The organism is Siccirubricoccus deserti (genome assembly GCF_014283215.1).
Taxonomy (GTDB): Bacteria; Pseudomonadota; Alphaproteobacteria; order Acetobacterales; family Acetobacteraceae; genus Siccirubricoccus; species Siccirubricoccus deserti.
This window is the reverse complement of the sequence record NZ_JACOMF010000001.1, coordinates 110,217-221,766: the sequence shown is the minus strand read 5'-3', so window position 1 is coordinate 221,766 and position 111,550 is coordinate 110,217. Positions and strand designations below refer to the sequence as shown.

General features: G+C 71.0%; 101 protein-coding genes and 2 pseudogenes (2 of these 103 only partly in view). 45 read left to right on the top strand and 58 right to left on the bottom strand.

The features are described 5' to 3' along the window. From fdh3B to H7965_RS01045, 3 genes are all read right to left on the bottom strand, one after another. Nucleotides 1-566, bottom strand: the 5' portion of a protein-coding gene (gene fdh3B / locus H7965_RS01055) for a formate dehydrogenase FDH3 subunit beta (protein WP_186768660.1). It extends 31 nt beyond the left edge of the window; only the first 566 of its 597 coding nucleotides appear in the window; the start codon lies at nt 564-566; the stop codon falls past the left edge of the window. A 73-nt stretch (nt 567-639) separates the two neighbouring features. Next, on the bottom strand, nt 640-3,606 hold the full coding sequence (locus tag H7965_RS01050; RefSeq protein ID WP_186768659.1) for a formate dehydrogenase subunit alpha: 2,967 nt from the start codon (nt 3,604-3,606) through the stop codon (nt 640-642). 10 nt (nt 3,607-3,616) lie between these two features. Further along, the gene (locus tag H7965_RS01045) at nt 3,617-3,832 is read right to left on the bottom strand and encodes a formate dehydrogenase (protein WP_186768658.1); all 216 of its coding nucleotides are present in this window, start codon (nt 3,830-3,832) and stop codon (nt 3,617-3,619) included. Nucleotides 3,833-3,948: 116 nt separating this feature from the next. Here H7965_RS01045 and H7965_RS01040 point away from each other — a divergent pair, with 116 nt between their 5' ends. Together H7965_RS01040 and H7965_RS30305 are read left to right on the top strand one after the other, a co-directional pair. Beyond that, on the top strand, nt 3,949-4,227 hold the full coding sequence (locus H7965_RS01040) for a hypothetical protein (RefSeq protein ID WP_186768657.1): 279 nt from the start codon (nt 3,949-3,951) through the stop codon (nt 4,225-4,227). A gap of 505 nt (nt 4,228-4,732) precedes the next feature. Continuing rightward, nucleotides 4,733-5,296 carry a hydantoinase/oxoprolinase family protein gene (locus tag H7965_RS30305; protein WP_222440411.1) on the top strand — a complete coding sequence of 188 codons (564 nt, stop codon included), beginning with the start codon at nt 4,733-4,735 and terminating at the stop codon, nt 5,294-5,296. Between the two features lie 222 nt (nt 5,297-5,518). On the opposite strand, the gene H7965_RS01030 is transcribed toward H7965_RS30305, so the two are convergent. Both H7965_RS01030 and H7965_RS01025 read right to left on the bottom strand, forming a co-directional pair. Beyond that, nucleotides 5,519-7,177 carry a hydantoinase B/oxoprolinase family protein gene (locus H7965_RS01030; protein WP_186768656.1) on the bottom strand — a complete coding sequence of 553 codons (1,659 nt, stop codon included), beginning with the start codon at nt 7,175-7,177 and terminating at the stop codon, nt 5,519-5,521. Next, nucleotides 7,174-9,225: a hydantoinase/oxoprolinase family protein gene (locus H7965_RS01025; RefSeq protein WP_186768655.1), complete on the bottom strand. Its 2,052-nt coding sequence runs from the start codon at nt 9,223-9,225 to the stop codon at nt 7,174-7,176. The genes H7965_RS01030 and H7965_RS01025 overlap by 4 nt, the downstream gene beginning before the upstream one ends. 127 nt (nt 9,226-9,352) lie before the next feature. On the opposite strand from H7965_RS01025, the gene H7965_RS01020 reads away from it, so the two are divergent. From H7965_RS01020 to H7965_RS01005, 4 genes are all read left to right on the top strand, one after another. Further along, complete coding sequence (locus tag H7965_RS01020; protein WP_186768654.1) at nt 9,353-10,948, top strand: GMC family oxidoreductase; 1,596 nt, start codon at nt 9,353-9,355, stop codon at nt 10,946-10,948. 61 nt (nt 10,949-11,009) lie between these two features. Next, nucleotides 11,010-11,765, top strand: a complete 756-nt coding sequence (locus H7965_RS01015; protein ID WP_186768653.1) for an SIR2 family NAD-dependent protein deacylase — start codon at nt 11,010-11,012, stop codon at nt 11,763-11,765. A 13-nt stretch (nt 11,766-11,778) separates the two neighbouring features. Further along, nucleotides 11,779-12,678 carry an LLM class F420-dependent oxidoreductase gene (locus H7965_RS01010; RefSeq protein WP_186768652.1) on the top strand — a complete coding sequence of 300 codons (900 nt, stop codon included), beginning with the start codon at nt 11,779-11,781 and terminating at the stop codon, nt 12,676-12,678. Then, nucleotides 12,678-13,625, top strand: a complete 948-nt coding sequence (locus H7965_RS01005; protein ID WP_186768651.1) for an LLM class flavin-dependent oxidoreductase — start codon at nt 12,678-12,680, stop codon at nt 13,623-13,625. The genes H7965_RS01010 and H7965_RS01005 overlap by 1 nt, the downstream gene beginning before the upstream one ends. Nucleotides 13,626-13,730: 105 nt before the next feature. Here H7965_RS01005 and H7965_RS01000 read toward each other — a convergent pair whose 3' ends face one another. Both H7965_RS01000 and H7965_RS00995 read right to left on the bottom strand, forming a co-directional pair. Then, a complete protein-coding gene (locus tag H7965_RS01000) occupies nt 13,731-14,816 on the bottom strand; it encodes an LLM class flavin-dependent oxidoreductase (RefSeq protein WP_186768650.1) in 1,086 nt (361 codons plus the stop codon). Between the two features lie 50 nt (nt 14,817-14,866). Next, nucleotides 14,867-15,688: a shikimate dehydrogenase family protein gene (locus H7965_RS00995; protein WP_186768649.1), complete on the bottom strand. Its 822-nt coding sequence runs from the start codon at nt 15,686-15,688 to the stop codon at nt 14,867-14,869. A 106-nt stretch (nt 15,689-15,794) separates the two neighbouring features. On the opposite strand from H7965_RS00995, the gene H7965_RS00990 reads away from it, so the two are divergent. Together H7965_RS00990 and H7965_RS00985 are read left to right on the top strand one after the other, a co-directional pair. Beyond that, complete coding sequence (locus H7965_RS00990) at nt 15,795-16,583, top strand: IclR family transcriptional regulator (protein ID WP_186768648.1); 789 nt, start codon at nt 15,795-15,797, stop codon at nt 16,581-16,583. A 61-nt stretch (nt 16,584-16,644) separates the two neighbouring features. Then, the gene (locus tag H7965_RS00985) at nt 16,645-17,331 is read left to right on the top strand and encodes an RraA family protein (RefSeq protein ID WP_186768647.1); all 687 of its coding nucleotides are present in this window, start codon (nt 16,645-16,647) and stop codon (nt 17,329-17,331) included. Between the two features lie 170 nt (nt 17,332-17,501). Here the strand turns inward: H7965_RS00985 and ku are convergent, their stop codons facing one another. From ku to H7965_RS00950, 7 genes are all read right to left on the bottom strand, one after another. Beyond that, nucleotides 17,502-18,374 carry a non-homologous end joining protein Ku gene (gene ku, locus H7965_RS00980; protein WP_186768646.1) on the bottom strand — a complete coding sequence of 291 codons (873 nt, stop codon included), beginning with the start codon at nt 18,372-18,374 and terminating at the stop codon, nt 17,502-17,504. Next, the gene (gene ligD, locus H7965_RS00975; protein ID WP_186768645.1) at nt 18,374-20,974 is read right to left on the bottom strand and encodes a DNA ligase D; all 2,601 of its coding nucleotides are present in this window, start codon (nt 20,972-20,974) and stop codon (nt 18,374-18,376) included. The genes ku and ligD overlap by 1 nt, the downstream gene beginning before the upstream one ends. A gap of 44 nt (nt 20,975-21,018) precedes the next feature. Next, nucleotides 21,019-21,705, bottom strand: coding sequence for a glutathione S-transferase family protein (locus H7965_RS00970; protein WP_186768644.1), 687 nt, complete (start codon nt 21,703-21,705; stop codon nt 21,019-21,021). Next, complete coding sequence (locus tag H7965_RS00965; RefSeq protein ID WP_186768643.1) at nt 21,702-22,880, bottom strand: CaiB/BaiF CoA transferase family protein; 1,179 nt, start codon at nt 22,878-22,880, stop codon at nt 21,702-21,704. Before H7965_RS00965 ends, H7965_RS00970 begins: the two co-directional genes overlap by 4 nt. Nucleotides 22,881-22,990: 110 nt before the next feature. After that, nucleotides 22,991-23,944, bottom strand: a complete 954-nt coding sequence (locus H7965_RS00960; RefSeq protein WP_186768642.1) for a Bug family tripartite tricarboxylate transporter substrate binding protein — start codon at nt 23,942-23,944, stop codon at nt 22,991-22,993. A 53-nt stretch (nt 23,945-23,997) separates the two neighbouring features. Continuing rightward, the gene (locus H7965_RS00955) at nt 23,998-25,515 is read right to left on the bottom strand and encodes a DHA2 family efflux MFS transporter permease subunit (protein ID WP_186768641.1); all 1,518 of its coding nucleotides are present in this window, start codon (nt 25,513-25,515) and stop codon (nt 23,998-24,000) included. 71 nt (nt 25,516-25,586) lie between these two features. Continuing rightward, entirely contained in the window at nt 25,587-26,555 is a 969-nt protein-coding gene (locus H7965_RS00950) for a Bug family tripartite tricarboxylate transporter substrate binding protein (protein ID WP_186768640.1), read from the bottom strand. Between the two features lie 298 nt (nt 26,556-26,853). Between H7965_RS00950 and H7965_RS00945 the strand changes: the two genes are divergently transcribed. Next, the gene (locus H7965_RS00945) at nt 26,854-27,813 is read left to right on the top strand and encodes a Bug family tripartite tricarboxylate transporter substrate binding protein (protein ID WP_186768639.1); all 960 of its coding nucleotides are present in this window, start codon (nt 26,854-26,856) and stop codon (nt 27,811-27,813) included. A 21-nt stretch (nt 27,814-27,834) separates the two neighbouring features. Here the strand turns inward: H7965_RS00945 and H7965_RS00940 are convergent, their stop codons facing one another. After that, nucleotides 27,835-28,626 carry an enoyl-CoA hydratase gene (locus H7965_RS00940; RefSeq protein WP_186768638.1) on the bottom strand — a complete coding sequence of 264 codons (792 nt, stop codon included), beginning with the start codon at nt 28,624-28,626 and terminating at the stop codon, nt 27,835-27,837. 152 nt (nt 28,627-28,778) lie between these two features. On the opposite strand from H7965_RS00940, the gene H7965_RS00935 reads away from it, so the two are divergent. The 3 genes from H7965_RS00935 to H7965_RS00925 all read left to right on the top strand — a co-directional run bounded on the left by H7965_RS00935 (nt 28,779) and on the right by H7965_RS00925 (nt 31,902). Further along, nucleotides 28,779-29,966, top strand: coding sequence for a CaiB/BaiF CoA transferase family protein (locus H7965_RS00935; RefSeq protein WP_186768637.1), 1,188 nt, complete (start codon nt 28,779-28,781; stop codon nt 29,964-29,966). A gap of 167 nt (nt 29,967-30,133) precedes the next feature. Then, a complete protein-coding gene (locus tag H7965_RS00930; RefSeq protein ID WP_186768636.1) occupies nt 30,134-30,724 on the top strand; it encodes a Uma2 family endonuclease in 591 nt (196 codons plus the stop codon). Next, complete coding sequence (locus H7965_RS00925) at nt 30,724-31,902, top strand: enolase C-terminal domain-like protein (RefSeq protein WP_186768635.1); 1,179 nt, start codon at nt 30,724-30,726, stop codon at nt 31,900-31,902. Before H7965_RS00930 ends, H7965_RS00925 begins: the two co-directional genes overlap by 1 nt. A 127-nt stretch (nt 31,903-32,029) precedes the next feature. Here H7965_RS00925 and H7965_RS00920 read toward each other — a convergent pair whose 3' ends face one another. From H7965_RS00920 to H7965_RS00910, 3 genes are read right to left on the bottom strand one after another with little or no spacing between them, the layout of a single operon-like run. Beyond that, nucleotides 32,030-32,773 carry an FkbM family methyltransferase gene (locus tag H7965_RS00920; protein ID WP_186768634.1) on the bottom strand — a complete coding sequence of 248 codons (744 nt, stop codon included), beginning with the start codon at nt 32,771-32,773 and terminating at the stop codon, nt 32,030-32,032. Between the two features lie 2 nt (nt 32,774-32,775). After that, a complete protein-coding gene (locus H7965_RS00915; RefSeq protein ID WP_186768633.1) occupies nt 32,776-33,681 on the bottom strand; it encodes a VOC family protein in 906 nt (301 codons plus the stop codon). Continuing rightward, complete coding sequence (locus H7965_RS00910; protein WP_186768632.1) at nt 33,678-34,343, bottom strand: glutathione S-transferase; 666 nt, start codon at nt 34,341-34,343, stop codon at nt 33,678-33,680. The genes H7965_RS00915 and H7965_RS00910 overlap by 4 nt, the downstream gene beginning before the upstream one ends. 128 nt (nt 34,344-34,471) lie before the next feature. Between H7965_RS00910 and H7965_RS00905 the strand changes: the two genes are divergently transcribed. The 4 genes from H7965_RS00905 to H7965_RS00890 all read left to right on the top strand — a co-directional run bounded on the left by H7965_RS00905 (nt 34,472) and on the right by H7965_RS00890 (nt 39,157). After that, a complete protein-coding gene (locus H7965_RS00905; protein ID WP_186768631.1) occupies nt 34,472-35,803 on the top strand; it encodes an aspartate aminotransferase family protein in 1,332 nt (443 codons plus the stop codon). Nucleotides 35,804-36,297: 494 nt separating this feature from the next. Beyond that, a complete protein-coding gene (locus H7965_RS00900) occupies nt 36,298-37,284 on the top strand; it encodes a CobW family GTP-binding protein (protein WP_186768630.1) in 987 nt (328 codons plus the stop codon). Beyond that, complete coding sequence (locus tag H7965_RS00895) at nt 37,281-38,318, top strand: WD40 repeat domain-containing protein (RefSeq protein WP_186768629.1); 1,038 nt, start codon at nt 37,281-37,283, stop codon at nt 38,316-38,318. The genes H7965_RS00900 and H7965_RS00895 overlap by 4 nt, the downstream gene beginning before the upstream one ends. A gap of 11 nt (nt 38,319-38,329) precedes the next feature. After that, nucleotides 38,330-39,157 carry an aldo/keto reductase gene (locus H7965_RS00890; protein ID WP_186768628.1) on the top strand — a complete coding sequence of 276 codons (828 nt, stop codon included), beginning with the start codon at nt 38,330-38,332 and terminating at the stop codon, nt 39,155-39,157. A gap of 22 nt (nt 39,158-39,179) precedes the next feature. Here H7965_RS00890 and H7965_RS00885 read toward each other — a convergent pair whose 3' ends face one another. Continuing rightward, complete coding sequence (locus tag H7965_RS00885) at nt 39,180-39,521, bottom strand: hypothetical protein (RefSeq protein ID WP_186768627.1); 342 nt, start codon at nt 39,519-39,521, stop codon at nt 39,180-39,182. Nucleotides 39,522-39,689: 168 nt separating this feature from the next. Between H7965_RS00885 and H7965_RS00880 the strand changes: the two genes are divergently transcribed. Then, nucleotides 39,690-40,112, top strand: a complete 423-nt coding sequence (locus H7965_RS00880) for a DUF3775 domain-containing protein (RefSeq protein ID WP_186768626.1) — start codon at nt 39,690-39,692, stop codon at nt 40,110-40,112. Between the two features lie 48 nt (nt 40,113-40,160). Here the strand turns inward: H7965_RS00880 and H7965_RS00875 are convergent, their stop codons facing one another. The 12 genes from H7965_RS00875 to H7965_RS00820 form a co-directional block, all read right to left on the bottom strand. Further along, entirely contained in the window at nt 40,161-40,889 is a 729-nt protein-coding gene (locus H7965_RS00875; RefSeq protein WP_186768625.1) for a DUF1194 domain-containing protein, read from the bottom strand. A gap of 80 nt (nt 40,890-40,969) precedes the next feature. Next, nucleotides 40,970-42,136, bottom strand: a complete 1,167-nt coding sequence (locus H7965_RS00870; protein WP_186768624.1) for a DegT/DnrJ/EryC1/StrS family aminotransferase — start codon at nt 42,134-42,136, stop codon at nt 40,970-40,972. Between the two features lie 146 nt (nt 42,137-42,282). Continuing rightward, the gene (locus H7965_RS00865; RefSeq protein WP_186768623.1) at nt 42,283-42,813 is read right to left on the bottom strand and encodes a transposase; all 531 of its coding nucleotides are present in this window, start codon (nt 42,811-42,813) and stop codon (nt 42,283-42,285) included. A 6-nt stretch (nt 42,814-42,819) separates the two neighbouring features. Next, nucleotides 42,820-43,932, bottom strand: coding sequence for a UV DNA damage repair endonuclease UvsE (gene uvsE / locus H7965_RS00860; protein ID WP_186768622.1), 1,113 nt, complete (start codon nt 43,930-43,932; stop codon nt 42,820-42,822). Next, nucleotides 43,929-45,017: a single-stranded-DNA-specific exonuclease RecJ family protein gene (locus H7965_RS00855; RefSeq protein ID WP_222440410.1), complete on the bottom strand. Its 1,089-nt coding sequence runs from the start codon at nt 45,015-45,017 to the stop codon at nt 43,929-43,931. The genes uvsE and H7965_RS00855 overlap by 4 nt, the downstream gene beginning before the upstream one ends. Nucleotides 45,018-45,379: 362 nt before the next feature. Further along, nucleotides 45,380-47,332, bottom strand: coding sequence for a polysaccharide biosynthesis protein (locus H7965_RS00850; protein ID WP_186768621.1), 1,953 nt, complete (start codon nt 47,330-47,332; stop codon nt 45,380-45,382). A gap of 8 nt (nt 47,333-47,340) precedes the next feature. Further along, nucleotides 47,341-48,492, bottom strand: coding sequence for a glycosyltransferase (locus H7965_RS00845; protein ID WP_186768620.1), 1,152 nt, complete (start codon nt 48,490-48,492; stop codon nt 47,341-47,343). Beyond that, nucleotides 48,489-49,562 (bottom strand): non-hydrolyzing UDP-N-acetylglucosamine 2-epimerase, encoded by a 1,074-nt coding sequence (gene wecB / locus H7965_RS00840; RefSeq protein WP_186768619.1) that lies wholly within the window; start codon nt 49,560-49,562, stop codon nt 48,489-48,491. Before wecB ends, H7965_RS00845 begins: the two co-directional genes overlap by 4 nt. Beyond that, nucleotides 49,562-50,842: a glycosyltransferase family 4 protein gene (locus H7965_RS00835; protein WP_186768618.1), complete on the bottom strand. Its 1,281-nt coding sequence runs from the start codon at nt 50,840-50,842 to the stop codon at nt 49,562-49,564. The genes wecB and H7965_RS00835 overlap by 1 nt, the downstream gene beginning before the upstream one ends. Nucleotides 50,843-50,846: 4 nt before the next feature. Continuing rightward, a complete protein-coding gene (locus H7965_RS00830; RefSeq protein WP_186768617.1) occupies nt 50,847-52,052 on the bottom strand; it encodes a DegT/DnrJ/EryC1/StrS family aminotransferase in 1,206 nt (401 codons plus the stop codon). Nucleotides 52,053-52,187: 135 nt separating this feature from the next. Then, nucleotides 52,188-52,673, bottom strand: a complete 486-nt coding sequence (gene secB / locus H7965_RS00825) for a protein-export chaperone SecB (RefSeq protein ID WP_186768616.1) — start codon at nt 52,671-52,673, stop codon at nt 52,188-52,190. 80 nt (nt 52,674-52,753) lie between these two features. Further along, a complete protein-coding gene (locus tag H7965_RS00820; protein WP_186768615.1) occupies nt 52,754-53,332 on the bottom strand; it encodes a histidine phosphatase family protein in 579 nt (192 codons plus the stop codon). Between the two features lie 147 nt (nt 53,333-53,479). Here H7965_RS00820 and H7965_RS00815 point away from each other — a divergent pair, with 147 nt between their 5' ends. The 6 genes from H7965_RS00815 to H7965_RS00790 all read left to right on the top strand — a co-directional run bounded on the left by H7965_RS00815 (nt 53,480) and on the right by H7965_RS00790 (nt 60,600). Beyond that, nucleotides 53,480-54,160 (top strand): Tim44/TimA family putative adaptor protein, encoded by a 681-nt coding sequence (locus H7965_RS00815; RefSeq protein ID WP_186768614.1) that lies wholly within the window; start codon nt 53,480-53,482, stop codon nt 54,158-54,160. Nucleotides 54,161-54,165: 5 nt separating this feature from the next. Next, on the top strand, nt 54,166-55,407 hold the full coding sequence (gene mltA, locus H7965_RS00810) for a murein transglycosylase A (protein ID WP_186768613.1): 1,242 nt from the start codon (nt 54,166-54,168) through the stop codon (nt 55,405-55,407). Nucleotides 55,408-55,466: 59 nt separating this feature from the next. Beyond that, on the top strand, nt 55,467-56,234 hold the full coding sequence (locus tag H7965_RS00805; protein ID WP_186768612.1) for a (Fe-S)-binding protein: 768 nt from the start codon (nt 55,467-55,469) through the stop codon (nt 56,232-56,234). After that, on the top strand, nt 56,231-56,965 hold the full coding sequence (locus H7965_RS00800) for a 2OG-Fe dioxygenase family protein (RefSeq protein ID WP_186768611.1): 735 nt from the start codon (nt 56,231-56,233) through the stop codon (nt 56,963-56,965). The genes H7965_RS00805 and H7965_RS00800 overlap by 4 nt, the downstream gene beginning before the upstream one ends. 657 nt (nt 56,966-57,622) lie before the next feature. Next, nucleotides 57,623-58,525: a collagen-binding domain-containing protein gene (locus tag H7965_RS00795; RefSeq protein WP_186768610.1), complete on the top strand. Its 903-nt coding sequence runs from the start codon at nt 57,623-57,625 to the stop codon at nt 58,523-58,525. Between the two features lie 500 nt (nt 58,526-59,025). Next, nucleotides 59,026-60,600: a PAS domain-containing sensor histidine kinase gene (locus H7965_RS00790; protein ID WP_186768609.1), complete on the top strand. Its 1,575-nt coding sequence runs from the start codon at nt 59,026-59,028 to the stop codon at nt 60,598-60,600. Nucleotides 60,601-60,613: 13 nt separating this feature from the next. Here the strand turns inward: H7965_RS00790 and H7965_RS00785 are convergent, their stop codons facing one another. From H7965_RS00785 to H7965_RS00775, 3 genes are read right to left on the bottom strand one after another with little or no spacing between them, the layout of a single operon-like run. Continuing rightward, the gene (locus tag H7965_RS00785) at nt 60,614-61,414 is read right to left on the bottom strand and encodes a class I SAM-dependent methyltransferase (protein ID WP_186768608.1); all 801 of its coding nucleotides are present in this window, start codon (nt 61,412-61,414) and stop codon (nt 60,614-60,616) included. Nucleotides 61,415-61,451: 37 nt separating this feature from the next. Beyond that, complete coding sequence (locus H7965_RS00780; RefSeq protein WP_186768607.1) at nt 61,452-62,843, bottom strand: sigma-54-dependent transcriptional regulator; 1,392 nt, start codon at nt 62,841-62,843, stop codon at nt 61,452-61,454. Between the two features lie 27 nt (nt 62,844-62,870). Next, a complete protein-coding gene (locus H7965_RS00775) occupies nt 62,871-64,139 on the bottom strand; it encodes a sensor histidine kinase (RefSeq protein WP_186768606.1) in 1,269 nt (422 codons plus the stop codon). A gap of 521 nt (nt 64,140-64,660) precedes the next feature. On the opposite strand from H7965_RS00775, the gene H7965_RS30675 reads away from it, so the two are divergent. Beyond that, nucleotides 64,661-64,795, top strand: coding sequence for a hypothetical protein (locus H7965_RS30675; RefSeq protein ID WP_261393923.1), 135 nt, complete (start codon nt 64,661-64,663; stop codon nt 64,793-64,795). 17 nt (nt 64,796-64,812) lie between these two features. On the opposite strand, the gene H7965_RS00770 is transcribed toward H7965_RS30675, so the two are convergent. The 3 genes from H7965_RS00770 to H7965_RS00760 form a co-directional block, all read right to left on the bottom strand. Next, nucleotides 64,813-68,604, bottom strand: coding sequence for a peroxidase family protein (locus H7965_RS00770; RefSeq protein ID WP_186768605.1), 3,792 nt, complete (start codon nt 68,602-68,604; stop codon nt 64,813-64,815). Between the two features lie 374 nt (nt 68,605-68,978). Further along, nucleotides 68,979-69,254, bottom strand: a complete 276-nt coding sequence (locus tag H7965_RS00765) for a glycine zipper domain-containing protein (protein ID WP_186768604.1) — start codon at nt 69,252-69,254, stop codon at nt 68,979-68,981. Between the two features lie 13 nt (nt 69,255-69,267). Continuing rightward, entirely contained in the window at nt 69,268-69,705 is a 438-nt protein-coding gene (locus tag H7965_RS00760) for a Rap1a/Tai family immunity protein (RefSeq protein ID WP_186768603.1), read from the bottom strand. A gap of 129 nt (nt 69,706-69,834) precedes the next feature. On the opposite strand from H7965_RS00760, the gene H7965_RS00755 reads away from it, so the two are divergent. The 7 genes from H7965_RS00755 (at nt 69,835) to H7965_RS00725 (ending at nt 75,072) form a co-directional block, all read left to right on the top strand. Next, nucleotides 69,835-69,975, top strand: a complete 141-nt coding sequence (locus H7965_RS00755) for a hypothetical protein (RefSeq protein ID WP_186768602.1) — start codon at nt 69,835-69,837, stop codon at nt 69,973-69,975. A gap of 204 nt (nt 69,976-70,179) precedes the next feature. After that, nucleotides 70,180-71,433, top strand: a complete 1,254-nt coding sequence (locus H7965_RS00750; protein WP_186768601.1) for an MFS transporter — start codon at nt 70,180-70,182, stop codon at nt 71,431-71,433. A 106-nt stretch (nt 71,434-71,539) separates the two neighbouring features. Continuing rightward, nucleotides 71,540-71,911 carry a YciI family protein gene (locus H7965_RS00745; protein ID WP_186768600.1) on the top strand — a complete coding sequence of 124 codons (372 nt, stop codon included), beginning with the start codon at nt 71,540-71,542 and terminating at the stop codon, nt 71,909-71,911. Further along, nucleotides 71,908-73,179, top strand: coding sequence for an RNA polymerase sigma factor (locus tag H7965_RS00740; RefSeq protein ID WP_186768599.1), 1,272 nt, complete (start codon nt 71,908-71,910; stop codon nt 73,177-73,179). Before H7965_RS00745 ends, H7965_RS00740 begins: the two co-directional genes overlap by 4 nt. Nucleotides 73,180-73,250: 71 nt before the next feature. Further along, on the top strand, nt 73,251-73,676 hold the full coding sequence (locus H7965_RS00735) for a VOC family protein (protein ID WP_186768598.1): 426 nt from the start codon (nt 73,251-73,253) through the stop codon (nt 73,674-73,676). A 34-nt stretch (nt 73,677-73,710) separates the two neighbouring features. Continuing rightward, nucleotides 73,711-74,796, top strand: a complete 1,086-nt coding sequence (locus tag H7965_RS00730) for a WD40/YVTN/BNR-like repeat-containing protein (RefSeq protein ID WP_186768597.1) — start codon at nt 73,711-73,713, stop codon at nt 74,794-74,796. Between the two features lie 12 nt (nt 74,797-74,808). After that, a complete protein-coding gene (locus H7965_RS00725; protein WP_186768596.1) occupies nt 74,809-75,072 on the top strand; it encodes a MoaD/ThiS family protein in 264 nt (87 codons plus the stop codon). A 34-nt stretch (nt 75,073-75,106) separates the two neighbouring features. Here H7965_RS00725 and H7965_RS00720 read toward each other — a convergent pair whose 3' ends face one another. Genes H7965_RS00720 through H7965_RS00705 form a run of 4 tightly spaced genes read right to left on the bottom strand, consistent with a single transcriptional unit; the run spans nt 75,107 to nt 78,160 of the window. After that, the gene (locus tag H7965_RS00720; RefSeq protein WP_186768595.1) at nt 75,107-75,610 is read right to left on the bottom strand and encodes an SRPBCC family protein; all 504 of its coding nucleotides are present in this window, start codon (nt 75,608-75,610) and stop codon (nt 75,107-75,109) included. Between the two features lie 3 nt (nt 75,611-75,613). Continuing rightward, complete coding sequence (locus H7965_RS00715) at nt 75,614-75,949, bottom strand: ArsR/SmtB family transcription factor (protein WP_186768594.1); 336 nt, start codon at nt 75,947-75,949, stop codon at nt 75,614-75,616. Between the two features lie 60 nt (nt 75,950-76,009). Then, entirely contained in the window at nt 76,010-77,824 is a 1,815-nt protein-coding gene (locus H7965_RS00710) for an ABC-F family ATP-binding cassette domain-containing protein (RefSeq protein WP_186768593.1), read from the bottom strand. Between the two features lie 33 nt (nt 77,825-77,857). Continuing rightward, on the bottom strand, nt 77,858-78,160 hold the full coding sequence (locus H7965_RS00705; RefSeq protein ID WP_186768592.1) for a type II toxin-antitoxin system Phd/YefM family antitoxin: 303 nt from the start codon (nt 78,158-78,160) through the stop codon (nt 77,858-77,860). A 124-nt stretch (nt 78,161-78,284) separates the two neighbouring features. On the opposite strand from H7965_RS00705, the gene H7965_RS00700 reads away from it, so the two are divergent. Both H7965_RS00700 and H7965_RS00695 read left to right on the top strand, forming a co-directional pair. Beyond that, nucleotides 78,285-79,304 carry a YMGG-like glycine zipper-containing protein gene (locus tag H7965_RS00700; protein ID WP_186768591.1) on the top strand — a complete coding sequence of 340 codons (1,020 nt, stop codon included), beginning with the start codon at nt 78,285-78,287 and terminating at the stop codon, nt 79,302-79,304. A 166-nt stretch (nt 79,305-79,470) separates the two neighbouring features. Further along, nucleotides 79,471-82,353, top strand: a complete 2,883-nt coding sequence (locus H7965_RS00695; protein WP_186768590.1) for a caspase family protein — start codon at nt 79,471-79,473, stop codon at nt 82,351-82,353. 124 nt (nt 82,354-82,477) lie between these two features. On the opposite strand, the gene H7965_RS00690 is transcribed toward H7965_RS00695, so the two are convergent. Then, nucleotides 82,478-83,722, bottom strand: coding sequence for a CinA family nicotinamide mononucleotide deamidase-related protein (locus tag H7965_RS00690; protein WP_186768589.1), 1,245 nt, complete (start codon nt 83,720-83,722; stop codon nt 82,478-82,480). An 81-nt stretch (nt 83,723-83,803) separates the two neighbouring features. On the opposite strand from H7965_RS00690, the gene H7965_RS00685 reads away from it, so the two are divergent. Then, complete coding sequence (locus H7965_RS00685; protein ID WP_186768588.1) at nt 83,804-84,289, top strand: flavodoxin family protein; 486 nt, start codon at nt 83,804-83,806, stop codon at nt 84,287-84,289. A 320-nt stretch (nt 84,290-84,609) separates the two neighbouring features. Further along, entirely contained in the window at nt 84,610-85,164 is a 555-nt protein-coding gene (locus H7965_RS00680) for a chlorite dismutase family protein (RefSeq protein ID WP_222440409.1), read from the top strand. 1,219 nt (nt 85,165-86,383) lie between these two features. Here H7965_RS00680 and H7965_RS00675 read toward each other — a convergent pair. Beyond that, nucleotides 86,384-86,974 (bottom strand): HD domain-containing protein, encoded by a 591-nt coding sequence (locus H7965_RS00675; RefSeq protein WP_222440408.1) that lies wholly within the window; start codon nt 86,972-86,974, stop codon nt 86,384-86,386. Between H7965_RS00675 and H7965_RS00670 the strand changes: the two are divergent. Then, nucleotides 86,918-87,124 (top strand): annotated as a pseudogene (locus tag H7965_RS00670) (transposase); the annotation flags it as partial. The gene H7965_RS00675 and the pseudogene H7965_RS00670 overlap by 57 nt on opposite strands. A gap of 343 nt (nt 87,125-87,467) precedes the next feature. Here H7965_RS00670 and H7965_RS00665 read toward each other — a convergent pair. Next, complete coding sequence (locus H7965_RS00665; RefSeq protein ID WP_186768587.1) at nt 87,468-88,442, bottom strand: Bug family tripartite tricarboxylate transporter substrate binding protein; 975 nt, start codon at nt 88,440-88,442, stop codon at nt 87,468-87,470. Nucleotides 88,443-88,774: 332 nt separating this feature from the next. Here H7965_RS00665 and H7965_RS00660 point away from each other — a divergent pair, with 332 nt between their 5' ends. Further along, nucleotides 88,775-90,778: a sensor histidine kinase gene (locus H7965_RS00660; protein WP_186768586.1), complete on the top strand. Its 2,004-nt coding sequence runs from the start codon at nt 88,775-88,777 to the stop codon at nt 90,776-90,778. A 151-nt stretch (nt 90,779-90,929) separates the two neighbouring features. Here H7965_RS00660 and H7965_RS00655 read toward each other — a convergent pair whose 3' ends face one another. Both H7965_RS00655 and H7965_RS00650 read right to left on the bottom strand, forming a co-directional pair. Continuing rightward, on the bottom strand, nt 90,930-91,373 hold the full coding sequence (locus H7965_RS00655) for a MaoC/PaaZ C-terminal domain-containing protein (RefSeq protein WP_229682427.1): 444 nt from the start codon (nt 91,371-91,373) through the stop codon (nt 90,930-90,932). Between the two features lie 10 nt (nt 91,374-91,383). After that, nucleotides 91,384-92,166: an SDR family oxidoreductase gene (locus tag H7965_RS00650; protein ID WP_229682426.1), complete on the bottom strand. Its 783-nt coding sequence runs from the start codon at nt 92,164-92,166 to the stop codon at nt 91,384-91,386. 160 nt (nt 92,167-92,326) lie between these two features. Between H7965_RS00650 and H7965_RS00645 the strand changes: the two genes are divergently transcribed. Both H7965_RS00645 and H7965_RS00640 read left to right on the top strand, forming a co-directional pair. Then, entirely contained in the window at nt 92,327-93,271 is a 945-nt protein-coding gene (locus H7965_RS00645; protein WP_186768585.1) for an SPFH domain-containing protein, read from the top strand. After that, the gene (locus H7965_RS00640) at nt 93,256-93,684 is read left to right on the top strand and encodes an NfeD family protein (RefSeq protein WP_186768584.1); all 429 of its coding nucleotides are present in this window, start codon (nt 93,256-93,258) and stop codon (nt 93,682-93,684) included. The genes H7965_RS00645 and H7965_RS00640 overlap by 16 nt, the downstream gene beginning before the upstream one ends. Before the next feature lie 127 nt (nt 93,685-93,811). Here H7965_RS00640 and H7965_RS31880 read toward each other — a convergent pair. Further along, nucleotides 93,812-93,955, bottom strand: a pseudogene (locus tag H7965_RS31880) (hypothetical protein); the annotation flags it as partial. Between the two features lie 677 nt (nt 93,956-94,632). Here H7965_RS31880 and H7965_RS00635 point away from each other — a divergent pair. From H7965_RS00635 to dapA, 3 genes are all read left to right on the top strand, one after another. Then, nucleotides 94,633-94,968 carry a hypothetical protein gene (locus tag H7965_RS00635; protein WP_186768583.1) on the top strand — a complete coding sequence of 112 codons (336 nt, stop codon included), beginning with the start codon at nt 94,633-94,635 and terminating at the stop codon, nt 94,966-94,968. Between the two features lie 3 nt (nt 94,969-94,971). Beyond that, nucleotides 94,972-95,358 carry a hypothetical protein gene (locus H7965_RS00630; protein ID WP_186768582.1) on the top strand — a complete coding sequence of 129 codons (387 nt, stop codon included), beginning with the start codon at nt 94,972-94,974 and terminating at the stop codon, nt 95,356-95,358. 176 nt (nt 95,359-95,534) lie between these two features. Then, on the top strand, nt 95,535-96,467 hold the full coding sequence (gene dapA, locus H7965_RS00625; protein WP_186768581.1) for a 4-hydroxy-tetrahydrodipicolinate synthase: 933 nt from the start codon (nt 95,535-95,537) through the stop codon (nt 96,465-96,467). A gap of 39 nt (nt 96,468-96,506) precedes the next feature. Here dapA and H7965_RS00620 read toward each other — a convergent pair whose 3' ends face one another. From H7965_RS00620 to H7965_RS00600, 5 genes are all read right to left on the bottom strand, one after another. Continuing rightward, nucleotides 96,507-97,544, bottom strand: coding sequence for an LLM class flavin-dependent oxidoreductase (locus H7965_RS00620; protein WP_186768580.1), 1,038 nt, complete (start codon nt 97,542-97,544; stop codon nt 96,507-96,509). A gap of 40 nt (nt 97,545-97,584) precedes the next feature. Beyond that, nucleotides 97,585-97,944 (bottom strand): type II toxin-antitoxin system VapC family toxin, encoded by a 360-nt coding sequence (vapC, locus tag H7965_RS00615; RefSeq protein WP_186768579.1) that lies wholly within the window; start codon nt 97,942-97,944, stop codon nt 97,585-97,587. 285 nt (nt 97,945-98,229) lie between these two features. After that, nucleotides 98,230-99,501 carry a DUF445 domain-containing protein gene (locus tag H7965_RS00610; RefSeq protein ID WP_186768578.1) on the bottom strand — a complete coding sequence of 424 codons (1,272 nt, stop codon included), beginning with the start codon at nt 99,499-99,501 and terminating at the stop codon, nt 98,230-98,232. A gap of 590 nt (nt 99,502-100,091) precedes the next feature. Further along, a complete protein-coding gene (gene ppa, locus H7965_RS00605; RefSeq protein WP_186768577.1) occupies nt 100,092-100,625 on the bottom strand; it encodes an inorganic diphosphatase in 534 nt (177 codons plus the stop codon). Between the two features lie 135 nt (nt 100,626-100,760). Then, nucleotides 100,761-101,513 (bottom strand): glucose 1-dehydrogenase, encoded by a 753-nt coding sequence (locus tag H7965_RS00600; RefSeq protein WP_186768576.1) that lies wholly within the window; start codon nt 101,511-101,513, stop codon nt 100,761-100,763. 184 nt (nt 101,514-101,697) lie between these two features. Between H7965_RS00600 and H7965_RS00595 the strand changes: the two genes are divergently transcribed. Continuing rightward, nucleotides 101,698-103,905 (top strand): hypothetical protein, encoded by a 2,208-nt coding sequence (locus H7965_RS00595; RefSeq protein WP_186768575.1) that lies wholly within the window; start codon nt 101,698-101,700, stop codon nt 103,903-103,905. A 72-nt stretch (nt 103,906-103,977) separates the two neighbouring features. After that, entirely contained in the window at nt 103,978-104,649 is a 672-nt protein-coding gene (locus H7965_RS00590) for a tyrosine-protein phosphatase (RefSeq protein WP_186768574.1), read from the top strand. Between the two features lie 76 nt (nt 104,650-104,725). Here the strand turns inward: H7965_RS00590 and H7965_RS00585 are convergent, their stop codons facing one another. Then, the gene (locus tag H7965_RS00585) at nt 104,726-105,691 is read right to left on the bottom strand and encodes an AbrB family transcriptional regulator (RefSeq protein WP_186768573.1); all 966 of its coding nucleotides are present in this window, start codon (nt 105,689-105,691) and stop codon (nt 104,726-104,728) included. A gap of 3 nt (nt 105,692-105,694) precedes the next feature. Between H7965_RS00585 and H7965_RS00580 the strand changes: the two genes are divergently transcribed. Beyond that, on the top strand, nt 105,695-106,321 hold the full coding sequence (locus tag H7965_RS00580) for a hypothetical protein (protein WP_186768572.1): 627 nt from the start codon (nt 105,695-105,697) through the stop codon (nt 106,319-106,321). 85 nt (nt 106,322-106,406) lie between these two features. Here H7965_RS00580 and H7965_RS00575 read toward each other — a convergent pair whose 3' ends face one another. The 5 genes from H7965_RS00575 to flgE all read right to left on the bottom strand — a co-directional run. Next, a complete protein-coding gene (locus H7965_RS00575) occupies nt 106,407-107,210 on the bottom strand; it encodes a hypothetical protein (protein WP_186768571.1) in 804 nt (267 codons plus the stop codon). 158 nt (nt 107,211-107,368) lie between these two features. After that, complete coding sequence (locus H7965_RS00570; RefSeq protein WP_186768570.1) at nt 107,369-107,806, bottom strand: flagellar biosynthesis repressor FlbT; 438 nt, start codon at nt 107,804-107,806, stop codon at nt 107,369-107,371. 117 nt (nt 107,807-107,923) lie between these two features. After that, nucleotides 107,924-108,982, bottom strand: a complete 1,059-nt coding sequence (locus tag H7965_RS00565; RefSeq protein WP_186768569.1) for a flagellin — start codon at nt 108,980-108,982, stop codon at nt 107,924-107,926. Between the two features lie 146 nt (nt 108,983-109,128). Then, nucleotides 109,129-110,655, bottom strand: a complete 1,527-nt coding sequence (locus H7965_RS00560) for a flagellar hook-associated protein FlgK (protein WP_186768568.1) — start codon at nt 110,653-110,655, stop codon at nt 109,129-109,131. A 38-nt stretch (nt 110,656-110,693) separates the two neighbouring features. Then, nucleotides 110,694-111,550, bottom strand: partial view of a flagellar hook protein FlgE gene (gene flgE, locus H7965_RS00555; protein WP_186768567.1) — the 3' portion only. 445 nt of this gene lie beyond the right edge of the window; 857 of the gene's 1,302 nt are visible here — the last part of the coding sequence; its start codon lies off the right edge, out of view — the gene reads right to left on this strand; its stop codon occupies nt 110,694-110,696.

The window sequence follows — 111,550 nt, the reverse complement described above, 5'->3', positions numbered from 1 at the left end:
CGCCAGCCCCAGGCGCCGGAGCCGAAGCCGCGGCGCTGGACGCGTTCCTTGTAGATGCCGGCGATGATGTCGCCGTCGCCGGCCAGCAGCGCCTTGGTGCTGCACATCTCGGCGCAGAGCGGCAGCTTGCCCTCGGCCAGGCGGTTGGCGCCGTACTGGATGTACTCGACCGCGGTGTTGTCCTGCTGCGGCCCCCCGGCGCAGTAGGTGCATTTGTCCATCTTGCCGCGACCGCCGAAATTGCCGACGCGCGGGTACTGCGGCGCACCGAAGGGGCAGGCGTAGAAGCAGTAGCCGCAGCCGATGCAGAGGTCCTTGTCGTGCAGCACCAGACCATCCACCGTGCCATAGAAGCAGCTTACCGGACAGACCGCGGCGCAGGGCGCGTCGGTGCAATGCATGCAGGCCATGGAGATGCTGCGCTCACCCGGCTTGCCGTCGTTGATGGTGACGACGCGGCGCCGGTTGATGCCCCAGGGCACCTCATGCTCGTTCTTGCAGGCCGTGACGCAGGCGTTGCACTCGATGCAGCGATCCGCGTCGCAGAGGAACTTCATCCGCGCCATTATCGTGGCTCCCTGCGGGAGTGCCGGTGATTCACGCTCCGTGCCAGGCGGCGCTCCTCCATCGCAGGCATGGCTACGCGCTCCTGATCTGGCACAGCGTGACCTTGGTTTCCTGCATGAAGGTCACCGGGTCGTAGCCATAGGTCGTCACCGCGTTGACGCTCTCGCCGAGCACGATGGGATCGGTGCCGGGCGGGTAGAAGCGGCGGCGGTCCTCGCCCTGGAACCAGCCGCCGAAGTGGAAGGGCATGAAGGCGACGCCGCGGCCGACCCGCTCCGTCACCAGCGCCTTCACCCGCACCCGCGCCGAGCTTTCCGGGCCGAGCACCCAGACCCAGCCGCCGTTGCGGATGCCGCGCGCCGCCGCATCATCGGGGTTGACCTCGACAAACATCTCCTGCTGCAGCTCGGCCAGCCATCTGTTCGACCGGGTCTCCTCGCCGCCGCCCTCGTATTCGACCAGCCGGCCGGAGGTGAGGATGATGGGAAACTCCTTCGCCACCTGATGCGAGCGCATCTGCACGCTGAGGCCGAGATGCGGCATGCGGTAGCCGCGGCGATCGGGCAAGGTCGGGTAGGTGCCGGGCGGTGCCTTGTTGGTGCTGGCCATGGCTGCGAACTGGTCCAGCGTCGGGATCAGGTCGGTGCGCGGCGTGTAGATCGGCTCGCGGTGCATCGGCACCGGGTCGGGCAGGTTCCAGGCCACCGCCCGCGCCTTGCCATTGCCATGCGGCACGCAGCCATGCTCCATCACTACCCGCTGAATGCCGCCGGACAGGTCGATGGACCAGGAGACGCGGTCGATATCGTCGCCGCCGACGCGGGCGATGCTCTCCTTCTCATGCGCCGACAGCTCGTCGAACCAGCCGAGCCGCTTCAGCACCGCGACGGTGAACTCCGGATAGCCGTCCTGAATCTCCGAGCCCTTGGACCAGCTGCCCTCGGCCAGCAGCGTCTCGCCATTGCGCTCGACGCCGAAGCGGGCGCGGAACACGCCGCCGCCCTCCTTCACATGCAGCGAGGTGTCGTAGAGGATGCCGCAACCAGGGTGGCGCATCTCCGGCGTGCCCCAGCAGGGCCAGGGTAGGCCGTAGTAGTCGCCGCGCACCTCCTCTGGCGCGTCGGGCCCGGCGCGCAGGGTGGTGACGTCGAAATGCTGCTGGTGCAGCATGTGCGCGCGCAGCCGCTCCGGCGACTGGCCGGTGTAGCCGAGGCTCCAGAGGCCGCGGTTCATCTCCCGCAGGATGTCCTCGACCACCACCGCGCCGTCATGCACGGCGATGTTCCTGAACATTTCATCGGCGAAGCCGAGCCGCCGGGTCAGCGCATACATCGCATCGTAGTCGTTGCGGCTCTCGAACAGCGGCTCGACGATCTTCTCGCCCCATTGCAGGGAGCGGTTGGAGGCGGTGCGGCTGCCCACCGTCTCGAAGTTGGTGCAGATCGGCAGCAGATAGGTGTTGTCGCGGCGATTGGAGACCTGGGCGTAGGTGGTCGGGTGCGGGTCCGCCACCACCAGCAGCTCCAGCGCCTCCAGCCCCTTCACCATCTCCGGCATGCGGGTGACGGTGTTGCCGCCGTGGCCGAACACCACCATGCCCTTGAACCGGTCCGGCTGCTCGATCTGGTCCTTCGGCAGCAGCACGGCGTCGAACCAGCGGGTGCTGGGGATTCCCGGCGTCTGCATCAGCCGCTCGCTGGCGAAGCGGTCGCGCAGCCAGGCGTAATCCACCTCCCAGACGCGGGCCCAATGGCGCCAGGCGCTCTCGTCCAGCCCGTAGTAGCCAGGCAGGGTCGAGATATCGAGGCCCATGTCCGTGGCGCCCTGCACATTGGTGTGGCCGCGGAAGATGTTGGCGCCGGTGCCGGCCGAGCCGACATTGCCGGTGGCGAGGCAGAGGATGGAATAGGCCCGGACATTCGCGGTGCCCACGGTCTTCTGCGTCGCGCCCATGCACCAGACCAGCGTCGCCGGCTTCTGCGTGGCGAACATCTGGGCGATGCGCTTGAGCTGTTCGCCCGGCACGCCGGAGACGCGCTCCACCTCCTCCGGCGGCCATTTCGTCACCTCGGTGCGAATCTCCTCGAAGCCATAGACCCGCTGGCGGATGAACTCGCGGTCCTCCCAGCCATTCTGCAGGATGTGCCAGAGCATACCCCACACAACAGGGATGTCGGTGCCGGGGCGGATACGGACGTACTCATGGGCGTGGACCGCGGTGCGGGTGAAACGCGGGTCGATGACGACCATGTTCGCGCGGTTCATCTCGCGCCCGGTCAGCACGTGCTGCATCGCGATCGGATGCGCCTCGGCCGGGTTGCCGCCCATGATGATGATGGTGCGGGCGTTGCGGATGTCGTTGTAGCTGTTGGTCATCGCGCCGTAGCCCCAGGTATTGGCGACGCCGGCGACGGTGGTGGAATGGCAGATGCGGGCCTGATGGTCGGTGTTGTTGGTGCCCCAGAAGGCGCCCAGCTTGCGGAACAGGTAGGCCGCCTCGTTGGTGAATTTGGCGCTGCCCAGCCAGAATACCGATTCTGGTCCGCTGCGCGCGCGGATGTCCATCAGCTTGGCGCCGGTCTCGTCCAGCGCCTGATCCCAGGAAAGGCGGCGCCACTCGCCGCCCACCAGCTTCATCGGGTATTTCAGCCGGCGGTCGCCATGCACCAGCTCCCGCACGCTGGCACCCTTGGCGCAATGCGTGCCGCGGTTGATCGGCGATTCCCAGGCCGGCTCCTGGCCGACCCAGATGCCGTTCTGCACCTCGGCGATGACGGTGCAGCCGACCGAGCAATGGGTGCAGACGTTCTTGATGCGCTGGACCGGGGCGAGCGCATCGAGCGCGCCCATGCGGCCCCCTACCTGCTCCTCGGCCCGTACGGCGCGGCCGGAGAGGGCCCCGAGCGAGGCCAGCCCGGCGCCGCCAAGCCCGGCCTGGCGCAGGAAGCCGCGCCGGTCGAGCCCGCCGGAGGACATCCCCTGCCAGGCCGCCGCCAGCCGCCGTCGTGAGGCCTGGCCTGCTGCGCGCTTGATCAGCATCGGCGCGCCCTCAGTAGCTGTTGGTGCGGTAGAAGGCGCGGACGTGGTCGGTCTCGCGGTAGCGTGGCGCCCGCTTCGCCGCCTCGTTCTCCTTCTCCGGCGGCAGGCCGCCGGTGCCGCCATCCGCGCGGAACCCCGCGGCAGGTGCGGCGGCCAGGCCGATCGCCACACCGGCGGCGCCCAGCAGGCCACGCCGGGCCGGCTTCTCCTCGCTTCGATCCCGCATCATCCCAACCCCCGGCCCAACTGTGCATGAAAGGAACGCTGCATCCGCTGTCGCGTTGCGCCACATCACGTCGCGTTGCGCCACATCACCACGATCTGCCCTGGGAGGTACGGGACATGCGCCGCACAGCGTTTCGCCATTATCCCGTGCTGGCCTGCGGCACGCTGCTGCTGGCTGCCGGGCCTGCCCTGGCGCAGGGCACCGCCCCGACGCAGGGCGTGACCCGGCCATCCCCGCCGCCCGCCGCCGAGGCGCCGCCCCCCGCCCCGAGCCAGCTTGGTGACGGCGAGCCGCGGCGCGACACCGGCGGCGGCGCCACGCGCACCACGCCGGACAGCACCGCGCAGACGCCACTGCCGCCGCCGGGCCAGGCGGAACCACCGCCGCGGCGCTGAACCCGCCACCCCCACCGCCTTGGCGTGCTTGATGCCACCTGCTGCACCACGAAAGGGGCACCGGGAGACAGGCATGGGCTGGCGGCGATATCGGCGGCTCCTTCACCGATCTCGTCGTGCTCGACGACCGTAGCGGCGCGGTGCTGGCGCTGAAGGTGTTCTCGCGCCGGACCAGCCGGGCGCCGAGATCCTCGCCGGGCTGGCGGCACTCGCCGCCGCCGAGGCGGCGGGGGCGGAGGGCATCATCGTCGCGCTGCTGCATGCCTGGCGCAACCCGGCGCAGAAGGCGGCCGCCCTGGCCATCCTGCGGCGGGCGCGCCCCGGCCTGCCGGTGTTCGGCTCGGCCGAGACCTGGCCGATCATCCACGAGTACGTACGCATCATCACCGCCGTGGGCGGCGGCTACGTCCAGCCACGCGTGGCACATTAGCTCGGCGGGCTGCAACAGGCGCTGCGGGAGACCGGGCCACGGCGGAGCCGCGCATCACCCGCTCCAACGGGGGTGATGACGGCCGAGCAGGGCAAGCGCGACTGCGTGCAGATGATCCCCTCCGGCACCGCCTCCGGCGTCATCGGCGCCGGCTTCATCGCCGGGTTCTGCGGCCTCGGGGAATGCATGAGCTTCGACATCGGCGGCACCAGCGCCGATGTCGCGCTGATCCTCGATGGCCAGCCGCAATACGGCACCGGCGAGCGGATCGGTGAGTTCCAGATCCACATCCCTTCGGTCTCGGTCACCTCGATCGGCGAGGGCGGCGGCAGCATCGCTTCGGTCGGCAGCTTCGGGGTGCTGCGGGTGGGGCCGGAGAGTGCCGGCTCCACCCCTGGTCCGGCCTGCTTCGGCCGCAGCGGGACACGACCGACGGTGACCGATGCCGTCGCGGTCTGCGGCATGATCGGCCAGGCGGCGCTCGGCTACAGCGCGGTGACGGTGGATGCCGGGCGGCCGCGGGCGGTGCCTCGCTGCTGCGCTTCGCCAAGGCGCTGGCGCAGGCCCCGGCCGGGGATGTGGCGCAGATCACCATCCTGTCGCAGCTCGGCGCGGTGCCGGACATCCTGCGCGACGTGACCCTGCCGGCCTTCCGCGCCACCAGACCCGGTACGGAGGGATGAATGCCAGCTCGCCTGGATCACCCGTGGCTTCTTCTCTCCGGCCAGCACCGCGGTGCAGATCCCGGAGAGCTTGAAACGCAGGATGTGGTGATGAGCGCGGAGGATGCGCAGAAGCGGCTGGTGCGGCCCGATTTCGAGGCCATCGGGCCGAACATGCCGCGGCTGACGACGATGATCGTCAGGGCGCTGAAGGGGTGACCTTCCCGTCCAGTAGATCCGCCGTCCGGGCCGCCGCGGCGCGGCGGTCCGGGTTGCCATAGCCGCCGCCGCCGGCGGTCTCGATCACCACCCGGTCGCCCTTCTGCAGCCGGGTGACGATCTTGGAGGGGATCACCTCCTCGGTGCCGCCGCGACGGTGGATGACGGAGACGGCGCGCGCGCCCTCGCCGCCGCCGAACAACCCGGCGGCGGCGCTGAAATGCCGTTCGCTGCGGTGGGTGAAGCTGACGTCGTCCACCAGCGCCTCGTATTCGCGGATGGTGCCGAGGCCGCCGCGCCATTCGCCATCGCCGCCTGAGCCGGGCCGCAGCGCGACGCGGTTGAGGCGGACCGGCGTTTCCATCTCCGCCGCCTCGGCCGGCAGGTTCATGCAGTTCGTCGCGTCGGTCTCGATGACATCGACGCCATCGCTGCCGCGCGCCGCGCCACTGCCGCCGGCGATCAGGTCGCCGGTGACGAAGGGCTTGCCGTCCGGCCGGCGGCCGCCAAAGGCGACGATCACCATCTGCCCGGCCGATGGCGCCGGGATGCGCTCCGGCAGCACCGGCGCCAGCGCGCCGATGATGGTGCCGGTGATGCGCTTGATGGTGGAGGTCCGGGCGTTCACCGGCGCCGGCTCGCGCGGGTTCACCAGCGTGCCTTCCGGCAGGTGCAGCGAGATCGGCCGGAAGCAGCCGCCATTGGTCGGAATCTTCGGGTCGGTCAGCGCCCGCACCGCGAAGCAGGCGGCGGCCAGCGAGCCGGAGGGCACGCAGTTCAGCGGCCCACGCACCTGTGGGCTGGTGCCGGTGAAGTCGATGTGGATGGCATCGCCCTTGATGGTGACGGCGACCTCGATGCGGATCGGCTTGTCCAGCTCGACGCCGTCATTGTCCAGCCAGTCGACATGCCGATAGGTGCCGTCGGGGATTTCTGCCAGGGCCAGCCGGGTCATCCGCTCCGAGCGGTCGAGCAGCTCGTGGAAAATCACGGCCAGCGCGTTGCCGCCCTGCTTCTCCGCCAGTTCGGTCACGCGGCGGGCGCCGATGGAGCAGGCGGAGACCTGGGCATGGATGTCGCCCATCACCGTATCGGGGATGCGGACATTCTGCCGGATCATCGCCTCCAGGGTTGCATTCACCACGCCGCGGTCGCGGAACTTCAGCGGCGGGATGCGCAGCCCTTCCTGGAAGATCTCGGTGGCATTGGTCGGCACCGAGCCGGCCGAGAGCCCGCCCATGTCCTGGTGGTGCGTCATCGCCGCGCTGTAGGCGATGATCCGGCCACCGGCGAAGATCGGCTGCACCACGGCGATGTCCGGCAGGTGCGTGCCGCCGCAATAGGGGTCGTTCAGCACATAGGTATCCTCCGGCTGCATCGTCGCCGGCGGGAAGTCGCGCAGGATGCGGGCGACCGCCGGGATCAGCGTCGCCAGATGGATCGGGATGGAGCAGCTCTGCGCCAGGGTCTGGCCATCCGCGGTGAAGAGGCCGGCCGAGGCGTCCAGCCCCTCCTTCACGATCGGCGAGAAGGAGCTGCGCAGCAGGGTCGACTGCATCTCATTGGCGATGCCTTCCAGCCGGTGGCGCGTCACCTCCACGGTGATCGGGTCGAGGCTGGCTGTGCTGAACTCGCTCATGCCGTGATCTCCTTCCGGATCAGCAATGCGCCGCCGGGGGCAAGGCTCGCGGTCCAGCCCGGCTCGACCAGCGTGGTGGTGTCGACCTGCTCGATGATCGCGGGGCCGGGGATGCGGTCGCCGGCGCGGATGGCGTTGCGCTGCCAGATCGCCGCCGGGACCGGGTGCGGCTGCTGCCGCACCCGGATGGGCCGCATCGAGGGCGCCGCCGCCGCGCCATGATGCAGGCCGATGCCGCCGGCGACGCTGCCGGCGCGGGAGCGGTGGACGCTGCGCAGGTTGACGAATTTCGCCGGCAGCGGCGGCGCATGGCCATAGACCCGGTGATGCGCGGCGAGGAAGGCCTGGTAGGCCTCGCCGACCGGATCGGGCTCGTCCAGCCGCAGCGGCACCTCCAGCCAATAGGACTGGCCGATGTAGCAGAGGTCGGCGGCGTGGCTGATCTCGACCTCCTCCTCGGCCAGCCCCTCCGCCTTGGTCAGGGCGCGGCAGCGGGCATCCAGCGCGGCCAGCGCCGGGCTCAGCAGCGCCGGGTCCAGCCCCTCACAGGCATGCGGGAAGGCGCTGGCGATCTCATGCTCCACCGCGGCGCCGAGCAGCCCAGCGGCGGCCAGCACGCCGGGGTGCGGCGGCACGATGATGGTGGTGATGCCGAGGTCCTCGGCCAGGGCGCAGCCATGCATCGGCCCGCCACCGCCGAGCGGCAGCAGCGCATAGCCGCGCGGGTCGATCCCCCGGCCGATGGAGACCAGCCGGATCGCCTCCGCCATCTGCGCATTCAGCACGCGGTGGATGCCGAGCGCCGCATCCTCCAGCGCCATGCCGAGCGGCTCCGCCACCGTGCGCCGCACCGCATCCGCCGCCAGCGCGACCTGCAATGTCATGCTGCCGCCGGCGAATTGACCGGGGTCGATGTAGCCGAGCACGACGGAGGCGTCGGTCACCGTCGCCTGGGTGCCGCCGCGGCCGTAGCAGGCCGGACCCGGCTCCGACCCCGCCGATTGCGGACCGACCCGCAGCGAACCCGCCGCGTCGATCCAGGCCAGGCTGCCGCCGCCGGAGCCGATGGCGGTGACATCCACCATCGGCACCCGCACGGTGAAGCCGTCGATCAGCCCCTCTGCCCGGATCAGCGGCGTGCCGTCGCTGACCAGCGCGATGTCGCAGGAGGTGCCGCCGATATCGACGGTGATCAGGTCGCGGAAGCCGGCGCCCATCCCGACGTCCAGCCCGCCCACCACGCCGCCGGCCGGGCCGGAGAGGAACAGCCGCACCGGCCGCCGCCGGGCGATGGCGGAGGACATCAGCCCGCCGCGTGACTGCATCACTTGCAAGGTGGCCGGCACGCCGGCCCGGGCCAGCCCGGCCTCCATGTTCGCCAGGTAGTCGGCGACCAGCGGCTTCACATAGGCGTCGAAACCAGTGGCGCAGGTGCGTTCGTATTCGCGGAAGGCCGGATCGACCTCGGAGGAGAGCGAGACCGGCAGGCCGGGCCGCATCTCCTCGATGATCTCGGCGATGCGCTGCTCATGTGCCGGGTGCAGGAAGGAGAAGACCAGGCAGACGGCGATCGCCTGCACCTCCAGAGCGAGCAATTCGGCGACCGCCTGGCGCACGCTGGCCTCGTCCAGCGGCAGCAGCACCGCGCCGCCGGCATCCACCCGCTCCCGCACCTCGCGGCGGTAGCGGCCTGGGGCGAGGAAGACCGGGGTTTCCGGGTGCAGCACCAGATCATACATCTGGCGCCGCATCTGCCGGCCGATCTCGATGACGTCGCGGAAGCCCTCCGTCGCAATCAGCCCGATGCGGGCGCCCTTGCGTTCCAGCACCGCATTGGTGGCAACCGTGGTGCCATGGGCGAAGCGGCGGATGGCGGAAGCCGGCACCTGCCATTCGCTGCCCGCGGTCTCCAGCGCGGCCAGCACCGCGCGGCTCGGGTTGCCGCGGGTGGTCGGCACCTTGGTCAGGCGGATGGAGCCGTCCGGGGCGCGGCAGACCACGTCGGTGAAGGTGCCGCCGATATCGATGCCGAATTCGAAGCCGTCCATCCGCTGCCCATCCGCTGCTTCCCGGTGATCCTAGGCAAGGATCACGCCGGATGGGAAATCGCCCCCGCATGGCTTGACCGGCCGGGCGAGGGCGCGGCGCAATGGCAACAAGACCTGGGGGAATGCCATGGACACCGACTATCTGGTCATCGGCGCCGGCTCGGCCGGCTGCGTCGTCGCCAGCCGGCTGAGCGAGACTTCGGCGCAAGTGACCTTGCTGGAGGCCGGGCCGTCCGACTGGTATCCCTGGATCCACATCCCCGCCGGCATGCTGAAGCTGATCCGCAACCCGCGGGTCAATTGGATGTACGCGACCGAGCCGGAGACGGGCAGCAACGACCGCGCCATCCACTGGCCGCGCGGGCGGGTGCTCGGCGGCTCCTCCTCGATCAACGGCATGCTCTATGTCCGCGGCAACCCGGCGGATTTCGACGGCTGGGCGCAGATGGGCTGCCGCGGCTGGAGCTATGAGGATGTGCTGCCCTACTTCCGCCAGTCGGAGCATTACGTCCAGGGCGGCGAGGCCGAGTACCGCGGTCAGGGCGGCGTGCTGCGCGTCGAGGATTACCGCACCATCCTGCCGCTGACCCACCGCTTCGTCGAGGCGGCGCAGCAGGTCGGGCATGTCTTCCGCAAGGACCTCAACGGCCGTGAGCAGGAGGGCGTCGGCTATTCGCAGATGACCCGCAACGGCCGCTTCCGTGGCTCGACCGCCCGCACCTTCCTCGCCGCCGCCAAGGGAAGGCCGAACCTCCGGATCGAGACGGATGCGGTGGCGACCGGCCTGATCTGCGAGGGCCGCCGCTGCGTCGGCGCCCGCTTCCGCCAGGGCGGGGCGGAGCGCGAGATCCGGGTGACGCGGGAGGTGATCCTCTCCGGCGGCGCGGTGAACTCGCCGCATCTGCTGCAGGTCTCGGGCATCGGCCCGGCGGCGCATCTCCAGGCGATCGGCGTGCCCGTGCTCCAGGATATCACCGCGGTCGGCGCGAACCTGCAGGATCATTACGTCGGCCGGGTGCAGCACCGGGTGAAGGGCGAGATCTCGACCAACCAGCTCGCCCGCGGCTGGCGGCTGATGCGGGAGGCGATGCGCTACGCGGTCCAGGGCCGCGGCGCGCTGACCTTCGGCGTCACCACCGCGCAGGTCTTCTGCCGCTCCCGCGAGGGCCTCGCCAGCCCCGATTTGCAGCTGCTGTTCACGCCGGCCACCTACGACCGCGACGTGGTCGGCACCCTGGAGAGGGAGCCGGGGATGACCGTCGCGGTCTGCCCGGTGCGGCCGGACAGCCGCGGCACCATCATGGCCCGCTCCGCCGATCCGCTGGAGAAGCCGGCGATCCGACCGAATTACCTGGCGCAGTATTCCGACCAGCAGGTGCTGGCGGCGGGCATCCGCCTGGCCCGGCAGATCTTCGCCGCTCCCGCCATGGCTCAGCACAGTGCCTTCGAGATGATGCCGGGGCCGGAGGTGAACAGCGATGCCGAGATGCTCGCCTATATGCGCGAATACGGCACCACAATCTACCACCCGGTCGGCACCTGCCGGATGGGCGAGGACCCGGCCAGCGTGGTGGACAGTCAGCTCCGGGTGCGTGGCATCGGCGGGCTCCGGGTGATCGATGCCTCGGTGATGCCGACCCTGACCACCGGCAACACCAATGCGCCGACCATCATGATCGCCGAGAAGGGCGCGGCGATGATCCGGGCCGAGGCCCGCGCCTGACCCTTGCCCCGGTAGCAGCCGGCGCTTGCCCGGCGGCGGAAACCGGGTCAGGCTCCCCGCCATGGAGCAGGCGTCCGACACCATGGAATTGCGGCGGCTGATCGCCGCCGCCCGCCGCGCCGTGGTCTTCACCGGCGCCGGCATCAGCACGGAATCCGGCATCCCGGACTTCCGCAGCCCGGGCGGCATCTGGACCCAGATGCAGCCCATCATGTTCCAGGATTTCTGTGCATCGGCCGAGATGCGGCGGGAGGCCTGGCGCCGCCGCTTCGCGTCCGACCCGGTGATGCGCGCCGCCGAGCCCAATCGCGGCCATCGCGCCGTGGCGCGGCTGGTGCGGGAGGGCAAGGTCTCCGCCGTCATCACCCAGAACATCGACGGGCTGCACCAGGCCTCCGGCATCCCCGACCGCCAGGTGATCGAGCTGCACGGCAACACCACCTACGCCACCTGCCTCGACTGCGGCGAGCGCTATGAGCTGGAGCCGCTGCGCGCCGCCTTCGAGCGCGAAGGCGACGTCCACGACTGCCGCGCCTGCGGTGGGCTGATCAAGACGGCGACCATCAGCTTCGGCCAGTCGATGCCGGAGGCGGCAATGATCCGGGCGCAGCAGGAGGTGCTGGCGGCCGACCTCTGCATCGTCCTCGGCTCCTCCCTGGTGGTCTATCCCGCGGCGGGCTTCCCCGAACTCGCCAAGCGCAACGGTGCCCGGCTGGTCATCGTCAACCGCGAGGGAACCGGGCTCGACGACATCGCCGATCTCGTCATTCACCGCGGCATCGGCGATGTGCTGGGCGCCGCCGTCGGCACCAATTGAGGAGGGCTGACCGATGCGCCTGGGTGTGATGCTGCCGCTGAGCGATATCGGCGGGGCGCCGGAGACGGTGCGGGATGTCGCCCTGGCGGCGGAGGAGATCGGCTTCACCAACCTCGGCCTCGCCGACCATGTGCTGGGGGTGAATGTCGCATCGCGGCCGGATTGGGGTGACCGCAATACGTCGAAGGACCTGTTCCACGATCCCTTCGTCTGCTTCGGCTACCTGGCCGCGCTGTGCCGGCCGACCACCGAATTTTCCACCCAGGTTCTGATCCTGGCGCAGCGCCAGGCGGCGCTGGTGGCGAAGCAGGCGGCGTCGCTGGATGTGCTCTGCGGCGGGCGCTTCCGGCTTGGCGTCGGGGTCGGCTGGAATCCGGTGGAGTTCACCGCGCTTGGCGAGAATTTCGGCAACCGCGGCCGGCGCAGCGCCGAGCAGGTGCGGCTGATGCAGGCGCTCTGGGCCGAGCCGCATGTCACCTTCGAGGGGCGCTGGCACAAGGTGGAGGATGCCGGGATCAACCCGCTGCCGGTGCGCCGCCGAATACCCGTGTGGTTCGGCGGCCATGCCGCGCAGACCCTGGAGCGCATCGCCACGATCGGCGACGGCTGGATCATGAATGCCTATGCGCCGGGCCCGGAGATCGAGGGCGAGCTGGCCAGGATCAGGACGCTGGCGGAAAAGGGGGGGCGCGATCCCACGGCGATCGGCCTTGAGGTCTGGATCTCCGGCGGCGCCGGCGACGAGGCGAGCTGGGCGCAGGATGCCCGCTACTGGAAGCGCCTCGGCGCCACCCACCTGACCCTGACCAACACCTATGGACGGCGGCACCACAAGCGCATCCCGGGGCGCAGCATCGCCGACCATCTGGCGGTGATGCGGCGCTTCCATGCCGCCGTCGCGGAGATCGCCTGATGGCCGGCCGCCGCATCGCCATCGGGCTCGGGCTGATGGAGTTTCCCTTCGCCGATGCGGCGGGATTCTGGCGCTGGGTCGATCTCTGCGAGCAGGGTGGGGTGGACAGCCTCTGGCAGACCGATCGCATCATCAGCAACCAACCGATCCTCGAATGCATGGCGACCCTGGCGGCGCTGGCCGGGCATACGCGGCGGCTGAAATTCGGCATGAACGTCGTCTCCCTGGCGATGCGGGAGCCGGTGCTGCTGGCCAAGCAATGCGCCACCATCGACATGCTCTCGGCCGGAAGGCTGCTGCCGGGCTTCGGCATCGGCAGCCCGTTGGCGCCGGAATGGGGCGCGATGGGGCTGGAGCCGAAGGAGCGCGGCCGCCGTACCGATGAGGCTCTGGAGATCATCGCCCGGCTCTGGCGCGGCGAGAGCGTCGATTTTGCCGGTCGCCACAACCGGCTGACCGGCGCCCGCATATCGCCGCTGCCGGTGCAGCCCGACCTGCCGATGTGGATCGGCGGCGCTTCCGATGCCGCGGTGCGCCGTACCGCACGCTACGGCACCGGCTGGCAAGGCGGCCCGGAGACGCCGGCGGAGGCGGGGGCGGTGGTCAACGCCATTCGTGCCGCGCTGGTGGAGACCGGCCGCAGCATCGACGAGGACCATTACGGCGCCGCCTTCGCCTTCCGCTTCGGCGCGGCGGACGACCCGGACATCGCCCGGCTGCGCGCTGCCTATGAGCGGCGCAGCGGCAAACCCGCCGCCGATCGCTTTGTCACCGGCGATGCCGCGGCGATCCTTCGGCGCATCGGCGAATACATCGATGCCGGGGTGTCGAAGTTCATCCTTCGGCCGGCGGTGAGCGACGGGGAGGGGATGCTGCAGCAGACCCGCCTGCTGATCGAGCGGGTGCTGCCGGAGGTCGCCTCGCGTTGGCCGAAGCCGGTGGCGTAGCGCCGCCGCGCCGCCTCCACGTCATGGCGGAACTCGATCCGGCCATCCGTTGATATCCGGATGCGCGGGTCAGGTCCGCGCATGACGGAGAACGGTAGCCGACGGCTATCCCGCCTTCGTTGCCGCGACATGCTGGCGGAAGCGCGGCATCACCTCCTCGGCCAGCCGGCGCATCGTCTCCTGCTCCCAGGCGGCATTCGGACCGCTCCAGTCGAGCCCGGCCATCAGCAGATGACCGAAAGGGCCGACCCGCTCGCGGAAGGCGATCAGCCGGTCCAGCACGGTGCGCGGCGAGCCGCTGATGACACAGTCGTCGATGATCGCCTCCAGCGTCACCGCCGCATCGGGCGTGTCAGCCGCCGGCTTCAAGGTTGCCAACTGGCCGGCGCGGCGGGCCAGGGTGGAGAGATAGTGGAAGTAGTAGCGGTTGGCGCCCTTGGCGTCGAAGATGCGGTCGCGCGCCTCGGCATCGGTGGCGGCGATGCAGAAATTGCGGGAGACACGCCAATCCGCGCCGCTGGCCGCGGCGCCGCTGGCGGCGCGCATCGTCTGCCAATGGCCTTCGACAACCCGCTCTGCCACGAAATTGGCCGAGACCACGCTCCAGCCGCGCTGCGCCGCCATTCGTACCCCGAAGCTGTCGACGCTGCGCGCGGTGATGGCGATGGGCGGATGCGGCCGCTGGCAGGGCTTCGGCATGGTGCCGACGCCGAACTCCGGGATGATCGCCTCGGTGATCCGCGCGCCGGCGATGTCATAGGGCGGGTCCTGCGCCCAGATCGCCAGGATGGTGTCGATCGACTCCACCATCCGCTTGCCGCGCTGCGCCGGATCGGTGTTGCCGAACAGCTCCCAGTCCGAGGCCAGGCCGCCGGGGCCGATGCCCATGATGAAGCGGCCGCCGGTCATCTGGTCGAATTGCGCCACCTCGGCGGCAACGATGGCCGGGTGGTGGTTCGGCAGGTTGATGACGCCGGTGCCGAAGGTGAGATTGGTGCGCGGTGCCAGCCCGGCCATGAAGATCAGCGGCGAGGCGATGGGCTCGGAGGAGGCGGAGAAATGCTCGCCGACCCAGAGCTCATGGAAGCCGAGCCGGTCGGCCAGCAGGGATTTCTCGGTGTCCTCCGCCAGGGTCTCGGCCATCGGCCGCTCCGGCGGATGCAGCGGCATTATGAACAGCCCGAGGCGCATCATCGTCTCTCCCACCTTTCGGAGGAGGCTAGGCGTATCGGCCGCCAGCATCAAGCCGATCTGGAATGCTGTTCCAGATCTCTCTCCAGCAGGAAGTCCACGATCATGTCCCGCACGGCGGTGAACATGCCGATTCCGGTCTGCGTGCCGCAGCCACGCGCCCGGGCGGCGGCCAGCAGCGGGGTGACCTCGGGCGCGGTGATGACCTCGCCGACGAAGGTGCCGGGCGCCAGGCGGTCCGCCAGCAGCGGCAGCGGGTCGTCCGGCAGCATCCCGGCCGGGGTGGCGTTCACCGCCAGATCGAACCCCGCAGGGTCGGGCGAGCCCTCCCGCACCCGGTCGCCGAAGCGGCTGCGCAGCCGGCCGATCAGCCGGTCCCGCCGCGCCGCATCCGCGTCATGCAGCGCCAGCGAGGCCACCCCGGCCTCCAGCAGCGCCAGGGCGATGGCGGTGCCGGCGCCGCCGGCGCCCACCTGCAGCGCCCGCCTGCCCTCCGGCACGCAGCCCGCCCGGCGGATGCCTTCGACGAAGCCAAGCCCGTCCAGCATGTCGCCATGCCAGCCGCCATCCGGATTGCGGCGCATGGCGTTGGCGGATTCGAGGAAGCGGGCGCGCTCCGTCACCGTGGCGCAATGCCGGAAGGCGGTGAATTTATGCGGCACCGTCGCCACGATGCCGTCGAGGTTCCGTGCCAGCGACAGGCCGCGGATGCAGGCATCCACATCGGCAACCGGCACATGCACCGGCACGAGCACGGCGTTCCGGCCGCGCGCCGCAAGGCTGTGGGTGATTCCGGCGGGGGACTGCACCTGGGCGATCGGGTCGCCGATGACGACATAGAGGCGCGTCGCGCCGTTCAGCCCTGCGAGCATGCGCCTTCCTCCACCTTGCCTGCAACGAAGGCTGGCAGGAATTGGAACGTAGTTCCATATTGAATCCGCCCGGGCGCTCCTGGAGGCGTCCGCAGCGGGAGACCCGATGACCGCCGTGCTCGACCGCGCCCTTCGCCTGCTGGAATTGCTCGCCACCGCGCCGGCCGGCTTGCCGCTGCATGCCATGGCGGACCGGCTGGCGATCCCACGCAGTGCCACCCATCGGCTGCTGGCCGAGCTGGTCCGCCAGGGCTATGTCCGCCAGGACCGCGACCAGGGGCCCTACCGGCTGAGCATCAAGCTGGTGTCGCTCGGCCTCGGCTATCTGGCGCAGAGCGGCATCACCGACATCGCCCAGCCGGTGCTGGACCGGCTGGCGCAGGAAACCGGGGAGCTGGTCCGGCTCGGCGTCATCGCCGATGGCCGGCTGACCTGGGTGGCGAAGGCGCAGGGTGCCCGCTACGGGCTGCGCTACGACCCCGACATGGGCATGGATGCGCATCTGGCCTCCACCGCCAATGGCCATGCCTGGCTGGCGAGCCTGACGGATGAGGCGGCGCTGGCGCTGGTCGCCGCCCAGGGCTTCGGCGACCCGCGGCAGCTTGGCCCCCGGGCGCCGCGCACGCCGCAGGCGCTGCTGCAGCGGCTGCGGGCGGCGCGGGCGCAGGGCTATGCGGTGGTGGAGGACAGCTCCTCGCCGGGAATGGCGGCGGTGGCCGCGGTGGTGCGGCACCCGGTATCCCAGGCGCCGATCGGCGTGCTCAGCATCGCCGGGCCGCTGCTGCGGCTGGATGCGGCGCGGATGCACCGGCTGGCCCCGGCGCTGCTGGCCGCGGCGGCGGAGCTTTCGGCCGGCGCCCAGGCCTCGCCGGCCTTCGCTTTGGCGGCCGAGTGACGCTTCCGGTTGACCCTGCCCGGGCTTGGCGCTTGGCTGCGGCGTCCAGGGAAGAACCGCCATGCTGCACAACCCGCCGCTGCTGACCCTCCACCGGGGCCACCGCCGCCCGAGCCAGGCGCTGATCGATGCCTTCCGCGGCGCCCAGACCTCGCATCTGGCCGATGCGATGGATGGGCGCGGCGCGGTGGACTGGCGAATCAAGCCGCTTGATCCGGAGAATGCCGCCTTCGTTGGCGCGGCGCTGACCGCGCATGCCTATCCGGCGGATACCGTCGGCATGTTCGGCGCGTTGCATGAGGCGGAGCCGGGCGACGTGCTGATGGTAAGTAATGACGGCTTCACCGGCACCGCGCTGATCGGCGACCTCGCCGCCGGGATGATGAAGAACAAGGGCGTCGCCGCTTTCGTCACGGATGGTCTGGCGCGCGACCGCGCCGGCATCGTGGCGGCGCGGCTGCCGCTGTTTGCCGCCGGCATCAGCCCGAATTCCCCGGCGCGGAACGGGCCAGGCACGGTCGGCCTGCCGGTGACCTTGGGCGGCGTCCATGTCCGGCCGGGCGACATCGTCGTCGGTGATGCCGATTCCGTGGTGGTGGTGCCGCTGGAGCGAGCCGAGGCGGTGCTGGAGGCGCTGGCCGCGGTGCGTGCGGCGGAGGTGCTGGCCGAGCAGCGGGTACATGAGGGCGCCACCATGACCCCGGGCATGGATCCGATCATCGCCGCGGCGCGCATCATCGGCGGCTAGCCGACTGCCGAAAGGGCCGGCACGCGGGGGCGCCTTGCCCCCTCGCGCTCCCCCACCAAGGGCCGAAAGGCTCTTGGAATCCTTGATTGAGTTCTGGCTTCCAGAGGCCCTTCGGCCTCTGGCGGGCAGGGCCCCTCTTGGACCCACAGGCGAGATGCATGGTACCCCGGTCAGGCCCGGCGGCGCGCGGCGGGCTTCCGCGCCGGCGCCTTCGCCTTGCCCGCCGGCTTGCGCTTCGCCGCGCGTTTGGCCGGTGCCTGGTCCTCGCCGAGGCTGCGCTTCAGCGCGGTCATCAGGTCGATGACATTGTCCCGCTCCGGCTCCGCCGCCGGCTCGGGCTCCTCCTCGCCGCGCAGCTTCGCCTCGATCACCTCCCGCAACCGCGCCTCGTAGCGGTCCTCCATGTCGGAGAGGTCGAAGCGTGTGGTCTGGCGGTCGATGAGCTGGGTCGCCAGCCGCACCATCGCCGAATCCAGCTTGATGCCCTTCAGTCCGGCGAAATGCTCCTGCGGGTCATGCAGCTCCTTCGGATCGTGCAGCGTGTGCAGCACCATGCCGCGTCCCATCGGCATGATCGCCACCGCCCGCTCGCGCCGGGCGACGACCAGGCGGGAGAGGGCGACGCGGCCGGTCTTGCCGATCGCCTCGCGCAGCACGGCGTAGACATCCTCGCCGGCCTCGCCATCCGGCACCATAAAGTAGCTGTCGTCGTAGTAGACCGGGTCGATCGCCTCGGCGGCGACGAATTTGTCGATCGCCAGCACGGTGGAGCTGTCGATCTTCGCCCGCTCGAAATCCGCATCATCGAGCAGGACATAGGTGTCCTTCTTGAACTCGTAGCCCTTCACCAGATCGCCGCGGTGCAGCTCCTTCCCGGTTTCGGCGTCGAGCGTCACCATGCGTACGCGGTTGCCGGTCTCCGGGTTGATGAAGTGGAAATGCAGCTCCGCCGAAGCGTGTCGCGCGCTGTAGAGGGCGACGGGGCAGGAGACCAGGGCGAGGCGCAGATGGCCGCGCCAGATCGGGCGTTGATGCTCCGCCATCAGGGCTTCTCCTTCGGCAGGCGGCGCGCCAGCGCCGGCAGCTCCGCCCAGGGGTCACGCTTCTGCCGGGTGATGCGCTGCGGCACGGTGGAGAGGGTGAAGGCCTGCGGGTCGAGTTTCGCACCCACCTCGCGCCAGGCGAGCGGCGTCGCCACCGTGGCGCCGGACCGGGCGCGGGGCGAATAGGAGCAGATGGCGGTGGCGCCCGCGCCGTTGCGCAGCCAGTCCACCAGGATGCGGCCGCGCCGCTTGGCCTTGGGTACGGTGGAGACGAAGCGCTCCGGCGCCTCCGCCTCCATCGCCCGGGCGATGCCGCGGGCGAAGTCGCGCACCGCATCCCAGCCCGCCGTCGGCTCCAGCGGCACCACCAGATGCAGCCCCTTGCCGCCGGTGGTGCGGCAGAGGCTTTCCAGCCCCATCGCCTGCAGCCGCTTCCGCAGCGCAAGCGCCGCCTTCACCACCTCGGTGAAGCCGACGCCTTCGCCGGGGTCAAGGTCTAAGACCAGCCGGTCGGGACGCGCCGGATCGGCCAGGGTGGCGCCCCAGCCATGCAGCTCGATTGCTGCCATTTGCGCGCAGGCCAGCAGCCCGGGCTCGCCCTCGATTGCCAGCCAGGGCTGATCCTCCGATGTGCCCTCGCGGATCGCGGGCGGCATGCCCTTGTTGCCGTGTTTCTGGAAGAAGCGCTGGCCCTCGATGCCGTCCGGGCAGCGCAGCAGGGCGAGTGGCCGGTTGGCGATTTCCGGCAGGGCGCGCGGCGCCAGCTTCGTCCAGTATTCCGCGAGATCCTGCTTGGTGATGCCGGGCCAAACCTCACGGTCGGCATGGGTGATCTCGGTGCCGCCGATGCGCTGGGCGCCGCGCTTCGGGGCGGCGGCGTGGACGATCGCCGCGCCTGGTCTCTGCCGGGGCTGGTAGGGCATGCGGGCGACCTCCGGGTGCGGCACCTCGCGCACCACCTCCTCCGGCCCCTTGTCCTCGCGCAGGCCGAGCCAGGTGGCGTGGCGCAGCCGGCCGAAGCCGGTCCAGCCGATGTACTGCACCTCGGCGACCAGCTCCGGCCGAACCCAGTTGATGGCGGGGTCGGGCGGCTCGCCGGCCAGCAGCAGCCCATCCGGCGACGTCGTCACCATGCGCGACAGGCGGCGATGCAGGCTGCGCAATTCCCGGTCGGAGAAGCCGGTGCCGACGCCGCCGACGTAGTGCAATCCCCGCTGCTCGTCGAAGAAGCCGAGGTGGATGGAGCCGAGCCCGGTGCGGCTGCCGGCCGGCGGGGTCCAGCCGAGGAGGATGAACTCGTCCCGGCCCTGGCATTTCACCTTCACCCAATCGCGGCTGCGGGCACCGCGATAGGGCGCATCGGCCCGCTTGCAGATGATGCCCTCGAGACCCATGGCGCAGGCTTGGCGGCGGACCCGCGGCGTTTCCCCGGCCAGGTGGTCGCTGTAGCGCAGCGGGCCGCGCCATGGGTTGAGCCCGGCCAGTGCCGATTTGCGGTCCGCCAGGCGGCAGGGGCGCAGATCCCAGCCATCCAGGTACAGCAGATCGAAGAGATAGAGGAACAGCCCGCGACGTTCCCCGCCATCGGCCAGTGCCGCCTGCAGCGCGGCGAAGGAGGAGAGCCCGTCCTCCCGCAGCGCCACCAGCTCGCCATCCAGCAGCAGGGTGTCCGGCTTCAGCCGCGCCACGGCGCGCACCACCTCGGGCAGCTTACCACTCCAGTCGAGTCCGTTGCGGGTGATGAGGCGGATATCGCGGCCGGATTTGCGGACCAGCAGGCGATAGCCGTCGAATTTCACCTCGCTGAGCCAGGCGGCGCCTTCCGGCGGTTCCTCGACCAGGGTGGCAAGCTGCGGCTTCTGCTCCTCCGGCATCGGCGCCCGCGCCGCGTCGGCGACTGGCGCAGGCCCGCGCGGGGGCGGGCGCGGCGCCGCCTCTGGCTTCTGGGCGACGGCGATGCCGGGGCGGGATTTCGGCGCCGCCACGGTCTCGGCGCGGGTGACGGCGGCGGGCTTCGCCTTTCTCGGTACCGGGCGCCGCGGCGGGCCGGGCGTGACCTCCAGTACGGAGGCATCGGCGCCGGGGCGTTCCGCCGCGTCATGCTCCTTGATCAGCAGCCAATTCTCGGCGCGTTCCCGGCCGCGGGGCTTCATCCGCACCAGCACGAAGCCGCCGGCGAGGCGCTTACCCTTCAGCTGGAATTTCAGCTCCCCCGCGGCGAGGTCGGCGGCCGGGTCGCCGACCGGCTCCCAGCTGCCGCTGTCCCAGATCTCCACCGTGCCGGCGCCGTAATTGCCTTCCGGGATGGTGCCGCGGAAATCGGCGTAGACGATCGGGTGATCTTCCACCCGCACCGCCAGCCGTTTGTCGGCGGGATCGAGGGAGGGGCCTTTCGGCACCGCCCAGCTCCAGAGGGCGCCGTCATGCTCCAGCCGGAAATCCCAGTGCAGCCGCCGCGCCTCATGCTTCTGCACGACGAAGCGCAGCGCCTGGCCGCGGTGCGCGGCGCGGGGTTCGGGCTCCGGCGTGACGGTGAAGTCGCGCTTCGCCCGGTAGGTGCGGAGGAAGGTATCGCGGGCGGCCGAGGCGCGGGGTGCCATGATGCCCCGGCAACGTTGCCCGGACGCGGTGGTTCCGGCGCGGCTCAGCCCTGCCGGGCGCGCTGGCCGAACAGGATGCGGCGCTCCGCCTCGGTCGGCGGCGCGCCGCGGCGCAGCGCCTTGCCGAGATCGATGCCGCGTTGCACGGCCGGCCGCGCCTTGATCCTCTGCCGCCAGGCCGCGACGGCAGGAAACTCATCCAGTGGCTGGCCGAGCGGCTTGCTGATCAGCACCCAGGGGAAGCTTGCCATATCGGCGATGGAGTAGTCGTCCAGGATGTAGTCGCGCCCCGCCAGCCGGCGTTCCAGCACGCCGAGGCAGCGGTGGTATTCATTGGCGTAGCGGGTGCGGGAGTATTCGTGCTCGCCCTGGGCGTAGTTGACGAAATGGCTGAGCTGCCCGGCCATCGGGCCGAGATTGCCGACCTGCCAGAACAGCCACTCCAGGCATTCCTTGTGGCCCTTCGCATCGCGCGGCAGGAAGCGCCCGCTGCGTGCCGCCAGATGCAGCAGGATGGCGCCGGATTCGAACACCGGCACAGGCCCCTCCGGCGCATCGTGATCGACGATCGCCGGCATCCGGTTGTTCGGGCTGATGGCCAGGAACTCCGGCCTGAACTGGTCGCCGGCGCCGATGTTCACCGGAACCATGCGGTAGGGCAGGCCGCATTCCTCCAGCATGATGGAGATCTTCCAGCCATTCGGCGTCGGCCAGTAGTGGAAGTCGATCATGCGGCATTCTCCGTCAGCGCGGCGATCTCGGCGGCGGTGAGCCCGGCCTCCTGCAGCACCGCCGCGGTGTCGGCGCCGAGCAGCGGGGCAGGGCGCTGCGGCACCGCCGGTGTTGCCGAGAAGCGCGCCGCCGGCCGCGCCTGGCGGATGCGCCCGGCCTGCGGATGCTCGCTCTCCATAACGATGCCGTTGGCGAGGATCTGCGGATGCGTCAGCGTCTCGGTCCGTGTCAGCACCGGTGCGCAAGGCACCGCGGCAGCGGTCAGCACCTCCAGCCATTCCTCGGCGCTGCGCGTCGCCAGCGCGGATTGGATCAGCGCCAGGCGTTCGTTGATATGCGTCTGCCGCAGCGCCGGCGTGGCGAAGCGCGGGTCCTCCAGCCAGCCGGGCTGGTCGAGCGCCCGGCACAGCGCCACCCATTCCCGGTCGTTCTGCACCGCGACGGTGATATGGCGGGTGGTGGTGGCGTAGATCAGGTCGATGAAGCTGGCGGCGTCCTGCTGCGGGATCGCGGCATCGACGAAGGTCTGGCTGCCCATGTCGGAGCCCCAGAGGAAGGCGGTGACCGCGTCCAGCATGGCGAGCCGCACATGCTGTCCTGGCGCGCCGCGGCTGCGCGCCAGCAGCGCCGCGGTGATCGCCTGGGCGGCGACAACGCCGGTCAGCTTGTCCGGGATGATGGTGCGCACCAGCCGTGGCGGCAGGTCGTCGGCGCCGGCCTGGATGCTGGCGAGGCCGGAGACCGCCTGGATCAGCGGGTCATAGACCGGCTTCTGCGCAAACGGGCCCGCCTCGCCGAAGCCGCTGATCGAGACATAGACGATGTCCGGCGCCACCGCCCGCAGCGCATCCTCGCCGAGCCCCATGCGCTCGATGACGCCGGGGCGGAAATTCTGCACGAAGACGTCGCAGCGCGCGGCGATGCGCAGCAGCGCGGCCTTCGCCTCCGGCCGCTTCAGGTCGAGCGCGACGGAGCGCTTGCTGCGGTTGTTGTGGAGGTAGTTGGCCGAGACGCCGCCGCGCCGGTTGGCCGAGGCACGGGTGTGGTCGCCGCCGGCCGGATTTTCCAGCTTGATCACCTCCGCGCCCTGGTCGGCGAGCAGCATGGTGGCGGAGGGGCCGGAGACCATGGCGGTCAGGTCGAGGATGCGGAAGCCGGCGAGGGGGCCTGGCACGAGTCAGGGCCTCGTGCCAGGCTGGTGGTGCTGCGGCATGGCGGTTTCCTTGCGGCCTGCGCTGGACATGCGCAGGCCCCGCCGCCGCGGCAAGGGGCCGCCGCTGCGGTTCAGCCGCTGCGCGCGCCGGTCGCCTGCAGGATCGGTGTCCAGCGCGCCGCTTCCGCCTGGACGAAGCGCGACGCCTCGGCCGGGCCGCCGGTCAGCGCCTCCAGGCCCGTCTCGATGTAGCGCGCCTGCACACCAGGGTCGGCGACGGCGGCCTGTGCCGCGGCGGCCAGCGCCTCCAGCGCCGCGGGCGGGGTGCCGGCCGGGGCGTGCAGCGCCTGCCAGGAGGTGGCGGCATATCCGGCCACGCCGGCCTCGGCCAGGGTCGGCAGCTCCGGCAGGTAGCGCGACCGGCGGGCGGAGGTGACGGCGATCAACCGCAGCTTGCCGTCGCGGGCGAGCGGCGCGAGCAGCGTCTGGCTGTCGATCATGAAATCGGCCCGGCCGGCGAGCAGGTCGGTCACCGCCTGCGGCGTGCCGCGGTAGGTCACCACGGTGAAATCCACCTTGGCCAGCGACTTCAGCAACTCCCCTGCCAGATGGGAGGCGGCGCCGATGCCGGTGGTGGCGAAATTCGCCTCGCCCTTGCGGTCGCGCAGCCAATGCAGCAGTTGCGGCACCGTCTCGACCGGCACGCCGGGGTGGACGGCGGCGACGAAGGGTTGCTCGCCGAGCAGCGCCACCGGGGCGAAATCCCGGATCGGATCGAAGCCGAGGTCGGGGTAGAGCGCCTGCATCACCGCATGGGCGGCGCCGGAGAGCAGCAGCGTATGGCCATCCGCCGCGGCCCGCGCCACCGTCCGGGCGCCGATGGTGGCGCCGGCGCCCGGCAGGTTGTCGACCACCACAGGCTGGCCGAGGCGCTTCGCCATCGGCTCGGCCAGGATGCGGGCGGCGACGTCGATGATGCCGCCGGCGGCGAAGGGGACGACCACGCGGACGGGCCGGGCGGGGAAACCCTGCGCCCGGGCGATGGCGGGGGTGGCGAGGCAGGCGAGCAGGGCGCGGCGATGCATGCAGGAGCTCCGGCGATGCGCCAGCTTGCCACAGCCAGGGCGCGGCGGGAACGTCAGGCGGACGGCCGCTTCAGCAGCGCCGCCAGCGGCACCGCGGCGGCGGCGGCCAGCGCCATCAGGCCGAAGGCGTTGATGTAGCCGATCATCGCCGCCTGGCGGTGCAACTCGGCCGAGAGCCGCAGCAGCCCGGTGGTGGTCTCCAGGTTCCACTGCGCCGGCAGGCCGGGGAAGAGCAGGGTCTCGTTGAATGGCGTGATGTGCTCGGTCAGCCGGGCGTAGTTCATGCTGGTCGAGCGGATCAGCACCAGCACGCAGATCGAGATGAACAGGCTGGAGCCGAAATTCCGCATCAGCGTGAACACCGCGGAGCCCTCCGCCACCTGGTGCTTCGGCAGGGTGGAGAAGGCCATCACGGTCATCGGCGTGAAGGTGATGGACTGGCCGAAGCCCTGCAGCATGTTGCTCCAGAAGATCTCCGCCTCGGTCATGTTGATGTCGAACCCCGCCATCCAGAAGGCGGAGACCGCCTGCAGCGCCATGCCGGCGGCGATCGCCGAGCGCGGCGCGACGCGGGTGAGCGGCACGATCACCAGGAAGGCAGCCCAATTGCCCATCCCGCGGGCGGCGATCAGCAGGCCGATGGCATCGCTCGGGTAGCCGCGCAGGTCGTGCAGCAGGGTTGGGAAGAGCGACAGGCTGGTGAAGCTCAGCATGCCCATGACGAAGGCGAGGGCGAGGCCGATGCTGAAATTCCGGTCCAGCAGCAGGCGCGGGTTGAGGAAGGGATGCCGCGCGGTCAGGCAATGCACGCAGAACACCCAGAAGGCGATGGCGCCGAACAGGGCATATAGGGTGATTTCGGCCGAGTCGAACCAGTCCAGCCGCTGGCCGCGGTCGCAGATGAGCTGCACCGCCACCAGCGCGATCGAGAGCGCCAGGAAGCCGGTCCAGTCGAAGGCGATGCGCCGGCGTTCCGTATGCTCGGCCAGGGCGAACCAGATGCAAGCCAGGGTGGCGATGCCCGGCGGGACGATCATGAAGAAGGCGGCGCGCCAGTCATAGGCCTCGGTCGCGATGCTGCCGAGGATGGGGCCGAGCACCGGCCCGAACACCGCGCCCACGCCCCACATCACCAGCGCGGTCGCATGCAGGTGCCGAGGGAAGGTGCCGAGCAGCACCGCCTGGCCGAGCGGCATGATCGGCGCGCCGAAGGCGCCCTGCGCGACCCGGGCCAGGATCAGCATCTCCAGGCTGTTGGCGATGCCGCAGAGAAAGGAAGCGAGGGTGAAGCCGAGCACGGTGGAGAACATCAGGCTCCGCCAGCCGAGCCGGGCGGAGAGCCAGCCGGTCATCGGCGTGGCCACGGCGGTGGCGACGAGATTCAGCGTGATGACCCAGGAGATCTCGTCCTGGGTGGCGGACAGCGTGCCGCGCACCTCCGGCAGGACCAGGTTGGCCAGGGTGATGGTCATGCCGAACAGCATGTTCGCCAGCTGGACCATCAGCAGGATCAGCCATTGGCGGCCGCTGATGCTGAAGATTCCGCCCGGCGCGGCGGCTGCATCGGTCATTCGGTTTCCTGGCCCTATCCGGCGATCCTGCGCCCATCGCGGACGCACGACAATCGCCGCCGGCCAGGGTGCTACTCGATGTGGATGCTCGACTGACGGATCACCGTCGCGTAGCGCTCGGCATCGCGCCGCAGCAGTGCCGCGGCGTCGTCGCTGCTGCCGCCACCAGGAATGAAGCCGGCGGCCTCGATCCGCGGCCGCAGCACAGGGTCAGCCAGTGCCGCGCCCACCGCCTCGGCCCAGCGGTCGCGGATCGACACCGGCATGTCGGGCGGGCCCATCAGCATGTACCAGACATTGGCGTCGAATCCGGGGAAGCCGCTTTCCGCCACCGTCGGCAGGTCGGGCAGCCAGGAGATGCGCTGCGGCATGGTGGTCGCCAGCGCCCGCGCCCGCTCGCCACGGATATGCGGCAGGTAGGTCGGGAAGGTGTCGATGGCGAGATCGATGCGTCCGGCCAGGATCTCGTTCACCGCCTGGCCGGTGCCGCGGAAGGGCACATGCGTCATCCGGATGCCGGCCGCTGCCGACAGCAGCTCGGCCGCCAGGTGCTGCTGGGTGGCGACGCCGGAGGAGGCGTAGTTCAACCCGCCCGGATCGGCCTTGGCCCGGGCGATCAGCCCGGCGAGGTCGCGGGCCGGGGAGGTGGTCGGCACCACCGCGACCAGCGGCACGGTGGCGGCAAGCACGATCGGCGTCTGGTCGCTGTAGATGTCGAAGGGCGGCGGCGACATCTGCGGCGGCACCACGGCGGAGGCGCTGACGGTGGACATGTAGACCGTGAGCCCGTCTGGCGCGGCGCGGGAGCCGGTGAGGGCGGCGATGGTGCCGCTGGCACCCGGCCGGTTCTCCACCGCGATCGGCTGGCCGAGCGTCTGCTGCAGCGCCGGGGCCAGCAGGCGGGCGATGATGTCGGTGCCGCCGCCCGGGGCGAAGCCGACCAGCAGCGAGATGGGGCGCGGCGGATCCCAGCGAAGCTGGGCACGGGCCAGGGCGGGGGCGGCGAGCGGCACGGTCAGCAGAAGGCGTCGGGTGAGCATGGTGTTCCTCCGAATGTGTCGCCCTGACTATCGCGGATTGCGTTCCTGTCTGAACACCGGCCGCTGTAGCCTGTTGTCGGCAGGGTGGATTCCTGCTCCGGGGCGATCACGCCCTCCATGATCCGCTCTAGCGCCGGCGCCCGTGCCGGGCGAGGCCCATTCCGCGGGCAGGCTGCCGCCTGCATGGTCATGCCAGCGTTCGAACGGTCGATTTCCCGGCGCGGCGGCAGCGGAAACATCTTGCCCCGGCAGAGCGCCATCGCGACGCTGACGCACCACCGCTGCCAGGAGATGCCGCATGCGTCGCCTTGTCCTCCTGTTCGCCCTGCTGCTGCCGTCCTTCGCCGGGGCGCAGGGCATCACCCGCGATGTCCGCCTGATTGTGCCTTATGCGCCGGGCGGCACGGTGGATCTGCTGGCCCGCATCCTGGCCGAGGGGCTGGGGCCGGCCCTCGGCGGCCGCAACATCGTCGTGGAGAACCGCAGCGGTGCCGGCACCTTCATCGCCATGCAGGCGGTGGCGACTGCGCCGGCGGATGGCCATAGCCTGTCCCTCGCCTCGAATGGCGTGCTGTCCACCGCGCCGGTGCTGCCGGGCATGCAGATGCCGATCGACCCGGACCGTGCCCTGCTGCCGCTGGTGAACCTCATTCGCGTGCCTGTGGTGCTGGTCGGCCAGCCGGGCGCGCCCTTCACCACGCTGCCGCAGCTCATCGCCTATGCGAAGGCCAATCCGGGGCGGCTGAACATTGGTCAGGCAGGCCTCGGCGGCGCGACCCATCTGCTGGCGGCGCGCCTGATGCACCATGCCGGCATCGCCATGGAGATGATCCAGTATCGCGGCGGCACGCCGGCGCTGCTCGACATCATCGCCGGCAATGCCGATCTCTATTTCAGCCTGCTGCCGGAATCGCTGCCGCATATCCGCGACGGCCGGCTGCGCGCCATCGCCTTCACCACGGATGAGCGCAACCCGGCCCTGCCCGAGGTGCCGCTGGTGATGGAGACGCTGCCGGGCTTCATCGGCGATGTCGGCTACGGCGCGGTGATGGCGGCCGGGACCCCACCGGCATGGGTCGCCTTCTGGAACGCCGAGATCAACAAGGTGATGAACCGGCCGGAGGTGCGCGCCCGCATGGAGGCGCTGCACTGGATCCTGGTGAATGGGACGCCGGAGGCCTATCGCGCCGCGCTCATGGAGGAGCGCCGCATCTGGGGCGGGGTGATCACCGCAGCGCAGATCAGCGTGGGCGGTTGAAGCCTTCCGCCCCTGGCCGCCTCAGCTTCCGGTCCAGACCATCGGCCGCTTGGCCAGAAAGGCCTCGACGCCCTGGCGGAAGTCGTTGCTGGTGAAGCACATGGTCACCAGATCGTCGCCATTCACCTGCCGAGCGGCGAGGCGGAGGCGGCGCATCGCCTCCTTGGTGGCGCGCAGGGTCAGCGGCGCATGGCCGGCGATGGTGCGCGCCAGCGCCTCCGCCCGGGACTGCAGCGCCGCGTGGTCCGGCAGCAGCTCGGAGACCAAGCCGATGGCCTTGGCCTCCTCCGCCTCGATCAGTCGGGCGGTGTAGATCAGGTCGAGCACCCGGGCCGGGCCGATCAGCGCGGCGAGGCGGCCGTAATTCGCCATCGACAGGCAATTGCCGAGGGTCTTGGCGATGGGGAAGCCGATCCGCAGATTGGCGGCGCCGAGGCGGATGTCGCAGACCGCGGCGATGGCGGCGCCACCGCCGGTCGCCGCGCCGCTGATCGCCGCGATGGTCGGCTTCGGGCATTCCTCCAGCGCCACCAGCACGCGGTCGATCCGCTCCTCATAGGCCAGCGCATCCTCCGGCGTGCGGAAATTGCTGAACTGCGAGATGTCGGTGCCGGCGGCGAAGGCCTTCTCCCCGGCGCCGGTGATGACGATGGCCTTGAGCGAGGCGTCCTCGGCGGCGCCGAGGGCGATCTCGCGCAGCCGCTCGTACATCGGGAAGGTCAGCGCGTTGCGGGCCTGCGGCCGGTTGAGGGTGACGAAACCGATCCCGTCGCGGATCTCGTACAGCAGCGGGTCGCCAGACGTGTCGTCCATGGTCTTGCCCTTCCGGCGGTTCGCGGGGAAGTTAGCGCAGGCGCCGCCTGGGTGGGATCACCCGGGCGGCGTAATTTGCTCGTATGGGGCTGGACCAGCGGCGCGCCGTGGCGGGCCCCGCCTGTTCGGCCCGCCAAGGAAGGGGCTTTACCATGTCGCCGCAGTCGGATCTCCCGCTGGCCCGGTTCACCGTGCTCGACCTCACCCGGGTCCGCTCCGGCCCCACCTGCGTGCGGCAGCTGGCGGATTGGGGCGCCAATGTCATCAAGGTCGAGGCGCCGGAGGAGATCGACACCGGCAGCGGCATGGGCGGCGAGCGGCACGGGCCGGACTTCCAGCATGTCCACCGCAACAAGCGCGGCATCACCCTGAACCTGAAGCATCCGGACGGGCTCGCGCTGTTCCGCCGCATGGTCGAGAAGGCGGATGTGGTGGTGGAGAATTACCGCCCCGACGTGAAGGACCGGCTTGGCATCGATTTCGAAGCACTATCGGCGATCAACCCGCGTATCGTGCTCGGCTCGATCAGCGGCTTCGGCCAGACCGGGCCCTATGCAAGGCGGCCGGGCTTCGACCAGATCGCCCAGGGCATGGGCGGGCTGATGTCGGTCACCGGCCTGCCGGGGCAGGGGCCGGTGCGGGTCGGCATCCCGGTCGCCGATCTCACCGCCGGTCTCTACACCGCCCTCGGCATCATGGTGGCGCTGCTGGAACGCGAGCAGACCGGCCGCGGCCGCTGGGTGCACACCAGCTTGCTGGAAGCCATGGTCGGCATGATGGATTTCCAGGCGACCCGCTGGACCATGAAGCATGAGGTGCCGAAGCAGGCCGGCAACGACCACCCGACCACCGTGCCGACCGGCCTGTTCCGCACCAGGGACGGGCTGATGAACCTGGCGGGCGGTGGCCAGGAGATGTGGAACCGCATCGTCGAGACGCTCGGCATCCAGGAGCAGGCGAAGGACCCCGCCTTCGCCACCGACAAGACCCGGGCCCAGAACCGCGAGAAGACCAACGCCCTGTTGCAATCGGTGCTGGAGACCGACACCTCGGAGAACTGGATCGCCCGGCTGAACAAGGCCGGCGTGCCGAGTGGCCCGGTCTACGCCATGGACGAGGTCTTCGCCGACCCGCAGGTGCAGCACCTGGGGCTGGAATGGGCGGTGCCGCATCCGACCCTCGGCGAGGTGAAGCTGGTGCGTGCGCCGATGAACATCGAGGGCGTCGCCCCCCCGCGCCGGCCGACGCCGGAGCGGGGCGAGCACACCGCGGAGGTGCTGGCGGAGTTCGGCGTCTCGGCCGAGGAACTGGCGGCGCTGAAGGCCAAGGGAGCGGTGTAGGAGAGCCCCGCGAGGCCGCTTCGCGGCATTGCGGGCATCCCGTCGTTCCACGGCGGGCTACCGAGGCAGCGACGGGCTTCATCTGGCGTTTCAGGCCGGAGCAGCATTTTCACGCAGAATGTTTCCAAGCTGCATGAACTGCTCCGGGCGCGGCGAAGGAGGTGGCGATGGACGGCGACCGGCCAGGCCCGCTGGAGCGGGCCCCCCGGGTGAAGCGGCACAAGCTGGATGTCCGCGAATACGACCGTATGGGCAAAGCGGGCATTTTCGCGCCGGACGAACGTGTCGAGCTGATTGAGGGGGAAATCATCGACATGGCGCCCATCGGCAGCCAGCACAGCGGCGCGGTCAACTCCCTGATCGCGGCGTTGGCGGCCGCGGCCCGGGGCCGGGCGGTGGTGTCGGCACAAAGCCCGCTACGGCTTTCCGATCTGACCGAGCCGCGGCCCGACTTCATGCTTCTGAAGCCGCGCACCGACAACTACCGCGGCGACCACCCGATCCCAGCCGATGTCCTGCTGCTGGTCGAGGTTGCCGACGGCAGCCTGCGCTACGACCGCAGTATCAAGCTGCCGCTTTACGCCCGGCACGGGGTGCCGGAGGTCTGGATCGCGAATATCGGAGAAGGCGCCGTGGAAGTGTACCGGGACCCAAGGGATGAAGCCTACCGCGCCACGGCCGGCGTCGCGCGCGACGAACTGCCGGAGCCCGCCGCGCTTCCGGGCCTGCGCATCGCGGTGACCGAGGTGCTGGGCTGATGCGCATCGCCTCCGTCCGCGACGGCGTCGTTCCGATCGCCTCCGCCATCGCCAACGCCTATATCGACTTCTCCAAGATGACCGCGAGCGTGGTCGCGGTGACGGTGGAGGATGGTGCCGGCCGCAGCGCCACCGGCTACGGCTTCAACTCCAATGGCCGCTACGCCCAGCCCGGCCTGCTGAAGGAACGCTTCATCCCCCGCCTGCTGGAGGCGCCGGAGGCGGCGCTCGGCCATGCCGATGGCGGGCTGGAGCCCGCCGGCGCCTGGCAGGCGATGATGCGGAACGAGAAGCCGGGTGGCCACGGCGACCGCAGCGTCGCCGTCGGCGTGCTCGACATGGCGTTGTGGGATGCCGCGGCGAAGCTCGCCGGCAAGCCGCTCTGGAAGCTGCTGGCCGACCGCTACCGCGGCGGCGAGGCGGATGAGAGCGCCTGGATCTACGCCGCCGGCGGCTACTACTACCCCGGCAAGGGGCTGGAGGAGCTGGTGGCGGAGATGCAGCGCTACCTCGACCTCGGCTACAGCGTGGTGAAGATGAAGATCGGCGGCGCCCCCGGCACGCCGATCAAGGATGCCCTCAAGCTCGACATCGCCCGCATCGAGGCGGTGCTGAAGCTGCTCGGCGGCGACGGCATGCGGCTTTGCGTCGATGTCAACGGCCGCTTCGGGCTGCACGCCGCATTGGCCTATGGCGCGGCACTCGCGCCCTATGGGCTGCGCTGGTACGAGGAGCCGCTGGACCCGCTGGACTACGCCACCCACGCGACCCTGGCCGAGCACTACGCCGGGCCGATCGCCACCGGCGAGAACCTGTTCTCCATGCTCGATGCCCGCAACCTGATCCGCCATGGCGGGCTGCGGTCGGACCGCGACATCCTGCAATTCGACCCGGCGCTCTCCTACGGGCTGGTCGAATACCTGCGCACCCTGGCGATGCTGCAGGAGCACGGCTGGTCGCCGCGCCGCTGCGTGCCGCATGGCGGCCATCAATTCGCGCTGAACATCGCGGTCGGCCTCGGCCTCGGCGGCAATGAGAGCTATCCGGAGGTCTTCGCCCCCTTCGGCGGCTTCGCCGATGCCACGCCGGTCGAGGACAGCCGCATCCGCATGCCGGACATCCCGGGCATCGGCTTCGAGGGCAAGGCCAGCCTCTGGGCCGTGCTGCGCGAGTTGTAGGCCGCCGCATCCTCGCCCTCGGCGGCGGCACCACCGAGGCCGTCACCGGGCGCATCGCCGCTGCCCGGGGGCTGATGGGCTGCGGGCAGAGGTCGCCGTCCTCCATGGTGGCTGAACCGGCCGGGTCTCAGCGCGCGATGCGGGCGGCCTCCAGGCTGGCATAGATGTCGCCGCTATTGGCCTCGGCCGGCAGGGCGGTGACCCAGCCGGCCATCGCCGCCGCATCCACCGGCCGCGGGTGGGCGAATTCCATGGCCTCGCCAAGGCAGGCGTTGAAGGCGCGGTAGCCGAGCGCCGCCAGCCGTTCGAGGCAGGCGAGGGCCACATCGCGCTGGATGGTGGTGAATTCGAAGGAGAGGCTGCGCGGCGCCAGCTCAAGCCCGGCCAGCGCCGCCGCCTCATAGCCCTCGACGTCGATCTTCACGAAATCCGGTCGGCCATGCGTGGCGCCCAGGGCCGCCAGGGTCGTCACCGGCAGGATGAGGGCCGCATCCCAGCGCTGCCCCTCCCAGCCCGGCGCGCCATCGGCGGCGGCGATGAAGGCCTCGCTGGCGCTGGCGACGGTAGGGTTGGCGGTGTTGAGCCGCAGCACCGCCTCGCCCGGCACGGCGCCGACCAGCGCGGCGACGCGCGCCACCCCGGGGTCGCGGCCGAAGATCAGCCGCAGCAACCGGGCGAGGCGTGGTTGCGGTTCCACCGCCACCACCCTGGCGCCGAGGCGGCGGAAGCTGGCGGTGCGATCGCCGACATGGGCGCCGATATCGAAGCCCAGCTCTCCTGGGCCGAGGAAGCGGGCGTGGAAGGCATCGAGCCGGGCGGCGCGGCCGGGGGCGTAGTAGCTGCGGAGGCTGCGGCCGATCGCCCGCGCCATGGTCACGCGGCGAAGACCACCGCGGCGCCGCCAGCGTAGGCGGGCGGCACCATCAGCCCCTCGCCCCAGAGACCGGGCGCCGGAATGGCCGGAATGCCCTCCGCCGCCAGCAGCCGCGCCACCGCGGCATTGCCGTCCCCGGTGCGCACCACGAAGCCGGCGATGCAGGGCAGGGCAGGGGAAGTCACCCCCGGCAGCACCGCCGGCAGCGCGGCGGGGTCGAGGATGCGCAGGCTGGTCGCCACCACCGGTGCCTGCGGTCCCGCCGCCCCGGCAGCGCCAGGCAGGCGCAGCAGGAAGCCGCCGGCCGGGTCCGGCACCAGCGGCAGCCCGGCCAAGCGGGAGAGCCGCGCCGCGGTCTCCGCCGCCGGGTCATTGGCCAGGATGACGCTCTCCAGCGCCACCGCGCCGTTGCGGTGGCCCATCCAGCGCTTGTCCCAGACCAGCTCGGCGGTCAGGTGGCGGATGAGCTGCAGCCGCCCCTCCGGCGCATCCGGTAACGGCAGCCGGGCGAACCGGGCGATCGGGCCGCCGGCCTCCACCGGCCGTTCGAGATGGGAGATGCCCGGGATCTCCAGCCCGGCGCGGCGCAGCCGGGCGAGGTTCGCCGCCTCATCCAGCATCGCCAGAGCGATGATATGGGCGCCGGCATAGCGCGCCACGAAGCCATCCACTCCATTGGCGAAGAGCGCCGGGTCGAGGATGGCGATCAGCTCGATATAGCCGTGCCGCAGGAAGGCGCAGCGGTTGCCGCTGCCGTAGAGCTCCACCGGCTTGTCCGGGCTGCGCCTGCCGCTCTGCTGCGCCACCGGGGAGAGGGCGAAGCCCAGCCGCTCATAGGCCGCGGTCAGCGGGCCGAGGTCGCGGGCGGCGACGCCGACATGGTCGAGGGCGACGGCGGTGCTCATCCCAGCGCGCCTGGCGGGCTCTCATACTTCCGCAGCAGCCAGGCCTCCGGCTCGGCCAGCGCCTCGACATACCAGCGCTGCATCAGCGGATGCGCCCGCACCGCCGCGACGTAGTCCAGCGTGTCGGCCGCCAGCTCTGGCTGCCAGGTCAGGAAGCGGGTGGCGACCGGGGCGTACATCGCATCCACCAGGCCGAATTCGGCGCCGCCGAGGAAGGGGCCGCCGGTGAGCGCCCGCCCCTCCCGCCAGATCGCCTCGATCCGGGTGATATCGGCCAGCGCCTCCGGCGTGCGGCCGCCGCCGGGAAACTCCCGGCCGAGGTTCATCGGCATCGCCTGGCGCAGGCCGCGGAAACCGGCGTGCATCTCGGCGGCGATGGAGCGGGCATGCGCCCGCAGCACGGGATCGACCGGCCAGAGCCCCGGCGCCAGCTCGGCGCAGTATTCGCAGATCGCCAGGCTCTCCCAGACCCGGGCGCCGCGATGCTCCAGATAGGGCATCAGCCCCGCCGGCGTCGCCGCGGCGACCGCGGCGGACGGGCCTTCCTGCAACGGAATGACCACCTCCGTCACGTCGAGGGCGGCGAGCTGCACCGCCAACCAGCCGCGCAGGCTCCAGGAGGAGTAGCGCTTGTTGCCGATCACCAGCCTGCCCTCGGTCATGCCCTTGTCTCCGTCATCTGCCCGATATCCGGGCGCAACCTGCCACGCGGCGGCTCGCGGCGGGAGGGGTAAGGCTTGCGGCGGGCGGCGCCTTGGGCTTGGTTGGCACCGCCCAGGAGACCGCCCCGATGAACGAGCTCAGCGTGTCGCGCCCGAACAACCTCGACGCCTATTGGATGCCCTATTCGGACAACCGCTACTTCAAGGCCAACCCGCGGATGATCGCCCGGGCCGAGGGCATGTCCTATTTCACCCCGGACGGGCGGGAGATCCTGGACGGCACGGCCGGGCTCTGGTGCTGCAACGCCGGGCATGGCAGGCGCGAGATCAAGGAAGCGATCCAGCAGCAGGCCGCCATCCTCGACTACGCACCGACCTTCCAGCTCGGCCACCCCATCGCCTTCGAGGCGGCGGCGCGGGTCGCCGAGATCACGCCCGATGGCATGGACAAGGTCTTCTTCACCAACTCCGGCTCGGAGAGCGCCGACACCGCGCTGAAGATCGCGCTCGCCTACCACAAGGCGCGTGGCGACAGCAGCCGGGTGCGGCTGATCGGGCGGGAGCGGGGCTATCACGGGGTCGGCTTCGGCGGCATGTCGGTGGGCGGCATCGGCGGCAACCGCAAGCAATTCGGCGCACTGCTGCCCTATGTGGATCACCTGCCGCATACCCATGGGCTGGCGGAGAACCTCTTCTCCAAAGGGCTGCCCGAGCATGGCGCGCAGCTTGCCGATGCGCTGGAGAACCTGGTCGCGCTGCACGGCGCCGAGACCATCGCCGCGGTGATGGTGGAGCCGGTGGCGGGCTCCACCGGCGTGCTGGTCCCACCCAAGGGCTATCTGGAGCGGCTGCGGGCGATCTGCGACAAATACGGCATCCTGCTGATCTTCGATGAGGTCATCACCGGCTTCGGCCGCCTCGGCACCAACTTCGGCGCCGAGCGGCTGGGCGTGACGCCGGACATCATGACCATGGCGAAGGGGCTGACCAACGCCGCCGTGCCCATGGGCGCGGTCGCGGTGAAGAACAGCGTCTACGCCGCCATCGTCGAAGGCGCGCCGGGCGGGATCGAGCTGTTCCACGGCTATACCTATTCCGGCCACCCGCTGGCCGCCGCCGCCGCCATCGCCACCATGGAGGTGCACCGGGCCGAGGATTTGCCCGGCAGGGCGCTGGCGATCGAGCCCTATTGGCAGGAGGCGGCGCACAGCCTGCGCGCGGCGCCTAATGTCGTCGATATCCGTGACTGCGGGCTGACCGCCGGCATCGAACTGGCGCCACGCGCCGGCAAGCCCGGCCAGCGGGCGATGGAGGTGTTCCGCCGCTGCTTCGATGACGGCGTGCTGATCCGGGTGACCGGCGACATCATCGCCCTTTCGCCGCCGCTGATCGTCGAGAAGCCGCATGTGGACCGGCTGATCGGGACATTGGAGGCAGCGATCCGAGCGGAGGCGGCCTGATTGGCTTCGATATTGAAATACTAGGAAAGTAGATCGGGGATGCTGTTCCCGAACACCTGCTGGGGGGACAAGCGTCCCTCCAGACCTCGATCTGGGTTGCGGCGTGTATCATCAGTGGTGGGACTGTTTTGCAGGGAATGTTGCCTGCGGGCATATGCAGTGCATGCTGACATGCTCCCTGACTGTATTGGTGTAGTTGGAGCGCCATGATGGCTCTCGCCTGAGCCAGTTCTTCGAGAACCACAAAGCCCGGATCCACGCCGCGGTCCTCAAGGACGCCTGGTTGCCCTCCAGCGGGGGGGGCCGGGGACAGCATCCCCGACGCGGCCCTCGCCGATAGAGGCGACGTCATGGCCGAGTGCCGCGACATGCCCGCCGCCGCCGTGCCGCATGCCGCCCCGGCCCCGGCCCTGACCCGACCCGGGCCCTTTGCCCCACGGCGCCGGCCGTCCCATATTCCCGGCCAACCGAACCCCGCCCCGCGGAGCCCCCGAATGAGCGAGACCACCCAAGTCCCCGTCACCGTCCTCACCGGCTACCTCGGCGCCGGCAAGACGACCCTGCTCAACCGCATCCTCAGCGAGAACCACGGCAAGAAATTCGCCGTGGTGATCAATGAGTTCGGCGAGCTCGGCGTCGACAACGACCTCGTCGTCGATACCGACGAGGAAGTCTTCGAGATGAACAACGGCTGCATCTGCTGCACCGTGCGTGGCGACCTGATCCGCATCATCGGCGGTTTGATGAAGCGCCGCGGCAAATTCGACGGCATCATCGTCGAGACGACCGGCCTCGCCGACCCCGCTCCGGTGGCGCAGACCTTCTTCGCCGATGAGGATGTGAAGCGCGCCACCCGGCTCGACGCCATCGTCACCCTGGTGGATGCGAAGAACCTGCCGGCCCGGCTGGCCGACAGCAAGGAAGCGGTGGAGCAGATCGCCTTCGCCGACATCATCCTGCTGAACAAGATGGATCTGGTCACCGAGGCCGAGGCGGAGGAGGTGGAGCGGCGGATCCGCGCCATCAACCCCTATGCCGAGATCCGCCGCAGCACGAAATCCGACGTGCCGATCGACGCCGTCATCGGCCGCGAGGCCTTCGACCTGAAGCGCATCCTGGAGCGCGAGCCGGAATTCCTCTCGGGCGAGGATGACCACGAGCATGATGGCGAGATCAACTCGCTCTCTTTCGAGGTGTCGCGGCCGATCGACCCGGAGCGCTTCAACGCCTGGATCAGCCAGCTCCTCGCCAACAAGGGCCAGGACCTGCTGCGCACCAAGGGCATCCTCTACTACGCCAATGACGACCGCCGCTTCGCATTCCAGGCGGTGCACATGATCGCCGATGGTGATTTCATCGGCCCGGTGAAGGAGGGCGATCCGCGCCGCTCCAAGCTGGTCTTCATCGGCCGCGACCTGAATCGGCCGGTGCTGCGCCGCGGCTTCGAGGCCTGCCAGGTGGACGCCGAGGGGACGGTATGAGCGAGACCTCCGGAGGCGCCGATTTCCTGCTCGAAAGCCGCGGCGTCTCGCGCGACCTCGGCGCCTGGGTGGTGGGGCTCGCCTTCGGCCGGGACGGCAGCTGCGGCTTCGGCCTCGGCGACGGCATGGTGCATGTCGCCCGCCCCGGTCAGCCGGCCGAGGCCTGGGCTGCCGCCGCAGCGCATGACGGCGCGGTGCTGTCGCTCGCGGCGGATGCGAAGGATGGCTTCCTGACCGGTGGCGACGATGGCAGGCTGGTGCGCATCACGCCGGATGGCACGGTGGGCGAGATCGCCAGGCTCGGCACGATGAAATGGGTCGAGCATGTCGCCGCGCATGAGAGCGGGCTGCGCGCCGCCGCGGTCGGCAAGCAGCTGCACCTGTTCGACGCCAAGGGGGAGGCGCTCAAGACCCTGGCGCACCCCAGCGCGGTCGGCGGCATTGCCTTCGATGCCCGCGGCAAGCGCGTCGCCGCCAGCCATTACAACGGCGCCTCATTGTGGTTCGTCGCCGCCAAGGACGGCAAGCCGCGAGTGCTGGAATGGAAGGGCAGCCACGCCGCCATCGCCATCAGCCCGGACGGCACCCATGTGGTGACGGCGATGCAGGAGAATGCCCTGCACGGCTGGCGCCTGTCCGACAGCCAGCATATGCGCATGTCCGGCTACCCGTCGAAGACCCGCTTTCTCTCCTTCACCGCCCGCGGCAAGTGGCTGGCGACCAGCGGTGCCGACAGCGTGGTGATCTGGCCGTTCTTCGGCGGCGGGCCGATGGGCAAGGCGCCAACCGAGCTGGCCGGCGGCGATGGCGTGCTGTGCAGCGCCGTCGCCTGCCATCCCCAACACGAGATCGTCGCGGCCGGCTTCGCCGATGGGCTGGTACTGCTGGCGGAGATCGCGTCGGGCAAGGTGGTGCCGGTGGCGGCGCCGGGGCATGGCGCGGTCTCGGCCATCGGCTGGAATGCCGCTGGCACCCATCTCGCCTTCGGCACCGAGACCGGCTTCGCCGGCATGGTCGATCTTTCCCGCCGGTAGAGGGGCTTCCGATGACCATCCCGTTCTTCGAAAGCGCGCTGACGCGCCTGCCGCGGCTCGGCTTCGGTACTTGGCCGATGCAGGGCGCCGCGTGCCAGGCAGCGGTGGAATCCGCCCTCGGCCTTGGCTACCGCCACATCGACACCGCCGAGATGTACGGCAATGAGGCAGCGGTCGGCGCCGCCATCAATGCCAGCGGCCTGCGGCGCGATGAGGTCTACCTCACCACCAAGGTATGGTGGGACAAGCCCCAGGGCGATGCCTTCCGCCGTGGCTTCGACGCCTGCCTGGACCGGCTCGCCCAGCCCTATGTTGATCTGCTGCTGGTGCATTGGCCGAGCCCACAACTCGATCTGCCCTCGGTGCTGGCGGCGCAGGCGCGGATCCTGGCGGAAGGGCGCGCCAGGGCGGTCGGCGTGGCGAATTTCCCGCTCGGTCTGCTGCGGGCCGCTGTGGAGGCGAAGATCGCGCCCATCGCCTGCCTGCAGGTGGAGCACCACGTCTACCTTTCGCAGCAGCGGCTGCTGGACTACACCAGGGCGCAGGGCATCGTCCTGACCAGCTACACGCCGGTCGCCAAGGGGCAGGTGCTGGACGATCCGGTGATCCGCGGCATCGCGGAGAAGCATGGAGCAACCCCGGCGCAGGTGGCGCTGGCTTGGCTGCTGGCGATGCCTGGCGTGGCGGCGATCCCGAAGGCCGCATCGCCGGCCCGGCAGAGGGAGAATCTGGCGGCGACCGAGCTGGTTCTCGACGCCGACGATCTGGCGGCCCTTGCGGCGCTGCCGAAGGGCCGTCGCCTGGTCAATCCAGGCTTCGCGCCGGACTGGGCGGCGTAGCGGTCCTTGCTCCAGGCCGGGGTCAGCTCAGCCGCACCGGACCTTCCCTGCGCCAGCCATCACCGGGCCGGGGCATGGCCATTGTTGGGCAGGTGAAGAACGCCCGCAGCACGGCGGGCGAGGCATCGGGCAACGACGGCAGTGCTTCGTCATGGCGCTGGTCATGGCGTCGTCGGGCCTGCGTTGAGTGCCGGTCGGCGACCTGCTGCAGGACCGCCCGATTCGCCGATGGCATGCTGGTGCCGCAGGCCAGACCGGGGGCAATGTCGGCGCTGGCCGGCAGCGGCAACGCCAGCCCACCCAGCAGCACCGCCAGACTTGCTGCGCCATGCCAAGCCAAGCCGCTTGCGTCCCGCTGCCCCATGATTCTACCCTTTCCACCCGAGCGTCGGTTGAAGGTGCTGTTGGCGTGCCAACGCCGCCATCGGCAGGGTGTTCCTCCGGTACAATTCTGCCGCTGGCGTGGCACCGGGCGTGGAACCGTGACGGCGTATTCCGGCTTACCCGGCTTACCGCATGGGATCGCAAAGCAATGGCAAGACCCGTCGACGACGATGATATCGACCTTGGCATCAGCCTCGAGACGGTGGCGACCATTGTCGACAACGCCCGCGTCCTGCAAGGCAAGGAAGAGGTCGACCCCGCCCAGCTCTCGGAGGATGAGAACAGCGAGGCCGCCCTCCTGCAGGAGGATCCGGACGACCTGACCGAGGCGGCGCTGCACGAGTTCATCAACGCGCTGAACGAGGATGAGCAGGCCGCGCTGATCGCCCTCGCCTGGACCGGCCGCGGCGACTATGGGCCGGAGGAATGGCAGGAGGCGCTGCGCCTGGCTGCAGAGCGCAACGAGAGTGGTGACGCCGCGACCTACCTGCTGAACATGGACACGCTGGGCGATCTGCTGGCCGAGGGCGTAGCCAGCTTCGGCCTCTCGATCGAGGATGTCGAGCGCTGAGCCATCGCTCCGGCGCAGGTTGAGACGCGCGGCGCCGTTGCGGGCCGGTTAGCCAACGGTCGGCCCGCCGAGCATCGCGATCTCGCGGATCAGCTTCCGCTTCACCGCGTTGCCAAAGCTGGCGAAGTCCTCGGCGACGATGACGAAGGCGCCGGCGCCGCCGATCACGCTCTCGCGGAAGTAGTCGTCCAGCGGGATCGGCGGCATGCGGCCGAAGGTCGGGCGGTCGTTGACGATCGGCAGCCCGTTGATCGTGACCCCCTCCGCCACCAGCCGATCGCGCGCGACCTCCACCGCGCCGCCGCTGTTGTTCACCCCATCGCCCGAGACGTCGATGACGCGCCGGGCCGCATCGAACGGCGCCTGCGCCAGCACGGTGCGGGAGAAGTCCAGCGCGGCGGAGATCGAGGTCCAGGAGAGCGAGGCGCGCGGCGCCTCCGCCAGCTTCTCCGCCCAGGCGAGGGCGTCGCCCTGGCCGGCGATGCGCGCCCAGGGCAGCACCAGGCGCTGGTACTCCGCCCCGGCCCATTCGACATAGGCCAGGCCAACGGCGCCGATCATGCCGCCGCGGATCGCCTCCACCACCTGCGGGTCGGAGACCGCGTTGCGGTAGCCCTCCCGCTGCAGTCGCGCCTCATCCTCGTCGACCGAGCGGGAGACGTCGACCGCCAGCACCAGCAGCACGTCGACGGGTTCACCGGCCTCGACCCCCTGGCCGGGCGCCGGGCGAGGTAGCAGCGCCGCGGTGCCCGCGGCGAGCAGGGAGCGCCGGCGCATGCCTGAAGCCTCCATGATGTGCCATCATGGAAGCGCGCCGCCGCCGTTCGGTTCAACAAGGATCGTAAATATGTCGGCATTTACAGCTTCGCCAGCACCGCGTCCGCCACCCGGGCGACATCCGCCTCCGTCAGGTAGGGGTGCATCGGCAAGGACAGGCAGCGCTCGCACAACGCCTCGCTGACCGGCAGCGGGGGCGGGCCGTTCAGCGGCGGGGCGCCGATGCCCCTGGCATGGGCCTCGGCATAGGCCGGCTGGCGATGCAGCGGCTTCGGATAGTAGATCGCCGAGGGCACGCCGGCCGCCTGCATCGCCGCCTGCACCCGGGCGCGGGCTTCGGCGTCCGGCAGCAGGATGGTGTAGATGCCCCAGGCGCTCTCGGCCCCGGCGAAGCCCTGCGGGGTGGTGACGCGGCCGCCGAGCGCCGCCTCGTACCAGGCGGCGGCCTGGGTGCGGGACTTCAGCTCCCCCTCCAGCAGCGGCAGCTTGGCCAGCAGGATGGCGGCCTGGATGCTGTCCAGCCGGCCGTTCATGCCGGTGCGCAGCACCTCGTAGCGCGACTTGCCCTCGCCATGGGTGCGCAGCGACCGGTACAGCTCCGCCCGCGCCGGATCGTCGGTGATGATGGCGCCGCCGTCGCCGTAACAGCCGAGGGTCTTGGTCGGGTAGAAGCTGCAGGCCGTGGCATGCGCCCAGGCGCCGAGCCGCTTGCCATGCAGCGCCCCGCCGAAGGCCTGGGCGGCATCATCCAGCGCGAACATGCCATGGCGGTCGCAGAGCGCGCGGATCGCCGGCCAATCCGCCGGCAGGCCGTAGAGATCGACGCCGATGACGGCGCGCGGCCGCAGCCGTCCTTCCTGCAGCACCAGCGCGACGCGGCGTTCGAGGTCCGCCAGGTCGAGGTTGAAGGTGGCGGGGTCCACATCGACGAAGACCGGGGTGGCGCCGAGCACCAGCGGCACCTCGGCCGTCGCGGTGTAGGTGAAGGCGGGCAGGAAGACCGCATCGCCCGGGCCGATGCCCTCCGCCATCAGGGCGATCTGGATCGCATCCGTGCCGGAGGAGACGCCGACCGCATGGCCGGCGCCGCAGAAACCGGCGAGCTTCGCTTCCAGCGCATCCACCTCCGGCCCCTGGATGAAGCGGCCATGGTCGAGGATGCGGGCGATGCCGGCGTCGATCTCGGCGCGGATCAGAGCCTGCTGGGCCTTCATGTCGAAGAAGGCGATGGGGCGGGGTTCGGTCATGCGGGGCTTAGTAGGGCCGGCGGGGGTCGGGGCAAAATCAACCGGGGTTTCGGGGTGCAACAAGGGAAGGCCAGGGGCTCTGCCCCTGGACCCCGCCGGGGAGGCAGGGGCCTCCCCGGACCCCGCCGTTCGTTTGCTGGGGAAACTCATGCGGGTTCCATGCGACGGCGGGGGCGGCGGCCGAGGGCGAAGCGCATGAGGCCATCCACCGCGCGGATGAAGCCCTTCGGCGGGCGCCAGCCGGGCTCGGCGCGCAGGCGATCGAGGGCGTTGGGGAGAATGGCGGAGAGGGTTTCGGACAAATCCCGGTCGTAGACCAGGGTGGAGGGGGCCGGCAGGGCGGAGAACAGGCGCAGCCGCCGGGCCAGGATGATGGCGCGGATGCCCATGACCCGGATGGCGCGGCGGAAGGCGCAGCAGATGACATAGGTGAGGCGGCGCAGCACCGGCGGGCAGCTGGGGCAGGCGACCTCCGTCAGCAGCCGGGCCCAGAGGTTGGCGCGGGCCCAGCGGCGATAGGTGCGGCTGACCGTATCCGGCTTGCCGAAGCCCGAAGGCAACTGCCGCCAGGCGCCGCGGCCGCCGCCCGGAGCCTTCAGGGTGACGGCGCGGAAGATGGCATCCAGCCGGGCGCGGGTATCGACCGGCGGGCGGCCGGCGCGGCGGGTGAAGGACAAGCATCCCTAGCTTCCCCCGTGAACGGCCTCCTCCTCATCATCGGCTTCCTCCTCCAAGAGGAGTTGTTCCTCTGCTTTCAGAGCCAGCGCCTTGGCCGGTTCCAACCCGAAGCGCTGCGCCACATCCGGGGCGTAGCGCAGCAGATCGGGGCGTAAGCGAATCAACGCCAGATCTTTGACTTTGGCCTCCAGCATCACGTCGAAGTCGAGCCCCTCCGCCGTCCGCATGAAGGTGATGAACTCAAATGGATTGCAGAAGTCCGCATGGCCTGTGTTCACCGGCGCGACCAGCACAGTTTTCAACTTGCGTGTCCCTTTCTCCTTGCGCTTGAGCTCCCGCATTTCCGTGCGCGGGGAGGAGAAGTGAACCTTTGGCCTCTGATCTTTGGGCCAGGTCCGGATTACTCTCTCCAACGCGTCACGCATGTCGAGCCCATCCGGGTTCAAACACCAGAAGTGCTGATGATCGAAAATCAGCCGTACTCCCGTCTGTTCGTGAATCCACAAAATGTCTGAAACGGAGAAGCGGATATCGTCGTGCTCGAGCACCAGGCGACGCCGCACGTGCTCCGGCAGCTTGTTGTCCCAGGTCTCCACCCAGCGCGCATTAGCGGCAGTGCGGTCGCCATAGGTTCCACCAACATGGATCACCATGACAGCCTCGGGCCCGAGCTCCATGCGATCCAGCATCTCCGCCTGAGAGCTCAGATCCCAGATGCTCTTTTCCACCAGCGCAGCATCGGGGCTGTTCAGCACCACAAATTGGGAGGGATGAAAGCTCAGCCGGATATCCAGCTTCTTCGCCTTGGCGCCGAATGCCCGCAACTCGGCATCGCTATCGCGCACCATGGAATGGAACTGAGGCATGTCGGGATGGGTGGCATAGGGTGCCAAATCGGAGGACAGGCGGTACATGCGGATGTCATGGCGGTCGAGATAGTCCAGTGCCCGGTCCATGTGTTCCAGCGAGACCTTCAGATGAGGGTTCTGCTGCCAGCGGCGGGTGTCATTGCTCTTGATGTCCGGGGCGCCCATCAGCTTGACCGGGACACCCAGGCGAAGTGGCCTCAGCTTGGACCCTGCGGGGACTGGCGAGGATTGTCGACGGTGCGCGCTCATGCCGGCACCTGCATCTCGGCACCAAAGCCAAGCTTGGCCACGAAGCGGTTCCAGGCCGCGGGTAGCAGTGCTCCGCCTGAGGCTTGGGCATGGCCGTTGCCGTAGCTCACAGGGTCGGCGCCCTCCGGCCGATGGTGACGAAGAAAGTCGATCAGATCAGTGCTTTGTCCAGAGCGCGCGGCGAAATGGACCCAGCCTGGGCGGTAGCCGGTATTGGCGGCGATCACGACCTTATCCTTCAGTCGTCCCTTCCACTGCTGCGCAATCAGCGGATGGATCTGACAGGCTGAGTGTAGGGGGATCAGGGCCACTTCGCCGCGGATCTGGGGGGCAACGCGGCGGCCCTCGGCCAGAGCCTCCTGCACCTCTGCCTTGGCTGCCTGAAGCAACGCGGTTTCGGGGTATTCGCCCGACAGCACCGCCTTGGGTCCGTCCGCCTTCAATAGCAGCGCGAGCGCCGGACCAGCATCGCCGGCGCTGGCCCGACGCGGAGCGTTCAGGAGAGAGACGGCTTTACGCAGCGCGGTGATGCCCCAGCGCTCGCGCGCCGCTGCGAGTTCGGGGAAGCCCGATGCATCCTCCATGTCACCGATAATGCCGAGCGCCGCAAGCCAGAGGAGGTCGTCCACCTCCGCTATAGCGCCGGTGCACCACCAAGCTAAAAGCGAGGTGGTGGGCGTCGGATGTAGGCCGTGGCCGCTGATCAGCAGCGCCGCTTGCGGAACACCGGCAGGCACGTGGTGGTCCAGGAGCACAGTGGCCATGCCAGGAAGCGGCGGCTCGGCGCGGGTACCGAGATCGGCCACAATCAAGCCGCCGATGTCCTGCGCGCGAAGCTCTGACGCCATCTCCGCAGACCAAACATTCTCGCCGCGGCCGAGCAGCCGAACCTTGGTGTTCCGCCCGCCGCGCTCGAGTGCACGGGACAGGATGGCCGTGGAGGAAAGCCCGTCCGCGTCGTGGTGGCCGAGGATCAGAATTGGCTTGGCGGGGTTGAAGGCTGCCAACGCGTCGTGGAATTCCTTCCGGCGGGCGGCCACCCAGGCTCCGGTCGGCCGGGTACACTCGATGCTTGTGTCCGCCATAGGCCAGCCACTCCTTTGCAGCGTAGGGCCGTGCAACCGGCGCATCAGCTACAAGAAGGGTCTAGGCTCAGGCGGGTTTCGACTAGCCAGTCCGGATCATTTGGAAGATCCCAATAAAAGCGCTAACCGATAATGGGTTGAACGGATATCAGCTTCACAAGCCTGCGGATTGAAATCGAAAGCGGATACACAGGCCAAGTACAAGCACGGCTTCTGCCCGTGTTAGGCCACCGGCGCGTGTACCCAATCAAACTCCCCATTTCCTAAGACCCTGCGGCCTTTGATGGGGTCCAGGGGAATTGCCCCTGGCCCTGCCCACACAGCCTCGGTGCGATGGCCAAGTCAGAACGGAGTAGGACGCGCTACTGCGCCGCCCGCGACCCCTCGCCATCCACGTTATGGTCGAACTCCGGCACCAGCCGCCCGAGCTGCGCCAGCGCCGCCCGCGGGGTGCCGCTGCGGGCCGCCGCCGCGATCTCGTCGATCGCCCGCCCCACCAGCGCCGGGTCCGCCGTCCTCGGCGTCGCCACCAGCAGGCCCTGGAACTGCGTCGGGCGGGGCGGTTCCTGGCCGTGGAACAGCTCCTCGTACAGTTTCTCGCCGGGGCGGAGGCCGGTGAAGCGGATTTCCACGTCTTCCTCCGGCCGCAGCCCCGCCAGCCGGATCATGCGCCGCGCCAGCTCCACGATCTTCACCGGCTTGCCCATGTCGAGGACGAAGATGCCGCCCTCGGCCAGTTCCGGCGGCTGGTCCTCCCGGTCCTCGGCGCCGATGACGCTGGCCTGCAGCACCAGCCCCACCGCCTCCCGCACCGTCATGAAGTAGCGGCGCATGTCGGGGTGGGTGACGGTCAGCGGCCCGCCGCGCTCAAGCTGCCGGCGGAACAGCGGCACCACGCTGCCGGTGGAGCCCAGCACATTGCCGAAGCGGACGGTGACGCAGCGCATCCCGCCCTCTCCGGCGCGGGCGGAGACGTCCAGCGCCTGGCAGTACATCTCGGCCAGCCGCTTGCTGGCGCCCATGACGCTGGTCGGGTTCACCGCCTTGTCGGTGGAGATGAAGACCATCGCCCGGCAGCCCACGGCGCGGGCGGCATCCGCCACCACGCGGGTGCCGAGGGCGTTGGTCAGCAGCCCTTCCAGTGGGTCGTTCTCCACCATCGGCACGTGTTTCAGCGCGGCGGCGTGGAACACCAGTTCCGGCTTAAGCTGCTCCAGCAGCCGGCGCAGCCGCGGCTCGTCGCGCACATCGGCGAGGACGGCGCGGCGCGGCACGTCGGGGTGGCGTTCCCGCAGTTCCAGGTCGATTTCGTAGAGGGCGTATTCGCCGTGGTCGAGCAGGGTGAGCTGGGCCGGGCCGAGGGCGGCCACCTGCCGTGCCAGCTCGCCGCCGATGGTGCCGCCGGCGCCGGTCACCAGCACCCGCCGTCCCTGGATCAGCCGGGCCATGCCCTCCCGGTCCAGCGGCACCTGCGGGCGGTCCAGCAGATCCTCGATCACCACGGGGCGGAGCTGGAGGCGCGGGGCTTCCTTCTGCTCCAGCGCGGTGGTCATCCGCCGTGCCTGGGGGTCGAGCGCGGTGACGGAGGGGGCGCGGCGGACAGGCACGCCGTGGCGGTCGGCGGCGTCCAGCAGCCGTTCCAGCGCGAGGCCCTGCACATGCGGGGTGGCCAGCACGATCAGGGAGGGCAGCCGGTGCTCGGCCCGCATCCGGTCGAGCAGCGCCGTCGCGTCATCCAGCGTGCCGAGGATCGGGTGGCCATGGATGCGCCGCCCCGCCTGGCGGGAGCGCATGGAGAGGATGCCCTGCACCCGGTAGCCCGGAGTGCGCTCGGCGCTGAGGGCGCGGATGAAGAGGTCGGCGGCGTCGCCGGCGCCGACCAGCAGCACCGGCTGCGGCGCGACATCCGACCCCGGGCCGCGGCGGGCATGGTGCAGCCGCCCGGCGATGCGCGGCAGCCCGAGGATCAGGCCAAGCACCAGCGCATGCACCGCCGGGAAGGCCGGGCTGGTCGGCCGCCAGCCGCCCAGGGCATGCAGCCCGCCCCAGAACAGCAGCGCCGCCAGCACGGCCGCGACGCCGATGCCCATCAGGTCCGGCAGGCCGGCGAAGCGCCAGTATTGCTGCGGCAGCCGCACCGGCAGCCCGGCCATCAGCAGCGCCAGGGCGGCGCCGGGGGCGGCGCCGAGCCACCAATGCACCTCGGGCCATTCGCCCGGCGTGGCCAGCAGCACCGCCAATGGCAGGGCCAAGCAGGCGAGTGCCGAATCCAGCAGCAGGTTGAGCAGAATCCGGTGCGGCGCGCGGCGAGCCATGCCCGCTGCTATAGGACGCTTCGTCCGGGACCGCCACCGGCGGGCGGCAGCGGGGCCAGCCGCTGGTACAGCGCCACCAGCCGCGCCGCCTCGCCGGCCCAGCCGAAGCGGGTGGCGGCGGCCTGCCGCCCGGCCTCGCCCAGCGCCTGGCGCCGCGCCGGTTCGGCCAGGCGGACGATGGCGGCGGCGATGGCGGCGGGGTCGGCGGTGTCGACCAGCTCGCCGCAGCCGGCGTCCCGCACCACGGCGGCGACCTCGGTGGCGAAATCCGGGGCGATGACCGGCAGCCCCGCCAGCATGGCGTCGAACAGCTTGTGCGGCAGGGCGAGGCGGTGGTTCACCTCGCCGGCCTGGAACAGCACCAGGGCGATATCCGCCTCGGCCATCCGTGCCAGCGCCTCGGCATGCGGCAGCCAGGGCAGGGATTCGATGCGGTCAGTGAGGTCGAGGGCGGCGGCCCGGGCGCGGAATTGGGCCTCGCTGCCGTCGGTGAAGCGGCCGATCAGGCGCAGGCGGGTGCCGGGGGGCGCCAGGGCGAGGGCCGCCAGCATCTGCGGCCAGCCGCGGCCGCGGCCGAGCGCCCCGGCATGCACCAGGGTCAGCGGCCCCGGCGCGTGGCGGCGCGGCGGCACCGCCACCGGCAGGGCGTAGTTCCGCACCGCAACGGTTCGCGCCGGCACGCCGAACTCCGCCGCCAGCCCATCCTTTGCCACCACCACCGCATCGGCCGCCAGCCCGGCCAGCTGGCAGCCCAGCCGCAGCGCCGCCCGGGCCAGCGGCCGCAGCGGCGCGGGCAGCCGGGCATCGAGCCGGGAGGGGTAGTGCTCATGCACGTCGATCACCACACGCGCGCCGCTGCGGCGGGCGGCGAGCAGGGCGGCGAGCCAGCTGTCCGGCTCGCTGGCATGCAGCACCGCGGCGCCGCTGGCGGCGGCCCGGCGGGCCAGGGCGGGCAGGGCGCGCAGCCGGCCGCGCCAGCCGGCGCCGCGGCGGAAGGTCTCGATCCCGATGCCGGCGACCATGGCGGGCGCCTCGTCGCCTGGCGCCAAGTGGCGCACCCGCCACCCCGCCGCGGCCAGCGCCGCGCCCTCCTTGCGGACCACGCGGATGTCATCCGGCGGATGCGCCGCCGAGAGCAGCAGGACCTGGGGCGGGTTCATCCCAGACGCTGCGCCAGATGCGCCACCATCCGTGCCCCGGCCTGCCCGTCCCAGAGCGGGATCGGCCGGGCCCTGGGCCAGTCGCCGGCCAGCACCTGCCGCACCGCCGCCGGCAGCGCCGTCGCCGGGACCAGCCGGCTGGTGCCGGCCTCCAGCGTCACCGGCCGTTCGGTGCTGGGGCGCAGCGTGAGGCAGGGCAGGTCAAGCGCCGTCGCCTCCTCCTGCACCCCGCCGCTGTCGGTCGCGACCAGCCGGGCGCGGGCGAGCAGGCCGAGGAAATCGAGGTAGGGCAAGGGCGGCAGCAGGGTGACCGCAGGCGGTACCGCCAGCCCATGCGCCGCCAGCCGGGCGCGGGCCCGCGGGTGCAGCGGCCAGGCCAGCGGCAGCAGCGCGGCGGCCTCCTCCAGCCCCCGCAGCAGCGGCGCGAAGGCGGTGGGATCGTCCACATTCGCCGCCCGGTGCAAGGTCACCACGCCATAGCCGCCGGCTTCGAGCCCCGCCGGCAGCGCCAGGCCGCGGGCCGCCGGCAGGCTGCGCCGCAGCGTATCCACCATGCTGTTGCCGACCGCCCGCACCCCGTCCGGCGCATGGTCCTCCGCCAGCAGCCGGGCGGCGCTGGCCTCATCCGGGGCCCAATGCAGGCTGGCGATGGCGTCGATGGCGCGGCGGTTGATCTCCTCCGGCATATCCGGCGCGTCGCAGCGCAGCCCAGCCTCCAGATGCGCCACCGGCAGGCCGAGCTTCCGCGCCGCCAGCGCCGCGGCCAGGCTGCCATCGACATCGCCGGGCACCACCACCAGGGCCGGGCGGCGGCGGCGCCACAGCGCCTCGGCGGCCATCATGGTGCGGCCGGTCAGCTCCGCATGGCTGCCGCCGCCGATGCCAAGCGCGATTTCCGGCGCCGGCAGGCCGAGCCCGGCCAGATGCGCCCCGAACATCCCGGCGTCATGGTGCTGGCCGGTGTGCAACAGCACCGGGCGGAACGGCAGGGCGCTGGCGCCGAGGGCGTGCCAGAGTGCGGCGAGCTTGGGCAGGTTGGGACGGGCGGCGGCGACCAGGTGGAGTTCCATCAGGCGGCTCGGGGGCTCCGCTCCCGGACTCCCGCCGGGGCCAGGGCTCGGCCTGCGGCCCCGCCCTGGGACTGCTCCACGACCACGCAGAATCGCTCGGCCAATACCCGGCGGTCCCAGCGCTGCTCTGCCTGGGCGCGGGCGGCGGCGCCCAGCGCCGCACGGCGGCCCGGATCGGCCGCCAGCGCGGCCAGAGCGCCGGCCAGCGCCGGGGTGTCGCCGGGAGGCGTGGCGATGCCGCAGCGGCCGAGCGGATCATCTTCCAGCAACCGCGCTGCCCGGCCGCCGAGATTGGCCACCACCGGCAACCCGGCGGCGAGATAGTCCATCAGCTTGTTCGGCGCGGTCCATTCGGCGAATTCCGGCACCGGCGCCAGGCATTGTACCCCGATCTGCGCCCCCGCCAGCAGCCCGGCCAGCCGCGGCTTCGGCAGCGGGTCGAGGAAGCGCAGCGCGGTCAGCCCCATGGCCGCCGCCCGGGCCGTCAGCCGTGGCTTATCGCCACCTTCGCCGACCAGCAGCAGCGTCACCGGCGCGCCCCTGGCCTGCAGCAGCGCCGCCGCCGCCAGCAACTGGTCCAGCCCGTTCGCCGGTCCATGCGCCCCGGCATAGACCGCCAGCACGGTCTCCGGCGCCAGCCCCTCCGGACGCCAGGGCGCCACGCCAGGGCCAAACAACCCGAGGTCGCAGCCATTCGGTACTACCGCGACGCGGGAAGGCTCGGCGCCATGCGCCACCGCGGTCGCCGCCATGCCCTCCGACAGCGCGATCACCGCGGCGGCGCGGCGGCAGGCCGCATCGGCCAGCAGGTCGAGCCCCTGCCACAGCAGCGGCGAGCCAACCCCCATGGCGCGCGGCAGCTCCGGCCAGGGGTCGCGGATCTCGAACAGGAAGGGCAGGCCGCGCAGCCCACGCGCCGCCAGCGCCGGCAGGGCGACGGTCAGCGGCGTGGAGCTGGCGATGATCAAATCCCAGTGGCCGGCCAGCGCCAGCCCGCCGGCGCGTACCGCATAGCGCAGGAAGGCCGCGCCGCGCGCCGCGAAGCCCTGGGCATTGCCGCAGGGGATGGCGAACTCCACCACCCGCACCGCGCCGACCATGCCCTTCCGCCGGCCGCGCCGGAACCCGCCGCTGAGGCCGCTCACCGCCCCGGCATATTGCCCGCAGGCCAGGGTCACCGCATGGCCGCGCGCCGCCAGCGCCTCCGCCATCGCCAGGCTGCGGGTGCCGGTGGCGCCTTCGCGGGTCGAGAAATGCTGGTGCAGGTAGAGGATGCGCACGGCGTCAGCCGGGCCAGAGGCGGCGCAGGGTGGCGATGACCCGGCCCTGCTCGGCGGGCGACAACCCGCTGCCGGACGGCAGGCACAAGCCGTGCTCGAACAGCCCCGCCGCGACGGCGCCCCCCGCCTGCGGCGCGCCGCGGAACACCGGCTGCAGGTGCAGCGGCTTCCACACCGGCCGGGCCTCGATCCCGGCCTCGGCCAGCGCCCGCCGTGCCGCCTCGCGATCCGGGCCACCGCGGCGCGGGTCGAGGGTCACCACGCTGAGCCAGCGGGTGCTGCGCGACCAGGCCGGCTCCGGCATGAAGCCGATGCCGGGCAGGTCGCCCAGCCCCGCGACATAGGCCTCGAAGATCGCCCGCCGCGCGGCCACCCGGGCCGGCAGCACGCCGAGCTGCGCCAGCCCGACCGCGGCGAGGATGGAGGACAGCCCGTAGGAGAAGCCGGTCGTCTCATGCTGGTAGTGCGGCGCCGGCTCCTTCGCCTGGGTCGCCAGGTGCCGCGCTTCGGCAATCAGCCCGGCGTCCTCCGAGGCCAGCGCGCCGCCGCCGCCGGTGGTGACGATCTTGTTGCCGTTGAAGCTGAAGGCGGCCAGCCGCGCCCCCAGTCCGGCATGCCGGCCACGCCGCATCGCCCCCAATGCCTCGGCGCTGTCGCAGAGGACCGGCACGCCCCAGCGGTCGCATAGCCCACGGATGGCATCGAGGTCGCAGCTCTGGCCGAAGATATCCACCGGCACCACCGCCCGCGGCAGCCTGCCGCGTCGCGCGGCGCGGGTAAGCTCCCGTTCCAGCAGCTCCGGGTCCAGGGTCCAGCTGTCGGCCGCGACGTCGAGGAAGCGCGGGCGCGCGCCCATCTGCACCGCCGGCGCGATGGTGGCGACATAGGTGAGGGTCGCGGTCCAGACCTCGTCGCCGGCGGTGAGGCCGAGGATGCGGTAGCCGAGGTGCAGCGCCGCGGTGCCGGAGGCGACGGCGAGCACATGCGGAAAGCCGGTGACCTTGGCGACCGCGGCTTCGAAGGCTGCCGGCACCGGCCCGGCCGGCGCCACCCAGCCTGCGGCAAGCGTTGCCTGCAGCGAGGCCAGTTCCCCCCCGGTCAGGTGCGGCGGGGAGAGCAGGATCCGATCCGGGTCAGGGGCCGGCGAGGCTGTCCGCCCGGCCCGCGGGAAGGCGAGCACTGGGAAGGGTGAAGCCGAAACCAATGGCATCCGGGCTCACGAGGTTTGTTCTGACCTCGTTTTATATGGCCCGGATGGCCGGTCACAAGATTCGCGCGAGCGCAAGCGGCGATTTTTCAACCGACGCGCGTCAAATCGGCGTCAATTCGCCTCCCGGCGAGCGGCTCAGGCGGTGCCCACCGCGCCGGCCTCGGCCCGGCGCGACTGCCAGAGCGCGACGAAGTCGATCGGCGCCAGCATCACCGGCGGGAAGCCGCCGTCGCGGGTCACGTCGGCCAGGATGTTGCGGGCGAAGGGGAACAGCAGGCGCGGGCATTCGACCAGGAGCACCGGCTCCAGCACCTGCTGGTCGACGGTCACGGTGAAGATGCCGCAGTAGACCAGCTCGGCGATGAAGCAGGTCTGGCCATCCGCCTGGGCGTCGGCGCGGATCTGCAGCGACACCTCGTAGACGTTGCCGCCTTCCTGGATCGGCCGGGCCTGCACATCCAATTGCAGGTCGACCCGCGGCTGCTCGCGCAGCGAGGTGAAGATCTCCGGCGCGCCGGGAACCTCGAAGGAGAGATCCTTGGTGTATTGGAGGTTGAGCACCAGCGGGCCCTGCGGGGCGGCGCCGGGCTGGCCGTTGGACAGCGGGGGCTGGTCGGACATGATGGATTCTTTCGCGGGCCCGGCGGGAAACGCCGGGGCGTGGTAGCGGGCAGCCCGGTAGCACGGGCCGGCCGGTGATGTCAGGGCTTCACCACCGAGGGATGCGGCTGACGCCAGAGGATTCCTTCGGGCGCCGGGCCGGTCGGGTCGCAGCGCAGGATCTCGCCGTTCACCACGCGCTGTCCGGTCAAGGCCAGAATGAATCCCCAATGCGAGACCACCAGCGTATCCCGCCAATCCGGCAGCGCCGCCATCTCGCCGCGGAACAGCGCGGCGCGGGCCTCGATCTGATGGTCCGGCTCCTCGATCGCCGGCCACCACACCTCGTCGATATGGCTGAGATCGATGTCGGGCCAGGCGAGCATGAGCGCGGTGCGTGGCGAGCCGATGTCGCAGGAGAAGGCGTAGCGCTCCCGCACCGTCGGGGTGACGATGATCGGTATGCCAAGGCGCCGGGCCACCGGGGTCGCGGTCTGCAGGGCGCGGGTGTAGGGGGAGCTGATGATGCGGCGGATGCGTTCCCCCGCCAGCGCCTCGGCCGCCGCCTCGGCCTGCTGGTGGCCGAGCTCGGTCAGCTTCGGGTCGGCGATGCCGGGATCCCGCCTGGTGGCGGTGAAGTGCAGGTTGAACTCGCTCTGCCCGTGTCGCAGCAGGATCATCGCGGCGCGGTTCCCGTTTGATGGGGCATGGCGATACAAGCCGGCCGCCGGAGCCGCAAGCCATCCGCGGCAAACCGCGGATCTGTTTGCCCACCACCCGTTGCGACCGACCCCGGGCGCGCTTAAGTAGATGAAAAGGAGTTCACGATGGGTGGCGGTTTCCCGATCGAGCTGATTCTCTTCGCGATGGTCGCGGCCTTCCTGGTACTGCGGCTGCGGAGCGTGCTCGGCCGCCGTACCGGCTTCGAGCGCCCGCCGGCTCCCGAGGCGCGCGCTGCCGGCTACGACCCACGCGGCGGCCGCGTGGTCGATGGGGTGGCCGAGGAAGTGGCGCCGCCGCAGGCCGGCCGCGCCGCGAAGGTGGTGCCGGACCCGCGCACCCCGCCGGGCCAGGCGCTCGGCCGCATCGCCGCGGCCGACCGCGGCTTCGACCCGGAGCGCTTCCTCGATGGCGCCGAGGGTGCCTTCCGCATGATCATCCAGGCTTTCGCCACCGGCGACCGGCAGACCCTGCGCGCGCTGCTTTCAGATGACACCTATGCCGGCTTCGAGCAGGCGATCACCGCCCGCGAGCAGGCCGGCGAGCAGCAGCGCACCGAACTGCGCGCGGTCAACGAACTGGCCATCGAAGCCGCCGACCTTCGGGGCACCGTTGCCGACGTGACCGTGCGTTTCGTCACCGATCAGATCAACATGACCATTGGCCGTGGCGGCGAGGTGGTGGCGGGCAGCGACGCGATCACGGAGCTGACCGACCTTTGGACCTTCCAGCGCGACCTCAACCTCAGCGACCCGACCTGGAAGCTGGTCGCCACCCGCAGCCTCTGACGACCGTGCCCGACCGGCGGGCCAGCAGGCTCGCCGGACTTCTCCTGACAGGGCTGTTCCTGCCGGCGCTGGCGCTGGCGGCAGAGTTACCGCCGCCGCCGCCCAAACCCCCGCCACCCCCCACCGAAACCGCCGAGGCGCGCGGCTATGCGGCGCTGCCGCAATGGCCGGGCGAGGCGCCGGTGGAGGCGTTGGCGCCCTTCCTCGGCACCTGCCGGGCGCTGCGCGGCTGGGGGGGCGACCGGCCGCTCGGCGGCAGCGGCGAGATCGGCCGCCTCGGCAGCCAAGTGGCCAATGCGGCGGAGGCCTGTGCCGCGGCGGCCCGTCTTGCGGACACCCTGCGCCCGCCATCGCCGCGCCCCGGCCGCCGCCCGCCCTCCGCCGCGGCGCAGGCGCGCGAGGCGGCGGCGCGCCAGGCGATGATGCGGCGCTTCGTGGAGCGGTATTTCCAGCCCTTCGCCGTCGGCACCGGCTTGCTGACCGGCTATTACGAGCCGGAGCTGCGCGGCGCCGAGTATCCGACCGGCCCCTATCTCGTGCCACTGCACGCGCCGCCGCCGGCTGGCCAGGCGATGCCGGACCGCGCGGCCATCGAGTGGGGCGCGCTGGATGGCCGGGGGCTGGAGCTGGCCTTCGTCGACGACCCGGTCGATGCCTTCTTCCTGCACATCCAGGGCTCCGGCCGGGTGAAGCTGCATGACGGCAGGCTGCTGCGGCTGGGCTATGCCGGGCAGAACGGCCACCCCTACCGCGCCGTCGGCCGCAGCCTGATCGAACGCGGCGAGGTGCCGCGCGAACGGATGTCGATGCAGGCCATCCGCGACTGGCTGCGGCAGGCCCCGCCGGCGGCGGCGGCGGCGCTGCTGCGGGAGAATGCCTCGTATGTCTTCTTCCGGACGATGGAGGGGCTGCGGCCGGAGGAGGGGCCGTCGGGTGCCCTCGGCGTGCCGCTGACGCCGGGCCGCTCCATCGCCGTCGACCCGACCTTCATCCCCTATGGCGCGCTGGTCTACCTGGTGACGCGGGACCCGGTGGACGGCACGCCGATCCACCGCATCGTGCATGCCCAGGACACCGGCGGGGCGATCCGTGGCGCCGCCCGTGGCGACCTGTTCTGGGGCTGGGGTGCCGCCGCCGCCACCCGTGCCGGGCTGATGCGGGAAAGCGCGGAGGTCTTCGTCCTGGTGCCCCGTTCCTTCGCCCCGGTCCAGGAGGCGGCGCATGCCGTGGCGCCATCGGCGCCCTGATGGTCGGCCATGCAGCCGGCGTGCTTCCACCCGGGGCAGCGCCGCCCTAGATTGGCCATATGTTGCAGACCCGGCCGCGCGTCGCGCTCTTCGTCACCTGCCTCGTCGACCTCTACCGGCCGAACGTCGGCTTCTCCGCGATTGCGCTGCTGGAGGAGGCCGGCTGCCAGGTGGAGGTTCCGGCGGCGCAGAGCTGCTGCGGCCAGCCGGCCTACAACAGCGGCGACCGGGCGACGGCGAAGGAACTCGCCCGCAATGTCGTCGATGCCTTCCTGCCCTACGACTACACCGTGGTCCCCAGCGGCTCCTGCGGCGGGCAGATCTCCCACCACTACCCCGGCCTCTTCGCCGACGACCCGGAATACCGCGGCCGCGCCGAGCGGCTGGCGGCGAAGACGCATGAGCTGGTGAGCTTCCTGACCGATGTGCGCGGCATGACGGAAATCGCCGCCCGCTACGACGGCGTCGTCACCTATCACGACAGCTGCTCCGGGTTGCGCGAGCTTGGCGTCAAGCGGCAGCCGCGGGCGCTGCTTGCCGGCATGCCTGGCGTGACCTTGAAGGAGATGGCGGATGCCGAGATCTGCTGCGGCTTCGGCGGAACCTTCTGCGTGAAGTACCCGGACATCTCCACCCGCATGGTGTCGGACAAGACCAGGGCGATCGCCGCCACCGGCGCCGATACGCTGCTGGCCGGCGACATGGGCTGCCTGCTGAACATGGCCGGGCGGCTGAAGCGGGAGGGGGTGCCGGTGAAAGTGCGGCATGTGGCGGAGGTGCTGGCCGGGCGGACCGGCGCGGCGCCGCCGATCGGTGAGGTGTCATGAGCGCTGCCCTGAAGGATCCGCCGGCGGACGGCCTGCGGGAAGAGGTCGCGGCCAGGGGCTTCGCGCTGCTGCGTGGCCCGGCGCTGACGGCGCGGCTGGGGGTCGCGCCGGCCGCGCTGGATGATTTCGCCGCCAGCTGGGCGCGGCTGGAAACCGACCGCTTCATGGCGGATGGCGGGCTCTACCGCCGCCGCCGGCATGCCAATTTCACCGCCCGCTGGGGCCAGCCGGGCCATGTCCGGAACCCGCACCGGCCGCATTTCCAGGCGGTGGTGCACAACAGCCTGAATGGCGGGGTCGAGCGGTGGTTCGCCCCGGTGGAGGATGCGGTGGCCAGCGGCGCGCCGTTGCAGGCGCTGCTGGACCTCGGCCGCTCGGTCGCCGATGCGCAGTCGCCGGGCAGGGATTGGTTCGTCGAGCTGCACCAGTTCCGCATCGAGGCGGCGGCCGGCACGCCAGGGCTGCCGACGCCGGAGGGCGTCCACCATGACGGCGTGGATTATGTCCTGATCGGCATGATCGCCCGCACCAACCTGGTGGGTGGCGAAACCCTCATCACCGAGGACTCCGGCGCCGAGCTGGCGCGCTTCACCCTGCTGGACCGGCTGGACACCGCCTTCATCGACGATGTGCGGGTGATGCATGGGGTGACGCCGGTGGAGCCGGCGGATCCGGCGCTGCCCTCCTGCCGGGACGTGCTGGTGATCACCTGGAAACGACACGAACGATAGTTTGAAGAACCGAGGCGGACCTGCCGTTCCTATGGCTGGCCGCGGATTCTTTTTATAAGATTTTATCTCAAAAATCAAATATATCTCGAAGCGAGATATCGCGGCGCATGTGCGCCTTCGTGGGTCCGGGCATTTCGCGCGCTGCCTGCATGGCGGCATCAAGGCTCCGGGCCCCTCCCGTCACCGGGTGGGCTGCCCGGTTCCGCAGCACCGCAGCGGCGGTGGGTCTGGCTGCGCGCTGACTCGCAACCCGCAATCCCGACGACAGCGACAATCCCCGGTGCCTGAAAATCAGGGATGGTCCTGAAATCATTCCGCAGCTGGCGGACCGTGCGACGGCCCGGGGCCGCGGAGCGGCTGACCCATCCTGGTCGCTCGCGCGCTGCCGGACGAGCCGCGTCGCCGGCAAACCTGACACCGGAACGGCGTGCTGCGACGCCCGCCATCCTGTCGCCGTTCCCGACCGTGCCATGCCACCCATCGTTAAGTGCAATTTCATAATGAACTTCATTGTTGCCAAATCGGACCACAAGAAAATGTGATATTAGATTTTTGAGACGATTCACTGGACCTCATAGCGAAACAAGTCCAAATAACGGATCTTGGTTTTACGCAACGTGAGGCATCTCAGGACGAGGTGCCCAGGGAGTGGTTCGGATGTTCTGCCGCACAATGGCTGCCCTGCTTGCCGCCACCCTCGCCTTGGGGCCGGGCCTGGGCCAGGCAGCCCCGCTCACCGCGACCGAGATCATGACGCAATTCAATGCCGTCGTCTCAGGAAGCTTCACATCGAACTCGGATGTGGAAGGGCGGCTGGTGGCGAACACCATCACCGGTGGGGCGACCTTCTATAACAACCCGTCCAACACTCCATCGAGCTTCGGCGCCATCAACGCCATCACGGTGACTTCCGGCGTGACGAGCGCCAACGTCAACAACGGCGGCAACGTGAACATCCAGGGCAGCAACGCCGGCAGCTTCAACCTGAACGGCGGCGCGATGGTGAACACGCCGGCCTTCACCATCGGCGACTTCACCGCGCCGCTCACCGCGCTCTCCGGCGATCTCGCCGGGCTGGCGCCGAACAGCACGGTCAATGCCGCGGACCCCAACAGCTTCACCTTCATCGTCACGCCGAATGCCCAGGGGCTGGCCGTGTTCACCCTGGACGCCGGTCTGCTCGCAACGGCCCGCGACCTGAAGTTCAGCGGGACGGCGGACACCATCGTCATCAATGTCACCGGAACCAGCTTCACCGATACGGCGAACTTCAATGCCGGCAACTTCATCAATCAGCATGTGATCTGGAATTTCACCGAGGCGCAGACCCTCGACTTCCAGAGAGCCTGGCATGGCGCGGTACTGGCGCCCCAGGCAACGGTCTCCAATTCCACCCCGCTGGAAGGGTTCCTGTTCGCCCTGAACTTCAACGGTAGGGGCGAATTGCATGATCGTCCCTTCGCCGGCACCCTGCCGCAGCTGGTCCCGGAGCCCGGCACCCTGGCGCTGCTGGGGACGGGCCTGATCGGCATCTGCCTGAGCCGGCGCCGGCGGGCCTAATGCAGGCCTAATGGCGAGGCTGGCGGTTACCAGCCCACGCCAGTGCCGTGGCAAGCGGCGGAACGCGCCATGCCGCCGTGGGCGCCAAGCCAGTTGACGCCCTTGGGGTCTTGCCGGAACTTTGCGGGTGGACCCGCCAGCCATGCCGCCGCATGCTGGCGGCCAGGTGGTGCCGGAAAATTCCCCTCGCGGGACCCTGGCATGCAGTACGCAGGTGCATTGACCCCCGTGGCCCGGGCACGGGCGGCAAGCGCCGGTTCGCCTACGCTCTCGCCTGTCTGGGCGCGCTGCCGGACCGGTCGGCGCGCCCGTGTTCCGATCCAACGCCGTGCGGCACGGCCCGGAGGAGGTCGAGGATTGCGAGTATCACGGCGCCGGCTCAATGGCACTGCGGCCGACCGGATTGGGCCTCGCAGCGGCCCGCCTCAGGCCCGTCGCGCCCCGTTCCGGCGCGACCCGGCGGCGATTCCCGCATTCCCGGCAAGCGGGTGGCCGCCGGGATGAGTGAGGCGGACACGGCCAGGACCGATGCGACCTACCGCCTGCTGGTGGAGGCGGTCATCGACTACGCCATCTTCCTGCTGGATACCGAGGGCCTGGTCGCCAGCTGGAATCGGGGCGCGCACTGCCTGACGGGCCACACGGCGGAGGAGATCATCGGTACGTCCTTCGCGGAGTTCTACACTGAGGAGGACCGTCGCCTCGGCCGCCCGGAGGTGATGCTGGAAACCGCCCGCCAGGGCGGTCGCGCCGAGGCCGAAGGTTGGCGTCTCCGCAAGGATGGCACCCGCTTCTGGGCCCATGCGGTGCTCGATGCCGTGCATGATGACGCCGGGCGGTTGATCGGCTTCGCCAAGATCACCCGCGACATGACCAAACGCCATGAGGCGGAGGTGGCGCTGCGCGAGAGCGAGCGGCGGTTCCGCCTGCTGGTGCAGGGCGTGACCGACTACGCCATCTTCATGCTCGACCCGGAGGGCCGGGTCATCGACTGGAACACCGGGGCGCAGCGGATCAAGGGCTACGCGGCGCAGGAGATCATCGGCCAGCACTTCTCCCGCTTCTACACCGAGGAGGATCGCGCCACCGGGCTGCCGCGGCGGGCGCTGGAGCAGGCGGCGACGACCGGACGGTTCGAGAGTGAGGGCTGGCGCGTCCGCAAGGACGGGCGCTATTTCTGGGCGAGCGTGGTGATCGACGCCGTCCGGGACGAGAATGGCGTCCTGGTCGGCTTCGCCAAGGTGACCCGCGACATCACCGAGCGGCACGAGGCGCAGCGGGCGAACGACGAGATCCGGGAGCAGATGGCGCAGCTTCAGCGGCTGGAGGCGCTGGGCCAGCTCACCGCCGGGATCGCGCATAACTTCAGCAACCTCATTCAGATCATCCAGAGCGGCATCCGGCTGGCGAATGCACTGGCCGGCGGGAACGACCAGTTGAAGCGCATCCTTGCCGACATGGCCGCGGCGACGCAGCAGCGCGCCGGGCTGACCGAACACCTGCTCGCCTTCTCGCAGCACCATCCGGCGGAGCCCGAGCTCGTCGACGTCGCCAGCCAGATTCGCGAGGTGGCGGATCTGGTCAGCCGCTCGCTCCGCGGCAATATCCGCGTCCAGCTCAATCTGGACGACGACCTCTGGCCCATTCGGGTCGATACGACGCAGTTCGAGCTGGCGCTGCTGAATGTCGCGCTGAACGCCCGCGACGCCATGCCGGATGGCGGCCAACTCGCGATCTCGGCCAGGAACGTGACGCTGAACGACGGGTCGGACGGGATATCGGGCCGAGCCGTGTCCATCCACCTGCGTGACAGCGGCGTCGGCATCCCGCGCGGCGTGCTCGGCCGCGTGCTCGAACCCTTCTTCACCACCAAGCCGCGGGGCGAGGGCACCGGGCTGGGGCTGAGCCAGGCCTATGGCTTCGCCGAGCAGGCGGGCGGCACGCTCAGGATCCAAAGCACGCCCGGGCAGGGCACCGAAGTGACCTTCCTGCTGCCCGCGGTGTCGGAGCACGACGCCACGGATGCCGCGTCGCCGGTGGCGGTATCCGGCTTGGCGGGATCCACGGGCGGCTGACGCTGGCGCCGGCTCAGCCGGGCACCCGGCCTTTCACGCCCCAGGCCCGCACGGCCAGCAGGATCTCGCCATCCGGTCCGGTCGGCAGCCGCTGGCGCAGCAGGTTGCAGATCCGGTTCCGCCGATCCTCATCGAGCCCGGCGCAATACTTCGGCGCGGAGCCGGTTCCGCCGAGGAAGGGCTCCCAGTAGTCGGCGAAATCGGCGAAGGCCGCCGGGATGTCGAGAGCGGTCGTCGCCGCCTCGGTGAGCCCCGCCGCGAGGAAGGCCGCGCGCAGCGGCCCCGGCCGGCAGATCGGCGCCCTGATCCCGTCGTCATGGGCCGCGGCGCCAGGGTCGACCAGCCGCGCCGTGTCGAAGAACTGCCGCATGATCTGCATCTGCCCGGCATAGTCCCAGACATAGAGCGCGACGGTGCCGCCGGGCCGCACCACCCGGGCCATCTCGCCGAGCGCCTGCGCCGGATCGGGCAGGAAGTTCAGCACCAGTCCGCTGACCGCGTAGTCGAGACCGTTATCGGGCAGGTCGAGCCGGGTGGCGTCGCCCGCCCGGAACTCGGCGCCCGGTATGCGTCGCGCCGCCTGCGCCAGGAAGCCGGCGGCAGGGTCGATGCCGATCAGCCGGCTTGGCCGGCACCGGGTGGCGATCTGCAGGCTCAGCTCGCCGGTTCCGCAGCCGATATCCGCCCAGCGCAGCCCGTCCGGCGCGGCGAGCCAGTCGAGGAAGAGTGGCGCCACCTTCCGGCTCCATCGGCCCATGTAGCGCTCATAGGCCTCAGCCGCGCCCCACAGCCCGGTGCCGGGATCGCCGCTCATGGCCGGGCCGATTGATCGATGAAGCTGCGCCGGTCGCTCATTCCTGGCTCCTCGCCTGCTTGCCGAGGCGATAGCGCAGCGTGTCGCGGCTGATGCCGAGCTTGCGGGCGGCGCGGGTGACGTTCCCGTCGTTCTGTTCCAGCGCCTGCGCGATCAGCAGGCGCTCGGTCTCGGTCAGCGACAGGCTGGCCGCGCCGGGCGCCAGTTCGGCCGGGCGCGGCGGCTGCCAGGCCGGCGGCATGATGGCCAGGTTGTCGATCTCGATGATGTCGCCGTCGGCCGACAGCACCGCCTGTTCCATGACGTTCCGCAGCTCGCGCACATTGCCCGGCCACGGATGCCGCTCCGCCAGGGCGCGCGCCCCGGCGGCCAGCCGCAGCCCGGGCCGGCCATAGCGTTGCCCGAGCGAGGCGAGGAAATGCTGCGCCAGCCGCATCACGTCGCCGTCGCGTTCGCGCAGCGGCGGCACCTCCAGCATGATGACGCGCAGCCGGTAGTAGAAGTCGGCGCGGAACCTTCCCTCTTGCACCATCCGTTCCAGCGGGTGGTGGGTTGCCGCCAGGAAGCGCACATCCACCCGCCGGTCGCGGGTGCTGCCGAGCCGCCGCACCGTCCGGTCTTCGATCAGCTTCAGCAGCTTGACCTGCAGCGCCGGCTCCAGATCGCCGATCTCGTCGAGGAAGAGGGTGCCGCCATGCGCGGCCTCGACCAGCCCCAGCCGCCGCTCCCGGGCGTCGGTGAAGGCGCCGCGCTCGTGGCCGAACAGCTCGCCCTCCAGCAGATGCGCCGGCAGCGCGGCGCAATTCACCTCGACGAAGGGGCCATCGCGACGGGTGCCGTCGAAGTGCAGCGCCCGCGCCACCAGCTCCTTGCCGCTGCCGGTTTCGCCGCGGATCAGGACCGGCGGCGGCGGGTCGCCGGGCGCGAGGCGCGCCTCCGCCTCCAGCAGCCGGGTGATCGACCGCTTCAGGGCCAGAATGGCGGGCGACTCCCCCAGCAGCTGCGCCAGTCCGCTGCCGCAGGCGTCGCGGCCACGGTAGTAGGAGAGGGCGCCTTCCAGCCGGCCGAGCCCGACCGCCTTCTCCACCGCCCGCTTCAGCTCCGCCAGGGCGACCGGCTTCGAGAGGTAGTCGTAGGCGCCGGCCTTCATCGCATCGACGGCCACCTGGGTGCTGCCATGCGCGGTCAGGATGATCAGCTTGGCCAGGCTGTCGCGTGAGCGGATGCGCGCCAGCACATCGAGCCCAGGCATGTCCGGCAGGCCGAGGTCGAGCAGCACCACATCGGGGCCGAAGGCCTCGCATTGCCGCAGCCCGTCCTGCCCGGTCGCGGCGGTGCGCACCTCGAAGCCCTCGCGCTGGAGGTAGCGCTGGATGTTGCTGGCCAGCACGCCCTCATCCTCGATCACCAGCACCCCGGCCTGCGACATCTTGCCGACTCTCCTCCGTTTCCGCGGTCAACCGAGGGCCGGCTGCAACCGGATGGTCACGGTGGTGCCGCGCCCCTCCGCGCTCTCGAGCAGCAGGCTGCCGGCGTAGCTGGCGACGATCCGCCGGGCGAGCACCAGGCCGAGGCCGGTGCCATGCGGCTTGGTCGAATGGAACGGCCGCGCGATGCCGCGCCCGGCCGCGGCCTGCATGCCCTTGCCATTGTCGGCAATGCGGATCTCGACCGGGCCCTGGGCGCGTTCGGCGCGGCTCTCGATCATCACCTCGCCGCCGCGCGGCGTCCCCTCGATGGCATTGGCGATGATGTTGTCGACGGCGCGTGCCAGCAGGCCCGCCTCGGCCCGCGCCGGCGGCACCGGCCGCACCCGCAGCACCAGCCGGATGCCGTGCTGCTCGGCGATGGCGGTGAAGCTGCGGGCGCTTTCCTGGAGCAGGGCGTTCACATCCACCGCGCCGGGTGCCATCGCCTCGCCGCGCGCCCCGAGCAGCAGGTCGCGCACCCAGCGCCCCAGCCGGTCGGCCTCGCGCAGGATGTCGGCAAGCATCGCCCGCCGTACCGTCTCGTCCTTTTCCTCCAGCGCGAGCTCGGCGGAGGAGCGCATGGCGGCGAGCGGGTTGCGGACCCCATGCGCGACCGCCGAGGCGAAGGCGCCGACCGTCGCCAGGGTCTCCGCCTCCACCAGCTGCTCGCGCTGGATGCGCAGCAGCCGGTCGGCCCGGCGCATCATCCAGAACAGCGTCAGGTAGAGGAAGACGGCGCTGGCCAGGGCGCCGGCCCAGACCATCCGCACCCCGGCGTCGATGCTGCGGAACAGCGAGGCCGGCAGGCGGTAGATCTCCGCCACGCCGATCACCCGGCGGCGCTCGGCATCCCACACCGGCAGATAGGCCTCGACGAAGCGCAGCCCCTTCGCCTCGGGACCGAAGGTCGCGTGCTCCGATTTGCCGCCCTGGCCGATGACGCCGCTCTGCACCTCCACACGGCCGGCCAGGGCGCTCGCCAGATCGGGGTTCGTGCCGGCCCTCCGGCCGATCAGCCTGGCGCTGCTCGACCACAGCACCGTGCCATCGGCGGCGAAGACATTGGCGCGCACCACATCGGGCCATTGCGAGACGTTGTTCAGGAAGGCCTCCAACCCCTGCCTGGCGTCCGGCGCGGCGCGATGGTCGAAATATTCGTAGGATTGCCCGACGGCGACCATGGTCTGGATGAAATCGGCGCTGACCTCGGCATCCCGCTGCAGCATCTGCCGGGTGAGGAAATGCGTCAGCAGCACCGCCGAGCCGATGGCGGCGGCGGCGATGCAACCGAGGCGAGCACGGCGAACCAGCGGACCAGGCTGAACGGGCGCTCGCCGGTGCCGGCCTCCGCCGCATCCTTAGCCGGTGCTGCACCCCGCCCCATCGTGGTCGGCCTCCCAGTGGATTTCCGTCCGGCTGCATACCAGCCGGCCGGGCCACCACGGCGCCCTGGGGCGGACACATCCGGCGGAGCGGGACCGGAGGGCAGACCGACTGGGGTATTTGCCCCGGTGCCGGGTGGGGTACATCGCCGATCCCATCGGGCGATGGGCCATTCCGAGGCCGGGGCGACCGCATGGAAAAGCCGGTAACCTGCTGTACCGGAAAGGGGATCACGGTGCCTCGGGCCTGGTGCCATTACCCGTCGTAGAGAGAATCCGGCTATGTCCCAGGCCAAGCGCGGTTCGCAGGACGGCAATGGCATCCCGCCGCCCGGGGCCGGGCGCGACGTGACCGGCAGCGACCGACCGGGGCGCAAGCCTGCGCCCTGGGAGGAGTGGTTGGCGCCCCTGGCGCCGAACCCCGCCTCCGCGTGGTCTTCGCCGCCGAGGGCGAGCCGGCCACCGGTGAGCGCGCCGCCGAGCGGTTGTTCGACATCTGCCTGCGCAAATTGGGCGGCAATCCCGGCTGAAGCCGGGCCGTCGCGCCTCAGGCAATCACGAAGACATCCGCCGCGCCAAGCGCCGGCAGCCCGTCCAGCCGGGCGATGAGCACCGCCTCCGCCGTCGCCGTGCCATCCGCATCCCACCACAGGCTGCCATCGGTGGTGCGGTAGACGAACTGTCCGATTCCGCAGTCCGCGTCGGACAGGCCGGTCGCATTGGCGGTGAACCGCCCCGGGTCCAGCCGCCCGGAGGCTTCAAGGCCGCCGCCGAAGCCCGCGGCGGAAACCGTGATCCGGTCGTCACCCGGTGCGAAGTCGCGGATGCTGTCGCCGCCCTCGGCCGCCGTTCGGTACTCGAAGCTGTCCGCGCCTTCGCCGCCGACCAACGTGTCGGCGCCCTGGCCGCCGAGGAGCGTGTCGTCGCCGCCCCGCTCGGCAATGATGATCTCGCGCAGGATGGCCCCGCCCGGGGCATGCATGGTCAGCGCCACCTGCAGCGCGGCATCGCCATGCAGCAGGTCGCCGCCGCCGCGCCCCTCGATCCGGTCGTTGCCGCCGCCGCCGAGGATGATGTTGCCGCCATCGAAGGTCTCGGCGCCCATGAGCAGCGCCGCGAGACCATCGATCAGCCCGGCATCCGTCAGCCTGTCCGCGGCGCTGTCGTCGCCGCGCAGCACATCGTCGCCGGCCGAGCCCGAGAGCCCCTCGACCGCGTCGATGTTGATCGCCCAGAGATCGGCGACGATGCCGCCGCTCGCGTCGGCGACGCCAAGCCAGTCGAAGCCGCGGCCGCCATCGATGCCGTCGGCGCCCTCGGCGCCCAGGATGATGTCGTCGCCGTACTCGCCGCGCACCGTGTCATCGCCGTCGCCGCCGATGAGCACGTCATTGCCGGGGATCGGCGTCAGGTCGAAGGGATCGTCGTTGTCGCCGGCCAGCAGGTCGGCCGCGCCGCCACCTGCCAGCCAGTCGTCGCCTTCATTGCCGTTCAGCGCCGTTGCATCCTCGCCGGCGATGACGATGTCGTTGCCCTGGCCGGCGAAGACCTCCTTGGGGCCGGTGCCGGGACCGATGAAGTCGTTGCCCTTGCCGCCGAGCAGGAGATCCTCGCCATCGCCCGGGTCGATAGAATCATCGCCGCCGCCGCCCTTCAGCACGTCATCACCATCGCCGCCGAGCAGGGTGTCGTCGCCCTCGCCGCCCACCAGCGCATCGTTGCCGCCGCCGCCGCTCAGCCAGTCGTCGCCGCCATCGCCCCATAGCGCGTCGCCGCCGCCGCCGGCGATGATGCGGTCGCCCTCCGTGGTCCCGCCCATGACCACATGGCCGTCGCCGAGGTATGCGACGGTGCCATCGGCGGCGACCTCGACCAGGCCGGGCGGGAAGCTCGCCGGGTCGGCCAGCTCGATGGTGTGATCGGGTGTCGAGAACACGTCGAAGGGCAGGTGCCCGACGCCGGTGTTGCGCATCATCAGCTCGGCGAAGGAGGATTCCTCGAGCTGGACGAAGAGATTCAGCCCGGCGGTGCGGGCAAGATAGTAGAACCGGTCGCCGTTCTGCAGCGCCTCCATCTGGGTCTCGAAGACGAAGTTGAAGGTGGAGCCGAGCAGCCCGCTCGAGGCGAGGGTCTTCTCCGCCAGGCCGCCGATCCAGAAGTCGATGGCGTCGACGCCGGTCCCGGGCCGGTCGGCCGCCCATTCGCCGGTGCCGGCGAGGAAGTCCAGCCGGTCGTCCGGCGCATCCGCGCCGCCCAGCACGACCGCCGCCGCCGCCGTCCGCTTCGCCGCCAGCGTCGCCGCGCCGGCGATGTCCGGATGGGTGCCATAGGCGGCGATGAAATTCACCAGGGATTCCGGGTGCTTCAGGTTGGCCCCGAACTCCAGCCAATTGTCGTAGGGCTTCAGCGCCGGGTCGCCGCCGGTGCCGCGGTGGAACTCCCGCCTGGCCTCGTTCAGCGGCGGCACGCCGGTATCGCGGGCGCGCGCCATGTTGATGGCGGCAAGGTCGAGCGGCAGGCCGAGCAGGTTGTTGCGCAGCGCATCGGTGACGAATTCGTCGATCTCGTTGCCGCGCTGGCCGGTGGTGCCGCGGATAATGGAGGCCGCCGCCTGATCCGAGGTCAGAGCCCCGTCGCGGCTGAAGCCGAGCGGGTTGAGGAAGGCCTCGACCAGTTCAATGTCGGCGCTGCTGCCATCGGCATCGGTGCGCGGCAGCGTCTCGGTCAGCATGGAATGGCCGAAGCGATACACCACATGGGCGAATTCGGCGACGATCGCCGGATCGATGGTGGTGTCATAGGCCTCGAACTCATCGACCCCGGGCTGCACCCGGCGGGCAAATTCCTCGAACACCAGATGCTGGTACTGCATCTCCGTGCCGAAGCGGGCCGCCTGGAACAGCCGCTCGCCGTTCCACTCGCCGGGGCTCGTCTGCCATTCGGCGATGAAATCGGCATCGCCGGTGGCCAGCACGACCTGCTTCACCTGGTCGACCAGCCGGTTGTGCTCGGAATGGAAGATGTGATGGACGGCGGTGAGGCCGATGTTCTCGTTGCCGCGGCCGTCGCCGACGACGTAATGCGCGTCCAGCAGCTCGTTGTCGTAGTTCCCGCCGTCACCTGCGCCGCCGGCACCGCCGCCACCCGAATCGCCATCACCTGCGCCGCCGACGGCGCCGCCGCCGGTGACGACCTCGCCCGAGCCCGGGCCGGCAAGGCCGACCGCGTTGTCCGGATCGGCGGTCTTGCCGGTGGGGTCGGCGTCGCGGGCGATATCCTCGAGGAAGGCATGGCCGGTGCGGATCGCCTCGGCGGTGCTGACCGGAGCGCCGAGATTGCCCTCGATCAGCCCTGAGCTGGTGACAATCTGCGGCAGGCCGTTCGGGCCGCGGATGAAGCGGCCATAGGCGTCGGTCGCCAGCAGCGGCAGGTCGGTGACGTCGGTGTCGGCCAGTTCGATGCCGAGCAGCGCGCGCGCCTGCGCCTTGATCCCGCCCCAGGTGACAAGGCCGCCATCGGCGCCAGCCAGCAACCGGCCGGTGGCGACCGGGTGGCCCCCGGCGTCGAGCGCGTATTCGCGCAGGAAGACCTGGTGCGAGGGGTGGGAGCTGTAGGTCTGGTTCTGGTCGACGAAGGGGGTGGTCCTGTTGATCTGCTCATGGATGTCGTCGGCGGTACCGAGCACGCCATCCGGGCCGGGCTGGTTGGTGGCCCGGGTGAGCACCATGAAATTGGTCTCGTCGCCGCTGTTGGGCACGCCGTCCGCCCCGCCGGCGTCGTAGAGCGGATCGTCGGGGGAGAGGGGCATGAAGACGGCGCCGCTGCCACTCTTCTCCACCAGATCGAGGCCGTGGTCGAAGAACTGGCCGAACAGGGTGTACCAAGTGTTGAACGGGGCGGCACCGGGATCGCCCGGCACGCTGTTCGGGATCGGCAGGGGGCCGTCCGCCGCACTGCCTGCGACGGCGCTGGCGGCCGGGTTGGCGGCGGTCTGGTCGGCGATGAGGTTGCTGATCCTGCGTGGCTGCGAATCCGACACGATGCCGCTGGTCCGGGCGTAGGAGGTCGGGGTGGACGGCATGCCGCCCGGACCGTCGAGGTCGAGGACGCCGGCATCCCGGAACACCGGCGACAGCAGCCGTGGGAAGAGCCGGTCGGAGGCGCCGTAGTTCTGCTGGCCGGGGAGCAAGTTGTTGTCGGTGCCTGCCACGGTACGGAGCCCGAAGGGCAGGGAGGGGTCGCCGATCAGGTCGGTCAGCGGCTGGCCGGCTGAATTGGCTTCGGCGATGGCGATCTGCCGTACGATGAAGGTTAAATCGTCCCGGGAAAATTCAACCATTAAATTATATCCTGTCTAATATCTCCCAATAGACCGCTGAATTTAATTCGACGCAGTTCAAAATTAGTTCGTTCGGGCAGAAGAAGGTAATATTTCGGCTGTGCGGGGAGTATTTGGTGCACCGGACAACTTCATATGCGGCCTGGATTGGAACGAAATCGGCCGGCGCGGAGAGCCGCGCGGCCAGCACCGGCCGGCCGGGGGACGTGAGAGCAAGGAGTCCATGGTCGGCACCAGATCCGCGCCGAACCCAAACGCCGCAGAATGAGGCGCCGGACGGGGTCACCGTCCGGCGCGCCAGCTGGTCAACCGCGGTCCCGCCAGGGGCGGCATGTTACGCCAGCGGCACCGTGGCTGCGGGTGTCGTCAGGCGCCTACCGGTAGCGGCGGTTGCCACGCGGCGGGGGGCCATAACCCCGCTGGGATTGCTGCGACTGGTCGTAGAGATAGCCGCCGGCGCCGCCGGCACCGGCGCCGAGCAGCGCCCCCAGCCCCGCATCGCCGGCGAATGAGCCGAGCACGCCGCCGACGGCAGCGCCGCCCAGGGCGCCGGTCGCGGTGCGCTGCTGCGTCTGGGACAGGTTGCCGCAGGCGGACACGCCCAGCGCGACGAGGAGGAGAAGGGCGAAACGCATCGAGCCCAGGGTCATGGTCGTGGTCTCCTTAGCGGGCCGGCCGCGCTGGGCGCGTGGTGGTGGTGGTGGTGGCAGGCGGGCAGGGGTAGGTGGCCTGGGCCCAGCGCAGCAGGCCATCCAGTGCCGGCTCATTGGCATGGGCCGGGTTGGCCCGCATCCAGGCGGCGAAGGCCACGCCAGATTCGGCAATGGTCGGCCCCGGCGTCGGCAGGCAGTAGAGCGGACGCAGCCGGCCGCCCGCCGGGTGCAGCAGGGTGTGGTACTGGCCGGCGCTGGTCAGGAAGCCCTGGCAATAGGCGATGGCCTCAAGCCGCGGCACGCCGGACCAGGACGGGTCGCAGACCGCGGCCAGGTCGGCGGCGGTCTGGACCTGGGTGACGATGCGGGAGGTGGCAGTCGGCGACGGCTGCGCCAACGCCATGGGCGATGCTAGGCAAACAAGCGCCGCGATAGTTGCAATGCGCATGGCAAGATCTCCTGTTGTTCTCATCGGCAGCCGCCCGCGCCTTCGCAGCCGGAAGGGCGGGGCTTCGGCCGTGGAAGGCCGGTGCCGGTGGTAGATCGTAGCCTGAATACGCTCCAGTGAAAGACGCGGATGCGCACGAATCTCCGTCGCATCGCGCTGCGCGGCATGGACATTCTGCTCCTGGTTGCTCGCGACAGCACAGGGTTCCGTGCAAGCCTTGCCATGCGCGTGCCGGTAGTGGCTGGCGAAACAGTGGTTGCGGCCGGCTGAGGTGTCGCAGGCCCGCCGTGCCGCAGGGCGTGGCCGCAGCGTTTGTCACGAATTCGTGTTGATGGGCCCGGCGCGCAGGACAGGTGCCCGGCATTGGCCGGTCGCGGTGACGGCGGCCCGAAACAACCGCGGCAGCGGCAACTCCGGCGCATGACGCCAGGCCGGCGGTGTACGCCCATCCGGAAGCTGCTCTACCATGGCGGCATGTCAGACTCCCCCGACGGGCCGAAGCCATCCTCCGCCCGGCGGCCGTGGCTGATCCTCACCGGCGCCTTCCTCGCCTTCACGGTCGGCGCCAGCGCCATGCATTCCTACACAGTCTTCCTGCTGGCCTTCGTCGAGGAGTTCGGCTGGTCGCGCGCCGAAAGCTCGCTGGCTTATTCGGTGGGCCAGCTGGTCGGCGGCTTCAGTTCGCCGCTGGTCGGCGGCATGGTGGACCGGTTCGGCGCGCGCCGGATGATCCTGCTCGGCGGCGCGCTGCTGACGCTTGGCCTGGTCGGCAGCGCCCAGGCCGATGCGCTGTGGCAGATCGTGCTGCTTTATGGCGTGGTGATGACCTTCGGGGCGAATTGCGTCGGCCTGCTGGTCTTCGTGCCGCTGATCTCCGGCCTGTTCCCCACCCGGCGCGGCATGGCGATCGCCGTGCTGCAATCCGCCAATGGCTTCGGCCGCGCGGTCTCGGCGCCGGTCAGCCAGATGCTGATCAGCGGCGTCGGCTGGCGCGCCGCCTATCTGCTGGAGGGGGCGGCAACGCTGCTCCTCCTGCTGCCGCTCGCCGCGCTGTTCGGGCGCGGCGGCAGCGGCGCGGCGGCCACGACGGCGCGCGGCACCCCTGCGCCGGTGCGGCACTGGACGCTGTCGGAGGCGATCCGCACCACGCAATTCTGGCTGCTGTTCCTCGTCTACATGTTCACCAGCATCGGCAGCTTCCTGGTCTCGCTGCACCAGATCGCCTTCGCCGTCGATGTCGGCTTCGACCCGCTCTACGCCGCCAGCGTGCTCGGCATGGGCAGTTTCCTGGCGATGCCGGGGGTGATCCTGACCGGCACCCTTTCCGACTACATCGGGCGCGAGGCCTCGGCGCTGCTGGCCTATGGTATCTCCATCCTCGGCGTGGGCTGCGCCCTGGCGATCACCGGGCCGGACCAGCACCTGCTGCTCTGGCTGCACGCCTGCTTCTTCGGCCTGACCTGGGGGGCGCGCGGGCCGGCGATCACCGCGAAGACGGCGGATCTCTTTCCCGGGCCGCGGCTCGGCACCATCCTCGGCGTCATCACCATCGGCTCCGGGCTGGGGGCGGCGCTCGGCGCCTGGGCGGCGGGCTGGATCTTCGACATCTCCGGCAGCTACCGCGCGGCCTTCCTCTGCTCGATCGCGGCCTATCTCTGCGGCTCGATCGCCTTCTGGGCGCTGCGCCGCCCGCCTGCGCCCCGGGCCGCGGTGGTGGAGGCCGACTGAGGCGAGGCCGGGGACAGAGTCTCCGCGCCGGCGCGATTTTTTGCCGGCCCGATGTCGGCCCTGGGGCATGCTCCGCCGTCCTGTGACCGGGGAGGGAAGGCCACCCATGCTCTACGCCATACTTTGCTACGATTCCGAAGACGTCGTCAGCGCCTGGTCCAAGGAGGAGGATGCCGCCGTCATGGCGAAGCTCGCCGTGGTGCACCAGAAGCTGGCCGCGGCCGGGCGGCTCGGCCCGGTCGCGCGGCTGCTGCCGACCACGGCGGCGACCACCGTGCGCAAGGGGCGCGAGGCGCTGGTGCTCGACGGCCCCTTCGCCGAGACCAAGGAACAGCTCCTCGGCTTCTACATCGTCGACTGCGCCGACCTAGACCAGGCGATCGAGACCGCGCAGGAGCTTTCGCGCGCCAGCAGCACCAGCGGCGCCTATGAGCTGCGCCCGATCGGCTACTTCGTGCCCGGGAGCGCGCCGGGGTGAGCGAACTGGCCTGGATCGAGGCGGCGCTGACCGCCGCGCGCCCCCGCGTGGTGAGCGCCCTGCTGCGGTATTTCCGCGACCTCGATACCGCGGAGGAAGCCTTTCAGGACGCCTCGCTGCGGGCGCTCGGCACCTGGCCGGTGAACGGCCCGCCGCGCGACCCGACCGGCTGGCTGATCCTGGTCGGCCGCAACCGCGGCATCGATGTCCGGCGCCGCCAGGCCCGCCAGGCACCGCTGCCGGAGGAGGATCACCTCTCCAACCTCGATGATGCCGAAGCGCCATTGGCCGAGCGGCTGGACCAGGCCGATTACCGGGACGACGTGCTGCGCCTGCTGTTCATCTGCTGCCATCCGGAGCTGCCGGCGAACCAGCAGATCGCGCTGGCGCTGCGCATCGTCTCCGGCCTTGGCGTCGCGCGCATCGCCCGCGCCTTCCTTGTCAGCGAGGCGGCGATGGAGCAGCGCATCACCCGCGCTAAGGCCCGCGTCGCCGCCGCCGCCGTGCCCTTCGAGACGCCGGGCGCGCCGGAGCGGGCGGAGCGGCTGGGCGCGGTGGCCGCCATCCTCTACCTCATCTTCAACGAAGGCTATTCCGCCGGGGCGGCGGAGCCGGAGCGCGCCGGGCTCTGCGACGAGGCGATCCGGCTGGCCCGGCTGCTGCTGCGGCTGTTCCCCGCCGAGCCGGAGATCATGGGGCTCGCCGCGCTGTTCCTGCTGCAGCGCGCCAGGGCGGCGGCGCGGTTCGACGCGGCGGGGGAGGTGGTGCTGCTGGAAGCGCAGGACCGCCGGCTGTGGAACCCGCAGATGATCGCCGAGGGGCTGGCGCTGATCGACAAGGCGATGCGCCACCGCCGTGCCGGCGCCTACCAGGTCCAGGCCGCCATCGCCGCGCTGCATGCCCGCGCCGCGCGGCCCGAGGAGACCGACTGGGCGCAGATCGAGCAGCTCTACGCCGCGCTGGAGCGGCTGCAGCCCTCGCCGGTGATCACGCTGAACCGCGCGGTGGCGGTGCTGCAGCTGCACGGGCCGGCGGCGGCGCTGGCGATGATCGAGCCGCTGGCGCCGCGGCTTTCCGGCTATTTCCACTACTTCGGCGTGAAGGGCGCGCTGCTGCGAAAGCTCGGCCGGACCGAGGAAGCCCGCACCGCTTTTGGCCAGGCTATCGCCCTCGCCGGCTCGGCGGCCGAGGCGGCGCATATCCGCCAGCACCTCGACCAGCTGACGCAGGAGTCGCCGCCGTCGCGGCAAGGCGAAAGGACGGGCTGATTTAATCCGCCGCGGCTGTCGGGGCGCGTCACCCTGTGGCGTCCTTGGGGCGAGGTGCAAGGAGGACAGCGATGACAGCCGAGACCACCGCCGCCAGCCAGCCGCAACACCCCCCGGTGCTCGGGGGCGTGGCGCCCTATCTCACCCTCAGCAATGCCAGCGCCGCCGCGGAATTCTACGAGCGCGCATTCGGCGCCGAGACGGTGGCGCGGATTCCGCCCGATGACAGCGGCCGCACCATGCACATCCACCTGTACATCAACGGCGGCTCGGTGATGCTGAGCGACGCCTTTCCGGAGCATGGCCACCCGCTGCGGCCGCCGCAGGGCTACGCCCTGCATCTGCAGGTGAAGGACGTCGATGCCTGGTGGCGCCGCGCCACCGCCGCCGGGGCGGTGGTGGTCCTGCCGCTGCAGCTGATGTTCTGGGGCGACCGCTACGGCCAGCTGCGCGATCCCTACGGCGTGAGCTGGTCGCTGGCGGCCCGCAATGGCTGACGGCGCGGCGGCACCCAACCACGGAGGGGGAAAGATGACGTCGAGGCTGCTCATCCTGCTCGGAACCAAGAAGGGCGCCTTCATTCTGGAGAGCGACGCGGCGCGCCGCGACTGGGTGCAGCGCGGCCCGTTCTGCGACGCCTGGCCGATCTGCCACGTCATCGCCGACCCGGCGACCGGTGTCATCCACGCCGGCGGCGGCAATGAATGGTTCGGCCCGGCGGTCTGGACCTCGGCCGATTTCGGCCAAAGCTGGACGCATTCCAGCCAGGGCCTCGCCTACCCCGCCGGCGAGGCGCCGATCCGCGCGGTGTGGAGCCTGGCGAAGGGCCTCGGCGGCGTGCTCTACGCCGGGGTGGAGCCGGCCGGGCTGTTCCGCAGCGAGGATGGCGGGGTGAGCTGGCAGCATGTGCATGGGCTGCGCGACCACCCCTCGCGGCCGCAGTGGCAGCCGGGCGGCGGCGGGCTGATCCTGCACGCGCTGGTGCCGCACCCGACGGATGCGCGCCAGCTCTGGGTCGGCATCTCCAGCGCCGGGGTGTTCCATACCGCGGATGGTGGCGAGAGCTGGCAGCCGCGCAACAGCGGCATCCGCTGCGACTACCTGCCGGAGGACCAGCGCTACCCGGAAGTTGGCCAATGCGTGCACGGGCTGGCGCTGGCGCCCGGCATGCCGAACCGGCTGTACCAGCAGAACCACTGCGGCATGTACCGCAGCGACGATGGCGGCCGGAGCTGGCAGAGCATCGAGGCCGGGTTGCCCTCCTCCTTCGGTTTCCCCGCCGCGGCGCATCCGCGCGATCCCTCGACGGTGTTCCTGCTGCCGCTGAACGGCGACAGCGCCGGCCGCTACGTGCCCGATGCCAAGGCCGCGGTGTGGCGCAGCCGCGACCGCGGCGAAAGCTGGCAGGCGCTGCGCGAGGGGCTGCCGCAGCAGAACGCCTTCATCGGCGTGCTGCGCCAGGCGCTGGCGACCGACCCGCTGAGCCCGGCCGGGGTCTATTTCGGCACCAGCTCCGGCAGCGTCTTCGCCAGCGCCGATGAGGGCGACCACTGGCGCTGCATCGCGGAGCACCTGCCGGCGATCTCCTCGGTGGAGACGCTGGTGGTCGAGGCCTAGGGGCAGGCGGCCATGGTGGTGGTGACCTTGCCGGGCGCGCTGCTGCGGCTGTTCCCGGGCGCGGTGCGGCGGGTGGAGGTGGAGGCCGGCTCGGTCGAGGAAGCGATCGCCGCCCTGGAGGCGCGCTGGCCGGGCATGCGCGACCGGCTGTGCGATTCGAGGCCGGCGCTGCGGCGCCACCTGAACGTCTTCGTCGATGGCGAGAAGGCCGGGCTGGCGACGCCGCTGGCGCCGGGGGCCGAGATGATCGTCATGACGGCGATCAGCGGGGGGTGACGGTCCCCCCGCCGCGGGCAGGCGAGCGTTCCGGTCAGCCCGGCTGTGCCAGTAGCCGGTCGAGCAGCTCGAAACTCCCGCCCCAGCCGCCGTTCATCGAAGGCTTGCTTGCGGTGAAGGTCTTCAGCTCTTCGGCGGTGGGCGAGATCGGCGTCCAGCGCAGCTTGACCTTCGTCGCCTCGCCCGCCGCCTCGAAGAGGACGGTCGTCAGGATTTCCATCGGCCAGCTGCCGCCGAAGGGTGTGGGGGCCAACCGGCCCTGCTCGTCGGCGAAGGAATGCACCCAGACCAGGCGCGACGGCGCCTCCACCTCCCGATAGACGAACCTGCCCCACATCCTGCCGCCATCCGGCGCATCCAGGCGGAAATGCAGCATCCCGCCCGGCCGCAGCTCGGAGCGGAGGACGGTGGTGGTGGAGCCCTTGGGCCCGAACCAGCGGCCGAGCATCTCCGGCTGCGTCCAGGCGTCCCAGACGCGCTGGCGCCGGGCGTTGAAGACGCGCGCGATGACGAATTCGGAATCGGCGGAAGCGTCCATGCGTCACTGTTCCCCTTGCTGTGGGCCGGCTGTGTCCAGCAGCGCGTCGAGGCGGTCGAAGCTGTCGCTCCAGAGGCTCCGCACCTGCTCGAACCAGGCGGCGGTCTCCTCCAACGCATCGATCCTCAGGCGCCGTGGGCGGGATTGCGCGGCCTGGCCACGCTCGATCAGCCCCGCTGTCTCCAGCACCTTCAGGTGCTTGGAGATGGCGGGCTGGCTGATAGGGAAGGGTTTCCGCAGCTCGGAGACGGTGGCCTCGCCCTGGGCCAGCCGGGCGATGATCGCCCGCCGGGTCGGATCGGCCAGGGCGGCGAGCTTCAGGCTGAGCAGGTCATCCATAGCCCATAAGGTATATAACCAAATGGCTATTTACAAGGCACTGCCGGAGAAAGGGGGCCGCTACCCCGCCTCGATCTCCTCACGCAGCATCTCCAGCTCCAGCCACTCCTCCTCCGCCGCCGCCAGCGCCGCCTCCTTCTCGGTCAGCGCCGCGGTGAACCGCTCGAACCGCGCCCGGTCGCGGGTGTAGAGCCCCGGCGCCGCCAGCACGGTCCGCAGCTGGGCGATCTCCGCCTGCAACGCTTCCATCCGGCCGGGCAGGGTTTGCAGCGCGTGTTGCTGCTTGAAGGTCAGCTTCCGCTTCGCCGCCGGGGCAGGGGCCGGCGCCGCCGCGGGCTTCGCCGCCGCCCGCTCCGGGGCCGCGGCCGGCTTCGCCTCCACCCCGCGGCCGCGCTGGGCCAGCATGTCGGTGTAGCCGCCGGCGTATTCCTGCCAGCGGCCGTCACCCTCGCTGACGATCACGCTGGTGCAGACCCGGTCGAGGAAGTCGCGGTCGTGGCTGACCACCAGCACCGTGCCGGCATACTCCGCCAGCAGCTCCTCCAGCAGGTCCAGCGTCTCCAGGTCCAGATCGTTGGTCGGCTCGTCCAGCACCAGCAGGTTGGAGGGGCGGGCCAGCGCCCGCGCCAGCATCAACCGCCCCCGCTCGCCGCCCGAGAGCACCCCCACCGCGGTTCGCGCCTGATCCGGCACGAAGAGGAAATCCTTCATGTAGCCGACCACGTGGCGGCGCTGGCCGCCGACCTCCACCTGGTCGCCGCTGCCGCCGGTCAGCGCCTCGGCCAGGCTCAGCGCCGGGTCCAGGCTGTCGCGGCTCTGGTCGAGTGTCACCATCTGCAGGCCGGTGCCGAGCCGCACCGTGCCGCTGTCGGGTTGCAGCTCCCCGGTCAGCAGCTTCAGGAGGGTGGTCTTGCCGGCCCCGTTCGGCCCGACGATGCCCACCCGGTCGCGCCGCAGGATGCGGGTCGAGAAGTCCCGCACCACCGGCGCGGCGCCGTCATAACCCTTGGTCACCGCCTCGGCCTGCGCCACCAGCGTGCCGGAGCCCTCGCCCTCGGAGGCCGCCATGCGCACCGTGCCGGTCGCCTTCAGCGCGTCGCGCCGCCGCTGCCGCAGCGCCGCCAGCTCGCCCACCCGGCGCATGTTGCGCTTGCGCCGGGCGGTGACGCCGTAGCGCATCCAGTGTTCCTCGCGGACGATCTTGCGGTCCAGCTTGTGGGCCTCGCGCTCCTCCTCCTCCAGCACCTGGTCGCGCCAGGCCTCGAAGCCGGCGAAGCCCTTTTCCAGCCGCCGCGTGGTGCCGCGGTCGAGCCAGACCATGGCGCGCGACAAGGTCTCCAGGAACCGCCGGTCGTGGCTGATCAGCACCAGCGCGCCGCGCATCGAGGCCAGCTCCGCCTCCAGCCAGGCGATGGCCGGCAGGTCGAGGTGGTTGGTCGGCTCGTCCAGCAGCAGGATGTCGGGGGCGGGGGCGAGGGCGCGGGCCAGCGCCGCCCGCCGTGCCTCGCCGCCGGAAAGCCGGCCCGGCGCCTCCTCCCCGGTCAGGCCGAGCTGCTCCAGCAGCCAGCGCGCCCGATAGGGGTCATCCCCCGGGCCGAGGCCGGCCTCGACATGCTCCCACACGGTGCGGGCGCCGCCGAAATCCGGCTCCTGCGGCAGGCTGCGCAGGGTGGCGCCGGGTTGCAGGAAGCGGGTCCCGGCCTCCGGCTGCAGCACTCCGGCCGCGACCTTCAGCAGGGTGGACTTGCCCGAGCCATTGCGGCCGACCAGCGCCAGCCGCTCCCCCGGCCCGACCGAGAGCGTCGCCCCGGTCAGCAGCGGGGTGGTGCCGAGGTGGAGGTGGATGTCCTGGAGCAGCAGAAGGGGTGGGGCCATGCGGCTGGCACATCCCCGCCGGGGCCGGCCGCGTCAAGCCGGGCCGCGCGGCTTCCGGCCTCGCCTCGGCCGGTCGGCGGGGTCGACATCGATCACCGGCGGCCGCGGCACGGCGCCCCAGACCCGGCGCCAGATGTCGAGCGGCAGCAGCACGAAGCTTTCGCGCCCATGCCGCGTCAGCACCACGGGGCCCTGGATCGCCTGGTCCACCAGCGCCGGCACCGCCGTCTCCACCGGCTCGAGGTCGAGGCGCGGCAGGCCTTCCAGCCCCGGTGCCGGGTCGTCCTCGGACAAGGGGCGGATGGGCTCGTCCGCTTCATCCCGCCATCCCGACATGCGCTGCGCGATCTCCGACTGACATGGCCATCCTGTCACGGTCCGGTGGCATGGCGCAGCAGGGCTGGCAACCACCAGGAACGATTGATACTGTCGGCCGTGAATTCAACCGGAGCGTCCTCGCTTGGCCCGTCAGCCCAACCGGATGATTGCGATCGCCACCTCGGCCGTGCTTCTGGCCGGTTGCGTCACCACGCGCAGCGACCGGATCGGCGCCGATGACGGGTCCGACAGCTGCCGCCAGCAGGTCGTCGCGCTCGACAGCACCGGCAATTTCTTCGCCGAGGACATCCTGCGCGGGGCGGCCTTCGGGGCGGCTGGTGGCGCCGCGCTCGGGGGGATCATCGGCGGCAATTGGCGCAGCGCGCTGATCGGCGCCGCCGCCGGGGCGGCCACCGGCGCCGCCGGCGGCTACCTCGCGGCGCTGCAGCAGCGCAGCGCCGACCAGTCCGGGATCCAGGCCAGCCTGGTCTCCGACCTGTCGCGCGAGAATGCCGAGCTGGACCGTACCCAGCTTGCCTTCAACCAGTTGATGGACTGCCGCTTCCAGCAGGCGCGGGAGGTGCGGGAGGCGTATCGCCAGGGCCGCCTGCCGCGCGGCACGGCCGAGGCCGAGATGACGGCCCTCCGCGCCCGTACCCAGCGCGACATCGCCCTGGCCCGCAGCATCGACCAGCGGATCGGCACCCGCGGCGCCGAATTCGAGACCGCGATCGAGAGCGTCGCCCCCGGCACCAAGGCCAGCTACGAGGCGCGCCGCAACGCGACCGCGGTCAATGCCCTGGCGCGGGCGCCGGTTGCCCTGAAGCTGCGGCCGGAGGCGGGGGCGCCGGAGATCGGCCGGCTCGCCGCCCGCCAGCCGGTGCGGATCCGCCCGATCGCCCCGGGCTACGCGCTGGTGCAGACCCAGGATGGCGAGCGGCTGGGCTATGCCGAGCAGAGCGCCTTCAACAGCGCCGGCGGTCGCGGCGTGGCGCTGCCGCGCCAGGCCGAGCCGCGCGCCCAGGCGGCCGGCCCGGCGGTGAACAGCGACACTCGCACCCTGGCGGCCAGCAACATCGCCCGGCGCGAGGGCTTCTCCGAGAGCGTCGCCAATGCGGAGATGGCAGCCTCGGGCGGCGGCGGCTTCGAACTGGCCGGCTGAGCCCATGCGCCGGCTGTTGGCGCTGATAGCGGCGGTCGTTGGTCGTGTGCGGCCAACCATCCCTCAGGTGCCGGGTGGTTTCCTCCGGAAGCCTTGGCTACGCGGCAGGTGCCGCGGGCCGCGTTCGCAATCTTGGCATGAATGGAGCATTCACGCCGCAGGCGTGATGCTGCTGCTCGCGGCGCCAGCCCTGGCCCAGCCGGGCGGGCAGCCGCCGCAGGCGCCGGTGCTGCGGGTCGAGGTCGCGGCGCATACCGCGCATATCTCCCGGCTGGCCACCGATGCCGCCGGCCGGCTGCTCGCCAGCGTCTCGGATGACAAGACGCTGCGGCTTTGGGCGCTGCCCGGTGGGGCGCCGCGCGGCGTGCTGCGGCCGCCGATCGGCCCGGATGCCGAGGGCGAGCTCTACGCTGTCGCGCTCTCGGCCGATGGCAGTCGCGCCTTCGCCGCCGGTTACACCGGGCGGAGCTGGGACGGGAATTTCTGCATCTATGTCTTCGACACCACGAGCCGGCGGCTGATCGCGCGGCTGCCCGGGCTGCCGGCGCCGGTCCTGCACCTGGCCGTCTCGCCGGATGGCACGCGGCTCGCCGCGGCGCTCGACGGCCGCGCCGGCATCCGGGTCTGGGATGCCGGGACCGGCCGGTTGCTCGGCGAGGACACCGCATATGCGGGCGCGGCGCGGATGCTGGCCTTCGATGCCGCCAACCGCTTCGCAGTCAGCGCCGCCGATGGCCGCATCCGGGTCTATGACGCCACCGGGCGCAAGCTGGCGGAGAAGGTGCCGCTGGCCGGCGCCCGGCCCTATGGCATCGCCATCTCGCCCGATGCGACCCTGCTGGCGGTCGGCTACGAGGATCGGCTGCGGGTCGATATCCTCGCCCTCGCCGACCTTCGCAGCCTGCTCGCCCCCGATGTCGCCGGGCTGGCCGGGGAGGGGTTGCCGGCGGTTGCCTGGGCCAGCGACGGCCGGGGCGGGGTGCAGCTGCATGCCGCGGGCTATGCCCGGCGAGCGGGCGGGCCTTCCGGCTTCGTCATCCGCCGCTGGGCCGATTTCGGCCTCGGCCCGCCGAGCGACATCGCCGCGGCGCGCGATACCATCACCCAATTGCTGCCGCTGCCGCAGGGCGGGCTGGCCTTCGCCGCGGATGACCCAGGCTGGGGCCGGCTGGCCGCCGATGGCACCCTGGCCCAGGGGCCGCGTCCGGTGACCGCCGAGTGGCGGGCGACGGCGGCAAGCCTGGCGATCGCGCGGAATGGGTTGCGGCTGCGCTTCGCCCTGGCGCCAGGCGCGGCGCCGCTGGTCTTCGATGCCGCGGAGGGCCGGATCGAAGCCCCCGACCCGGCGGAATCCCTGGCGCCGGCCCGCACCACCTCCGGCCGCATCGCGGTGGCCGACTGGCGCAACACCAACCGGCCGCGGCTCGGCCAGGGCGCCAATGCCACCGTGCTGCGGTTGGGCGAGCGGGAGTTCGCCCGCAGCCTCGCCATCCTGCCGGGCGAGCGGGGCTTCCTGCTCGGCACCGACACCCATCTGCGCCGCTACGACGCCGCTGGCGTGCCGCAGGAGGCGCTGGCCCTGCCGGGCGCCGCCTGGGGGCTGGCCGTCGCCGGCAATGGCGTGGTGGCCGCGGCGCTCGGCGACGGCACGCTGCGCTGGTACGGGCCGGCGGAGGACGGCCGGCTGGCCGAGCGCGGCGCCCTTTTCGTCCATGCCGATGGCCGCCGCTGGGTGCTGTTCACCCCGGATGGGCTGTTCGACCATGCGCCGGAGGGCGGCCAGGACCTGGTCGGCGTCCACCTCAACCGCGGCCGGGCGCAGACGACGGAATGGGCCAGCTTCCGCCAGGCCTACCGTGCCCTCTTCGCGCCCACCGAAACCCGTGCCCGGATCGCCGGGGATGCGGCGCCGGCGGCGGCGCGGGTCGCCAGCCTCGGCGCGGTGCGGGAGCGGATCGACCGGCTGCCGGTGCTGAGCCCGGGCGAGGCCTGCGCGGTGCTGGCGGATGGCGGATGCCAGCCACTCAGCTGGGGCGGCGGCGTGCTGCCGGAGGGGGCGACGGCGCTACGGCTCGGGCTGGTGGCGGAGGATCGCGGCCTTGGCCTCGGGCCGCTGGATGTGGTGGTGAACGACCGCATCGCGGTGCGCGGCATGCCTGCCGCCGGGGCGGCCAGCATCGAGGTGCCGCTCGACCCCGGACCGAACCGCATCGCCACCCGGCTCTACGCCGAGGACCGCACCCTTTTCGCCGAGGGGCCGGGGCTGGAGCTGCGGCGGGAGGGCGAGGCGCAGCCGCCGCCCGATGCCGGAAGGCTGCTGGTGCTGGCGATCGGCGTCGACCGCTATGCCAACCCGGAGCTGAATCTGCGCTTCGCCGTCGCCGATGCCCGCACCGTGGCGGAGACCCTGCGCAGCGCCGGCGGCGGCTTGTTCCGGGACGTCCAGGTGACTTTGCTGACCGATGCCGAAGCCAGCCGCGCCGGCGTGCTGGCGGCGCTGGACGCGCTGGCCGAGCGGGCGCGGCCGGAGGATACCTTTGTGCTCTATATCGCCGGCCACGGGCTGCGCACCGAGCCGGACCGGCGCTTCCTCTTCCTGCCGGCGGATGTGCGCGACGTCTCCTCCCTGGCCGCGCTGCGCGGCCAGGCGCTGGACGATGAGGCGCTGGTCGGGGCCATTGCCCGGATCCGCGCGCGCGATGGCTTCCTCTTCATTGACACCTGCCACGCCGGGCAGCTGACGGTGGACAGCCTCTCGGCTCTCGGCAACGAGACCGGGCGCTTCCTGCTGGCCGCCAGCACCAGCGTGCAGGAAGCCCTCGACAGCTACGACGACCGCAACGGGCTGTTTGCCGTCGCGGTGCGCGAGGGGCTGGGTGGCAGGGCGGCGGTGGATGGCGAGGGGCGGGTCAGCGCGCTGGCTCTCGGCGAATGGGTAACGCGGCGGGTGCCGCAACTGGCGGCGGAGAAGCGGCATCGGCAGGATGCGGTGTTCCGCACGGCGCAGCGCGACCTGCGCAGCTTTCCGCTGGCGCGGGTGGCGCGGTAGGGAAGCACCGGGGGCTCCTGGTGTCCTGACCCTTCCGTTCGCCACATTTCGTGACGAGCTTCAGGTTCGGGACACTGGACCGCACGCCGCCGCGGGCTGACCCCGGCTTCATCTCCAGCCCGGGTCAGCGCCGCTCGAAATCCACCCGCTCCTCGACCGGCAGGCCGAGCAGCCGGCGTCGCAGCACGTCCAGGCCGAGTTCCGCCGCGCCCAGGCGGACCCAGTCGCGGTTGCCGATCAGCCTGGCCTCGCGCGAGACCGTGCCCGTGGCATCGGCGACGCCGAGGCAGATGCGCCCGCCGGCATCATTGCCCTCCTCCAGCGCCACCAGCACCGCCAGCGCATGGCTGGCGCCGCTGCTCTCGCGCAGGCCCGCCGCCACCTGCGCCGCCGCCTCCGGCGTGATCACCGCCACCGCCACGCCACAGGCGGCGCCGAGCTGTGCCAGGTCGCGCGCCACCACGCCGCGGCGGAACCGCGTCTCGGCGCCCGGCCCCTGCACCAGCCGCGCGGCGATGCCGCCGCCGGTCAAGGTCTCCGCCACCGCCAGCGTGCCGCTGCCGAGCGCCTCCAGCACCACGCCTTCCAGGGTCTGGTCATCCTCGGCGACGATGAAATTGCCGAGCCGCCGCCGCACCTCGGCCTCCATCGGCGCGAGGATCGCCTCCAGCCCCGCGGTATCGGCGGCGCGCGCCGCCAGCTTGGTTTCGAGCTGCGGGTAATGCGCCTGGAAGCCGAGCTTCACTGCATTCGCCGGCGCCATCGCCTCGATGCCCGCCAGCATGTCGTCGGCCCGGCTCTCGCCGATGCCGAAGGAGTGGAAGCGCTTCAGCCGTGTCACCCTGGCGCGGCCTTCCTTCGCCAGCAGCCGGGGGATGATCTGCTCGTCCAGCATGCGCCGCATCTCGCGCGGCACGCCGGGAGTGAAGTAGAAGCGGGCGCCGTCGATGGTGACGGCGAAGCCGCAGGCGGTGCCGATCGGGTTATCAATGAACTCGGCGCCGTCCGGCAGCATCGCCTGCTTGCGGTTGTTCGGCGGCATCGGCCGGTTGCGCTTCGCGTAGAAGGCTTCCATGCGCGCCAGCCAGGGCTCGTGCAGCACCAGCGGCACTCCGGCCGCCTCGGCCGCGACCTCCTGGCTGAGATCATCCACCGTCGGGCCGAGCCCGCCGTTCACGATCACCACCTCGGCCCGCGCCGCGGCCTGGCGAAAGGCGGTCAGCAGGGCAGGGCGGTCATCGCCCACGGTGGTGCCCCAATGCACGCCGAGATCGACCTCGACCAGCCGGCGGGCGATATGGCCGTAGTTGGTGTTGACGGTCTTTCCGGTGAGGATCTCGTCGCCGGTGCAGAGGATCTCGATGCGCATTGCGCGTCCTTATTCGTTGGGCTGGCGTTGCCGGCAGCATAGGCCGGATCGGTGCGCCGGCGAGTCCCGGAGGCGCGGTGGATGAGGACGCTGCTGATCGTGTTCCACTCCAACACCGGCGGCACCCGGCAGATGGCCGAGGCGGCGGCGCGCGGCGCGGCCGCCGAGGCCAGGGTGCTGCTGCGCCACGCCGATGATGCCGGGCCGGAGGCGCTGCTGGACGCCGATGGGGTGATCTTCGCGACGCCGGAGACCCTGGCGGCGATCGCCGGGCCGATGAAGAGCTTCTTCGACCGTTGCTACTACCCGGTGCTCGGCCGCATCGAGGGGCGACCTTACGCGGTGATGGTCTGCGCCGGCAGCGACGGGCAGAACGCGATCCGCCAGCTTGCCCGCATCGCCACCGGCTGGCGGCTGCGCGCCATCGCCGAGCCGATCCTGGTCTGCACCAGGGCACAGACACCGGAGGCGATCCTGGCGCCGAAGACCATCCCGGCGGCGGAGCTGGCGCGCTGCGAGGAACTGGGCGCCGGCTTCGCCGCGGGGTTGGCGATGGGGGTGTTCTGAGGTCCCGGGAGAGTGTCCGGCAGAAGCGAAGGACCCGGCCCCGAGCCTGAACGCGCGCCTACACCATCATGGTCGGAGCTGATCCTAGGACATGCACATCTCGGAAATTCGAGCGAACTCAGATACCTGGAGATGTGCTGATCTATCCGTAAGGCGTTGTTTCCAGAGCATTCCAGCTAGATGTGTGGCCATCAAACCCATTGTTCCTGGGGGCGAATTTTACAAATACCTGTGGTTTTGCGGGATCGCCGGCCGGCTCGCACGGCACTGCGTGCCAGCCGGGAACTGTCGTGCGGCAGGCGATGGCAATAGGATGCGCCATGCCGCCACCGCTCCTCGTCACCTTCGTCGGCTGCACCTCGGGCCTCTGGCAGGTCGATCGCGTCAGCCCAGTCATCGGCGAGGCGCTGCCCATGGCCGCGCGGCTGGCCGTGCTGGAAGGCGCCGGCGCCGCACCGCCGCCGGAGGCCGCCTGGGCGCTGCGCGGCGTGACCAGCAATCCGCGCTACACCAACCGGGCGGAGCTGAACGCGTTGGGCGCGGTGCAGCAGGGGCTGCTGCGGCCGCAGGCGACCCGCGCCGCGCTGATCCCTATCCGCAAGACGGAGGCTTGGTGGGCACTGGCGCAGGATGAACGCCGGGCGATCTTGGAGGAGCAGTCGCGACATATCGGCATCGGCATGGAATACCTGCCGGCCGTCGCCCGCCGCCTGTACCACAGCCGCGAGCTGGGTGAGCCCTTCGACTTCCTCACCTGGTTCGAATACGCGCCGGAGCACGCGGCGGATTTCGAGGAACTGGTTCGCCGCCTGCGGCAGACCGCCGAATGGGCCTATGTGGACCGCGAGGTGGATATCCGCCTGAGCCGCACTTAGCTCGACTTTGGCCAATTCTCGAAGAGGCTCTAATAATTTCAAGGCTTTATTCTGAACGAGGCAGTGCAAGCTAAGTCACTGACCTTGCAGGTGTTTGCCCGAAATTGGCCAAAGCCCAGCTCAGATACAACCGAATTAGAAGAAACGGCATTGAATGATAAAATCGCGATTTCATTGACATATACATCTTGAAGCTGTGTTCATATGTTTGCTGACATCTAGCCTCCTGCGCGATGCTGTTAGCCAATATCTCTGTAAAAAGGGAAACGCTTCTTTGCTTTTCTATTATCCAGGAAAGGAATTAAGATATGATTTCATCTTTACGCAAACTTACTCTTGAAGAGCTTGATCAGGTCAGCGGCGGTACATCCTACTACGATCCATGTGATCCTTGCTGCCCTACTCCACCACCTACTCACGGAAAGCCTGGAAAAAAAGGAAATAACGGCTTTGGCAATGGTGGAGGAGATGGTTCTCCGAACGGTAAAGAGGATATAAACCGCTAAGTATAGATGAGACAAATATTATAATAACATTATATAGGGCCCATTGTGGCCCTTATTTTTCTCGTATATTTGGACTAAGCTGAAATTAGGCCAGTTTTCCTGACCGTCCGGCGACAAAATTGCTCGTTGCCTTGAATGCCCCTCGTAGCGGTTGGGTTTGCTGCTCTATCGGCTGAGCATAGACAGCTCGAAATCCCCTCACAGACGCTCGGCGCGCGCCCGGGACCCGCGCAAAATGGCGGAAAAGGCTGCGCTCGCGGTGGCGCCGAAATTGGCTAAAGTCGAGCTTAGGGTCCGCTCCCAAAGCCACTCACGGTTGATCTGGTCTGACCGCTCGCGCTGCCGCTGCTCAATGATTGGGTCTCATCAGACTATGGACAGCGGCATTGGACTTCAGGATCTCGCATCCCGTCGCACCGGTGATCGACCTGGGCCGAGACGGGCTTGTTGGCGCGGGTGCGTGCCCTGCCGGTCGGGATGCTGCGCGGCCATCCCGACCTGAACCTGGATAGATGCTCCGCGCGCCAAGCGCGGCTGTGACCTCACCGACCCCAAGCCGACGGAACGGGCCAAGCGAGGCACGAAGTACCATGTGGCGGTGGACGGGGACGGCGTGCCGGTGGCCCGCGCATGCCGAGTGAGAGACCGCGGTCGATTCAGAGCCCGGCGCGTGATCCGATCCCGGCGCCCGAAGCGTCGGGTGAACCGGCCGATCAGCCCGCTTCGGGCTTCAGGCATTCCGCGACATAGGGCAGGAAATGCGCCACCGTCGGCGTTTCCAGATCCTTCACCTTCGCTGCTTCGTCGAAGCGCCGCAGCCGCACCGCCGCCGTGGCCTGGGGCAGGGCGGCGAAATGGGCCGCCTCCGCCGCCGACATCGGTCCGCCCTGCAGCGCCAGGCTCAGCACCGAATCCTTCGACAGTTTGGCGAAGTAATCCGCCTTGGTGGCGCAGAGATAGCGCTTGGCGGCGACATGCAGCCGCACCGGCTCGATCACCTCCGGCACGAACCAGGCGGCGAGGAAGGCGTGGCCCGGCGCCTCATGCCGGTCGTCGACGCCCTGCTCCGCCGGGCGGTCGCCGAGGTCATGCACCAGATGGCCGATGTCGTGCAGCAGGCAGGCGGTGATCAGCGCCGCATCGCCGCCCGCGCGCTCGGCCTGCCGGGCGGCCTGCAGGGCGTGCTGGCGCTGGGTGATGTCGTGCAGCCCGTACCGGCCATCCGCCTTCAGGGTCAGCAGATCGGCAATGCGGTCGAGGCGCTGAACGCCAAGCTGCGCAGCGCGGTCCGCACCCGCGGCCACTTCCCGACCGACGAGGCCGCACTGAAGCTGCTCTATCTGGTCTTGAGCAGGACCGAGAAGGAATGGACCATGCCAGCGCGTGAGTGGTCCATGGCCAAGGCCCAGTTCGCCGTCCTGTTCGGCAACCGCTTCAATAAGGCCATGGCCTGACCGTGTCGTTCAACCGACCGGCCATACACGGAAATTCCGACACTCCCCACGGACCGGAGACAATCCAAGCACGCCCCGCCACTGCAATCTTCTCCCGATTGTCGCCGACGAATGGCAGGGCAGTTGCCCCGGCGCGCTGGGGCACCCCGCGGTTTGGCCAGAGCGCGCCCTGCGACCCGGCGCGGGCCGCGCTGCTCACCAAGCTCCATGCGAGGAACCACCGGCTCGTGACGGAGGGCGCGCCGTTCGATGCCCGCCACGCCCCCGCATGCTGCTCTGGCGGATGCGCCACGCCGACCGCAGCCTGACGCATCTTCCGGCGAGGCTGGGCCGAGTGGCGCGCCTACTCCACGCTGGCCCCGGAAAGCCGCACCAGCTCCGCCGTGCGGGCGATCTCGGCGGCCTGGAAGCTGGCGAATTCCTCCGCCGTGCTGCCGACCGGCTCGTAGCCGAGCTGGCGCATGCGGGTCCGCATCTCCGGCGGCTTCATCGCCGCGGCGATCTCCTCCGACAGCCGGGTGATCACCGGGGCCGGCGTCCCCGCCGGGGCGAAGACGCCGAGCCAGCTCTGGAAGGCGTAGCCGGGCACCGTCTCGGCGACCGTCGGCACCTCCGGCAGCTCCGCCGAGCGTTCCGGCCAGGTGATGCCGATGGCCCGGACCTGGCCGGCGCGGACCTGGTTGATGCTCTCGACCACCGGGGCGAAGATCAGGTCGACCCGGCCGGAGACCAGATCCGCCATCGCCGGCGCACCGCCGCGGTAGTGGATCTGGGTGAAGCGCACGCCGGTCTCCTTCTCGAACAGCACCGCGGCGAAATGCTGGGAGGTGCCGGCGCCGCCGGTGCCGGCGTTGAGCCCGCCGGGGCGGGACTTCGCCAGGGCGATCAGCTCCGCCACGCTGCGTACCGGCACGGATGGATGCACCACCAGCAGGCAGGCGCTGAGGACCACCAGCGAGACCGGGGCGAAGTCGCGCGCCACATGGAAGGGCAGGTTGCGGTACAGGGTCTGGTTCACCGCATGGGTGCCCATCGCCCCCATCACCAGCGTGTAGCCGTCCGGCGCGCTGCGGGCCGCGGCCTCGGAGGCGACGTTGCCGCCGGCGCCGGTCCGGTTCTCCACCAGCACCGACTGGCCGAGCGCGGGGGTCAGCGCCTGGGCGACGACGCGGGCGGTGGTATCGGTGCTGCCGCCGGGGGCGAAGCCGACCAGCATGCGGATCGACCGGTCGGGGCTCCAGACAGCCGGCGCGGCGGGCTGGGCGCGGGCGGCGAGGGGTAGAGCGGCAAGCATCGGTAGCAGGGCACGGCGCTGCATCACGGATCCTCCTCCCTGCGGGGCCTTTGGCGGCCCCGTCGTTTGCGGGTGGCACGCAGGCCCCCAAGGCCGACGCTAACAGGCCGCGAGCACGGCCCGCCAGCACGGCGTCACCCTGTGGCGACGAAGCCTCACCTGCCGATGATTGCGCATGTTCCGAGAATAAACGATGTCGCGAGGTCTCGATATTGCTGTAGGTCCATTCCCATGTGACAACATTATCATCACGAATGAGCAATTTTTCGACTGTTGTGCCAGTCGGCCGGCATGCCTATGCCGCATGTGCTCCTGCGGTGCCCTCACGGGCACCCAGCCTACGCGGACGCCTGGTGATGCTGGTACTCGGCCTGGTTGCGGCACTGGCCGGGCTTACCGGCCTCGCCCTCTGGCAGGCGCATAGCGCGGCGCGGATCGAGTACAAGGCCCAGATGCTCGCCACCACCCGTGCCCTCGCCAGGGTGGTGGACCATGAATTCCTCTGGGCCGAGGCGCTGGTGCACGGCCTCGCCTTCAACCCCGCCCTGCTCGCCAGGGATTACGGCAGCTTCCTTGATGCCGCGCATGCCGTCACCGAAGCGCTCGGCGTGCTGGCGATCTCCGTATCGACGCCCGACGGGATGCAGCGCATGAACACCGGCGCCCTCCCCGAGGACATCGCGGCCGGCCTGCCGGCACCGCCGGAGGTCATGCGCGTCTTCCAGACCGGCCGCACCGAGATCGGCGATCTCGCCGCCGGCTGCGCGAACGGCCAGCGGCGCATCGTCCTCGCGGTGCCGGTGCGTGCGGCGCCGACCGCGCCGGTGCAGCAGGTCCTCAGTGTCACATTGCCGAGCAGCCGCCTTTCGGCGTTGCTGGTCCAGCCGGAGCTTCCCCCCGGCTGGGTGGCGACCGTGCTGGACCGCAGCAACACCATCGTGGCGCGCACCCGGCGGGAGGCCGAGGCGCTCGGCCTGCCGGCCCCGGCACGCCTGCGGGACGCCTTCGTGGTGAAGGACGAAGGCATGGTGGAGGCACTCCACTGGCTGGAGGCCGAGCCGGTGACAGCCGCGGTCGCCCGCACCCCGGTGTTCCGCTACACGGTGGCGATCAGCACGCCGGAGCCCGGCTTCAGCGCGGCCCGCTACGCCTCGGTGCGCGATTTCGCCGGGCTGGTGATGCTGGTGGCGGCCGCGGCGCTCGCCATGACGCTGCTGCTGACCCGGCGGCTGGGCCTGGCGCTGCGCCGGTTGGCCCGACCCGATGCCGCGGGCGGCGGCCTGGCCGAGCTGGCGGAATTGAGCGCCTCGCTGGCCAGCGAGCGCGCTGCCCGCGATGCCGCGGAACGCGCCGCGCACGACCACGCCGCCTGGCTGGAGGCGGCGCAGCAGGCGGCCGAGATCGGTGTCTGGGAATGGTGCGCGACGGCGGACCGGCTGCACTGGTCGATCGGCGTGGCGACGCTGCTCGGCCTGCACGCCAGCGGCGGGGTGCGGCCGGGGCTGGTGATGCGGCGCCTCCGCCGCCGGGTGCTGCCAGCCGACCGGGCCGCCTTCGATGCGGCGATGGATGCCGTAAGAGCCGGCCGCAGCGACGACATCGGCCTCGAATTCCGGCTGCGCCGGGCGGATGGCGCGCTGCGCTGGCTGCGGGTCCAGGGCAGCCGGATGCCGGGCCGGCGGGGCGAGAAGGCGCCGCGGGTGCTTGGCGCCCTGCTGGACGTCACCGCCCGCCGGGCCTGGGAGGCCGACGGGGAGGCGCTGCTGCGGAAGCAGGAATTCCTCGCCGGCGAGATCCACCACCGGGTCAAGAACAGCCTGCAGCGCGTCGTCGGCCTGCTGCTGATGCAGGCCCAGCGCGCCACCCCGGAGGCCGCGGCGCAACTGCGCGACGCCGCCGGCCGGGTCGTCACCTTCGCCGCGGTGCATCGCCGGCTGTACGAGGCGCTGGGCAGCAACCAGAGCGATGTCGGCAGCTATTTCAACGGGCTGGTCGAGGATCTGCGCAGCTCGCTGGTGCGTGGCGTGGCCGGGCGCGACCTGCGGCTGGTGGTCGAGCCGGAGATGCTGCTGACGCCGGAGCGGCTCTCGCCGCTCGGCATCGTGGTGACCGAGCTGCTGACCAATGCGCTGAAATACGGGGCCGGCACGGTGACCCTGCGAATTGCCGGGGAGGGCACGGATATCGTCGTGGCGGTGGAGGATGAGGGCCCCGGCTTCCCGCCAGGCTTCGAGCCGCGTCAGTCACGCGGCCTCGGCATGCGGGTGGCGATGGCGTTGACCCGCGAGGCCGGCGCCACCCTGGAGATCGACCGCGCCGCCGCCGGCGGCCGGGTGGTGGTGCGGCTGCCACAGGGCTGATCCGGCCAGGCCTTGGCTGAGCCGGCGTTCACGCCTTCCACGATCCGCCCTAAGGCGTGTTTGCTTCAACAAGCTGAAGCAAGCAGGCTCCGGCCTTGTTGGCTGCGCGTGCCTCGCGCTTCCGGTTGTTCCGGCCGCGGGCGATCACGCCCTACCGCTTCAGGATGTGCGTCGCCAGCACCTCCAGCACCACCGCGCCGTCGCTGGTGCGGGTGCCGGTGTAGCGGAACCGCGCCACGCCGCGGTCCGGCTTGCTGCGGGAGGGGGTGAGCTCCTCCACCCGTCCGGTCACCGCGATCTCATCGCCTGGCCGCACCGGCGCCGGCCAGCGCAGCTCCATCCCCGCGCCGCCCATCGAGACCTGCTCCATGAGGCCGGTGCGGAGCATGTGGCCGAAGGTGGCGGCCAGGGTGTGCAGCCCGCTGGCGATGAGGCCGCCGAAGGGGCCGGCCGCCGCGCGCACCGGATCCACATGGAAGGGCTGCGGGTCGTAGCGGCGGGCGAAGTCGAGGATCTCTTCCAGCGGCATCACCATGGTGCCGAAGGCGAAGTCCTGGCCGACCGAAAGCTCGTCGAAGGAGCGGATGGGATCCATGCGCGGCCTCCTACATCAGCGACTGCATGTCGCCGTCCACCGCCAGCGCCTGGCCGCTGATGGTGGCGCCGAAGGGGGAGCAGAGATACAGCGCCATGTTGGCGATGTCCTCAGGGGTGACGTAGCAGCGCAGCGAGACCGGCCGCAACGCCTCCGCCTCCTGCTCGGCGAAGCTGCGGCCATTGGCCTGTGCCTTGGCCTCCAGCACCCGGCGGATGCGATCGCCGGCGACGAGGCCGGGCAGGATGGCGTTCACCCGGATGCCCTCCGGCCCCAGCTCGATGGCGAGCGACTTGGTGAAGCCGATGACCCCCCATTTCGCCGCGGCATAGGGGCTGCGCAGCGGAAAGCCGAAGCGCCCGGCGGCGGAGGAGAGGTTGACGATGGAGCCGCCGCCCGCGGCCCGCAGCGCCGGCACCGCGCGGCGGGCGCAGTGGAACATCGCCTCCAGGTCGATCTTCAGGGTGCGGCTGAGGGCCTCCGGCGTCACATCCTCGACCCGCGCGGTGGGGCCGGCGATTCCGGCATTGTTCACCAGCACGTCGAGCCCGCCGAGATGGGCGACGGCGGCATCGACGAAGCCCTCGCAGCCTTCGACGCTTTCCATGTCGGCGTAGGTGCTGGGGTGGGGACAGGCCGCCAGCGCCTCCCGGTCCACGTCGCAGAGGAAGACCCGCGCGCCACAGCTCGCGAACCCATCGGCGAGGGCGCGGCCGATGCCGCCGGCGCCGGCGGTGATCGCCACCCTGACCCCATCCAGCCGTACCGTCAGCGGCGCCGTATTGCCTGGCATGTCGCGTCTCCCTTTGTCGCAAGGCGAGACTAGGGCGGATCGCGGAGGGCGCGAACGCCCCGAAGCGTGAATCCGCCCTTCAGTCAGGCTGCCGCCGATCGCGGTTCGGAAAATGTCGGGGGCAGGGTAAGATCATCTCGATCTCGTTGCGGAGTTGTCGATGACCGCTGTGCAGACCGTCCTGATCGTCCTTCTCCTGCTCGCCCTCTTCACCGCCGCCCGCGGCATCCGCACCGTGCCGCAGGGCGAGGTCTGGACGGTGGAGCGCTTCGGCGCCTTCACCCGGCTGCTGCAGCCCGGCCTCAACATCATCATCCCCTTCATCGACCAGGTCGGCCGCAGGCTGAACGTGCAGGAGGTGGTGCTCGACATCCCCGAGCAATCGGTCATCACCCGCGACAACGCCTCGGTCGCGGTGGACGGCATCGTCTATTACCGGGTGATGGAGCCGGCGAAGGCAGCCTATGCGGTGCAGGACATGCAGGCGGCGCTGACCGCCCTGACCATGACCAACATTCGCGCCGTCATCGGCGAACTCGACCTCGACCAGACCCTGTCCAGCCGGGAGCGCATCAACTCCTCCCTGCTCACCATCCTCGACGGCGCCACCGAGCCCTGGGGCATGAAGGTCAGCCGGGTGGAGCTGCGCAAGGTGGAGCCGCCGGACAACCTGGTCCGCGCCATGAACCTGCAGATGACTGCGGAGCGCGAGCGCCGCGCCACCTTGCTGCGGGCGGAGGGCGAGAAGGCGGCGCTGATCCTGGCCGCCGAGGGGCGCCGTGAATCCGCCATGCGCGACGCCGAGGCGCGCGAGCGCCTGGCCCAGGCCGAGGCGACGGCCACCCGCATGGTGGCCGAGGCCGCCTCAGGTGCGGGCGAGAGCGCGCTGCGCTACTTCATCGCCGAGAAATACGTGAAAGCTTTCGAGGCGATGGGCAGCAACCCCGCCAACAAGCTGGTGATCGTGCCCATGGAGTCGGCTGGCCTCGCCGGCGGCATCACCCAGGCGCTGGAGCTGCTGCGGGGGACCGGCGGGGCGCCGCTCCCGGCGCCGCCCCCGCCCCCTGGACTGCCGGAAGGGACGGGGCCATGGAGCCGGGGCTGATCTGGATCCTGGCCGGGCTGCTGCTGCTGCTCGCCGAACTGGCGCTGCCGGGGGTCTTCCTGATCTGGGTCGGGCTGGCGGCGACCGGCACCGGGGCGGTGAAGCTGTTGACCGTCACCGGCTTCGGGACGGATGTGGCGGTATTCATCCTGCTGCTCGGCGCCGGCATCGCCCTGTCGCTGCGGCTGCGCCGGCTGCGGCCGGCGGGGCCGGCGGTGAATGCGCCGGAATCCGGGCTGGTAGGCCGCAGCGGGCTGCTGCTGCCGATGGACGGCCCCGGCCTCAGAGTGCGGATCGGCGACAGCGACTGGCCGGCCCGGCTGCCGCGCGACGTTCGGGTGCCGGAAGGGCCGGTGCAGGTGCGGGTGGAGGCGGTAAACGGCACGACGCTGGTGGTGCGGCCACTCGGCTGAGGTCAGCCCGGAGGCGCTGCGGCTGTGCCGGCGGCGGCCGGGCCAGCCGGCGCTTCGGCACCTCATGCCGCACCAGCTGCCCATCGCCATTGGCGTCATGGGTGCGGAACCAGGCATCCGGATGCGTCCGCAGCTCCTTCATCGTCACCCGCCCGTTGCGGTCGGCGTCGGCGGCGCGGAAGCTGGCCTGGGCCTCGAGGTGGCCGGCGATCTCCCCAGGCTCCAGCGTACCGCTGCGGTGGCGGTCGGACTGCTCGAAGCGGCGGCGCATCCAGCTCCAGACCTCATCATGGGTGACGCGCCGGTCCTGGTCGGCATCGGCATCGGCATCGGCATCGAATGGGTCGCCGCCGGACAGCCCGCCCGGGCTACCCCACGGGAACAGCCAGGGGTTCCCTGGGCCGCGGCGCCGACTGGCAGGACCAGCAGGGCGCCGCGCGCCTGGGCAAGGACGGGCCGCATTGATGTCTCCATGGCAGGGCAGCAGGGTAGCGCGATGCCGAGCCAGCCGCGTCAGCAGGATGGAATGGAAGAAGACCTAGCGCAGAATCTCGCCCTTCTACCCGAACCAATCGGTGGCGGTGGAGGCGACGAGGATGCGCTGTGCGGCGATCCGGAAGAAGGCGCGGGCGATGGGCATCGTCACCACCGGCCGGGCGGCGACCAGCGCCGGGAGAAGGAGGGATCCGCACGGATCGTGGAGTTTGACCCAGGGTTTCCCCGGGGTGCTCGCGCCCTCTGCCTATGCCGCCAGCCTGAACACCACCGGCCCCGTTTCGTGCCTCCAGGACCGGCCGGAGGCATCCGGATGGACAAGGTGCAATGCCGCCGTAAGGCTGGGCCGGGCCGGCGGAGGCCACCGCGGCCGGGCCGGTTTTTGGCCGTGCCGGCCGCCGGGGCTTGAATTTCCTCCTTGAACCATGGCGGGCGACGGGCAACATCCTGGTCATGGACAGTTCCCGGCGCTCCGGCCCGCATGGCCGGGACCCGCTCCCGCCCGTTCTCGACATGACACCGGACGGGGAATTCCGCGACCCGCTGCCGCCCTCGCAGCGCGGCTGGGTCGACCGCGCCCTGGCGCGGCTTGGCGGCGCGGCGCTGCTGGTCACCCTGGTGACCGGCGGGCTGCTGGTGGTGGCGCTCGCCGTCCTCTTTGTCGGCCTGCTGCTGCCGGTGGCGCTCGGCGCCGGGCTGATCGCCTTCGTCTCGATCTGGTGGCGAATGCGGCGATTGCGAGCGTCCGGGGGAGGCCGCCCGGTACGCTTCGTGGTGCTCCGCCGCTGAACGGTGGCCGAGCAGCGCCAGCCACCCTTTGTTGTCGACCCGCGCCGTCTCTACGAGGTCGGGCGCGATGGGACCCCACGGACCGATACCGCCGAGCCGCCGGAATGGCTTGGCCCGCGCCACCTGCGGCTGCTGGGCTGGGCGGCGCTCGGCGCCGGGCTGACCGGCGGGCTGGCGGCGCTGAGCGTCGCCTGCCTTGCGCTCGGGGCACGGCTCTGGGCGGCGGGCTTCGCCCTGGCGGTGGTGGCGGCCTCGCCGCTGCTGGTGCTGGGGCCGGTGCTGGACTGGTGGCGGCACCGGCGGCCGCGGCGCCAGCGCCACCGCAGCCGGCCGGAGGGCTTTCCTGAGAGCGGCCCTTCCCTTGACGGTTTCCATCCCCACCGGGAATGATGGCGACATGATCCACCGCTGCGCCAAGCCCGCGACCTCGAAGAAGTGCCCCGCAAGGGGCACCCTGGATCGTCGCGCGCGGTAAGCCACAGCGCCACAGGATCAGGTTGGACCCCGCCGGTTTGGACGGGGTCACTTTCAGGTCCCGTCTCCGGCACGAGAGGAGACGGACCCCCATGGAAGCGAGCCACCCGGTACCCGGCGGCCTCTGGCTGCCGCTTGTCACGCCGTTCCGCGACGGCATGCTCGACGAGACGTCGCTGCGCCGGCTGGTGCGGCACTATGCCGGCGAGCCAATCGACGGCCTGATCCTCGCCGCCACGACGGGCGAAGGTCTCACCCTCGACGAGGCGGAGGTCGAGCGCCTGGTCGCCCTCGCCGCCGGGGCGCTGGCCGCGGCCGGGCGGCGCCTGCCCCTCTTCCTGGGCCTCGCCGGAAGCGACACGCGGAAGGTGGCGCAGGCGCTGGAGCGCAGCGCGGCATGGCCGCTCGATGGCTATCTCGTCACCTGCCCCTACTACACGCGGCCGTCCCAGGAGGGGATGCTCCGCCACTTCTCCGCACTGGCCGAGGCCACCGCGCGGCCGATCATGATCTACAACATCCCCTACCGGACGGGGGTGAACCTCGGCAATGCGGCGATGCTGGACCTCGCCGCGCGCCCGAACATCATCGGGGTAAAGGACTGCTCGGCCGACATGGCGCAATCCTTCGACCTGCTCCGCCGCAAGCCGCCCGGCTTCGCGGTGCTCACCGGCGAGGACGCCTTCTTCCACCCCATGCTGACCCAGGGCGCCGAAGGCGGCATCGTGGCCTCCGCGCATGTCGAGACGCGCGCCTTCGCGGCGGTGCCCGCCTTGCTGCGCGAGGGCGACGGGCCCGGTGCGCTGGCGGCCTGGCGCGCGATCTGCGACCTGCCGCGGCTGCTGTTCGCGGAGCCGAGCCCCGCGCCGATCAAGCACTGGCTCTGGCGTGCCGGGTTGATCGACAGCCCCGAGGTGCGGCTGCCGATGATCGCCGTGAGCGACGGGCTCGCCACGCGGATCGGGCAGGAGGTGGAACGGCGCCGGACGGAGGCCATCCCTGCCGTGGCGGTGGGACGGGGCTGACAGGGCGGCGGGAGGGGGGCGGCGCCGGGTGACGCTGCCCTAGGCGGCGGCCGGCACCGCCGACGTCAGGCCGAACACCTCGGCCAGCAGCCGGTAGCTGCGCTGCCGTGCCGCGGCGTCGTGGCAGGGGCTGAGCACCGCCACCTCCTGCGCGCCATGCGCCGCTGCCAGCGCCTCCAGCTTCGCCTTCACCTGCTCCGGCGCGCCGACGATGGCCTTGGCCCGGATGCGGTCGAGATGCGCCCGCTCCATCGCCGAATAGGGGTAGGCCTCGGCCTCCGCGACGCTCGGCAGCGGCGGGAAGCGGCCGGTGTCGCGGAACAGCCGCCAGAGCTCGCGCGACTTGTAGAGCCGCCAGGCCTCCGCCTCGGTATCCGCGGTCAGCGCGAAGACGCCGAGCGCGGCATGCGGCGCGGCCAGCCGGCCCGGCTTGCCCGGATGCGGCTTGAAGTGCTCGCGGTAGAGCTGCATCACCTGCTCGCTGCCGGCGTCCGAGATGAAATGGGCGAAGCAGTAGGGCAGGCCGAAATAGGCCGCGACCTGGGCGCCGTAGTCGCTGGAGCCGAGCATCCAGACCTCCGGCCGGGTCGGCACCGCCGGCATGGCGGCGACGGCGCGGAACGCATGCCCCTCCGGCAGCCCGTCGCCGAGCCAGCCGAGCAGGTCCATCACCTGATTGGGGAAATTATCGGCGGCCTGATTGGCATTGGGGTTCAGCGCGAAGGCGGTGCGGCCGTCGCTGCCCGGGGCGCGGCCCAGGCCGAGGTCGATCCGGCCGGGGGCGATCGCCTCGGCGACCTTGAACTGCTCGGCCACCTTCAGTGCGGCGTAATGCGGCAGCATCACCCCGGCGGTGCCGACGCGGATGCGCCCCGTGGTGGCGGCGATGGCCGCAACCAGCATCTCCGGCGCCGCCCCGGCGTGGGACTGGCTGTTGTGGTGCTCGGCCAGCCAGTAGCGGCCATAGCCCCATGTATCGGCGAGCTTGGCCAGCGCCAGGGTTTCGCGGATCGCCTCATCGGCGCCGCGGCCGGAGGCGATCGTCGATTGGTCAAGAATGGCGAGGCCGAGGGTCATGCGGCAACTCTGGACGCGACGCGGGGAGAAGGGAAGCGGGTCACACCGGCTGGATCGGCAGGCCGAGCGGCCCGGCGATCCGGTCGAAATCCCGGTCGACATGCGGCAGCGGCACCGCATGGGCGATGCACCAGCCGGCGATCAGCAGATTCGCCATGCCGCGCGGGGTGATGCCGAGGCCGCGCAGCCGCCGGCAATGCGCCGCGGCGCGGATGGCCAGCGCCTTGGTCACCATCGGCACCAGGGTGAAGCGGCGGAGCCAGCCCTCGATCGCCTGAGCGCGTGCCTCGCTGGAGACGCCCTGCAGCACCTCCGGCAGGATGTTGTCGCCGATGACGTTGGGCTCGCCCCGGCCGGGCGGAGGCGCGAGTCGCCGGGGTTTCCGCCCGGCGCAGCACATTGGTCAGGACGCTGGTGTGGGCCGCGAGCAGCAGAGCGGCACCTGATCCTCATGGAGGGCGAAGGGCCGGGGGGCCTGGCCCCACTCCGGTTACCACCCGACAGCGCCTCGGCCGCCTCCCGCTGGCGGGCGGGCCCACCAGCAACCCTAGCCGCTGCTCGACCGCCGCCGTGCTGGTCGGGTGGCCGCCCGTTGCATGGTCTCGGCAGGCAGCCCGTCATCGAACGCGACGTTGGTGCGCATGGCGCGATATGCATGCAGCGTCCTTGCGCTACACAAGCATATTCAGAATGCGACCCGGCCAAACACCGCCGTCAGCAGCGCATACAGCGCCCCACCCACCAGGAAGCCGACCAGCGTGCCGTTCATCCGCACGTATTGCAGGTCGCGGCCGACCCGCAGCTCAATCTTCTCGGTCACCTGGGCGGTGTCCCAGCCGGCCACCACCTGGGCGATGAAGCTGGCGAGCTGGGTACGCGCCGCCGGCAGCAGCCGGGTGAGCACCCTCTCCACCGCGCGGTTCAGCCGGCTCCGCGCCAGCTCATCCTGTTCCAGCAGGCTGCCGGCATTGGCGAAGACGCCTTCCAGCAGCGCCACGGTGCGGCCCTGCGGATTGGCCGCATCGGCGATCAGGGCGGCTTTCAGCCGCGCCCAGATATCCTCGATCCAGGCATGGACGGTCGGGTGGGCCACCGCCTGGCGCAACGCCCGGCCGACGGCGGCGGCGCGTTCTGGGTCGGTTTCCAACCGGTCGATCTCCTCCCGCAGCCAGACATCGAAGGCGGCGCGGAGGTCGCTGTCGGAGGGCTCCATCTTCGCCAGCTCGGCATTGACGGAAGAGAGGATCCTGCGGGCGACCGCGGCGCCGGCCAGCCAGCCGACCAGCGCGCCGCCTTCGGCCCGGACCCGGGATTCGATGACAGTCCTCAGCTGGCCTTCCTTGGCCGCCAGGATGGTGCGGAGCTGGGCGATCGCCAGGTCGAAGACTTCGTGATGCTTGCCGCCTTCGACCAGGGCGCGCAGCGCCCGCGCCACGATGCGGGCGCCGCCCGGCCCGCCCGCCAGGCGCGGCAGCAGCCGGCTCAGCAGGCGGCGGGCGCGACCGTCCTCGAGACTCGCCAGCAGCCGTGGCAGGGAGGCGGCCAGCGCCTCGGCGGCCGGGCGCGCCGCCGCCGGATCGGCCATGAAGCTGCGGAAGATGCCGGCGAGGTCGAGCCGGCCGAGCACCCGGTGGACCTCCGCCTCGGTGAAGACATGGTTGGCGACAAAGCGGCCGAGGCCCTGGCCCAGCCGCTCCTTCTGGTTCGGGATGATGGCGGTGTGCGGGATCGGCAGGCCGAGCGGGCGGCGGAACAACGCCGTCACCGCGAACCAGTCGGCGATGCCGCCGACCACCCCGGCCTTCGCCGCGGCCTGCAGCATGTCCGTCCAGTAGCCCGGCGGCAGCGCGTAGCCGAGCAGGAGCAGCGCCCCCATTCCGGCGAGGAGGCCGGTGGCGATGGCGCGATGGCGGGCGAGGGCCACGCGCAGCGCGGCATCGGGGTCGGCAAGGGTCATTCGCCCGGACGCTACGCCGTCGCGCCGCCGATGGGGAGGGCAGACCCGCTTCCAACCGGGCCGCGGCGATCACGCGCTACGGCACCCGGATGTTCAGCGCCCGGACCAGATCCCGCCACTTGCCGCTCTCGGCCGCGAAGGAGCCGGCCCCTTCGGCCTGCGGCCGGGCCTCCGGCGTCCTCCCAGGGCAGGGTCCAGGGCAGATCGAGCGCCGGGCAACTCGGCGTGCCCGCCGCCTCCCTTGCCATCATGGTCGGGGCCGGCACCGCATGGGTTTGATCCTGCCGCCGCCTCGGCCATGCGCATTGCCCGGGCCATCCCAATCCGTGTGCCTGCCCATTCTCGCCACCCATTTGGCTGGATCTTGCAGCCCTCGGACGCCGGCCAGGGCAGAGGCTAGAGAAAGTCTTCCGCAAACCGGGGAGGGAGCGGGCCATGACGCCCCAGGCGCCAGCCTCGAAAGCCCCTTTTGGAATCAAGGGACAGGCGAGTTCTATGAAGGTTCGATCCTCAAACAGCGACCTCCCGGCTCAGGCCGGGGTCTGGGGGGACGCTTGTCCCCCCGGTGGGGGCAAGGCCCCCGTTCACCCTCAACCCTTAGCCTTGCCCCGCTCGATTGCCTCGAGGATCAGCCGCCGCGCCTCCGCCGCATCGCCCCAGCCGGCGACCTTCACCCATTTGCCCGGCTCCAGATCCTTGTAGTGCTCGAAAAAGTGCTGAATCTGGTCGAGGGTGATCTGCGGCAGGTCCGTGTAGTTGTGGACGGACTCGTAGCGCCGGGTCAGCTTCGGCGACGGCACGGCGATGATCTTCTCGTCGCCGCCGCCGTCATCCTCCATCCGCAGCACGCCGACCGGGCGGACGTTGATGACGGCGCCCGGGACGATCGGCCTGGTGTTGGCGATGAGCACGTCGATCGGGTCGCCATCCTCGCTCAGTGTGTGGGGGACGAAGCCGTAGTTCCCCGGGTAGCGCATCGGCGTGTAGAGGAAGCGGTCGACGATCAGCGTGCCGGCGTCCTTGTCCATCTCGTATTTGATGGGCTCGCCGCCGATCGCCACCTCGACGATGACATTGATATCCTCGGGCGGGTTCTTGCCGATGGCGATGGCGTCGATGCGCATGCGGCGGGCTCTCCGGTCGGTTGTAAGGACGCAGGCCGAAGCCTGCATCCGCATGGTGCGACGCAGCAATAACCCCGCGCCGGGTGCCCAGGCAAATGCCCCGCCGCCGCCCGGCACGCCGGAGGATCGGCGCCGTCAGCAGGCCAGATAGCCGCCGTCGACGTGGAGTTCCGCGCCGGTGATGTAACTCGCCTCATCCGAGGCGAGGAACAGGATGGCGTTGGCCACCTCGTCCACCTCGCCGGACCGCGCCAACGGCACATGGCCGAGCATCTTGGCGCGGAACACCGGGTCGGCCGTCGCGCCGCTGGTGCGCATCGGCGGCATCAGCCCGGGATGGACGCTGTTGCAGCGGATCTTCGCCGCGCCCTCCTGCGTCGCCACCGCCTTGGTCAGCAGCCGCACCGCCGCCTTGGAGGCGTTGTAGCCGCAGTGGATCCGCTCCTGCCCGACCACGCCGGAGATGGAGGAGAGATTGATGATGCTGCCGCCGCCGGCCTGCCGCATGGCGGCCACCGCGTATTTGGTGCCGAGGAAGACGCCACGGCCGTTCACCGCCATGAGACGATCCCAGAGCCCGGTGTCGTAGAGATCGTTGGTGGCGCTGCCGCTGATGCCGGCATTGTTCACCAGCACGTCCAGCCGGCCCCAGGCGGCGACGGCGGCGCCGACCGCGGCTTCCCACTGCTCCTCCTCTGTCACGTCCAGGTGCTGGAAGCGGGCGGTGCCGCCGGCCGCCTCGATGCCGGCGACCACCGCCTTCCCCTCGGCCTCCAGCACGTCGGCGACCAGGACCTTGGCGCCCTCCCGGGCGAAGACCCGCGCGGTGGCGGCCCCCATGCCGGATGCGGCGCCGCTGACGATGGCAATCTTATTGGCGAGACGCATGGACGTTCCTTCCCCCGGTGCGTTGTGTTGCCCGGAGCCTCGCGCGCCGATGCCGTTACGGCAAGCCGGGTCGCTACTGCACGGCCTTGTGAGTCGGGCAAACTCGTACGGATCGCCTGTAAGTATACTATTCCAGATCATTCAGCCCCTGCGTGCAGGGGTGCAACCAACGGGAGGCTTTGCCATGGGGCATGACGGTTCGCGTGTCCTTTTCCGCACCCGCACCGCCATCCCGCAGGATGTCCCCTTCCTTGAGCCGCATGAGGTCCGCCGCCGCCCCGGCCGCCCGGCCGCGGTCATCACCAAGGCGGAGGAGCGCGAGAGCAACCGCCGCTGGGCCCAGGCGGCGCTGCACCAGCGGCTGCGCGGCAATTTCAGCCTGGGCGAGGTTATCGGCCTCGGCGTGCCCACGGTGACCCTGGCGGCGGCGCTGGTGCAGGAGGGGCAGTCCGGTACGGCCTCGCAGGCTGGTGCCGGAGCCAGGGCGGCGACCGGCACCGCGCGCGGCGGGCCCGGGGCAACCGCCCCCGGCCCGGCGGCGCCCTTCGGCCCGGAGCCGGGCGCCGAGTCGTTCGTCGCTTCCACCGCCCTGCCGGAGACCCCCGCCGCCCCGCGGGCGCCGCGCGGTACCACCATCATCCCGACCACCACCCTGCCGATCGCACCGCTGGCCGGGCTGGAGGTGCGGGCTGCGGAGGTGCCGGGCCTTGCCCTGTTCAGCGCCATGGCCGGGCTGGGCCAGGCCCCGGCACGGGCCGCCAGCGAGGCGACGCCGCCAAGCCTGGCGGAGGTGCTGGCGATGGGACCGCAGCACGCCGCCAGCCGGGAGTCCGCGCCGCGCGAGGCCCTGCCGCGCGACATCGACCATGCCCCGGCCGAGGCCGCCAGGCCCGCCGTCCGCGTCGCGGTGGCGGAGCCGACCACCACCCATGCCGCGCCGCCGCCACCGATGGCCGAGGTGGTGAAGACGGCGGCCCCGCCGGTCTGGACGGCGCCCGCCTGGCTGCCGCCGGTCGAAATCCTGCCGCATCCGCTGGCCGATCGGCCGGCACCGCAGCAAGCCGAAGCGCCGGCGCTGGCCATGGTCACGGAGGTCACGGAGGAAGCCCCGCATCATCGCTGGAGCGCACCGACGCCCGTGGAACGGCCGGCGCGGGTCGAGGTCGTCAGGCAGGGCGAGCCGGCGGCCGATGCCGCCCAACCCGCCGATCCCCCGGCGGTGCCCAGGGTGACCGAGGCGATCGCGCCGACCCTGGCCCCCACGCTGGCACCGGCGCTGGTCACTGTGACCACCACCGCATCCGGCATGCTGGGCGCGGCACTCGAACTCACCATCCCGGTAACGTTGGTGGAGAGGTCGATGGGCTCCGGGCGAGGCGAGCCGGCGAAGGCGGCCCTGGCGGCGCGTGGCGATGAGGGGGCGAGCGGCCATGACGGCCCGGCCGCGGTGCCCATTCACGAGGCGGTCCAGCCAGGCATCGATGCGGTGAAGGGGCCGGGCGGCAAGGCCGCCCTGCCGGCGACCGAGGGCAAGCCGGCTGATGCGCCGCCTGGGCTGGCGGTGATTGATCCGGTGCTCGACCCGGTTGCCGATGCGGTGAAGGGGCCGAATGGCAAGGCCGCCCTGCCGGCGGCCGAGGACAAGCCGGCTGATGCCTCACCCGGGCTGGCGGTGATTGATCCGGTGCTCGACCCGCTTGCCGATGCGGTGAAGGGGCCGAATGGCAAGGCCGCCCTGCCGGCGGCCGGGGGCAAGCCGGCTGATGCCTCGCCCGGGCTGGCGGTGATCGACCCGGTGCTCGACCCGGTTGCCGATGCGGTGAAGGGGCCGAATGGCAAGGCCGCCTTGCCGGCGGCCGGGGGCAAGCCGGCTGATGCCTCGCCCGGGCTGGCGGTGATCGACCCGGTGCTCGACCCGGTTGCCGATGCGGTGAAGGGGCCGAATGGCAAGGCCGCCCTGCCGGCGGCCGAGGGCAAGCCGGCTGATGCGCCGCCCGGGCTGGCGGTGATCGACCCGGTTGCCGATGCGGTGAAGGGGCCGAATGGCAAGGCCGCCCTGCCGGCGGCCGAAGGCAAGCCGGCTGATGCGCCGCCTGGGCTGGCGGTGATCGACCCGGTGCTCGACCCGGTTGCCGATGCGGTGAAGGGGCCGGGCGGCAAGGCAGCCCTGCCGGCCAAGGTCAGCACCGACCATCCAACGGTCAAGGCTGCGCCGCCGAGCCCGCTCGTGCAGCCGGACGATGACCCGATGGTGCTGCTGCCGGTTCTCCATCCGGATCTGTTCACCGCGCCAGAGCCTGATTTTTCTGCCATTCCTCCGGAGCTCCACCTCGGCCCCGAACCCCTCGATCCGCTGGACACGCCACCGCTGACCGATTTCGTCTTCGCCTGATCGCGGCCGAAGGCATTTTCGCAAGGCGTTTTTCCCCTGGCACGGCAGCGCCCCGCGCCGCATATCCCGCGCATGTCCACCTTTCCCGCCGCGACCCTGCCGCCGCCAGGCCATCGGGCCTGGCTCAACAGCCTGTTCGTCGACCACGCCCTGCTGCGGCTCGGCTGGCGGAACTGGGGGGTGGTGGAGAGCGGCCGGCTCTACCGCTCGAACCACCCGCTGCCTTGGCAACTGCGCGAGGCGACCCGCCGCTTCGGCCTGCGGAGCGTCGTCAACCTGCGTGGCCACCGCCAGGAGTGCGGTTCGGACCAGCTCGGCCGGGCGGCGGCGGCGGCGCTCGGCCTGAACCATGTGGACGCGCCCTTCGAGAGCCGCGGTGCGCCGCACCGTGACCGCATCCTGCGGCTGGCGGAGATCTTCCGCGGCCTGCCGGAGCCGGTGCTGATCCACTGCAAGTCGGGCGCCGACCGCACCGGACTTGCCGCCGGCATCTGGCTGCTGCTGCAGGGACGCCCGCCGGAGGTGGCGCTGGCCCAGCTCTCGCTGCGCCACGGCCATGTCCGGCAGAGCCGCACCGGCATCCTCGACGCCTTCTTCCAGCTCTATGCCGCGGCGCGGGCGGCGGGGCCGAAGCCCTTCCTCGACTGGGTGCGGGACGAGTATGACGAGGCGGCGCTGCGCCGCAGCTTTCAGTCCCGCCCCTGGGCCGACCGGCTGGTGGATGGCGTGCTGCGGCGAGAGTGACAGCGGCGTCCCGAAGCGCCCACCGGGAGGGACCAACCGGGTCCCGCGGCACTGCGCAGCGGTTTCGTGGGGAATGCTAGAGCAGCCCGAACCGCACCCCGAGGCGGTGGATCGGCCCGACCAGCAGGTTGCACAGCACCGTCCGCGTCAGGTGGAAGCCCAGCACCAGCGGCACCCCCAGCTCCAGAGCTTTGGCGGTCAGCGCCATCTCCGGCATGCCGCCAGGCGCAAGGCCCAGGATCATCGCCGCCACAGGCAGCCCGCTGGCCCAGGCGACCAGCACCGCCAGCACCGTCAGCAGCAGCGACAGCACCACCGCGGCCAGGATCGAGGCGATCGCCAGCCGCTGGGAGGCGAGCAGGAAGCTCCGCGTCAGCCTGGTACCGAGCGTCGCCCCCATCGCCACCTGCGCCGCGTCAACCAGCGGCACCGGCACGGAGGAGGGCAGATGGCCGGTCGCCGCCAGCCCGATCGCCAGGAAGCAGGGCCCCAGCATCCAGGGGTTGGCGATGCCGAGCCGGCGCAGCGGAAAGGCGAGGGCGAGGCCCGCCGCCGCCATCGCCAGCAGCCCCGGCCACCAGAACGGCAGCCGCGCCGCGGTGAACTCCGCATAATCGCCATGCGGCGCCAGCCAGCCGAGCAGCGGCGGGAAGCTCAGCACCACCACCAGCACCCGCATGGTCTGCGCCAGGGTGACGGTGGCGACATTCGCCTTCGCCTCCTGCGCCAGCATGGCCATCACCAGGATGCCGCCGGGGACGGCGCAGAAGAATCCGGTCTGGTGATCGGTCCCGGCCAGCCGGGTGAACAGCCGCGCCACCACCAGCCCGGAGAGGATGGCGAGCAGGCCGCCCAGCAGCATCACCGGCAGCGCCGAGGTCACCGCCGCCAGCACCGGCCCGCTGAAGCTGGCGCCGAGGGCGAGGCCGAGGAACACCAGCCCGCCAGGCCGCGCCCAGCCTGGCATGCCGACCGGCCGGCTCCAGGCGAGCATCGCGGTCGCCAGCATGGCGCCGATCATCCAGGCCAGCGGGACCTGCAACAGATGCAGGAGCCCGCCGCCCAGGGCGGCGTTGACAGCGGTGAGGAGCTGGATTCGGTGCGGCGACGACAAGGGCGCGACCATCGCCCCGTGCAGCGGGAGCGTCAAATCCCGGCGGTTGCCATCGGGACTTACGAAGTCTTCATGCCTGTTGTCATTGCATGGGCGGCATCGCCCATGAATGCCCTCCCGCCCCTCACATCGCCCCGTCCGCCGGCGGCATGGCCCGAAGCGCCGACGGCGGCGGTGGCGTCGGTGCCTTCGGTGGCGACGGCGGCGCCCAGTTCCTCGGCCATGCCGAATCCGGCGCTGCGGCTCGACCCGGGGCTGGGCCTGGTGGTGCTGCAATTCCGCGACGACCGGGGCGAGGTGGTCGCCACCCTGCCGACTGAACGGGAACTCGCCGCCTACCGCGATGCCGGCAAGCGGGCCGCCAGCGCCCCGGGCCTGCGGCCGCAGGCCGGAGTGCCGAAGCCAGGACAGGAACCCGGCTCCGGCGCAGCCAGGGCGGCGTCGCTCACGGCCGCATCCACTCCGGCCGAGGTGAAGACGCCTGCCGTGGCCACGCCATCGGCGTCGGCCGTGACCACGCCGCCATCGCCCGCGCCGCCGCCCATCGGCCCCGGCTGAATCGGCCGCCGTAGCCGTCGTCGGGCGAAGCGCCGCAGCGCCGCGATCTGCTCCGGCGTGGGCGGCCGGACCCGGCGCCGCCGGATCAGGCGATCATCACGCCAGACTCGTCGGTGAAGCCGCGCAGCACCAGCGAGCCCTGCGCGATCTCGTCGTCCTGGCCGTTGAAGGCGTCGTAGACCACCAGCAGGTCACGCCCGTGCTGAGCCACGATGAAGGTGTTGCCGCCGGAGAAGTGGCCCCGGAACAGGGCGAATTCCCCATCGCCCACCACCGGGCGGAAGCGGTCCGCCGAAAGCGGATCGGTGATCAGCGCCACCTCCTCCACCAGCTCATAGGGCGGGACCTCCTCCGGCCCCTCGAAGCTGCGCAGTTCGATGGTCTCGCCGCTTCGGTAGTCGGTGATCACATCCATCGGCCCGAGGAAGACATCGCCATCCGACACCCTGCCGTCCTGCCCGGCGTCATGCGTCACGACGAGGTTCCCGGCATTGGTGAAGCGGAACGCGTCCGTGCCGAAGCCCCCGCTCAGGGTATTGCCGGGGTCCATGCCGCTGCCGCCGCCGAAGCTGATGAGCAGATCCTCGCCCGGACCGCCGTCCAGGTAGTTGCCCAGCCCGCCGATGGCCGTCAGCACGTCATTGCCGCGGCCGCCGAGCGCCACGCTGTTGGAGGCTTCGAGGCGGATGGTGTCGTCGCCATTGTCGCCGCTCGCCAGCAGGCGGCCCTCGATCGTCGGCGGCAGCGCGATGGCGGTGATGCTGTCGTCGCCATTGCCGCCGAAGACCCATGACCGGTTGGTCCAGCCCGGCTCCAGCGAGGAGTCGAAGACATCATCGCCATTGCCGAGGAAAAAAATGCCTGAAGGCCAGAAATTCCCGATGGACATGGCAATTCTCCCGGATCAGATGCCGTGTCGCGCGGTCACCGGGCTGGGGCCGCAATGGCCGCAACGCACCGCGATGGCGCGGTGCGGGCCATCACTATGTGCCGTCGTGGCGGGCTGCGGCGTTCAGAGCTGCGTGACGGGCCTTCGCCGGTTGCGTGCTAGCCCTCGGGGCGCGGCTGGGTCTGCCGCACCGGCATCAGCGGGGGCAGGCCGAGGATCTCCTCCTCATGCCGCATCACCCGGCGAGACAGTTTCAGCGCCTGGTAGCAATCATCCCCCTCGGCCAGGGCGAGGGCGGTGCGCAGCATCTCCCGCGCCAGCGTCGAGGTGGTGGCGGACTGGAATTCGCCGATCAGCGCGCGCGCCAGATCGAGACCCTGGGCGCGTTCCTCGTCGGTGCCGATATAGGCGGTCTGCAGTGCGAAATAGATTCGCCGGGCCGGTGTGGTCGCCGCTTCCGGCGCCATGATCTGCTTGCCGAACAGGAAGCGCGCCTTGGCCGCCAGCTCGATCCGGGTGCGGTTGCGGAAGCGGATCGGCGCACCATTCACGACCATCAGATCGCCCTGACGCAGTTCGAGCACCAGCGTGGACATAAGCATTCCTTTCGAAGCCGCGCCGTATTGGGCCAGCGGAGTCTCGCACCGCGCGCTTAACATCGCCTGAAGTCGGGCCGGCGCCGCATCACAGCAGGCGGAACGATCCACATGGCGTCAGGCGAGGTAGCGGGCGAGGCTCAGCTCGCCGAGCCGGCCGAGCGCGGTGTAGCTGGCCTCCAGCGTGGTCTGCGTCGCCTTCAGCCGGGTCAGGGTCGCCGCCAGATCGACCTCCTGGATATCGGCGACCTGCGACTCCAGCGCGTCGCGCATCGTCTGCTGGCGGGTCCGGCTCGCCTCCAGCCGCTGCTCGGCGAGGCCGAGCGCGCCGCTCTCATCCGCCAGCGCGCCCGCGGCGCTGCGCAGCCCCTCGCGGATGGCGATGCTGAGGTCGCGGAAATCGGTGCGGTCGGCCGCCTGCGCCGGGGTCAGCGCGGCGATGCTGGCGAGGCCGCGCAGCAGATCCAGCGCCCAGGCGCCGCTGGTCTCGCCCTGGCTGACCGCCGCGCCATTGCGGTTGGCGATGATGCCGAAGGCGGTCTGCACGCCCTCGCCGGACGGCGCCGTGCGCTGGCCCTCGGCCAGGCCGGCGCCGCCGGCCTGGAGGAAGGGTGAGAAGGGGCTGTTGCCGGCGCTGTCGTCCAGCAGCGCGGCCATGGTATCGGCGGCGACCGCCGCCGCATTGCCGCCGCCGAGGCTGCTGACCGCGCTGGCGATCCGCGTGGCGAAGCTGCTGCCCGGCAGGCCGTTCGGATCTGGCACCGGCGGGTTGGCGAAATCCGAGCCGGCGAAGAGGTACTCGCCATTCGACCTTGTGTTCAGCAATTGCCCCACCTCGACCAACGCCAGCTTCGCCCGCTCGGCCATCAGCGGGATGCTCTCCGGATCATTGGCGTCGAGCTTCATCGCAACGTCGTTGCCGAACTCGCGCGCGATTTCGCTGAGCCGGGCCAACGCGGTCTGGGTCGCCTGGGTGCGGGCCAGCGCCTGGCCGATCGACTGCGTATAGGCGTCGCGCCGCGCAATCTCGGCCCTCAGGTCCAGCAGCCGCGGCAGCTGCCCGGCCAGGTCGCCGAGCAGATCGGAGCGCAGCCCGGTGCTCATCTGCCGGGTCTGCTGCTGCATGCGCAGCCGGAGCGCGGCGGTATCCGCATCCAGCCGGGTCAGCATGTCCATGCGGGCGGTCTCCTCTCAACCACGCAGCTTGCCGCCAGAGCACCTTCAGGCTGACCGTATCGGTCAGCCTGAAGGTCGTGCTCAGAAGCGTCTGATTCCGGGTCACAGTCCTTGCGAAGACCGTCTCCGGTCCGGGTGAAACTTCTCTAGCGCACCGCCCCGAGCAGCGAATCCCACATCGACTGCAGGGTGCCCATCACCCTGGCATTGGCGGCATAGGCATTCTGCAGCTGCACCATTGACGCCATCTCGGCATCGACATCGACGCCGGAGGCAATGGCGAAACGCGTCCTGAGCGCGTTGCGCAGCGCCTCCGCCGCGGTTCGGCTGTCGGTCGCGGCGGCGCGTTCCGCGGTCTGCGCCGTGGTCACCCGCTCGGCATAGCCGGCCAAACTCGCGGGCGCGGCGAAGGGCGAGGCGAGGCTGCCATCCGGCCCCAGCCCGGCGGTGGCGATCGTCGGCCAGGCGATCCCGGCGGCGGCATTGGCGCCGAAGCTGAACTCCAGCACCCGGTCGAGCAGGGTGGTGAAGCCGGCCGGGCCGCCGCTCGGGTTCGGGGTGAAGTCGCTGGCGCCGACCGGGCTGCCGCTGATCGCATCGGTGCCGTCGCGCAGCAGGCCGGGGTCGAGCGTCACCGCCGGGTTCACCGTGATCCGCCCGGCGAAGCCGAGCTGGCTGCTGCCGGCATAGGGCTGGCCGATGTCCGGTACGCTGCTGCCGTCGCGGTCGGTGAACAGGGTCAGCCCCTGGGCAGCGAGCCGGCCGGCGAGATTCGCCGCGGCCAGGTCGGTCTCCGCCTGCAGCCGCGGCAGGGTGCGGTCGCGCAGCGCCAGGTATTCGCCCATCCGCCCGCCGCGGAGCTGCGCGGTGATGTCGATGCCGTTCAAGGTCACCCCGGGCAGCGTCCCGCCGGCGCCATAGAAGGCCTCCGGCGCCACCGTGGCCTGTCCGACGCCGAGCACGTCGCGGTCCGGGTCGAGCGGCAGCACGATGCCGCCGCGGGCGATGATCACCATGTCGCCGCCCGGCCGCCGCACCGCCTGCACCTCGACCGATTCCGCCAGCCGCGCCACCGCGGCATCGCGCTGGTCCTCCAGCGCCGCGGTGTCGCCCTCGATGCCGATGCGGATGCGGAGCGTCAGTGCGGCGATCTCGCGCAGCGCCGCATTGGCACTGGCGACCTCATCCACCAGCCCGTCCTGGGCCTGCTGCCGGGCCGTGCCGATTGCGTCCGAAACCTCGTTCAGCCGCGCCGCCACCGTGGTCGCGGCGTCGAGCGTCGCGCGCTGCTCGCCGGCGTCGGCCGGGGTGGCGCGCAGCGCGATGAAGCCCGACTGCAGCGCGGCGACCGCATCGGCCAGGGTCGTGCCGGCGCCGACCGCGCCATGCGCCTGCTCGATCCCGCTCAGCAGGCGTTCGCGCGCGGCGGCCCCGGCGGCGCTGGCGGTCGCGGTCTGGATGCGGTCGAGAAGCGCGCTGTCCACCGCCCGCTGCGCCTCGGCGGTCCGCAGCCCGGCCGGCTGGCCGCCGATCGTCACCGCGGTCTGGACGAGGGATTTTCGGGTGTAGCCCTCGGTGTCGGCGTTGGCGACGTTCTGCGATGCCTGGTTCAGGCTGCGCTGCACCGCGGCCAGGCCGCTGCGGGCGATGGTGAGGGCGAGGTCGAGGCTCATGGCGGCGCAGCTTTTCCCTGGACGTCACGCGCGGCGTGTCAGCGCCGCATGTTGATGGTGTCCTGCAGCATCTCGTCGCTGGCGGTGACCACCTTGGTGTTGGCGGTGTAGGCGCGCTGGGCGACGATCAGCTTGGTGAATTCGGCGGCGATATCGACGTTCGACCGCTCGATCGAGCCGACGATCATCTTGCCGACACCGTTGGAGGCGGCATCCGTCACCCGGGCCTCGCCGGAGTCCGGCGTGCGCATGAAGGCCTGCCCGTCCAGCCGCTGCAGTTGCTCGGGGTCGTTGAACGCCACCAGCGGCACCCGGGCGACGACCCGGCTCTGGCCATTGTCGTAGTTCACCGAGATGTCGCCGTTGTTGCCGATGGTCAGCCCGGCATAGGCGCCGAGCGGCACGCCATCCTGTTCCCGGTTGCGCACCGCGAATTCAGTGTCGGCGAATTGCGTCAGCCCCTGCGCAAGGCCGAAGCTGCCGAGGGAGAGCGTCACCGTCTGCGGGCCCTGGCCGAAATCGACGGTGAAGCTGACGTCGGCCGGATCGCCGGTGGCGTTGGCGGCGGGGGCGGCGACCGTACCGGTGGCGCTGCCGATGCTGCCGATGGTGCCATCCGGCGCCGCGGGCGATGCGGCGGCGCCGAACAGCAGCTGGGCGCTGCCGGTCGCCGGGGTCAGCGCATCCGGCACGTCGATGTTCATCGTCCAGTCATTGTCGCCGTTGGCGGTGAAGGTGAGGTTCACCGTGTGCAGCGTGCCGAGCGTGTCATAGAGCTGCATCTGAGTGCTGATCGGCGCGGCGGTCGCGGTCGCCGGCAGGTTGGCGGCGAGGGCGATGCGGCTGGTGGCGACCGGGTTGAACACCTGCTGGCTCACCCGGATCGGCTCCAGGG

Excerpts from the sequence above, each read along its gene's own strand:
- H7965_RS01030 (WP_186768656.1), bottom strand. The coding sequence starts at position 7,177 with ATGAGCGAGTTCAGCACAGCCAGCCTCGACCCGATCACCGTGGAGGTG.
- H7965_RS00570 (WP_186768570.1), bottom strand. The coding sequence starts at position 107,806 with ATGTCCACGCTGGTGCTCGAACTGCGTCAGGGCGATCTGATGGTCGTG.
- H7965_RS00705 (WP_186768592.1), bottom strand. The coding sequence starts at position 78,160 with ATGTCGGGATGGCGGGATGAAGCGGACGAGCCCATCCGCCCCTTGTCC.
- H7965_RS00815 (WP_186768614.1), top strand. The coding sequence starts at position 53,480 with ATGGGTGGCGGTTTCCCGATCGAGCTGATTCTCTTCGCGATGGTCGCG.
- H7965_RS00595 (WP_186768575.1), top strand. The coding sequence starts at position 101,698 with ATGGGGCATGACGGTTCGCGTGTCCTTTTCCGCACCCGCACCGCCATC.
- H7965_RS00915 (WP_186768633.1), bottom strand. The coding sequence starts at position 33,681 with ATGAGCACCGCCGTCGCCCTCGACCATGTCGGCGTCGCCGCCCGCGAC.
- H7965_RS00725 (WP_186768596.1), top strand. The coding sequence starts at position 74,809 with ATGGTGGTGGTGACCTTGCCGGGCGCGCTGCTGCGGCTGTTCCCGGGC.
- H7965_RS01005 (WP_186768651.1), top strand. The coding sequence starts at position 12,678 with ATGGCCGGCCGCCGCATCGCCATCGGGCTCGGGCTGATGGAGTTTCCC.
- H7965_RS00900 (WP_186768630.1), top strand. The coding sequence starts at position 36,298 with ATGAGCGAGACCACCCAAGTCCCCGTCACCGTCCTCACCGGCTACCTC.
- H7965_RS00970 (WP_186768644.1), bottom strand. The coding sequence starts at position 21,705 with ATGATCGACTTCCACTACTGGCCGACGCCGAATGGCTGGAAGATCTCC.
- H7965_RS00855 (WP_222440410.1), bottom strand. The coding sequence starts at position 45,017 with ATGGCGGACACAAGCATCGAGTGTACCCGGCCGACCGGAGCCTGGGTG.
- H7965_RS01045 (WP_186768658.1), bottom strand. The coding sequence starts at position 3,832 with ATGCGGGATCGAAGCGAGGAGAAGCCGGCCCGGCGTGGCCTGCTGGGC.
- H7965_RS00760 (WP_186768603.1), bottom strand. The coding sequence starts at position 69,705 with ATGCGCATTGCAACTATCGCGGCGCTTGTTTGCCTAGCATCGCCCATG.
- H7965_RS00820 (WP_186768615.1), bottom strand. The coding sequence starts at position 53,332 with ATGATCCTGCTGCGACACGGGCAGAGCGAGTTCAACCTGCACTTCACC.
- H7965_RS00565 (WP_186768569.1), bottom strand. The coding sequence starts at position 108,982 with ATGGACATGCTGACCCGGCTGGATGCGGATACCGCCGCGCTCCGGCTG.
- H7965_RS00945 (WP_186768639.1), top strand. The coding sequence starts at position 26,854 with ATGCGTCGCCTTGTCCTCCTGTTCGCCCTGCTGCTGCCGTCCTTCGCC.
- H7965_RS00930 (WP_186768636.1), top strand. The coding sequence starts at position 30,134 with ATGGACGGCGACCGGCCAGGCCCGCTGGAGCGGGCCCCCCGGGTGAAG.
- H7965_RS00560 (WP_186768568.1), bottom strand. The coding sequence starts at position 110,655 with ATGAGCCTCGACCTCGCCCTCACCATCGCCCGCAGCGGCCTGGCCGCG.
- H7965_RS00895 (WP_186768629.1), top strand. The coding sequence starts at position 37,281 with ATGAGCGAGACCTCCGGAGGCGCCGATTTCCTGCTCGAAAGCCGCGGC.
- ku (WP_186768646.1), bottom strand. The coding sequence starts at position 18,374 with ATGGCGGAGCATCAACGCCCGATCTGGCGCGGCCATCTGCGCCTCGCC.
- H7965_RS01000 (WP_186768650.1), bottom strand. The coding sequence starts at position 14,816 with ATGCGCCTCGGGCTGTTCATAATGCCGCTGCATCCGCCGGAGCGGCCG.
- ligD (WP_186768645.1), bottom strand. The coding sequence starts at position 20,974 with ATGGCACCCCGCGCCTCGGCCGCCCGCGATACCTTCCTCCGCACCTAC.
- secB (WP_186768616.1), bottom strand. The coding sequence starts at position 52,673 with ATGTCCGACCAGCCCCCGCTGTCCAACGGCCAGCCCGGCGCCGCCCCG.
- H7965_RS00910 (WP_186768632.1), bottom strand. The coding sequence starts at position 34,343 with ATGACCGAGGGCAGGCTGGTGATCGGCAACAAGCGCTACTCCTCCTGG.
- H7965_RS00645 (WP_186768585.1), top strand. The coding sequence starts at position 92,327 with ATGACCGCTGTGCAGACCGTCCTGATCGTCCTTCTCCTGCTCGCCCTC.
- H7965_RS00660 (WP_186768586.1), top strand. The coding sequence starts at position 88,775 with ATGCTGGTACTCGGCCTGGTTGCGGCACTGGCCGGGCTTACCGGCCTC.
- H7965_RS00830 (WP_186768617.1), bottom strand. The coding sequence starts at position 52,052 with ATGCCATTGGTTTCGGCTTCACCCTTCCCAGTGCTCGCCTTCCCGCGG.
- H7965_RS00805 (WP_186768612.1), top strand. The coding sequence starts at position 55,467 with ATGTTGCAGACCCGGCCGCGCGTCGCGCTCTTCGTCACCTGCCTCGTC.
- H7965_RS00730 (WP_186768597.1), top strand. The coding sequence starts at position 73,711 with ATGACGTCGAGGCTGCTCATCCTGCTCGGAACCAAGAAGGGCGCCTTC.
- H7965_RS00665 (WP_186768587.1), bottom strand. The coding sequence starts at position 88,442 with ATGCAGCGCCGTGCCCTGCTACCGATGCTTGCCGCTCTACCCCTCGCC.
- H7965_RS01040 (WP_186768657.1), top strand. The coding sequence starts at position 3,949 with ATGCGCCGCACAGCGTTTCGCCATTATCCCGTGCTGGCCTGCGGCACG.
- H7965_RS00735 (WP_186768598.1), top strand. The coding sequence starts at position 73,251 with ATGACAGCCGAGACCACCGCCGCCAGCCAGCCGCAACACCCCCCGGTG.
- H7965_RS00950 (WP_186768640.1), bottom strand. The coding sequence starts at position 26,555 with ATGCTCACCCGACGCCTTCTGCTGACCGTGCCGCTCGCCGCCCCCGCC.
- dapA (WP_186768581.1), top strand. The coding sequence starts at position 95,535 with ATGGAAGCGAGCCACCCGGTACCCGGCGGCCTCTGGCTGCCGCTTGTC.
- H7965_RS00575 (WP_186768571.1), bottom strand. The coding sequence starts at position 107,210 with ATGTCCATCGGGAATTTCTGGCCTTCAGGCATTTTTTTCCTCGGCAAT.
- H7965_RS00880 (WP_186768626.1), top strand. The coding sequence starts at position 39,690 with ATGGCAAGACCCGTCGACGACGATGATATCGACCTTGGCATCAGCCTC.
- H7965_RS00780 (WP_186768607.1), bottom strand. The coding sequence starts at position 62,843 with ATGTCGCAGGCCGGGGTGCTGGTGATCGAGGATGAGGGCGTGCTGGCC.
- H7965_RS00960 (WP_186768642.1), bottom strand. The coding sequence starts at position 23,944 with ATGCATCGCCGCGCCCTGCTCGCCTGCCTCGCCACCCCCGCCATCGCC.
- wecB (WP_186768619.1), bottom strand. The coding sequence starts at position 49,562 with ATGGAACTCCACCTGGTCGCCGCCGCCCGTCCCAACCTGCCCAAGCTC.
- H7965_RS00935 (WP_186768637.1), top strand. The coding sequence starts at position 28,779 with ATGTCGCCGCAGTCGGATCTCCCGCTGGCCCGGTTCACCGTGCTCGAC.
- H7965_RS00770 (WP_186768605.1), bottom strand. The coding sequence starts at position 68,604 with ATGGTTGAATTTTCCCGGGACGATTTAACCTTCATCGTACGGCAGATC.
- H7965_RS00690 (WP_186768589.1), bottom strand. The coding sequence starts at position 83,722 with ATGCGCATCGAGATCCTCTGCACCGGCGACGAGATCCTCACCGGAAAG.
- H7965_RS00720 (WP_186768595.1), bottom strand. The coding sequence starts at position 75,610 with ATGGACGCTTCCGCCGATTCCGAATTCGTCATCGCGCGCGTCTTCAAC.
- H7965_RS00620 (WP_186768580.1), bottom strand. The coding sequence starts at position 97,544 with ATGACCCTCGGCCTCGCCATTCTTGACCAATCGACGATCGCCTCCGGC.
- vapC (WP_186768579.1), bottom strand. The coding sequence starts at position 97,944 with ATGTGCTGCGCCGGGCGGAAACCCCGGCGACTCGCGCCTCCGCCCGGC.
- H7965_RS00920 (WP_186768634.1), bottom strand. The coding sequence starts at position 32,773 with ATGGCGCGGGCGATCGGCCGCAGCCTCCGCAGCTACTACGCCCCCGGC.
- H7965_RS01025 (WP_186768655.1), bottom strand. The coding sequence starts at position 9,225 with ATGGACGGCTTCGAATTCGGCATCGATATCGGCGGCACCTTCACCGAC.
- H7965_RS00795 (WP_186768610.1), top strand. The coding sequence starts at position 57,623 with ATGTTCTGCCGCACAATGGCTGCCCTGCTTGCCGCCACCCTCGCCTTG.
- H7965_RS00800 (WP_186768611.1), top strand. The coding sequence starts at position 56,231 with ATGAGCGCTGCCCTGAAGGATCCGCCGGCGGACGGCCTGCGGGAAGAG.
- H7965_RS00750 (WP_186768601.1), top strand. The coding sequence starts at position 70,180 with ATGTCAGACTCCCCCGACGGGCCGAAGCCATCCTCCGCCCGGCGGCCG.
- H7965_RS00790 (WP_186768609.1), top strand. The coding sequence starts at position 59,026 with ATGAGTGAGGCGGACACGGCCAGGACCGATGCGACCTACCGCCTGCTG.
- H7965_RS00885 (WP_186768627.1), bottom strand. The coding sequence starts at position 39,521 with ATGGGGCAGCGGGACGCAAGCGGCTTGGCTTGGCATGGCGCAGCAAGT.
- H7965_RS00990 (WP_186768648.1), top strand. The coding sequence starts at position 15,795 with ATGACCGCCGTGCTCGACCGCGCCCTTCGCCTGCTGGAATTGCTCGCC.
- H7965_RS01015 (WP_186768653.1), top strand. The coding sequence starts at position 11,010 with ATGGAGCAGGCGTCCGACACCATGGAATTGCGGCGGCTGATCGCCGCC.
- H7965_RS30305 (WP_222440411.1), top strand. The coding sequence starts at position 4,733 with ATGACGGCCGAGCAGGGCAAGCGCGACTGCGTGCAGATGATCCCCTCC.
- H7965_RS00890 (WP_186768628.1), top strand. The coding sequence starts at position 38,330 with ATGACCATCCCGTTCTTCGAAAGCGCGCTGACGCGCCTGCCGCGGCTC.
- H7965_RS00590 (WP_186768574.1), top strand. The coding sequence starts at position 103,978 with ATGTCCACCTTTCCCGCCGCGACCCTGCCGCCGCCAGGCCATCGGGCC.
- H7965_RS00650 (WP_229682426.1), bottom strand. The coding sequence starts at position 92,166 with ATGCCAGGCAATACGGCGCCGCTGACGGTACGGCTGGATGGGGTCAGG.
- H7965_RS00655 (WP_229682427.1), bottom strand. The coding sequence starts at position 91,373 with ATGGATCCCATCCGCTCCTTCGACGAGCTTTCGGTCGGCCAGGACTTC.
- H7965_RS00640 (WP_186768584.1), top strand. The coding sequence starts at position 93,256 with ATGGAGCCGGGGCTGATCTGGATCCTGGCCGGGCTGCTGCTGCTGCTC.
- H7965_RS00925 (WP_186768635.1), top strand. The coding sequence starts at position 30,724 with ATGCGCATCGCCTCCGTCCGCGACGGCGTCGTTCCGATCGCCTCCGCC.
- H7965_RS00685 (WP_186768588.1), top strand. The coding sequence starts at position 83,804 with ATGAGGACGCTGCTGATCGTGTTCCACTCCAACACCGGCGGCACCCGG.
- H7965_RS00985 (WP_186768647.1), top strand. The coding sequence starts at position 16,645 with ATGCTGCACAACCCGCCGCTGCTGACCCTCCACCGGGGCCACCGCCGC.
- H7965_RS00995 (WP_186768649.1), bottom strand. The coding sequence starts at position 15,688 with ATGCTCGCAGGGCTGAACGGCGCGACGCGCCTCTATGTCGTCATCGGC.
- H7965_RS00745 (WP_186768600.1), top strand. The coding sequence starts at position 71,540 with ATGCTCTACGCCATACTTTGCTACGATTCCGAAGACGTCGTCAGCGCC.
- H7965_RS00680 (WP_222440409.1), top strand. The coding sequence starts at position 84,610 with ATGCCGCCACCGCTCCTCGTCACCTTCGTCGGCTGCACCTCGGGCCTC.
- H7965_RS00635 (WP_186768583.1), top strand. The coding sequence starts at position 94,633 with ATGGACAGTTCCCGGCGCTCCGGCCCGCATGGCCGGGACCCGCTCCCG.
- H7965_RS00600 (WP_186768576.1), bottom strand. The coding sequence starts at position 101,513 with ATGCGTCTCGCCAATAAGATTGCCATCGTCAGCGGCGCCGCATCCGGC.
- H7965_RS00695 (WP_186768590.1), top strand. The coding sequence starts at position 79,471 with ATGCTGCTGCTCGCGGCGCCAGCCCTGGCCCAGCCGGGCGGGCAGCCG.
- H7965_RS00785 (WP_186768608.1), bottom strand. The coding sequence starts at position 61,414 with ATGAGCGGCGATCCCGGCACCGGGCTGTGGGGCGCGGCTGAGGCCTAT.
- H7965_RS00765 (WP_186768604.1), bottom strand. The coding sequence starts at position 69,254 with ATGACCCTGGGCTCGATGCGTTTCGCCCTTCTCCTCCTCGTCGCGCTG.
- ppa (WP_186768577.1), bottom strand. The coding sequence starts at position 100,625 with ATGCGCATCGACGCCATCGCCATCGGCAAGAACCCGCCCGAGGATATC.
- uvsE (WP_186768622.1), bottom strand. The coding sequence starts at position 43,932 with ATGAGCGCGCACCGTCGACAATCCTCGCCAGTCCCCGCAGGGTCCAAG.
- H7965_RS00955 (WP_186768641.1), bottom strand. The coding sequence starts at position 25,515 with ATGACCGATGCAGCCGCCGCGCCGGGCGGAATCTTCAGCATCAGCGGC.
- H7965_RS00755 (WP_186768602.1), top strand. The coding sequence starts at position 69,835 with ATGCGCACGAATCTCCGTCGCATCGCGCTGCGCGGCATGGACATTCTG.
- H7965_RS00850 (WP_186768621.1), bottom strand. The coding sequence starts at position 47,332 with ATGGCTCGCCGCGCGCCGCACCGGATTCTGCTCAACCTGCTGCTGGAT.
- H7965_RS00580 (WP_186768572.1), top strand. The coding sequence starts at position 105,695 with ATGCAGGAGCCCGCCGCCCAGGGCGGCGTTGACAGCGGTGAGGAGCTG.
- H7965_RS00610 (WP_186768578.1), bottom strand. The coding sequence starts at position 99,501 with ATGACCCTTGCCGACCCCGATGCCGCGCTGCGCGTGGCCCTCGCCCGC.
- H7965_RS01020 (WP_186768654.1), top strand. The coding sequence starts at position 9,353 with ATGGACACCGACTATCTGGTCATCGGCGCCGGCTCGGCCGGCTGCGTC.
- H7965_RS00870 (WP_186768624.1), bottom strand. The coding sequence starts at position 42,136 with ATGACCGAACCCCGCCCCATCGCCTTCTTCGACATGAAGGCCCAGCAG.
- H7965_RS00845 (WP_186768620.1), bottom strand. The coding sequence starts at position 48,492 with ATGAACCCGCCCCAGGTCCTGCTGCTCTCGGCGGCGCATCCGCCGGAT.
- H7965_RS00710 (WP_186768593.1), bottom strand. The coding sequence starts at position 77,824 with ATGGCCCCACCCCTTCTGCTGCTCCAGGACATCCACCTCCACCTCGGC.
- H7965_RS00940 (WP_186768638.1), bottom strand. The coding sequence starts at position 28,626 with ATGGACGACACGTCTGGCGACCCGCTGCTGTACGAGATCCGCGACGGG.
- H7965_RS00715 (WP_186768594.1), bottom strand. The coding sequence starts at position 75,949 with ATGGATGACCTGCTCAGCCTGAAGCTCGCCGCCCTGGCCGATCCGACC.
- H7965_RS01050 (WP_186768659.1), bottom strand. The coding sequence starts at position 3,606 with ATGCTGATCAAGCGCGCAGCAGGCCAGGCCTCACGACGGCGGCTGGCG.
- H7965_RS00905 (WP_186768631.1), top strand. The coding sequence starts at position 34,472 with ATGAACGAGCTCAGCGTGTCGCGCCCGAACAACCTCGACGCCTATTGG.
- H7965_RS01010 (WP_186768652.1), top strand. The coding sequence starts at position 11,779 with ATGCGCCTGGGTGTGATGCTGCCGCTGAGCGATATCGGCGGGGCGCCG.
- H7965_RS00875 (WP_186768625.1), bottom strand. The coding sequence starts at position 40,889 with ATGCGCCGGCGCTCCCTGCTCGCCGCGGGCACCGCGGCGCTGCTACCT.